Source organism: Blautia parvula (assembly GCF_020215665.1).
GTDB classification, from domain to species: Bacteria; Bacillota; Clostridia; order Lachnospirales; family Lachnospiraceae; genus Blautia; species Blautia celeris.
Map to the genome: position 1 here is coordinate 4,139,902 of NZ_CP084061.1, position 100,099 is coordinate 4,240,000.

The 100,099-nt window shown below is 45.9% G+C and carries 81 protein-coding genes, 7 tRNA genes, 1 rRNA gene, 1 pseudogene and 1 riboswitch (2 of these 91 running past the window's edge); of the genes and pseudogenes, 20 read left to right on the forward strand and 70 right to left on the reverse strand.

Translation table 11 applies throughout. The features are described 5' to 3' along the window. On the reverse strand, positions 1 to 571 hold the start of the coding sequence (locus LC508_RS19210) for a galactokinase (protein WP_033141709.1). Its footprint begins 686 nt before the window's first position; 571 of the gene's 1,257 nt are visible here — the first part of the coding sequence; the start codon lies at positions 569 to 571; its stop codon lies beyond the left edge, outside the window. Positions 572 to 662: 91 nt separating this feature from the next. Between LC508_RS19210 and LC508_RS19215 the strand changes: the two genes are divergently transcribed. Further along, positions 663 to 1,622 (forward strand): helix-turn-helix transcriptional regulator, encoded by a 960-nt coding sequence (locus tag LC508_RS19215; protein ID WP_225305230.1) that lies wholly within the window; start codon positions 663 to 665, stop codon positions 1,620 to 1,622. Between the two features lie 456 nt (positions 1,623 to 2,078). On the opposite strand, the pseudogene LC508_RS19220 reads toward LC508_RS19215, so the two are convergent. The 7 genes and pseudogenes from LC508_RS19220 to LC508_RS19250 form a co-directional block, all read right to left on the reverse strand. Continuing rightward, positions 2,079 to 3,290, reverse strand: a pseudogene (locus tag LC508_RS19220) (IS256 family transposase). A gap of 792 nt (positions 3,291 to 4,082) precedes the next feature. Further along, a complete protein-coding gene (locus LC508_RS19225) occupies positions 4,083 to 4,571 on the reverse strand; it encodes a hypothetical protein (RefSeq protein WP_103731603.1) in 489 nt (162 codons plus the stop codon). A gap of 25 nt (positions 4,572 to 4,596) precedes the next feature. Continuing rightward, on the reverse strand, positions 4,597 to 5,886 hold the full coding sequence (locus tag LC508_RS19230; protein ID WP_103731604.1) for a hypothetical protein: 1,290 nt from the start codon (positions 5,884 to 5,886) through the stop codon (positions 4,597 to 4,599). A gap of 12 nt (positions 5,887 to 5,898) precedes the next feature. After that, positions 5,899 to 6,483: a hypothetical protein gene (locus tag LC508_RS19235; RefSeq protein ID WP_103731605.1), complete on the reverse strand. Its 585-nt coding sequence runs from the start codon at positions 6,481 to 6,483 to the stop codon at positions 5,899 to 5,901. A 383-nt stretch (positions 6,484 to 6,866) separates the two neighbouring features. Beyond that, a riboswitch (cyclic di-GMP riboswitch) is annotated at positions 6,867 to 6,957 on the reverse strand. A gap of 218 nt (positions 6,958 to 7,175) precedes the next feature. Continuing rightward, a complete protein-coding gene (locus LC508_RS19240; RefSeq protein ID WP_103731606.1) occupies positions 7,176 to 7,976 on the reverse strand; it encodes an ABC transporter permease in 801 nt (266 codons plus the stop codon). Between the two features lie 3 nt (positions 7,977 to 7,979). Beyond that, on the reverse strand, positions 7,980 to 8,768 hold the full coding sequence (locus tag LC508_RS19245) for an ABC transporter permease (protein ID WP_103731607.1): 789 nt from the start codon (positions 8,766 to 8,768) through the stop codon (positions 7,980 to 7,982). Continuing rightward, positions 8,765 to 9,562 carry an ABC transporter ATP-binding protein gene (locus LC508_RS19250; protein ID WP_225305401.1) on the reverse strand — a complete coding sequence of 266 codons (798 nt, stop codon included), beginning with the start codon at positions 9,560 to 9,562 and terminating at the stop codon, positions 8,765 to 8,767. Before LC508_RS19250 ends, LC508_RS19245 begins: the two co-directional genes overlap by 4 nt. A gap of 240 nt (positions 9,563 to 9,802) precedes the next feature. Between LC508_RS19250 and LC508_RS19255 the strand changes: the two genes are divergently transcribed. Next, positions 9,803 to 10,690: an AraC family transcriptional regulator gene (locus LC508_RS19255; RefSeq protein ID WP_158588585.1), complete on the forward strand. Its 888-nt coding sequence runs from the start codon at positions 9,803 to 9,805 to the stop codon at positions 10,688 to 10,690. A 50-nt stretch (positions 10,691 to 10,740) separates the two neighbouring features. On the opposite strand, the gene LC508_RS19260 is transcribed toward LC508_RS19255, so the two are convergent. The 5 genes from LC508_RS19260 to LC508_RS19280 form a co-directional block, all read right to left on the reverse strand. After that, entirely contained in the window at positions 10,741 to 11,652 is a 912-nt protein-coding gene (locus LC508_RS19260) for an AraC family transcriptional regulator (protein ID WP_033141700.1), read from the reverse strand. Between the two features lie 112 nt (positions 11,653 to 11,764). Next, the gene (locus LC508_RS19265) at positions 11,765 to 14,056 is read right to left on the reverse strand and encodes an alpha-galactosidase (RefSeq protein ID WP_103731610.1); all 2,292 of its coding nucleotides are present in this window, start codon (positions 14,054 to 14,056) and stop codon (positions 11,765 to 11,767) included. Positions 14,057 to 14,163: 107 nt separating this feature from the next. Then, a complete protein-coding gene (locus tag LC508_RS19270; RefSeq protein WP_033141698.1) occupies positions 14,164 to 15,003 on the reverse strand; it encodes a carbohydrate ABC transporter permease in 840 nt (279 codons plus the stop codon). A 15-nt stretch (positions 15,004 to 15,018) separates the two neighbouring features. Next, positions 15,019 to 15,897, reverse strand: a complete 879-nt coding sequence (locus LC508_RS19275) for a carbohydrate ABC transporter permease (RefSeq protein ID WP_033141697.1) — start codon at positions 15,895 to 15,897, stop codon at positions 15,019 to 15,021. A 114-nt stretch (positions 15,898 to 16,011) separates the two neighbouring features. After that, a complete protein-coding gene (locus LC508_RS19280) occupies positions 16,012 to 17,352 on the reverse strand; it encodes an ABC transporter substrate-binding protein (RefSeq protein ID WP_033141696.1) in 1,341 nt (446 codons plus the stop codon). Between the two features lie 440 nt (positions 17,353 to 17,792). Here LC508_RS19280 and LC508_RS19285 point away from each other — a divergent pair, with 440 nt between their 5' ends. Then, positions 17,793 to 18,458 carry a YesL family protein gene (locus LC508_RS19285; RefSeq protein ID WP_103731611.1) on the forward strand — a complete coding sequence of 222 codons (666 nt, stop codon included), beginning with the start codon at positions 17,793 to 17,795 and terminating at the stop codon, positions 18,456 to 18,458. 90 nt (positions 18,459 to 18,548) lie between these two features. Here LC508_RS19285 and LC508_RS19290 read toward each other — a convergent pair whose 3' ends face one another. The 5 genes from LC508_RS19290 to LC508_RS19310 all read right to left on the reverse strand — a co-directional run bounded on the left by LC508_RS19290 (position 18,549) and on the right by LC508_RS19310 (position 23,585). Next, positions 18,549 to 19,382, reverse strand: coding sequence for a sugar phosphate isomerase/epimerase family protein (locus tag LC508_RS19290; RefSeq protein WP_103731612.1), 834 nt, complete (start codon positions 19,380 to 19,382; stop codon positions 18,549 to 18,551). Positions 19,383 to 19,406: 24 nt separating this feature from the next. Continuing rightward, on the reverse strand, positions 19,407 to 20,234 hold the full coding sequence (locus tag LC508_RS19295) for a carbohydrate ABC transporter permease (RefSeq protein WP_054351579.1): 828 nt from the start codon (positions 20,232 to 20,234) through the stop codon (positions 19,407 to 19,409). Next, complete coding sequence (locus tag LC508_RS19300) at positions 20,234 to 21,124, reverse strand: carbohydrate ABC transporter permease (protein ID WP_033141693.1); 891 nt, start codon at positions 21,122 to 21,124, stop codon at positions 20,234 to 20,236. Before LC508_RS19300 ends, LC508_RS19295 begins: the two co-directional genes overlap by 1 nt. 119 nt (positions 21,125 to 21,243) lie before the next feature. Further along, on the reverse strand, positions 21,244 to 22,527 hold the full coding sequence (locus LC508_RS19305; protein ID WP_103731613.1) for an ABC transporter substrate-binding protein: 1,284 nt from the start codon (positions 22,525 to 22,527) through the stop codon (positions 21,244 to 21,246). Between the two features lie 32 nt (positions 22,528 to 22,559). Further along, positions 22,560 to 23,585 (reverse strand): Gfo/Idh/MocA family protein, encoded by a 1,026-nt coding sequence (locus tag LC508_RS19310; protein ID WP_033141692.1) that lies wholly within the window; start codon positions 23,583 to 23,585, stop codon positions 22,560 to 22,562. 509 nt (positions 23,586 to 24,094) lie between these two features. Here LC508_RS19310 and LC508_RS19315 point away from each other — a divergent pair. The 3 genes from LC508_RS19315 (at position 24,095) to LC508_RS19325 (ending at position 27,766) form a co-directional block, all read left to right on the forward strand. Continuing rightward, entirely contained in the window at positions 24,095 to 25,261 is a 1,167-nt protein-coding gene (locus LC508_RS19315; protein WP_052099514.1) for an ROK family transcriptional regulator, read from the forward strand. 215 nt (positions 25,262 to 25,476) lie between these two features. Next, entirely contained in the window at positions 25,477 to 26,673 is a 1,197-nt protein-coding gene (locus LC508_RS19320) for an ROK family transcriptional regulator (RefSeq protein WP_103732428.1), read from the forward strand. Between the two features lie 37 nt (positions 26,674 to 26,710). Further along, positions 26,711 to 27,766 carry a Gfo/Idh/MocA family protein gene (locus LC508_RS19325; RefSeq protein WP_103732427.1) on the forward strand — a complete coding sequence of 352 codons (1,056 nt, stop codon included), beginning with the start codon at positions 26,711 to 26,713 and terminating at the stop codon, positions 27,764 to 27,766. Between the two features lie 55 nt (positions 27,767 to 27,821). On the opposite strand, the gene LC508_RS19330 is transcribed toward LC508_RS19325, so the two are convergent. Together LC508_RS19330 and LC508_RS19335 are read right to left on the reverse strand one after the other, a co-directional pair. Further along, complete coding sequence (locus LC508_RS19330; protein WP_103732429.1) at positions 27,822 to 28,655, reverse strand: Rpn family recombination-promoting nuclease/putative transposase; 834 nt, start codon at positions 28,653 to 28,655, stop codon at positions 27,822 to 27,824. 345 nt (positions 28,656 to 29,000) lie between these two features. Continuing rightward, the gene (locus LC508_RS19335) at positions 29,001 to 30,659 is read right to left on the reverse strand and encodes a glycoside hydrolase family 13 protein (protein ID WP_103732426.1); all 1,659 of its coding nucleotides are present in this window, start codon (positions 30,657 to 30,659) and stop codon (positions 29,001 to 29,003) included. A gap of 367 nt (positions 30,660 to 31,026) precedes the next feature. On the opposite strand from LC508_RS19335, the gene LC508_RS19340 reads away from it, so the two are divergent. The 8 genes from LC508_RS19340 (at position 31,027) to LC508_RS19375 (ending at position 40,826) form a co-directional block, all read left to right on the forward strand. After that, entirely contained in the window at positions 31,027 to 32,052 is a 1,026-nt protein-coding gene (locus LC508_RS19340) for a LacI family DNA-binding transcriptional regulator (protein WP_103732425.1), read from the forward strand. 186 nt (positions 32,053 to 32,238) lie between these two features. Further along, positions 32,239 to 33,057, forward strand: a complete 819-nt coding sequence (locus tag LC508_RS19345; RefSeq protein WP_103732424.1) for a methyltetrahydrofolate cobalamin methyltransferase — start codon at positions 32,239 to 32,241, stop codon at positions 33,055 to 33,057. A gap of 92 nt (positions 33,058 to 33,149) precedes the next feature. After that, positions 33,150 to 33,782, forward strand: a complete 633-nt coding sequence (locus LC508_RS19350) for a corrinoid protein (protein ID WP_033141684.1) — start codon at positions 33,150 to 33,152, stop codon at positions 33,780 to 33,782. Between the two features lie 187 nt (positions 33,783 to 33,969). Further along, positions 33,970 to 36,162, forward strand: a complete 2,193-nt coding sequence (locus LC508_RS19355) for an alpha-galactosidase (RefSeq protein WP_103731850.1) — start codon at positions 33,970 to 33,972, stop codon at positions 36,160 to 36,162. Between the two features lie 110 nt (positions 36,163 to 36,272). Next, on the forward strand, positions 36,273 to 38,009 hold the full coding sequence (locus LC508_RS19360; RefSeq protein ID WP_103731851.1) for an ASKHA domain-containing protein: 1,737 nt from the start codon (positions 36,273 to 36,275) through the stop codon (positions 38,007 to 38,009). A gap of 8 nt (positions 38,010 to 38,017) precedes the next feature. After that, on the forward strand, positions 38,018 to 38,575 hold the full coding sequence (locus tag LC508_RS19365; protein WP_033141674.1) for a DUF2284 domain-containing protein: 558 nt from the start codon (positions 38,018 to 38,020) through the stop codon (positions 38,573 to 38,575). Between the two features lie 69 nt (positions 38,576 to 38,644). Beyond that, complete coding sequence (locus LC508_RS19370) at positions 38,645 to 39,280, forward strand: cobalamin-dependent protein (RefSeq protein WP_103731852.1); 636 nt, start codon at positions 38,645 to 38,647, stop codon at positions 39,278 to 39,280. Between the two features lie 13 nt (positions 39,281 to 39,293). Continuing rightward, positions 39,294 to 40,826 carry a PucR family transcriptional regulator gene (locus LC508_RS19375; RefSeq protein ID WP_052099504.1) on the forward strand — a complete coding sequence of 511 codons (1,533 nt, stop codon included), beginning with the start codon at positions 39,294 to 39,296 and terminating at the stop codon, positions 40,824 to 40,826. A gap of 1 nt (position 40,827) precedes the next feature. Here the strand turns inward: LC508_RS19375 and LC508_RS19380 are convergent, their stop codons facing one another. After that, complete coding sequence (locus LC508_RS19380) at positions 40,828 to 42,354, reverse strand: PucR family transcriptional regulator (RefSeq protein ID WP_103731853.1); 1,527 nt, start codon at positions 42,352 to 42,354, stop codon at positions 40,828 to 40,830. Between the two features lie 230 nt (positions 42,355 to 42,584). On the opposite strand from LC508_RS19380, the gene LC508_RS19385 reads away from it, so the two are divergent. Beyond that, a complete protein-coding gene (locus tag LC508_RS19385) occupies positions 42,585 to 43,577 on the forward strand; it encodes a uroporphyrinogen decarboxylase family protein (protein ID WP_033141671.1) in 993 nt (330 codons plus the stop codon). A gap of 55 nt (positions 43,578 to 43,632) precedes the next feature. On the opposite strand, the gene LC508_RS19390 is transcribed toward LC508_RS19385, so the two are convergent. From LC508_RS19390 to LC508_RS19405, 4 genes are all read right to left on the reverse strand, one after another. Continuing rightward, positions 43,633 to 43,950: a putative signal transducing protein gene (locus LC508_RS19390; protein ID WP_118594062.1), complete on the reverse strand. Its 318-nt coding sequence runs from the start codon at positions 43,948 to 43,950 to the stop codon at positions 43,633 to 43,635. Between the two features lie 16 nt (positions 43,951 to 43,966). Continuing rightward, the gene (locus LC508_RS19395) at positions 43,967 to 44,608 is read right to left on the reverse strand and encodes a sugar O-acetyltransferase (protein WP_103731854.1); all 642 of its coding nucleotides are present in this window, start codon (positions 44,606 to 44,608) and stop codon (positions 43,967 to 43,969) included. A gap of 115 nt (positions 44,609 to 44,723) precedes the next feature. Then, positions 44,724 to 45,362, reverse strand: coding sequence for a beta-phosphoglucomutase (pgmB, locus tag LC508_RS19400; protein WP_033141669.1), 639 nt, complete (start codon positions 45,360 to 45,362; stop codon positions 44,724 to 44,726). 11 nt (positions 45,363 to 45,373) lie between these two features. Further along, positions 45,374 to 47,659 (reverse strand): glycoside hydrolase family 65 protein, encoded by a 2,286-nt coding sequence (locus LC508_RS19405; RefSeq protein WP_103731855.1) that lies wholly within the window; start codon positions 47,657 to 47,659, stop codon positions 45,374 to 45,376. 324 nt (positions 47,660 to 47,983) lie between these two features. Between LC508_RS19405 and LC508_RS19410 the strand changes: the two genes are divergently transcribed. Continuing rightward, on the forward strand, positions 47,984 to 50,827 hold the full coding sequence (locus LC508_RS19410; protein ID WP_103732545.1) for an ATP-binding protein: 2,844 nt from the start codon (positions 47,984 to 47,986) through the stop codon (positions 50,825 to 50,827). Positions 50,828 to 50,872: 45 nt separating this feature from the next. On the opposite strand, the gene trhA is transcribed toward LC508_RS19410, so the two are convergent. The 21 genes from trhA to LC508_RS19515 all read right to left on the reverse strand — a co-directional run bounded on the left by trhA (position 50,873) and on the right by LC508_RS19515 (position 73,731). Further along, a complete protein-coding gene (trhA, locus tag LC508_RS19415; protein ID WP_033141666.1) occupies positions 50,873 to 51,535 on the reverse strand; it encodes a PAQR family membrane homeostasis protein TrhA in 663 nt (220 codons plus the stop codon). Between the two features lie 202 nt (positions 51,536 to 51,737). Next, the gene (locus LC508_RS19420) at positions 51,738 to 53,543 is read right to left on the reverse strand and encodes an amylosucrase (RefSeq protein ID WP_103732546.1); all 1,806 of its coding nucleotides are present in this window, start codon (positions 53,541 to 53,543) and stop codon (positions 51,738 to 51,740) included. Between the two features lie 124 nt (positions 53,544 to 53,667). Continuing rightward, entirely contained in the window at positions 53,668 to 53,904 is a 237-nt protein-coding gene (locus tag LC508_RS19425; RefSeq protein ID WP_103732547.1) for an HPr family phosphocarrier protein, read from the reverse strand. Positions 53,905 to 53,967: 63 nt separating this feature from the next. Beyond that, positions 53,968 to 54,915, reverse strand: a complete 948-nt coding sequence (alsK, locus tag LC508_RS19430; RefSeq protein WP_103732548.1) for an allose kinase — start codon at positions 54,913 to 54,915, stop codon at positions 53,968 to 53,970. Between the two features lie 37 nt (positions 54,916 to 54,952). Further along, complete coding sequence (locus LC508_RS19435; RefSeq protein WP_103732549.1) at positions 54,953 to 56,119, reverse strand: ROK family protein; 1,167 nt, start codon at positions 56,117 to 56,119, stop codon at positions 54,953 to 54,955. Between the two features lie 23 nt (positions 56,120 to 56,142). Continuing rightward, complete coding sequence (locus tag LC508_RS19440) at positions 56,143 to 57,441, reverse strand: aminotransferase family protein (protein ID WP_118594061.1); 1,299 nt, start codon at positions 57,439 to 57,441, stop codon at positions 56,143 to 56,145. Further along, positions 57,434 to 58,195 carry a glucosamine-6-phosphate deaminase gene (gene nagB / locus LC508_RS19445; protein WP_103732961.1) on the reverse strand — a complete coding sequence of 254 codons (762 nt, stop codon included), beginning with the start codon at positions 58,193 to 58,195 and terminating at the stop codon, positions 57,434 to 57,436. The genes LC508_RS19440 and nagB overlap by 8 nt, the downstream gene beginning before the upstream one ends. Beyond that, a complete protein-coding gene (locus tag LC508_RS19450; protein ID WP_103732960.1) occupies positions 58,192 to 59,235 on the reverse strand; it encodes an iron-containing alcohol dehydrogenase in 1,044 nt (347 codons plus the stop codon). The genes nagB and LC508_RS19450 overlap by 4 nt, the downstream gene beginning before the upstream one ends. A 31-nt stretch (positions 59,236 to 59,266) precedes the next feature. Next, entirely contained in the window at positions 59,267 to 60,787 is a 1,521-nt protein-coding gene (locus LC508_RS19455) for an MFS transporter (RefSeq protein ID WP_158587382.1), read from the reverse strand. Between the two features lie 199 nt (positions 60,788 to 60,986). Continuing rightward, positions 60,987 to 62,027 (reverse strand): iron-containing alcohol dehydrogenase, encoded by a 1,041-nt coding sequence (locus LC508_RS19460; protein ID WP_225305231.1) that lies wholly within the window; start codon positions 62,025 to 62,027, stop codon positions 60,987 to 60,989. Positions 62,028 to 62,241: 214 nt separating this feature from the next. Next, positions 62,242 to 63,579 carry an MATE family efflux transporter gene (locus tag LC508_RS19465; RefSeq protein WP_103731839.1) on the reverse strand — a complete coding sequence of 446 codons (1,338 nt, stop codon included), beginning with the start codon at positions 63,577 to 63,579 and terminating at the stop codon, positions 62,242 to 62,244. A gap of 96 nt (positions 63,580 to 63,675) precedes the next feature. Continuing rightward, a complete protein-coding gene (locus LC508_RS19470) occupies positions 63,676 to 65,652 on the reverse strand; it encodes an oxidoreductase (protein WP_103731838.1) in 1,977 nt (658 codons plus the stop codon). 170 nt (positions 65,653 to 65,822) lie between these two features. Beyond that, positions 65,823 to 66,359 (reverse strand): rubrerythrin, encoded by a 537-nt coding sequence (gene rbr / locus LC508_RS19475; RefSeq protein WP_054351543.1) that lies wholly within the window; start codon positions 66,357 to 66,359, stop codon positions 65,823 to 65,825. Positions 66,360 to 66,451: 92 nt separating this feature from the next. After that, on the reverse strand, positions 66,452 to 66,994 hold the full coding sequence (locus LC508_RS19480) for an NADH peroxidase (protein ID WP_033141649.1): 543 nt from the start codon (positions 66,992 to 66,994) through the stop codon (positions 66,452 to 66,454). A gap of 105 nt (positions 66,995 to 67,099) precedes the next feature. Beyond that, positions 67,100 to 67,507: a Fur family transcriptional regulator gene (locus tag LC508_RS19485; RefSeq protein WP_054351542.1), complete on the reverse strand. Its 408-nt coding sequence runs from the start codon at positions 67,505 to 67,507 to the stop codon at positions 67,100 to 67,102. A 534-nt stretch (positions 67,508 to 68,041) separates the two neighbouring features. Further along, the gene (locus LC508_RS19490) at positions 68,042 to 68,857 is read right to left on the reverse strand and encodes a MurR/RpiR family transcriptional regulator (RefSeq protein WP_033141647.1); all 816 of its coding nucleotides are present in this window, start codon (positions 68,855 to 68,857) and stop codon (positions 68,042 to 68,044) included. Between the two features lie 44 nt (positions 68,858 to 68,901). After that, complete coding sequence (locus LC508_RS19495; RefSeq protein ID WP_033141646.1) at positions 68,902 to 69,789, reverse strand: ROK family protein; 888 nt, start codon at positions 69,787 to 69,789, stop codon at positions 68,902 to 68,904. A 150-nt stretch (positions 69,790 to 69,939) separates the two neighbouring features. After that, the gene (locus LC508_RS19500; RefSeq protein WP_103731837.1) at positions 69,940 to 70,392 is read right to left on the reverse strand and encodes a YhcH/YjgK/YiaL family protein; all 453 of its coding nucleotides are present in this window, start codon (positions 70,390 to 70,392) and stop codon (positions 69,940 to 69,942) included. Positions 70,393 to 70,486: 94 nt separating this feature from the next. Then, positions 70,487 to 72,010 carry a sodium:solute symporter gene (locus tag LC508_RS19505; protein ID WP_033141644.1) on the reverse strand — a complete coding sequence of 508 codons (1,524 nt, stop codon included), beginning with the start codon at positions 72,008 to 72,010 and terminating at the stop codon, positions 70,487 to 70,489. 61 nt (positions 72,011 to 72,071) lie between these two features. Continuing rightward, entirely contained in the window at positions 72,072 to 73,001 is a 930-nt protein-coding gene (locus tag LC508_RS19510; RefSeq protein ID WP_033141643.1) for a dihydrodipicolinate synthase family protein, read from the reverse strand. Between the two features lie 31 nt (positions 73,002 to 73,032). Continuing rightward, the gene (locus LC508_RS19515; RefSeq protein ID WP_033141642.1) at positions 73,033 to 73,731 is read right to left on the reverse strand and encodes an N-acetylmannosamine-6-phosphate 2-epimerase; all 699 of its coding nucleotides are present in this window, start codon (positions 73,729 to 73,731) and stop codon (positions 73,033 to 73,035) included. A 351-nt stretch (positions 73,732 to 74,082) separates the two neighbouring features. Here LC508_RS19515 and nagA point away from each other — a divergent pair, with 351 nt between their 5' ends. Then, positions 74,083 to 75,186 carry an N-acetylglucosamine-6-phosphate deacetylase gene (gene nagA / locus LC508_RS19520; RefSeq protein ID WP_033141641.1) on the forward strand — a complete coding sequence of 368 codons (1,104 nt, stop codon included), beginning with the start codon at positions 74,083 to 74,085 and terminating at the stop codon, positions 75,184 to 75,186. Between the two features lie 131 nt (positions 75,187 to 75,317). Here nagA and LC508_RS19525 read toward each other — a convergent pair whose 3' ends face one another. From LC508_RS19525 to LC508_RS19545, 5 genes are all read right to left on the reverse strand, one after another. Beyond that, positions 75,318 to 76,082, reverse strand: coding sequence for an SDR family oxidoreductase (locus LC508_RS19525; protein WP_033141640.1), 765 nt, complete (start codon positions 76,080 to 76,082; stop codon positions 75,318 to 75,320). 32 nt (positions 76,083 to 76,114) lie between these two features. Then, entirely contained in the window at positions 76,115 to 78,268 is a 2,154-nt protein-coding gene (locus LC508_RS19530) for a glycoside hydrolase family 3 C-terminal domain-containing protein (RefSeq protein WP_118594162.1), read from the reverse strand. Positions 78,269 to 78,282: 14 nt separating this feature from the next. Further along, positions 78,283 to 79,104, reverse strand: coding sequence for a carbohydrate ABC transporter permease (locus LC508_RS19535; RefSeq protein WP_033141639.1), 822 nt, complete (start codon positions 79,102 to 79,104; stop codon positions 78,283 to 78,285). 21 nt (positions 79,105 to 79,125) lie between these two features. Continuing rightward, complete coding sequence (locus tag LC508_RS19540) at positions 79,126 to 80,013, reverse strand: carbohydrate ABC transporter permease (RefSeq protein ID WP_103732954.1); 888 nt, start codon at positions 80,011 to 80,013, stop codon at positions 79,126 to 79,128. Positions 80,014 to 80,080: 67 nt separating this feature from the next. Next, positions 80,081 to 81,427 carry an ABC transporter substrate-binding protein gene (locus tag LC508_RS19545; protein ID WP_052099502.1) on the reverse strand — a complete coding sequence of 449 codons (1,347 nt, stop codon included), beginning with the start codon at positions 81,425 to 81,427 and terminating at the stop codon, positions 80,081 to 80,083. Positions 81,428 to 81,736: 309 nt separating this feature from the next. Between LC508_RS19545 and LC508_RS19550 the strand changes: the two genes are divergently transcribed. After that, positions 81,737 to 83,293, forward strand: coding sequence for a response regulator transcription factor (locus LC508_RS19550; RefSeq protein ID WP_054351537.1), 1,557 nt, complete (start codon positions 81,737 to 81,739; stop codon positions 83,291 to 83,293). Between the two features lie 23 nt (positions 83,294 to 83,316). Beyond that, entirely contained in the window at positions 83,317 to 85,077 is a 1,761-nt protein-coding gene (locus LC508_RS19555) for a cache domain-containing sensor histidine kinase (RefSeq protein WP_158587371.1), read from the forward strand. A 47-nt stretch (positions 85,078 to 85,124) separates the two neighbouring features. Here the strand turns inward: LC508_RS19555 and LC508_RS19560 are convergent, their stop codons facing one another. From LC508_RS19560 to LC508_RS19600, 9 genes are all read right to left on the reverse strand, one after another. After that, on the reverse strand, positions 85,125 to 85,685 hold the full coding sequence (locus LC508_RS19560; RefSeq protein WP_103732852.1) for a hypothetical protein: 561 nt from the start codon (positions 85,683 to 85,685) through the stop codon (positions 85,125 to 85,127). Between the two features lie 32 nt (positions 85,686 to 85,717). After that, entirely contained in the window at positions 85,718 to 85,954 is a 237-nt protein-coding gene (locus tag LC508_RS19565; protein WP_033141634.1) for a GIY-YIG nuclease family protein, read from the reverse strand. A gap of 323 nt (positions 85,955 to 86,277) precedes the next feature. Further along, complete coding sequence (locus LC508_RS19570) at positions 86,278 to 88,422, reverse strand: C40 family peptidase (RefSeq protein ID WP_158588614.1); 2,145 nt, start codon at positions 88,420 to 88,422, stop codon at positions 86,278 to 86,280. Positions 88,423 to 88,784: 362 nt separating this feature from the next. Further along, positions 88,785 to 89,591 carry a murein hydrolase activator EnvC family protein gene (locus LC508_RS19575; RefSeq protein WP_033141632.1) on the reverse strand — a complete coding sequence of 269 codons (807 nt, stop codon included), beginning with the start codon at positions 89,589 to 89,591 and terminating at the stop codon, positions 88,785 to 88,787. A 109-nt stretch (positions 89,592 to 89,700) separates the two neighbouring features. Beyond that, on the reverse strand, positions 89,701 to 90,570 hold the full coding sequence (locus LC508_RS19580) for a SpoIID/LytB domain-containing protein (protein WP_103732830.1): 870 nt from the start codon (positions 90,568 to 90,570) through the stop codon (positions 89,701 to 89,703). A 73-nt stretch (positions 90,571 to 90,643) separates the two neighbouring features. Then, positions 90,644 to 91,207 (reverse strand): tRNA (mnm(5)s(2)U34)-methyltransferase, encoded by a 564-nt coding sequence (locus LC508_RS19585; RefSeq protein ID WP_103732831.1) that lies wholly within the window; start codon positions 91,205 to 91,207, stop codon positions 90,644 to 90,646. Between the two features lie 5 nt (positions 91,208 to 91,212). Beyond that, complete coding sequence (locus tag LC508_RS19590) at positions 91,213 to 92,502, reverse strand: O-acetylhomoserine aminocarboxypropyltransferase/cysteine synthase family protein (RefSeq protein ID WP_033141629.1); 1,290 nt, start codon at positions 92,500 to 92,502, stop codon at positions 91,213 to 91,215. Between the two features lie 174 nt (positions 92,503 to 92,676). Continuing rightward, entirely contained in the window at positions 92,677 to 92,988 is a 312-nt protein-coding gene (locus LC508_RS19595; RefSeq protein WP_054351530.1) for a hypothetical protein, read from the reverse strand. Positions 92,989 to 93,003: 15 nt separating this feature from the next. Continuing rightward, positions 93,004 to 94,365 (reverse strand): MATE family efflux transporter, encoded by a 1,362-nt coding sequence (locus tag LC508_RS19600; protein ID WP_103732832.1) that lies wholly within the window; start codon positions 94,363 to 94,365, stop codon positions 93,004 to 93,006. 306 nt (positions 94,366 to 94,671) lie between these two features. Between LC508_RS19600 and LC508_RS19605 the strand changes: the two genes are divergently transcribed. Further along, positions 94,672 to 95,445, forward strand: a complete 774-nt coding sequence (locus tag LC508_RS19605) for a DUF6062 family protein (protein WP_033141626.1) — start codon at positions 94,672 to 94,674, stop codon at positions 95,443 to 95,445. A 51-nt stretch (positions 95,446 to 95,496) separates the two neighbouring features. Here the strand turns inward: LC508_RS19605 and LC508_RS19610 are convergent, their stop codons facing one another. From LC508_RS19610 to LC508_RS19655, 10 genes are all read right to left on the reverse strand, one after another. Next, on the reverse strand, positions 95,497 to 96,525 hold the full coding sequence (locus tag LC508_RS19610; protein WP_054351529.1) for a DUF4179 domain-containing protein: 1,029 nt from the start codon (positions 96,523 to 96,525) through the stop codon (positions 95,497 to 95,499). Continuing rightward, complete coding sequence (locus LC508_RS19615) at positions 96,515 to 97,081, reverse strand: sigma-70 family RNA polymerase sigma factor (protein ID WP_103733275.1); 567 nt, start codon at positions 97,079 to 97,081, stop codon at positions 96,515 to 96,517. Before LC508_RS19615 ends, LC508_RS19610 begins: the two co-directional genes overlap by 11 nt. Before the next feature lie 427 nt (positions 97,082 to 97,508). Next, positions 97,509 to 97,581, reverse strand: a tRNA-Lys gene (locus LC508_RS19620). Positions 97,582 to 97,614: 33 nt separating this feature from the next. Then, a tRNA-Phe gene (locus LC508_RS19625) sits at positions 97,615 to 97,687 on the reverse strand. 12 nt (positions 97,688 to 97,699) lie between these two features. Beyond that, positions 97,700 to 97,773 (reverse strand) — tRNA-Met (locus tag LC508_RS19630). Between the two features lie 38 nt (positions 97,774 to 97,811). After that, a tRNA-Thr gene (locus LC508_RS19635) sits at positions 97,812 to 97,884 on the reverse strand. 35 nt (positions 97,885 to 97,919) lie between these two features. Beyond that, positions 97,920 to 98,001, reverse strand: a tRNA-Tyr gene (locus LC508_RS19640). Between the two features lie 5 nt (positions 98,002 to 98,006). Next, positions 98,007 to 98,079 (reverse strand) — tRNA-Val (locus LC508_RS19645). A gap of 35 nt (positions 98,080 to 98,114) precedes the next feature. Next, a tRNA-Asp gene (locus LC508_RS19650) sits at positions 98,115 to 98,188 on the reverse strand. A gap of 82 nt (positions 98,189 to 98,270) precedes the next feature. Then, positions 98,271 to 100,099, reverse strand: a 23S ribosomal RNA gene (locus tag LC508_RS19655) (it continues 1,056 nt past the right edge of the window).

Below are 100,099 nucleotides of genomic sequence, written 5' to 3' on the forward strand. Positions count from 1 at the left end.
TTTCCCAGTATTCATGCTCTGCGTACTGGCCGATCTTAGCGTATTCAACATAATCTATTTTTCCGTCATTGCTGAAATAATCAACGATGGCACAGATAAGCATTTCAAATGATGCGGAGGAGCTTACCCCTGCTGCGCCGATAACATCTGTGGACACATATGCGTCAAAGCCTTCCACTTTATATCCCTTTTTCACAAATCCCTCAAACATACCGATCAGCAGGGAAAGTGTTCCCTGGCATTTACAGGTTGTGTCCATATTGTCTAAATCAACGGTAATGCTCTGGTTATAATTCTCGCTGATCACGTGAACCAGTGAGGTGCCGTTCTTCCTTGCCGCAGCAATCGTATCCATAGCAATACTTCCGGTCAGCACCTTACCATGGTTGTGGTCCGTATGGTTGCCCAGGATCTCTGTTCTTCCCGGTGATGTGAAGAAGTCAGCTTCACCTTCGCCAAATGCTTTCACAAATTCCCGGTACAGATGATTGTAGCGCTCCTGCTCCATCTGCAATTTCTCTTCACCGTAAACTGTTTTCAGAGTTGCAACTGCTTTTTCATTTTCAAACATTGTAAAATACCTCCCGTTTTTCTTGACTCATACTTTACTTGTATTATAATGTAGATATGAAGTGTATTTCTAGGAATATCTTGAAGAATATATGGACGATATTGAGATTTTGGCATTTTACCGGGAAGGGAAAAGGATGCAGATACAGACAAACAGGAATCAGAGGGAAATTAAGGCGCATGGGGACTTTACATTTCCTGTACTGGTGAGTAAAGAGTGTATTACGGACTATGAATTCGGAACATTTTCCTGGCATTGGCATTCGGAGATTGAGATGACACTGGTGGAGGACGGGGAGATGATCTACCAGGTGAACGGAGCGGATTTTCATCTGCAGGAGGGGGACGTGATGTTCGGCAATGCCAATACACTGCACAGCGGGCATATGGTTGAGGGGAAGGACTGCCATTACTGGAGTATTACCTTTGACCCCAAGATTGTGTATGGGTTTGAGAAGAGTCTGATACAGACAAAATACGTGGACCTGGTGGTAAATGGACATGAGTTCTCGGCGCTTTGGTTTGATGGGAGTGAGGAGTGGCATGGGGATATCAGGGAGAAAATGAAGAAGGTCATAGAGCTGGATTTGGAGAGGCCGGATTTTTATGAGATGGAAGTGCAGATGCTGTTGTCGGAGATCTGGCTGGTTTTGCTGCGCCATCAGGGGGCTTTTAATCAGGATGCGGAATCGCTGAATCCTAAGGAGCTGGCAAGGCTTAAGACTATATTGGGGTTTATTCATGAGAATTATGATAAGAAAATCACCCTTACAGATATTGCAGATTCCGTGCATATCTGTAAGAGTGAGTGCTGTCGTTTTTTTAAGAAACATATGAATGAGTCTTTGTTTGATTATCTGCTGCGCTATCGGGTGGAGCAGAGCATTCCTTATCTGCGGGATGAGGAGTATAGTATCACGGATGCGGCGTTTAGTGCGGGGTTTACGGACGCGGGGTATTATTCTCGGGTGTTTCGGAAATGTACCGGGGTTTCGCCGCGGAAATTCCGGAAAGACAGCTATCTTATACCAAACTCTCTGAATTACTCGTGAAATGTAGAACGGCTGCAGACACTTCTATGCGCAAGCAAAACACAGACTAATTGATTGACGTACAGGGATAAATTAGGATAGTTTTTATTAAGACTATGGAGAACAGTTTGTAAATAAATATCATAAATGGAGAGGGCGTAAAAATTTCTGTGTCTATAGGAAATGCTTTTTCCTGATAAGAATCAGATATGTATAGAAATCTTGTCGATAATGGTTTTTTTATCGTGTCGAATTTCTTTTCTAATTATAGTATTGCCAGATCTGCTCAATTTATACTTCTTTTTCTATTTTTTTGCATTACAATTAAGGCATTAGTTTGTATTACTTAAAACGTGGGCGCTGCCCACACCCGGCCTCTGGAATAAGATTGGGGATTCCTGGTAATATTACTAATGCCGAAGGAATAAGGTCGGAACGTTCAGTCCAAGTAAAGCTGCCGTTCCGGCCCTTTTTATTTTAAAGATATTGGGTAAGTCTTTCTCCATAAAGGACAATCAGCTGGTTCAGCACCTGGTCCCAGTTCCGGTATCTCTGGGTCCATTTTTTTATGACATTTTCACTTGCAAGATATAACATTTTCTTCAGTGATACATCACCTGGGAATACACTTTTTGTTTTGGTTACCTTTTGGTACTGACGGTTCAGCCACTCTATGATATTCGTATACATAATGCGCCGGATATCTTCAGAAAATTGAAAGAAGGAATTAACATCTTCCCAGTTGTTTTCCCAGTTACTGATCGCGTAGGGATATTTCTTTCCCCATTTTTCTTTTATATTTTCCAGTTCTGAGAGTGCGGCAGCCTCATTGGAGGCATTGTATACCGCCTTGAAATCAGAAGAAAACTTCTTCAAATCCGTGTAATTCACATATTTAAAAGAATTGCGGAGCATATGGATGACACATCTCTGAATCTCAGCCTGTGGATACACAGCCTGGATGGCTTCTTTGAAGCCTGACAGTCCATCCACACAGAAAAACAACACGTCTTTCACCCCACGGTTCTTCAGGTCATTGAGCATTCCAAGTCAGAACTTGCTGGTTTCATTCGCTCCGACAGTAATGCTGAGAATGTCTTTATATCCCTCGGTTGTCACTCCCAGCACTACATAGGCTGCACGGCTGAGGATCCTGCCGTCTTCCCGTACTTTGTAATGGATGTAGTCCATAAAAACAAAGGGATATATGGGATTCAGCGGACGTGACTGCCATTCCTTAACTTCCGGAAGGATCTTATCCGTTATTTTACTGACCATCTCTGCAGACAACTCAATTCCGTAGAGGTCCTGGAGCTGGTCATGGATATCCCTTGTGCTCATGCCTCGGGCATAAAGGGAAATGACCTTTTCCTCGATGCCGGAGATATCCCGCTGATACTTTGGAACCAGTTTGGGCTCAAAATCCCCATTCCGGTCTCTGGGGACATACACCTGAAATTCCCCATACTGACTTTTGAGTGTTTTGGCAGAATGCCCATTTCTCTTGTTGTTGGTAACTAAATCCCCTTTTTTATTTTTTTCGTATCCAAGAGTGGCATCCAATTCTGCCTCCATAAGTTCTTGAAGGATATCCTTGAAACTTTCTTTTAGTAGTGCATAGACATCCGTAACACTGGTAATGTTGTTTTCTGAAATAATCTGTCGAATTTGTTCCTTTGCTACTGGCATAAAAATACTCCTTTTCGATAAGAATTGTCATATCTTAATTCTTACCAAAAAGGAGCCACTTTTTACCAAAGACACAAATTAATTTACACTACCTAAATGGAAGGTATATCGCTTGCTTGTTTGTTAATCATTCCGAGATCTTAAAGCTGTAGATAACTTCAATGATTTCTTATATCTGCCAGGTAGTCATTCATTTTGCATACATGGAAATAATCTTTTAATCAATATTGGAAGTGTTTTTTTGCCATTTTTTTAACCACTTGCGATCCAAAAGTAAATTTTCGGTCTCACGGCACATCTATCACCAAGGCACCGTAATTGCTGTTTATGCGTTAACGCTTGTATCCATTGTGAAAATAATCCTTGCCTGAATGTTCTGATTTTTCATAATCCTAAATACTTATCCCGTTTAGCTTCCATTATTTCCTTAATGGTTCCACCAAGGCAATTTTTCAGGGAATCTTGAATTTCTTCATATGTTTGAATATCACATTCTCCCGAAAGCTGATAAATTATGTTTCATTTTCCTTCTATTATTTGTACTCTGTGTACTGATTTCTTTTATCTTACCATAATAAAAGGTCCTCTTATGATTATTATTTTATCATAAGAGAACCTTTATTAATTCTATTTTATAGAAAAAGTTTCACACTCTCTCAATCCTTACCCGAAAGAATTTACTTTATATAAAAATAAAATAAGTAAATTTACAATACCCTATTTAACACTAAAGATTTGCACTTAATTTTACTAACAAATACATACAGATTACTATTTACACATTAAATATTTTTATAAATCGCTAGCACCCGTATATTTTATCGTAAAATTAATAGTACCACTATAATGCCCCGCATTCGTTATACTTGCTTCATCAGGAGGTGTTAACTTATATATTTTTGATGTATTACTACTATCAAGTGTGGCTTTTTCTACAGTGTCAAGCGTTGCTTTTATTTCACTACTTGAATTACCTTTATCCACCAAAGTTAATGTATTATCAGTTGTGTCCAACCCTGTTCCACCTAACTCCACCTCCACTTTTTTATCTAATTCCAACATGTAATCTTTTATACCAACAGTAATTTCTTGTATAGTATTACCAGCTGTAATTGACATATCCGCCGGAATTGTTACTGTATATTTTACTGGCTGATCCAATGAAATGGTTAGACTCCCACTGTCAGTTCCTTTACTAATATCTTGAGCCAACACCGGCACACACATCCCAATCGTCATAACCCCTGCCAACCCCATAGCTACTAACCCTTTTTTCTTCATAACCAAATCCTCCTAAATTATAATTTTAATTAATTTCCATTTCAAAATTCTCGACTCTACTCTCATACACCACATGGAACACCAGCACTCCCGAATATTCCCCCGCACACAAATCAATATTATTTTCCGGCAGAATATTCACATCCTGTGCCTCACTCCACCCATCCAGAATCGCCTGATTCTCTTCCGGTGTAATCAAGTTCCCGGCTATCTCCAGCCGGTATTCCCAACTGTTTTCTCCGCAGTACAGTGCGAAGTTCTTCCTGTCTCTGCTCTCAGTTCCTTCCACTGTGACTACAAGCTCTCCATCCTCTTCCGGTATCAATTTCTTAGTCTGAATCGTAAAGCTGTCCGTGTCATCTGTCAGTTTTACCTGTGAAGGAATTTCGACTTCATATACAGGTTCATTTGACGGCAGCGGTTCTTTTTCAGCATCCAGGTCTTCCGGGGTATTCTCCATATCTTCCGTTCCATCTATGGCTTCCCCTTCATCCTTTCCACTGGTATCCGCTGTCTCTTCATCTTCTGCGTCTGTTTCCTCAGAAATATCCTCCTGTCCTTCCGTTTGAGGTGAGGTCACCTCATGGGCCTCTTCATCCATATGGGAAATATTATCCTTCTGGCCCTGATTTGTTATTCCGGACGGTGTATCTTTCTGACTGTCACCGCTTTCTTCTCCTCCGTTCTCATCTTCTTTCTTATTATTTTGTCCGTCTGTTTCCCCGGATTCTTCCGGTTTGGAATCCTTCTGTTCAGGATTTTCACTTTCGGGGTCATCTTCCCCCTGCTGCTCTGAATCCTGGTCTTCCTCCTCCAAATCCTTACTTTCCTGCTGTTCCTCCAGCTCCTGCTGCTTTTTCAGCTCTTCTTCTGCTTTCAGCTTTTCCAGCTCATACTTGCAGGGAACCGCTTCAACTGCAGGCCGGTACGCACATTCCGGACAATGATTTGTAATGCCGTCCCCATCCGTATCCACACACTCATGGTCACATGGTATTTCCGGCACTGCCTCTCTATAGCCACAGAATTCATCGTGATGATGCACTCTGTTGACTTCATCCTTTTCTTCCTCATTTTCTTCCTGAAGACTATCTTCTGTTTCCTCTTCTTCGTCAAAGTCCTGAGGTTCTTCTATATCTGCTGAAATCCAATTTCCGTCCACATCCCGGACAAGCTCCTGTGATACTGCAGGATCTGCTTCCCCGTCTTCATTAAATTGCTCCGCGTCAGCAAAGGCCATCCCTGTATTTCCAACTACAAGTACCGCTGACGTGATAACAGAAATTACAATCCCTCTCCAATTCCTGCTGTCCATGAAACACCACCCTTATCTCACATCGAGCACGGTCTCCATATTTGCTCCGTTCATGGGGGATAAGTCCACAATACTTGCCGTTGTGATTCTCAATTCAGCCGCATATTCCCCTGCATCCAAAGCCTTGCTGAATGTAGCTGTTGTAATCGCCTCCCCGGGAGGCACCTGTTTTGATTCATAAAGCACTTCCCCGCTGTCCTTGAGCACAAGCTGGAATGTAAAATAACAGGGGTTCCCTTCCGGGTTGGAAAATGCCACATCCACATCTGTCTGTCCTGCAGGAATATATATCTTAGGATATCCCGGTAATTCTATATTCTCCGCATTGGGATCGCCTTTCGGGGCCTCCGGGATAGTTCCGTCCCAGTCCCCTGCATTTGGATCAATATCCGCTGATACCTGCTCCTCCTGTGCCTTGTCATTGTCTCCGCCAAACCATCCGAGCTTATACCCCGCTGCACCGGCACCGCCCACTGCTATAACACCTACAAGGGCTCCGATCATGATTTTCTGTCTCAGTACCGCTTTCTGAAGTTTCAGGGCATTATCAGTGACCATCTCACCGGTGCTCTTTGTTTTCTTCTCTTCTTCACTCAATTCTCTCACCTCTGAAATTTTTGGCCGCACGGAATTATATTTTATGTCTTCAGGATGTTTTTGTTATTATAGGTATAATAACAAAGAGAGTATGCCTAGGCATACTCTCGCGCGGTTCCTGATTTTTTTCAGTTTCGGATGTTTGTGCGGCAAACTCCGGCGCTATGCCTGAACTTTGCACAAACCTAAAGGATTCTGCTGCCTCCGGCAGGGGCGTTCTTTCATTTTTTGTACAAAAAGAACATACTTATCCTGTGACAAGTATCTACCGGCTTTTTACCTCGGGATACACTTTTCCCCGAAATAAAAACTGCCTGCAGCAATTTGCAGGCAGAAGCGTATCAAAATAAAGCAAGGTATAAAAATCACCTTACAAAAAATAATACGGCAACTGGCTGTCATAGTCATGCTTGTTAGACCTTAGACCCTTTAGCTTTGTGTCACTGCCTTTCGACAGCTTTACTATTATCGAATATTTATCTTAAACTCACCATACTCCATTTCGTGTTAAATGTCAACATGTATTTACAGAGTACCAAAATTATACTATTTATGCCAAGAATGTGCAAATATGACTTTGCACATCCAGTATGACAAAAATATTTCTTCACAATATATTCGCAATGTTATACCCTGCATTATTTTAATATTTTTAAATTCATCCGCATTCCCCGAAACAATCCTGTCCCATCTCAATTCCCACTACTCTCATACCTCCCAAGCCCCCTCTTAAGCACAATCACAGCCACCCCCGTCATCACCGCACATACAGCCGGCATAACCATCACCCCGGCACGCATCCCGCTCTTTCCCAGCAGATACCCCACCGGATAGTAACTGACAAACGCATACGGAATCAAATACGCGAATATCCCCTGCAGTACAGGCGGATAAATGATCAGCGGATATTTCGCCATCTCCCCAATGGAAATGGCAAAGAAATTCAAACTGTTCTTCCCTCCCTCCATCCAAAATGAGGCACAGCTTGCAATCCAGATCATACACACACGAATCACACAACATTCCACAAGAAACACCGCCAGACAGACAATTTTCCACAAACTCCACCTGATATTACAGTGACTTGCCCCCAGAGCAAACACAGCCGCCGCAATCCCCATCTTATTCAGCCCGTCAAAGTCAATCCTGGCCGTGAGAAGCTGCAGCCCCACGGGAAGCGGCCGCACCAGAAACCGGTCCAGATCGGCCAGATTGATCATCTCCGCAATCTTCCAGGTTCCCTGAAAAAAGAAGTTAATACACCCCTCCGAGAACAACAGAAAACTGTACAAAAGCAGTATCTCCCACAGCTTCCAGCCCCCCACCTCAGGGATATTACTGTAAATGATCCCAAGCACCCCCAGATTACAAACCTGAGAAAACCCGGTAAAAAATACCATCATCAGGAAATCCGTCCTGTACTCAGCCAGGGACTTCATATTCTGCATCTGAATCTGCCCATACATCCTCAGATAATGCCTCCATCTCCTCATCTCTCACCCTCCATACAGGGAAATGACCCCTGATGCTTTCTTCCAAAAAAGTACCCCGAACACCCACAAAATTCCAATCCAAACAGCCTGTACCGCAATCCCCCGAAGACTCTCCTCCATGGAAAAAGTCCCTATAAAAATGCTGCATGGCGTAAACACGATTCCCTGAAAAGGCAGCGCCTCCACAACCCTTCTAAGCCCCCCGGGAAACATCACAAGCGGCAGGATCGCCCCGGAAAAAAAGTTGGTCAGCACCTCCCTGGCCTTAGTCACCCCATAAGAATTATCCGTATAAAAACACAGCAGGGAAAACAAATACTGTATCCCAAACTTTATCCCCATTCCCAAAAACAGGGACACCAAAAACAGCAGCACCCTCTCCAAACGGATTCCCGCCGCGCCGTTCACCGACAGATACAGACACCCGACAAGTATCAGCGTCACCCCGAATTCCATCCCGGCTGTCCCCAGCATCCTGAAAAAAAGCATTCCCCTGTAAGGCACCGGCTTGAGCAGATCAAGAATGATATCCCCCTTTATGATCCTCTTCGCCGTATTCATCTCAAACCCAAAAGAAAAGGAACAGTTACACAAAAAGGCTACAAACACATACTTCCTCATAATTTCCCAGGTATACCCATTTACCACCCCCTGATACCTGAAAATACTCCTCCATACATAATAGAGCACTGCAGCCTGGATAAAATTAGCCAGCATCCCCGTAATAAAATTGCTCCGGTACGCACATCCCTCCAAAAACCCGCACCGCATATAAGCCATGTACTTCTTCATCCGCAGCTCCTCCTGTTAAAAAGCCCGATCACGATATGCTCCAGCGTGGTCCCTTCAGGATACTGTTCAAAAATCTTATCCATCCTGTCATCAAATAAAATCTCCCCCTGCTCCAGAATGATCAAACGCCCGCACAGGGATTCCAGGTCATTCAGGTCATGGCTGGTCAGCAGAATCGTCGTATTCTTCTCCTCATTGATTCTTCGCAGAAACGCATAAATCTTCTGCTTCACCGCCACATCAAGTCCAATGGTAGGCTCATCCAGAAAGAGGATTGGCGGCTCATGCAGAAGTGCCGCCGCCATATCTGCCCGCACCCGCTGCCCCAGCGAGAGCTTCCTGGCCGGCTGCCCCAGAAATGCGTCCAAATCCAGAATCTCCCGGAATTCCCGCATATTTTTTTCGTACCTGTCATCCGGTATCTCATAGATATTTTTCAGCAGCTGAAAAGTCTCGATCACCGGAATATCCCACCAAAGCTGTGTCTTCTGTCCAAATACCACACCGATCTTCTTCGCGTTCTCCATCCTGTCACAAAACGGGTTCTTTCCCATTATGGACACCTCACCCCCGCTGGGCTTCAGAATCCCTGTGAGCATCTTGATCGTGGTGGATTTCCCGGCCCCGTTTGCGCCCAAAAACGCCACACTCTCCCCCTGCGCAATGGAAAAAGACACCCCCTTCACAGCCTCCTTTTTCCCATACCTGGGTTTGATAAGATGGCGGATACTCCCCCGGATTCCCTCCTCCTTTTTGACAGTCCTATACTCCTTTTTCAAATCTCTGACTTCCATCACTTCCAATTTGAGCACTTCCTTTCCCCAGTTTATTACCTGTTTGAAGGATAACAGACCCTCCGCAAAATGGACATATGGTTTTCTAAGAAATACCTGTCAAAATCCAACATCTTCGCCACATCCCCTCGAATTTTACTGCCTCCCGTGATAAAATATCACTATTCAAAGTCCTGCGAAACCCAGCACGAAAGCCGGAGCAGACTATCATCCACAATACAAGAGAAAGGAAGTGCTGTTATGCTCGGAAACAGGGACCTTTTGATCCACCGGACTGCCGTCAGTCTCCTGTCCCTGCAGTTCAACCACTGCGGCATCCAGGAGTGCAGTCCCGGCTATCAGTATGGATTTTATATGAAACCCTACCACCTCATCCATTTTGTCCTGAAAGGCAGCGGCACTCTGGAGACTGAGGGAAGAACCTACAACGTCCGCGCCGGACAGGCTTTCTATATCCCCTCCGGCACTTCCGGGCACTATCAGGCCTCCCGCACAGACCCATGGAAATACACCTGGATCGGTTTTTTCTGCGATTCCCGCAGCCCCTTTGTGGAAATGCTGTTCGGCAAAGACAGGGTTGCGGATATCTGCCTGCCCCCGGATGAACTGGAGCGCCTGATATTATCTATACTCACTGTCACAGATCCCCGGCTGCAGAATGTCAGGTCCTATAGCAGAAATGAGTATCCCGGCGAACAGTTTTTCCCTGTCTCCCAGCCGGAGAAATGTCTGGAAGTGAACAGCCGTATGCTCCACCTGTTCGCACGCCTGATTGAAACACAGGCCTGCCATTGTCCCTCCTCCATCCGGGAAAAAGATTATGCGCAGGATGCCAGGGCCTTTATTGACTCCTGCTACAGCGAGCCCATCAAAATACAGGATGTAGCGGATGTACTCCATATTCATCCCAATTACCTGTGTTCTGTTTTCAAGGCAGCCTATGGGCAGACTCCCAGGGAATATTTAAAAGCGCTGAGAATGGAACGTGCCTCCACCCTGCTTCTCAGAACAGAACAGCCCGTGTCGACCATTGCCGCGTCAGTGGGCTTTTCCAGCCCCTTTCAGTTCTCCGCCATGTTCAAGAAATACTTCGGCCTCTCACCTGCCGCCTATCGAAAAGAGGGATAATAGGGAAAAAGATACCCGCCGGCATCTCTGCCGGCGGATATCTTTTTCCCTTATAAGGGCGCTCCCTCATAATCACCTTTTTTATTTTTGATCACCAGTTCTTCTTCTTCCTCTCTGTAAGCTCTCGGGCTCATTCCATAATGCTGTTTAAATATTTTGGAAAAAGCCAGCTGATCCACATAGCCCACGGAATTGGCAATGGCATTGATCTGCATATCTGTGTTCTTCAGCAGGGACCTTGCTTTTTCCATACGCAGGTTCACCAGATATTCCTGGGGTGAACATCCTATGGCTTTCTTGAAACTGCTTGTCAGATAACTCCGGTTCACACCAATGTAATCCGCAAGCTCATTGATCTTGATCTTCTGGTTATAATTAAAGGAAATATATTCCATTGCATGTTTCACATACACAGAACCGGGATATGGATGCGGACTGCCCGAACCCGGAATATTCTTCCTGTGCTCGTCAATCAGCGCGGAAAAAAACAGCATCAGAAGCCCGTTTCTCCTCAGCTCGTCCGTGTAGGAGAGCTGGTGGGCCTCCAGCATTGCATCAATATATTCATTCAGCACCCCCATACACTCAACCTTATGCACAGGCGTCTTCACTGAAAATCCCGCACCGTTGGCACATTCCTCAGCCTTAAACCCGGTAAAGCCCACCCACATATAAGACCACGGGTCATCCTGGTCAGCCTCATACCATGCCTCCGTGCTGGGCGGAATCAGGAACGCGTCTCCTGCGCTCAGGTTATATTTCTTTTTATATATCTCCAGAGTTCCCTTACCTTCCCTCACAATATGCAATACATAAGAAGTCCTCTTATTCGGCCCGAAACGGTGCCCCGGGTCGCAGTATTCCCAGCCGCAGTAAATAAGACATAGCTCCACAGCTTCCCTCTGCAAATCTTCCAGGCATCTGTATCTGGCCGAACTCGTAAATCCGGTTGTGTGTTTCAACGCAATCCCTCCTTCTGCATGCATAGATGACAATGGACAAACACCATTGCCGCAGTTAAAAAACGGCGGAAATGTCCGGGAACACTACCCTGAACATTCCCGCCGCATCATTCTAGTCAGTTACCTTTTTCAGGGTATAGAGCAGGGATGCAAAATCTCCGCCCTTTTTGTTCAAATCTTCCCTGTCAATCGGTATACCCACCTGCATCAGCTCATCGCCGTATGCGCAGTAGGTTTTCACCATATCTTCATCTGTTCGTAATCCATATATTTTCGCTATATTGTCATCATAAGATGCGGAAGGAGCCAGATCACAGCTCACCTCATACAGTGTATCCGCATCCAGTCCCTGGAGCTTCAGCCTGAGCCAGGATGCATTTACCTTGTTCATTCTCTGGTAGAACGCGGCAACTGCCTGGGATTTATCCCGGGCCACTACCATCCATGCCGTGTCATTTCCCTCAAAAGGACTCAGCAGACGGTAGAAATCGCCGTCCACCTGAATCAGCTCCCTGTATTCCTTCATGAACGCAACCTGCTTTTTCACGCTCTCCAGTTCTGCCTCTGACAGCAGGTTCAGATCCAGTTCATAGCCGAATGTTCCGAAGTACGCCACATTCGCCCTTGTCTCGATGGGCGTCATACGGTGCATCTGATGGTTCGGCACTGCTGACACGTGGGAGCCCATGCTGACAACAGGATATACATAAGAAGTACCGTACTGGATCTTGGTCCTCTCACTGGCATCCGTATCATCACTGGTCCAGGTCTGCGGCGCAAAATACAGCATGCCCGGATCAAACCTGGCTCCGCCGCTGGCACAGGATTCAAACAGGATGTCAGGGAACTCTGTGGTCAGGCGGGTATACAGGTCATACACACCCAAAATGTATTTATGCATCACCTTACCCTGCTGGGAGGCGTCTGCCCCTCTGCTGAAAGGCTCTGTCATATAACGGTTCATATCCCACTTGATGTAGGAGATGGAGGATTCCCGCAGTATCTTAGAGATCATTTCGTAGATATAATCTACCACTTCTTTTCTGGAGAAGTCAAGTACATGCTGATGCCTTGCGTGTGACTCAAAGCGGCCCGGCACACCGATCAGCCAGTCCGGATGTGCCCGGTACAGGTCACTGTCCTTGTTCACCATCTCCAGTTCCACCCAGAGACCAAACTTCAGCCCCAGTTCCTCCACCTTACGTGAAAGACCGGAGATGCCGTCCGGCAGCTTTTCAAGGTTGACGTACCAGTCGCCAAGACCTCTGTAGTCATCATTCCTGGCCCCGAACCATCCATCGTCAAGGACGAACAGCTCCACACCGGCCTCTTTTGCTTTCTTTGCTATGGTTAATATTTTTTCCTCATTAAAATCAAAATATGTGGCTTCCCAGTTGTTGAGCAGGATTGGGCGCGCCTTGTCTCTCCAGGTACCCCTCATGAGACGTTTCCTGTACAGTCTGTGGTATGCCTGGCTCATCTTATTCAGGCCCTGGTCGCTGTATACCATAACCACCTCAGGTGTCTGGAAGCTCTCGCCCTGACCAAGCTCCCACGCAAAATCCTCCGGATTGATACCCAGCATAACCCTTGTCATATCAAACGTGGAGACCTCTGCCTGTGCCAAAAAGTTTCCGCTGTACACCAGACTGAATCCGTAGACCTCACCCTGATTCTCTGTGGTGTGGGGGCGTTTCAGAGCGATGAACGGATTATGTTCCGCGCCGCTGCATGTGCCATTAGACCCATGCACAGACTGGATACCCATATCCAGCCTTCTGTTCTTCACATACCGCTCTCTGGACCATGCACCGGACAGCTGTACCAGCTCATAATCCATATCCAGAAATTCCACACTGGCGCTCATGGCCCGCTCCAGGACAATCTTCTGTGCACCTTTCTGTTCAAAACGGACATTTCGGGTGATCACCGGATAGTCCTCATAGATCGTATAGGAAAGCACCATATCTGTATCTGTCACGTCATCGTGAAGTGTGACTTCCAGCGTCTCTGCCTCATCCTCAGACTCCGTATAGGTAGCCGGAAGAGGCGTGATCGCTTTCTTTCCTCTGTAAATCTCATGAGATACATAGGAAAAGTCCACGATTCTGCTGCCGTTTTCCTGCAGAATCGTGAGAGCAGGGCTTCTGTAGTCGCCGGTTCCATACACCGGATATTCCTGCCTTGTATACTGCATGGATAAAATACCCGGCTCCGGAATGCAAACGGACATCTGGGAGCGCATGGCTTCCTCGTGAAGATAGCTGAAGTCCTCCTTATCGCGGACAGCCTTTCCGTAATACAGATTCTCCAACTGTCCATTTTCCATGATCCTCATGAGATAACTTACTTCTCCATTAAAAATATGAAATTCTTTTGTCTTTTGATGAAATCTAATCGCCATATTCTTCTCCTTTTATTTCGATCCGCGCTCAGTTATTTCATTGAGTGCGGCCGGATTTTAAAAACAGGCCGGCGCAATAACACCTTATTACGCCGGCCTTGATTTTCTTAAAGTTTACCACCGCTGGTTGCAATACCTTCGATGAACTGTTTCTGGAAGATCATATAGAGGACGATCATCGGAATACAGGCAATCAGGGAAGCTGCCATCAGTTCCGGGAATTTTGAAGTATACTGTCCCTGCATTTTTGCAAGTGCGGAAGACAGAACCAGCATATCCTTGTCTGTGTTGACGATCATCGGCCACATCAGGTCTTTGAACGCGAACACTGCCGTAAAGATTCCCAGGGCAACCATGCTGGACCGGGTAAGCGGTGCCATGATATAGAGAAATGTCTGTCCGATATTACATCCATCCAGCCTTGCTGCTTCTTCCAGGTCGTTAGGAAGTCCCATGTAGCCCTGGCGGAGCAGGAAGGTACCGAATGCGGTAACCATACCGGGGAATACCAGTGCGAAAATAGTATTCAGCATTCCCATTTTACTTACCATCAGGTACTGGGGAATGATGAAGATCTGAACCGGAACCATCATCTGCAGAAGTACCAGGGAGAAACAGAAGTCTCTTCCTCTAAAATGCAGACGTCCGAAAGCATAACCTGCCAAAGTAGCTGTCAGTACCGCGCAGATAACACGGAACAGGATCAGAAGCAGTGTATTCTTATACAGGATCAGGAAGTTCATGTTCTCCATAACGGAGGTAAATGCATCTGTTCTCCATACCTTCGGGAAGATGACAAAGGGGTTAACGGATGTTGCCTCTGTCACTGATTTAAACGCTGTGAGAATCATCCATACAAACGGTATCAGCATTGTTATTGATACCAGGATCAAGATTATATGAATGAGGATGTTTATCATTTTGCTTTTTCTTTCCATACTATCCATACTGCATCCCCCTTTCTAGTTGTAGAACACCCATTTTTTCTGCCCTATCATCTGGAACACCGTGATGATCATGGTGATGATCAGAAGCAGGATAACGATAGTTGCGCCATAGCCCATGTTCTTGTTGATGAACGCGTATTTGTAGAACAGGTATACCAGGGACTGGGTCTTTTCCAGAGCCGGGTTGGATTTATCCATTACCATGTACATTAAATCGAATACCTGAAGGGAACCGATGACACGTGTTACAAGAACAAAGAAGATTGTCGGGGATAACAGGGGTACTGTTATATGGAAAAAGCTCTTGATGCCTGTTGCTCCGTCGATTTCTGCCGCCTCATAATAGTCATGGGGAATCTCCTGCAGACCGGATATAAACAGTACCATGTTGTAACCAATGATAGACCATATACCGATGACAGCAATGGAGAATACTGCGATCCTGGGATCAGACACCCATTTTACATTTGTGTGGAACACGTTGTTGAGCAGACCGAAATCTGAGTTGAACAGCCATCTCCAAACCATGGCAACCGCTGCAGGAGCTGCAACCATTGGGAGGAAGATAATAGTACGGTATATACCGCGTCCCTTCATTTTTCTGTTCAGTAAAACTGCCAGAACCAGGGCTATTATGATAGAGAAAGGAACCTCTACAATTGCATATTTAAATGTGTTGATCAGAGACTGCCACACCTCATGGTCTCCGAAAACCTTTGCATAATTATCAAGTCCAACAAAAATATTTCCTTTTCCGAAGTCTCCTGTTTTAAAGAAACTCTGGTATAAAGTCTGGAAAATCGGGATTATATTTAAAACAACCAGTCCAATCACAGTTGGAAGGATAAACAGCCAGCCCCACAAAAACTCGCTGCGTTCCCTGCTGGTTTTCATTTGCTTCTTTGCATTCCCATTACTAGCCACGCCACTCACTCCTTTTCCAAATACAGGCAGATTCTTACGAACCTGCCTGCAGTTTAATCCTCGGTCAATTCAGCTTCTCTTTGATTACTCCTCGGCTAATTTCTCATTCATCTGCTCTGCCATTTCCTTGCAGGCATCTTCCATGCTCTTTTCACCGGTGTATACGCTCTTTAAGATCTCGTTGTCTTCATTTTCCCAGGTAACTGTTGTTTTGGAGTATGGTCTGATAACCATGTCATCCATCATGTTCAGGTATGCCTGTAAATTAAAGTCAGCGGATTTTGCCCATGCATCAGAAGTACCTGTGTATGCGGACATTGTAACGCCAAGTTCAGCCTGTTTTTCCTGAGCTTCTTTGGATCCCAGGTATTCGATGAGCTGCCAAGCTTCGTCTGTGTGCTCGCCGTTTGCTGATGCTGCCCATCCGAGGCCGTTATAGATAGAAGATCTTCTTCCTGTTTTGGCATTCTTCGGAAGTTCTACAACATCACAGTTTGCTGCTGTGTACTCATTGTCACGATATGCTGCCAGCATCCAGGAACCCTGGAATACCATAGCAACTTTGCCTGACTGGAACAGAACATCTTCACCGTTCTCAGACATGGTCTCGATAGAAGGCATAACGCCTGCTTTGATCCACTCTTCCAGCTGCTGCATAGCTTCGATGGTCTTCGGATCATCCCATCCTGATGTTTTCTTGTCATCGCTGATAACCGTTCCGCCGTTATCATAGATCATGTTATAGTAACCAGCCTGGTTGTTATCGTTTCTCAAAGCCATACCATACTGGCTGCCATCCTCTTTTGTCAGCTTCTTAGCTGCTTCTGTCACGTCATCCCATGTCCACTCTGAAGTAGGATATTCAAGGCCTGCTTCGTCGAACATTGCTTTGTTATACCAGAGAGCAATTGTATCTACGTCCTTAGGAACTGCATAATATTTGTCTTCGTATGTATACAGGCCCCAGATATCGGACGGGTAGTTTTCCGGGTCGATCTTATCACTGTCTTTGATCTTGTCGGTCAGATCAAGAAGCATGTCATTGGACATATATCTCTGGCTCTCGTTTGAGTGCATCCAGAATACATCCGGAAGAGAACCACCCTGCGCACCTGCCTCTAACATGGTCCAATACTCGTCCCATTTTACAACGGAGAGTTTTGTCTTGATTCCTGTCTGCTCTGTGAAATCTGCCAGAATCTCTTTGATACCCGGTTCCTGGTTGGTATCCCAGATGGATACGGAAAGTTCTGCGCCGCTGGAGCTGCTGCTTTCTGTCTTTTCGCCGTCAGTTTTCTCACCTTCTGTTTTTGTTTCGGTGTCATCTGTACCTTTGCTGTCTCCGCCGCTGTTTCCTCCACATGCTGCCAGTGAAAGTGCCATTACGCTTGCCAGTGATAATGCTGCTACCTTTCTGAATTTCATACTTGCTCCTCCTTTTGCATTAAAGTTTTCGTCAGAATAACAGTTTTTGCTGTATATCTGAGTGATAGCCTTATTATAGTTGCACATGGAATAATGTTAAATGGTTATATGTTTTTATAATATGTCATAATGTTATATGTTTGTGCTATTTTTATATTTTTCGTTGATTTCATCGGCTTTTCCTTGCAGTTTAATTATTATATATGCTTTGTTTTCCATATACTTTTGGTGGTTTTCGTCACAATGACGGGTCTATTCTCACATATCAAGAATACATTAAGTCTAAAACATATAACATTATTCCATATTTTTTACATTTTTCCTGTTTTTTCTATTATTTCACTCAAAATTACATACCGCAATTGCATTCTTCACCATTTAATGCTAGAATAGCCCTTAGAATCACATCGAAATTGTTCATATCAGAAAGGGCGGGAATTATGAATCTTTTAAACGAAGACAATGTTGTTCACATTTTTCTCAGCAGGATCGGGGACCTGGTGGTGGCCAATCTCCTTTTCATTGTCTGCTGCATCCCCATTGTCACCATAGGGCCGGCCATAACAGCGCTATATCACTGCACGCTTCGTATGGTCAAAGGAAATGACAGCAGCACATCCAAAACATTTTTCCGTGCGTTTAAACAAAATTTCCTCCAGTCTCTGGTAATCTGGCTTGGCATTCTGCTGGCAGGCGTCATATTGATCCTGAACCTTCGCTTTCTTATACAGACACAGGGGGCATCCTCCTACGGCAAAATTCTTCTCTACATGTCAGAGGCACTTATGGGCCTTTTGGTCATTGTGGCGCTCTATATCTTTCCCGTGATTGCCGCTTTTGCCAACACAGCCGGGAAACTGCTGAAAAACGCGTTCCTCTTCGCCTTCATGCATTTTCCGTCTACGCTGGCCATTGCCGTCATTACGATTCTGCCTATGTACATGACCTATCAGGACCTTGAGCTGATGCCGCTTTACGCGTGCTGCTGGTTCTTCTTCGGCTTTGCGCTCACAGCCTACATTGACTCTTTCCTGCTGTACCGTATCTTCCGGCCTTATCTGGAAAAAGAAGAGACGCCCCCGGCAAAAGGGACGCCGCAGAAATGAATCGAAACAAAAAGACACCGCCTTTTTGCAGCAGCGCAGTTCCGTATCTTGTGGAAATCATGCAGCCGTGCAGGCGGTGTCTTTTCTTTTTTATTTCAGCAGTTCATCCAGAACCGCTTTTGCCATAACAATATCTTTTTTCTGTTCCTCACCGGATATCTCACGCTCAATGGTGATATCTCCGGCATATCCGATCTCTTTCAGTTTAGCCACAAACGCGGGGTAGTTTACCTTACCCTGTCCCAGCGGCACTTCTTCTCCCAGCATATGACCGTCTGTAGGATATTTTCCATCCTTGCCATGAATACCCATGACATACTCGCCGAACACCTCCAGAGCATCTACAGGGTTGGCTTTACCGTACATTACCAGGTTTGCAGGGTCCAGGTTAATGCCCACATTGCCTTTGCCCAGTTCTTTCTCAATATCCTGGATAGCTCTTTTCAGCGTAACCGGTGTCTCCTGTCCTGTCTCAAAGAGGAAATTCTGTCCGTTTTCCTTACACTGTTTCACCAGTTCCTTCAGGCATGCAAGAACGCCTGCATAATTGGGGTCATAAGGATTTTCAGGCATATATCCCACATGTGTAGCCACATCCTTTACATGGATCATGGAGGCAAATGTAATGCCCTTCTGCAGCATTTTCACCCTCTCGAAACGAAATGCCTCAGGAACCAGACCCAGGGTAAGCTGACCGTCATAGAAATCCCATACTCTCGGACCTTCCCAGCCGCACCAGAATGCCGTGATATCTACTTTGTGATGCCCAGCAGCTGCATTTACCTTATCTGCAGTCTCCTGATTCATAATTCCCTTATCCCAGCACACAAGCTGGCAGCTCTCCATCCCCATGGAACGCAGCTCCGCGAATTTGGCATCCACATCCGTATCCCGGAAAATCTCTATCAAAACTCCTACTCTCATAAAAAATACCTCTCTTTCTTTTCCTTAACCCTTCACAGCTCCTGCCGTAATCCCCCCCACAATGTGTTTCTGCATGATCACGAAGAAGATCAAACTGGGGATCATGGACATTACGATACCCGGAAGAGCGTGTTCCCAGTCCGCTGTCTGCGCGGAGAACTGCATGTAAAGCGCATTCTGAATGTTCATTGCCTTAGCATTTCCGCCTACGATCAACTGGTTGGTGATGATATCATTCCAGGTTGCCAGAGTATCCAGAACCACAACGGTCGTCAGGATAGGTTTCAGCAGCGGAAGCACGATGTTAAAGTATGTTCTCACCTTGCTGGCTCCGTCGATGCAGGCACACTCCTCCAGCTCGATTGGTACATTTTTTACAAATCCATGGATCATATAAACAGCCAGCGGCATACAGAGTCCTGTACTTACCAGTATATAGCCTATCTTACTTCCTGTCATTCCCATGTTTGCCACCAGTCTTGTCAGGGTGATCATGTAGGACTGGAAGGGCACCATCATCGGGATAATGATCAGGACAAAGCAGACACCTGACAGTTTTCCTTTTGTTCTTGCCAGTTTGTAAGCCGCCATAGGCGCAAGGAGCGCGATGATCAGCACTGTACAGATGGTATACAGAAGGGTGTTGCCGATCAATAACGGGAAATCAAACTTTGTCCATGTCTCTATATACATATTCAGGCTCCAGCTCTTTGGAAGGGCCAGAAATTCCTGCAGCATATCATTATATGGTTTAAATGAGTTGATAAAAATCAGAAGCAGGGGCATCAGCCAGAATATGGAACAAATGAACACAATAATGGAAAGAACGCTGATTTTACTCGCTTTTTTCATTATGCCTCTACCTCCTTACTCTTGGTCACTTTAAGCTGGATCACTGTTACGATCAGTACAAATACCACAAATACAAGGGATTTTGCGGTAGCCATTCCGTACCGATTATTGACAAACGCCTCTTTGTAAATGTTGTACGCCACAGAAATCGTGGAGTTTGCCGGGCCGCCCTTTGTAAATACCATGATCACGTCAAATAACTTGAACGCAAAGGTCAGGGATGTAAGCATACAGATCGATACCGCCGGCATGATCAGGGGCACTGTCACTTTTCTGAGTACCTGGAACTTATTGGCCCCGTCTATCTTGGCAGCCTCAATCAGCTCTTTCGGCACAGCTATGATACCCGCAATATAGTTCACCATATAAAATCCCAGATTCTGCCACACTGTCATGATTACCACGACAAAGAACGCCAGTTTTGCTGTTCCAAGCCAGCTCCAGTTAAACATCTCCCATCCGGTCACCTGATACAGCGCTTCAAATCCCGGACCCAGGATAAATTTCCAGATCAAACTGATGGCAGTCAAACTGATTATGTACGGGATATAATAAAACGCACGTCCCACACTTGAACTCTTCTTCTCTTTCGCCATAACCAGTGCTACCGTAAGAGAGAGCACGTTTACGATCACAACATAGAACACTGAAAATTTTAGTGTAAATGCAGTACTCTTCCAAAACAGTGCATCATTGGTAAATATATTTACAAAGTTCTGAAGTCCCACAAACTCCATATCCTTACTGATTCCATTCCAGTCAAACACAGAATAGTACAGATTCATCAGAAACGGCACATCTGTGGAAAAAAGAACAAATGCCACTGCCGGAAATACAAACAATGCAAAAATCAATAAATCTTTTGTTTTTCCTTTGCCTTTCACTTTCATTCCTCCGAATTTCCCCTTCTAAAGCGGCAGTCCATGCCGTCCGCCTGTTTTAAAAAACGGGGCCGTTGCAGCCGCAACAGCCCCGTCCGGTTATCGTTACCCCGCCGCAGTTTCCAACTTTACTGTACAACCCAGCCGTTCTGGAACTCTTCCGTTACCTGTTCTGCAGTCATGTCGCCTGTCATATAAGCCTGCAGCGCCGGTCCTACAATGTCAGCATATCCATTCGGCTCAATTGTGTGTATCCAACCGTTTGTCTTGCCTTCTTCCACGTATGTGGACGCATCATTAGCAAGAGCACCTTTTACATCCATATCTGTCTTTGCACCCGGTACAGCGCCTACACCGTCACACATCCATTTCTGTCCTTCTTCAGATGTCAGGATATATTCCAGATATTCTTTTGCCAGGTCAAGGTTTTTGGAATCTTTGTTTACAATGTATGTCCAGTTACAGGAGGACAGCAGTGTTACATCGTCTGCATTGTCGCTTACCGGGCAGGGAAGGAATGCCAGGTTCGCATCCGGGTTGAAGGAATCCAGTGTGGACTGGCACCAGTCACCCATATGAATGATAGCTGCCTCGCCGTTTGCAAGCATGTTTTCACATGTCTCCCAGTCAACCTCAAGCGGTTTGTCCGGTCCGTATTTTACAGCCAGATCCAGAAGACGGAATATGTTCTGGAAATTCTTCATATCTTTGAATTTCAGATCTCCGCTGTTCAGTTTCTCCACAACACCCTTGGCATCCAGGGATTTGTCCATCATGAAATGTGTGGAAAGCTGCTGCAGTACCCAGGTCTCTTTTGCAGCGAGAGCAAATGCTGTGATACCTGCTGCGTCCAGCTTTTCACAGGCCGCTTCCAGTTCATCCATAGTCTTGGGAAGCTCTGTGATGCCGGCCTTTTCAAACAGATCTTTGTTGTAGATCAGGCCCATGTTCTCATATGTCCAGGGCAGGGACATAATCTTTCCGTCAGCGTCTTTTCCTGTGTCAAGAGCCGCCTCATTAAATTTATCCAGGACGTCTTTCTCATCTGTCCAGTCGTAAGCATATTCATAGTATTTCTGTGCGGAAGTTCCGGACTCCACGTCAAACACATCCGGAATATCCCCTGAGTTGACACGAGACTGCAGCAGTGTATTGCTATCATTGGCAGCATGCTGTACCTCAATCTTAACTCCGGGATGTGATTCTTCAAACTTTTTCGCCATTTCCGCATACTCATCCAGGCCGTAAGCGTGGGCATCGAATACTTTCAGAGTAATCTCTTCCCCGCTGCCTGCACTGTCCTTGCCGGAATCGCCCTTGGACTCCTCTGTGCTTCCGCCGCCACCGCAGGCTGTCAGGCAGGATGCTGCCAATGCCGCTGTCATCAGAACCGCCAGTGTTTTCTTCATCATAATTTTTTCCTCCTTGAAATATATATTTGTTTTTATTTCCTGTTCACATATTCCTTTGCCCGTCTCCACTCTTCAATTCCCTGACGAACCGATTTGATGCCTTCTTCCAAAGGCGCAACTTCCACTTCTCTGCCGCTTTGGAGACACTCAATGAAATACTTGATCTCTGTGTAGTACGGCCCCAAATTGGATACGTTGATTCCCGCAGAATCATCCTTTACATCGTATTCCCGCTCAAGCTCGGGATACTCCACCGTGCCGTCGTTTTTATAAACTGCCAGAGGTTTCTCATCGCGTCCTCGAAATACTATGCTGGCATCCTCGAAACACGCATGGAAACTTGCTTCAAAAGGAAGCGCTGAACTGATATCCCAGATTCCCTCTGTCACTGCAAATACTTTTCCGAATTCATATGTAGTAAAGATCTGATTGATCATTCCGCTGGAGAATGCCGTTGCCCTCACATCAAAGGAATCCGGTTCTCCCAGCATATATCTGAGAAAATCAAGATCATGCACATGCAGATCCAGTACAACGGAACCGCTTCTGTCCTCTTTGTGGAACCAGTCTTCAAATCCCCATGCGGCGTCACCGCTCACTCTCTGCATGGTAATGGATTTCAGTTCTCCATATCTGCCGGTTTCATAACAGTCTTTCAAATACCGGTATTCATCAAAGGAACGGACCACCTGACCAACCATAACCTGTACGTGGTTCCTCTCCTTGGCATCCAGAAGCTTCTGTGCCTCCTCCTCCGTCAGACATACCGGCTTCTCCACGAACACATTGATCCCTCTGTCCATGGCTGCCACCGCATGTTCTGTGTGGAGATAACTGGGAAGGCAGATATGCACGCTGTCCAATGTCTCCGCTTCCAGAAGTTCCATACCTGTCTTGTACAGTCTGGCATCCGGCCATTGCTCTGCTGCCTTTTCCAGAAATTCAGGTCTGCAGTCCGCCAGAGCTGTTACCTCAACATCCATCTTGGATGACAGTGCTTTCAGCGACAGGTTGTGGGTAGTTCCCATTCCTCCGCATCCTATTAATCCCACTTTCATCTCATCATCCTCTTTTCTTTTTGTTTGTCCAGTGACCTTACTAATAAATTTTAAAATTAAAAGCCTTGTTGCTTTTCAGCTGTTTTTGGCTTTTTACGAATGTAAAATTTATTTATTTGATAGCTATACAATAGCATTTGATGTTGTATATGTCAATATGTTTTTGAATTTTTATTGCTTTGTAATGTAATTTAAGACATATTTAACATTTTATATCAATCTTTTTTGTGCACTTTTCACCTTATATTCATTTATTCCTGCGACATTACAATTTATTTCCACTATTTCCAGGCAAAGTATTCTCCTTACCATCCCCAACCTCCTCTTTTATTCACCATTTTATACAATTTTATCTATCTCAGTCCCTTTTTGTGTAACTTTTCACAAATAATATTGCATATCTCCGCGTTTTATGGTAGCATGCAATTAATAATACCACTTTACAATTAACTCCCAAAGGAGGTGAGCATACGAAACTTCTGACACAACAGGTAATCAAAAACACCAACATGAAGCATCTGTACTCCTCCATATACATTGAGAACGGCATCTCACGTACAGAGCTTGCCAGGCGGACTCATCTAAGCAAGACCACTGTGTCCACACTGGTTGACGAGCTGATCGAGAGGGACTTCATTGCCGACGAAGGTGCCTCCCACTCTGACTGTGTGGGCAGAAAACCCAACTGCCTGAAAGCCCGGACCAACCAGCATTTCGTCATTGTCATAAGCTGGGTAGACAACATTGCCGAGGCACATGTGGTGGACGTGGCAGGCACATCCGTGTACAGTACCAGGCTTACACTGAAAAAAGGGGAGTCTTATATCTCCTTATCCCAGACCTGCGTCTATAAGGACATTTTGTCCAAATACGATCCCCAGCGGATTCTGGGCATTTGTGTGGTGGTATCTGCCATGATAGATGCAGTGCGCAATGAAATATACTCCACTACCCTGAGTCTCGGACCCGGAGGGAGCGGCAATCTGATCCATGATCTGAGCTTTGCTTTCCCTGAATATCCGGTAGCTCTTCTGGAGGACACCGCCTGCTATGCCTACGCCGAAAAAATATATACACAGGTTCGGGAAAAGAACTTTGCTTTTATCAATTTCGGAAGAGGCATCGGTGCCACTATATTTATAGAAGGAAACATGCTGGGCAAGGCCAGCGGTTCTGTCACCCAGTTCGGCCATTATTCCGTCAATCCCAGGGGGCCTTTATGTATATGCGGCAACCATGGCTGTCTGGAGGCCATGTTCTCCGAATCACAGATAAAAGCCCGTCTGGAGGAGTCAGGGAAGACAAGCTGTCTTCTTGGGCGTTCTGCCATCACATTTGAAGATTTAGGAAAGGCAGCACTCTACAAAGACCCTGCTGCCATTCACACTCTGCAGAAAATGTCCCGGGACCTGGCGCTCGCGCTCAGCAACCTGATCTGCATCGTGAACCCCGAGCTGATCATTCTGGGAGGAAAAGGGCAGCACCTGGGCACATTATTTTTGGAGGAGGTGCAGCATTCGCTGAGAGATGTGGGATTCCGAAGAATGGTGGATTTCTCAGGGGTGAGATATTCCCAGCTTCAGAGCGACGCCTACTTAAACGGTGCCATGAAATACTTTTTCGACACTTATTATTCCTTCCTGGAACCCAGGCCGCGTGCTTTTTATATCGGCTGAAATACGCCTGCAGCCTATTTGGGCAGGTTTGCACGCCCCGGAAAAATGAATTTATTTGTGCCTTATGCCTTTTTGTGATATGTTTAAAGTAACGAAATTTTAAGGTCCGCAGTACTGCATCGGACATCTCTGCAGACCGCGGCAATGCACGTAACCAAAAGGGTAACGAATCGTTACTGCGATATCATAACAAAGCAAAGGAAAAGCAGGATATTATGAAACTGGTCAATCAACAATTAATCAAAAATACCAATTTAAAACAATTGTACAATTCCATTTACCAGAATCCGGGCACTTCAAGAGCGCAGCTTTCCAAAGACTCTCATCTGAGCAAAACCGCTGTCTCCTCTCTGGTGGATGAATTAATTGCCCGGAAATTTGTATATGATTCCGGAACAGGCGGAAGCACGACTGTGGGGCGGAAGCCCAACAGCCTGCTTCTCCGCGCAGAGCAATACTATGTGGCAGTCCTCTGTCTGGAGGAGGACAGGCTGAATGCAGCCCTGGTGGATATTACAGGAGTATCTTCCCTGCCCATGCAGATGGAAGCCTCCTCACCGGAAGCCTACATTCCCCTGTGCCGGGATTACATAGAACAGACTGTGCTCACTCGGATTCGGAAGGAACAGCTCCTTGGAATCTGCATCGTTGTTCCCGCCATGATAGATCCGGACAAACGCGAGATCTTCGCCACTACCCTGAATCTTCCCGAAAAAGATTTTGTAGGAGAAATACAGCGGAATTTCTCAGATTTTTCCGTCAACATCCTGAATGATACAGCCTGCTTTGCTTACGCGGAAAAAGTCTACACACAGATTTCGGAAAAGGATTTTGCTTTTATCAATTTCGGCAAAGGAATCGGTGCCACACTCTTTATCCGAAACGAAATGTTGGGACATGCCTGCGCATCTTACACCCAGTTCGGACACTACTCTATTAACCCCAAAGGAAAATTGTGTTCCTGCGGAAACAGGGGATGTCTGGAACTGATGATCGGGGAGGGTTCCTTAAAGGACAGGATCGCCCAGACCGGAAGCAGCCCGGCCTTTAAAAAATCAACTGCTGTCACATACGCTGACCTGGGCCAGGCCAGTGTATATGGGGATGTGGTCTCCCGCAAGGTAATACGGGATATCGCAGATGAATTTTCCTTGGCACTGTGCAATCTGATCTGCATGGTGCACCCAAAGCTGATCATCATCGGAGGAAAAGGGAAGGACCTTGGCCCCGTATTTTTACAGGAGATCCAGGAATGTCTGCGCACCACAGGATTCCGCCGCATGGTAGATTCCGTCAGCGTCCGTTACAGCCTTCTGGATTCCAGCGCCCTGTACAACGGTGCTATGAAGTATTTTTTTGATATTCACTATAATTTTACGCAGGAGATGGACGGATGCTTCTTCATCGGATAAAAATCCGCTGTCTTCTCATATAAAACGGAGGTATGAAATGAAAAAACTCAGAGCTGCAATTATGGGCTGCGGCAGAATTTCCGTCTGCTACGAGGACGCCTTTAACCGTCTCTCTGATCAAGTGGAGCTTGTATGCGCCATAGATATTGACGAGGAAAAAGCAAAGGCTTTTGCAGAGAAATTTAACTGCCATTACTGTACTGACCTGGAGACTGCCCTCCAGTATGATATTGATGTCATCCACCTGTGCCTTCCCCATTATCTGCACCCGGTCATGGCAGTAAAGGCCATGGAGGCCGGACTTCATGTGCTGACAGAAAAGCCGGTGGCTGTCTCCCTGCAGGACGCAGACAGGATGATGGAGGCACAGCAGCGCACCGGCAAAAAGCTCGGCGTTATATTCCAGACCCGGTATACCAAAAGTGTGGAAAAGCTGAAAGCACTCATGGACGCCGGATATTTCGGACGCATCCTCTCTGCCCGCTCCTATCTCACCTGGAACCGCCCGCACACTTATTATGAAGGAAGTGACTGGAAAGGCACCTGGGACAGAGAAGGCGGCGGCGTACTCATAGACCAGGCCATACACAGTATGGACCGGGTGCGCTATATGCTGGGAAGTGACATTGAATGGATTGAAGGCAGCGTACATAACCACTGCCACGATACCGTGCATGTGGAGGATGCCGCGGAAGCTGCCATACAGTTTAAAAACGGCTGCATCTACAACCTCTATGCCTGCAATTCCTACGCCTCAGACGCCCCCATCACCATTGAATTTCAGGGAGAAAAGGGACGCTGTGGCCTGATTCAGGATATGGGCTTCTATGAGGCTGACGGATGCTACACAGAGATTCGGAACACCTATGAGACAACCAATGTGGGACCGGATTACTGGGGCAGCAGCCACCACCTGCAGCTCAGGGATTTTTATGATTCCATACTCTATGACCGTCCGGTTACCATAGACGCCATGGAGGGAAGGAAAACGCTGGAAATGGTAAAGGGAATCTATCTGTCCTCCCTGGAACGGAAACGGATCTATCTTCCGTTTGAAGATGTGTGTTATAAAGATTTGAATACACCAAAATAATTACAATCCGGCAGGCCGGACTCAATTACCGGGGATTTTTACATCCCCGGTAGTTTTACTGTATAATTTCCCTGACTTTTTCCACCGGTATTCCGCAGATTTTTGCAATCGCCTCCGGGGTCTCCCCCTGCATATACAGCTTAAACACCTGACGGGTCCTTTCCTCCCCTCTTTCCTCCCCTCTTCTTTCCGCACTGCTTATCTGCGAGTTATAATCCCTCAAAGCCTTATCCCTGGCCTCATACTCCAGCCTCTTCTTTTCATCCGCACTCATAGTCTTCAGTGTATTATATGCTTCATTGAGATATTCGTTTGCTTTTGCCACGCGCTCAAACTCCTCTCTGCTTTTTCCACTGAAGAACTTCATCCACAAAATGACATCCTCCCCTGTACGCACTTCCTTAGGCAGCTTTTTCAGCTCCAGAATCTGAATCTCCATCTTATCCGTATATACTTTTCCCGTCTTATCATCTCGAAAATGAATGGTTCTGTAGCACTCATCATCATCCGGAAAATGTATAAAATCCAGAATACTTACGTGGATACACTTCTGCAGCTTTTTATATGGTTCTCCCTTTTTTATCTGGCTCGTAAACATTCTTCCCATATAAAATAAAACACGCTCGTCCCAGTATTCAAAGTATTTGACCTGCATTTCTATGTTCATCCTGGTCCCGTCCGCAAGCAGCACATGGACATCCAGAATTCCCAGCTTATCATCCGGCCAGTCACCTCCAAGAGATGCCTCAAGAAGTGTTGTCTCCTCTATCTCCTCCGGAGGGATGCCTATAAGCGCAGCGACAAACCCTTTTCGCACTATACAGTTTTTCATCAGTTCTGTAAAACAAAAATCCACAGTGGGCAGCATTATGAAATTGTCAGTTTCCATAGATTCTCCTTTCCTGAACAGAATATACCTGATGCAGGAAAAAATCTCTCTGTGATTTGCCTTTATTGTATCATAACTTATCAGGCTGTAAAAGACAGTAATTCTTTCCCGGACAAAATCAGCCATATCTGCTCTGTCGGCTATATACTTTTAAACAATGGAGTTTCACGGCGAAATGCCGATTAGAAATTAAAGAGCGAACGCTCATTGATATCTTTAATCAGAAGTGTATCACAACCCACCCCAAATAACAATTAGACAATACGACGAAATTCAAATCATGAGAAAAGGCAGTACAGCCCTGCGCCGCACCGCCTTCCTTTTCTCTCTCAATACACAAGAAGTTTACATAACATACACAGCCGCCTCATACGGCCGCATCATACGCTCCTCCAGCGCTTCCTCTCCCTTATAATTATCAATCACAAGCACAGCCTTACCTGCATCCAGCCCCTCAGGCATATGGAAAGGAACTTCATTCTCCGTGAAATTCAGCACCACGAACATCTTTTTGCCTTCATAATTTCTTTCATATATATAAAGACTCTCATTCTCAGGCTCATATTCCCTGAAATCTCCGTACACAGCAACCTCATTTGCCTTCCGCATCTGAATCAGCCTTTTCATATAATAGAAAATAGAATCCCGGTCTTCCAGCGCTTCCTTCACATTGATATCCTTGTAATTGGGATTCACCTTCAGCCACGGTGTTCCCGTGGTAAATCCGGCATTCTCGCTGTCATCCCACTGCATGGGAGTCCTTGCATTATCGCGGGAACGGAACCTGATGGCATCCAGCAGAACCTCCGGGTCCGCGCTGCCGTTAATGACACGCTCTTTCCAGAGATTTTTTACCTCTATGTCATTGTAATCCTCAATGGAATCAAAATGCACATTTGTCATTCCGATTTCCTCGCCCTGATAAATATACGGGGTTCCCTGCATGGTCAGAAGCATAGTGTACAGCATTTTTTGGCTTTCTTTGCGGTACTGCCCGTCATTTCCCCTGCGGGACACGGTTCTTGGCTGGTCATGGTTGGTCCAGTACAAACTGTTCCATGCCTTATCCTGGAGAACCGTCTGCCATTTGCTGAAGCATGCCTTTAATTCCGGCAGCGGCACTTTCCGATAACTGTAACGCTCAGGTCCGCAGTCCAGCGTGTTCTGTTCAAACTGGAAAACCATATTAAGCTCTGTACCCTCATTATTGGCATAGCGCAGGGCATGTTCCAGGGGGACATCCGGTGTCTCGCCCACTGTCATGATATCATACTTTGATAAAACTTCCCTGTTCATCTCCTGCAGAAATTCATGGATTCTTGGTCCGTCCTGGAAATGCTCTGTTCCGGTGATCTCTGCCGGTTTTCCATCCGGAAGACCCGGTGTCTTCGAGAACAGACTCACAACATCCATACGGAAGCCGTCACATCCCATATCCAGCCAGAATTTCATCATATCATAAATCTCACCGCGCAGTTTCGGGTTCTCCCAGTTCAGATCCGGCTGCTTCTTTGAAAACAGGTGCAGATAATACTGGTCTGTGGTCTTATCATACTCCCACGCGGGACCGTAGAAATAGGAGGTCCAGTTGTTGGGCTCTCTTCCATCCCTGCCGTCTCTCCAGATATAATAATCCCTGTACGGGTTATCCCTGGATTTCCTGGATTCCGCAAACCACTGATGTTCATCTGAAGAATGGTTCACAACAAGATCCATCACCAGCTTCATGCCCCTCTCATGGATGCCTGTAAGCATTTCCTTAAAATCATCCATGGTTCCGAACTCATCCATAATATCCCTGTAATCAGAGATATCATATCCATTGTCATCATTGGGCGATTTGTAACATGGAGACATCCAGATAACGTCAATCCCCAGGTCTTTCAGATAATCCAGCCTGCTGATCACGCCCTGCAGGTCCCCGATTCCGTCTCCGTTGGAATCCATAAAACTTCTGGGATATATCTGGTAAACAACCGCCTCTTTCCACCATGCTTTATTCATGCTGTTCTCCTCTCAAATCAAATAAGAAGTGTCGGTATAACCACTACAACTGTGACCGCCGCCAATGTTGTGCAGCACCTCTATTGTTATAATAGAAATTAGCACAATCCCCATTATCTGTAAATAAGTTTTACGCAAAACCATCACGATACATAATTTATATACAGTTTTTTATACATTCTACACATAATTTCCCCTTATATAATCTTTAAATTACACATTCCCGTTTTTTATTTATCTGACAAATAAATGAACTTTCTGACACCCTCTTGCAATTCTGATTATTTCTGCTATTCTATAATAGAAGTAAAATACAATACTTTCCTGTAACAGACAGCGCAGGCTGTCCGAATTTGGGGGTAACCGGATGATAACGATAAAAGAAATAGCAAATATGATGAATGTCAGCCCAACCACGGTTGCCAACGTGATCCACGGCCGCACCAGCAAGGTGTCAAAAGAGAATGTGGAACGTATCCAGCAGGCCCTGAAGGAGCACAATTACGTGCCCAAGATGGGGCTGGAAGCTCTGACAAAAGGCAAGACCAGGCTGATCATTGTGGTGATCCATACCACAAAACGCTACACCCAGACCACCGTTGGTGATCCGTTCTACAGTCAGACCATCGGTGTGCTGGAGGAAAAGATACGGAGGGCCGGCTACTATATGATGCTGTATATAGACCGGAACCTTGACAATATTTTCAAGACAGCACTTTCCTGGAACGTGGCAGGGATCATTGCTGTGACACTGTCCAAGACCAACTATGACAAGCTGTGTTCTCTGGTGGACTGCCCGGTGGTGGGAATCGACACTTTTATGGAAGATACCGCCTCACTGCCCGACCAGGGGTATCATGTCACCCTGGATGACATCAGCGCGGGGAAGCAGATGGTAAACTATCTTATTAACACAGGTTTTTCCAATATAATCGTAATCTCAGATGCCAAGATAGGCTCCTCTGCTCTGAGAACTGCAGGTGCCAAAGCTGCTCTGAAGGAGCACGGCATAAGCACTGAAAAACAATGGCACATGGTACTGGACACACAGAAGAGACGCAGAGACAGCCAGTACAATTCCCTCCTGGCGCTGGCAGGAAAAAAATATGTACTGTTCTGCACAGCAGATCAGCTTGCCTTTGAGGTGATCGGCTATCTGAACGAACACGGCTGCCATGTTCCCCACGATATCTCTGTGTGCGGATTCGACGACAACCCTTATGCGGAGTTCTGTATCCCCAAGCTGACCACCATGCATCAGGACATTGCCAGAAAGGGAGAACTGGCCTCAGATCTCTTGTTCCGGCTGCTGTCCGGAGAGAAGGTGGAGGAGAAGGCAATCCGCCTTCCCGTGGAGCTGGTAGTGCGGAAAAGTGTCTTTCCGCCGGATTGACAATTTTTTAACCATTTAGAATGCGGCAGATTCAGGTATTTTCCTGTTTTACCGCATTTTTTATAGGTTTTCCCTCTTCCTACACTTTGTAGGAAAACCTTTGAAAAATCCCCCCTTTTTGCGGCTTGTACTTTCTTCGCATTTTGGTACAATAGAGTTATAAATTTGTACAGGAGGTTTTGCAAAATGATAATCATTGGGGAAAAAATCAACGGCTCCATACCGGCAGTTGCAAAAGCCATCGCTGAGAGAGATGCGGAGTTCATCAAAGACCGCGCCAGAAAACAGGCCGCTGCCAATGCCACCTACATAGACTGCTGTGCTTCCGTTCCGGAAGAGATTGAGGTTGAAACTTTAAAATGGATGATCGAATGCATCCAGGAAGTTACAGATCTTCCGATTTCCGTGGACAGTCCCAGTACCGCAGTTTTAAAAGAAGCTTATAAGTTCTGTAAGAGACCGGGTATCTTCAACTCCGTATCAGGAGAAGGTGATAAAATCGACACTATATTCCCGATCATGGCAATGGAAGAGAACAAAGACTGGGAAGTCATTGCACTTTTAAGTGATGATACAGGAATCCCCAAATCCGCAGCTGATCGTCTCCGTGTATTTGACAATATTATGGCAAAGGCAAAAGAATACAACATCAATCCAAACCGTCTTCACATAGACCCCCTGGTAGAGATGCTGTGTACTTCCGAGGACGGTATCGCCATGAACATCGAGGTAATCGAAACTGTTCGCAAACAGTACCCGACGATTCATATTACTGCTGCTATCAGCAACATTTCCTTCAATCTGCCGGTTCGTAAGCTGATCAACTACGGCTTTATGATCCTGGCTATGAACGCAGGACTTGACAGTGCCATCATGGACCCCACGAACCGAGATATGCTGGGTCTTGTATATGCTACAGAGGCACTTATGGGCGAAGATGATTTCTGTATGGAATACATCGGTGCTTACCGTGAAGGACTGATCGGACCTGCTCCGAAGAATTAACATTTATGGTGTTCGTGTTGAGGAATGGAATTACTGAAAAGGGAAATAAAAAACTATAAAATATATTTTTTAAGAAATGGGAGGAATTTATTATGAGTAAGATTCAGGCTGTTGCAGATGCTGTTGCTGCTGGAAAAGCAAAACTGGTTGGTGGATTAGTTCAGGAAGCACTGGATGACGGATGCCAGGCTGTAGACGTATTAAACGCAATGATCGACGCAATGGGCGTTGTAGGCGAGCGTTTCAAAAACAACGAGATTTTCGTTCCTGAAATGTTAGTTGCAGCACGTGCAATGAAAAAAGGTGTTGAGGTTCTGAAACCACATCTGGCAAGCGGAAGCGCCGGCGTATGCGGCAAGATGGTTATCGGAACTGTTGCCGGTGACCTTCATGATATCGGTAAAAACCTTGTTGCCATGATGATCGAGAGTGCCGGATTTGAAGTTATCGACTTAGGCGTTGATGTACCGACAGAGAAATTCATTGAAACTGTCAAAGCTAACCCGGACGTTAAGATTGTTGGATGTTCTGCTCTTCTGACCACAACTATGCCGGCATTAAAAGCTACTGTTGAAGCTTTAAATGCTCAGGATTTCCGCGGCAATATCAAAGTTATGGTTGGCGGCGCTCCTATTACACAGGAATTCGCTGATGAAATCGGTGCTGATGCTTACACAGCTGACGCTGCATCCGCAGCTCAGAAAGCAAAAGAGCTGGCATCATAATGAAATTAGCTTAAATCCATATCTGTCATGCATACCCTATAAAGAGGGAGGAGGTACCGTAAGGTGCCTCTTCTCTCTTTTTGCTATATTATTGTCACAATGACATATTTACGTGTCCCCTCCGGTCCACTATAATGAAAACAGATGAATTATTATGTCTATTTTATCTTTTGGAGGAGAACAACGAATGGCTATCAAAAAAGATACTACCGGGAAACTATTTACCCTGCTTACCAATAACAGCATGTACCAGATGAAGGTGGACGATCTGGGATTTCTGGTACATACATGGTTTGGAAAAAGGACACCTATATTTGACTACTCATACCTGAATGTGGGAAGAGACCGGGGATTTTCCGGCAATCCCTATATAGCAGGCGACAACCGCGCCTATTCTCTTGACACTCTTCCCCAGGAATTCCCCACATACGGCAACGGGGACTACAGGGAGAGCGCTGTGCGGATACGCTATGCATCCGGTGCTTCCTCCTGTGAATTCCGCTATGAATCCGCTCAGATCCTGGAGGGAAAATATTCCCTTCCCGGCCTTCCTGCTTTCTACGCGCTTAAGGAAGACACTGCTGACACCCTAGTCATCACACTGAAGGACAGCACACAGAACGTATATGTACATCTCTATTACGGTGTCCTGGAGGAAAAGGACATTATCACCAGAAGCGTGACTGTGGAAAATAAAGGGGAATCCCCTATTTATCTGGAGCGTATCATGAGCACCTGTACGGATTTCCAGTTCGGAGACTTTGATTTTATCAGCTTCTACGGACGTCACGCCATGGAGCGCCTGCTCTCCCGCACACAGGTCCATCACGGCATACAGTCTGTGGGAAGCACCAGAGGCGCCTCCAGCCATCACTACAATCCTTTTGTGATGCTTGCCGCACAGGGCGCTACAGAGACCAGCGGGGAATGTTACGGTTTTTCCTTCCTCTACAGCGGTGATTTTCTGGCTGAGGCAGAGAAGGATCAGAGCGGACAGACCCGCTTCCTCATGGGTATCCACCCGGATAATTTCTGCTATAAACTGGATTCCGGAGAAGCATTCCATGCGCCGGAGGCAGCAATGGTCTACAGTGCAGAGGGATTGGAAGCCGTCAGCCACCGCTTCCACCGCGCGATCCGCAATAACCTCTGCAGAGGTGAGTATAAGAAGGCCCGCCGTCCTGTTCTCATCAACAACTGGGAGGGCACCTACTTTGATTTCACCGGAGACAAGCTGGTGGAAATGGCAGAGCAGGCAAAAGATATGGGAGTAGAACTGTTTGTCATGGATGACGGATGGTTCGGAAAACGTGAAAGTGACAATTCCGGTCTGGGTGACTGGATTGTAAATGAAAAGAAACTGGGATGCACCTTAAAGGACCTCTCCGCCCGCATTCATGCCCTTGGCCTCAAATTCGGCATATGGTTTGAGCCGGAATGCATCTCTGAGGACAGCGACTTATACCGGGCACATCCCGACTGGGCATTCAAGGTTCCCGAGAAATCACCTGTGAGAAGCCGTTACCAGCTTGTCCTTGATTTTTCCCGCAAAGAAGTGCGCGACCACATCTACAACATGATGTGTAATGTATTGGACAATGCGCAGGTGGAATACCTGAAATGGGATTTTAACCGCAGTATCGGGGATATTTTCACCATCGCCCTCCCCGCAGACCGCCAGGGCGAGACAGCACACAAATACATTCTTGGGCTTTACGAGTTTCTGGAGAACCTAAACAAACGCTACCCCGGCATGCTCATTGAGGGATGCAGCGGCGGCGGCGGAAGATTTGACGCAGGCATGTTATACTATACCCCGCAGATCTGGACCAGCGATGACACCGACTCCATCGAACGGCTGAAGATACAGTACGGCACCTCCTTCTGCTATCCTGTCAGTACCATGGGCGCCCATGTCTCAGCCTCCCCTAACCACCAGACAGGCAGGGCTGCTTCCCTGAGTACAAGAGCAACAGTCGCTATGGCCGGCACCTTTGGCTACGAACTGGACCCTGCAAAACTGACGGAGGAGGAAAAGGCGGAAGTCAGGACACAGATCGAGACATTTAAGAAATATTATTCCCTTATCCAGGACGGCACCTATTACCGTCTGGCAAGTCCTTATGAAAATGAAGAATATACGGTATGGGAATTTGCCGCGGAGGATAAGAGTGAGGCACTGCTGGGCATTGTCTCCACAAAACTCACTGCAAACAACCTCTTTACCTGCATCCGACTGCGCGGGCTGGACCCGAATGCCATGTACCGCATGGGTGACAAGACCTATTTGGGAGCTGCCCTTATGGAGGCAGGACTCCCCATGCCGGTACCGGAAACGGAATATCAGAGCTGGAATCTGCATTTAGTAAAAGAATCCTGATAAATTCCTAATAAATTTCATATAAAATCTTTCATAACTTAACCGCGGCAGTTTACTGCCGCGGTCTTTTCTGTTATACTTACTCTATAGCAAAATTGGGGGAATGAAAATTGAAAACACATGAAGTAACTTTTATCCGTGAAGGCAAAAGTATTCAGGCAGAAGAAGGCACTACCCTGCTGCAGGCGCAGCGTCAGGCAGGCCTTGACCCGGATGCTCCCTGCGGCGGGCAGGGCACCTGCGGAAAATGCATGGTACACGTGACAAAAGGTCCCGTGACCGGCGTTCTGAAAGCCTGTCAGACTAAGATCACAGGGGATATGACAGTTGACACCCTTGTGAGAGAAAAGGAACATGCTATACTGGCAGAAGGCTTCTCCCGCCCGGTACCGCTCCATCCTCTGCTCCGGTTCGGCAGAATACATATCCGCAAGATAAAACCAGGGGATAATCTGTCTGACTGGGACCGCCTGAAACTGGCGCTGGAGGAATCCTTCGGGGAGAGCATGGAACATCTCAGACCGGATCTTCAAACGGCTTCCGGCCTGTATGAAATGCTCAAAGAGACGGATACCTGGTATGCGGCAGTATCCGGGGATACCCTTCTGGATCTGCAGAAAGATCCCATCAAGGGATATCTGGCCGCATTCGACATCGGAACCACTACGGTAGTAGGGTATCTGATGGATGCACGCACAGGCAGGGTTCTGGCCGTTGAGAGCAGCATGAATCCCCAGGCCCAGTACGGGGCTGATGTCATCATGCGTGCCAACTACGCACTTGAGAACGGAACGGAGAATCTGAGCTCCTGCATCCGCCAGACAGTCCAGTCTATTCTGGACATACTGGCAGAGAAGTCAGGGATCAGCACAGATCGTATTTACCAGACCTGTATTGTGGGCAACACCTGCATGCATCATCTGTTTCTGGGTATATCCCCGGGAGCGCTTGTGCACGCCCCCTATAATCCGGCCATCAGCCAGCTTCTCTTTTTGAAAGCTTCAGACTTTGACCTGCATATCCACCCCAAAGGCCAGCTTATCCTGCTGCCCGATGTGGCAGGCTTTGTAGGCGCTGATACCATGGGATGCCTGCTCTGCATCCGACCAGACCAGCAGGATGAAATCTCTCTGATGATCGACATCGGAACCAACGGAGAGATGGTGCTGGGCAGTAAAGAACGCCTGGCAGCCTGCTCCACAGCCGCCGGCCCTGCTTTTGAGGGAGCCAAGATCGAATGCGGCATGAGGGGCGCATCCGGTGCTGTAGACCATGTGGAATACAGCGACGGAAAATGGAGCTACACCACCGTAGGCGGAGAGAAAGCCATCGGGATCTGCGGTTCCGGCCTTATTGACCTGATCGCCTGCCTGAGAAAAGCAGGTATCATTGACGAGTCCGGTAAGCTTTTATCCGAGGACGGCACAGCCTCCTTTACGCTGGTTCCGGCAGACGAGAGCGGAAACGGCAGCGCTGTTTACTTAAGCCAGAAGGATGTGCGGGAGGTACAGCTTGCCAAAGCTGCCATTGCCGCCGGCATCCAGCTTCTGCAGAAAGAGCTTGGCATAACCGTTGACCAGATCGCACACGTATATATTGCGGGAGCTTTCGGCAACTATATGAATCCTGAGAGCGCCTGTGACATCGGCCTGATTCCCATATCTTTGAAAGACAGGATCGTACCCGTGGGAAATGCCGCCGGAGAAGGTTCTAAAATCGCACTCATCAACAGGGAAGAGCTGTTCTACTCGGATATCCTGGCAAAGGAGATATCTTTTGTGGAGCTGGCCGCTTCTCCGGAATTCCAGGACTGCTTTGTGGATGAACTGGAATTTCCGGAACAATAGAGAATGAAATGATTGGGGGTTTTTACGTGATCAACTATGAAGAACTGGAGAAGCTGGGACTGGATACCGGCTTCTCCCATATCGCACCATTAAAATGCAGCACCATTGAACTGCTTCCCGAGGTCCGCCAGATGTGCGAAGCCAACACCTGCGGCATGTACGGCAAGCGCTGGAGCTGCCCTCCCGGATGCGGAACTCTGGAGGACTGCCGTGCCAAGATCAACCAGTATCAGGCCGGCATCTTGGTACAGACCGTGGGAGAACTGGAAGATTCCATGGACGGGGAAACCATGATGGAGACAGAGGCCCTGCATAAACAGAACTTCTACGCCATGGAAAAACTGCTCCGCGAAACATATCCCGATATGCTGGCTATCGGCGCCGGCTGCTGTACCAAATGTGAGACCTGTACCTATCCTGACGAGCCGTGCCGCTTTCCCAAGAAAGCATTTTCTTCCATGGAAGCCTATGGCATGCTGGTCACCCAAATCTGCAAAGCCAACGATATGACTTATTATTATGGTCCCTGCACCATTGCCTATACCAGTTGTTATCTGCTGGAATAAAGACTATTTCGTAACGGTTCCGCATTCCGGTCCGTTACACCTTTTCTTTCATTGGAACAGGAGGACATCATGACTACTTTAGAAGAACTTCGTCAGGCAATTGAAAACGGGCATCCTCGTGATGCCCAGTTTCTTGTGTTCAGAGCTTTGGAGGAACATATAAATCCTTCCGTCATCGTTGAGCAGGCCATGGTGCCTGCCATGAAGACCGTGGGGGAATATTATAAACAAAATGATGCCGATATCCCCAAAATACTGGCTGCTGCCCGCAGTGTAAGAAAGGGGTTCGACATTCTGGAAGAAAAATACGGAATCATGGAAGAACGGAGTATAGGCACCGTTATCCTGGGCACCGTTGAGGGTGACCTGCACGATGTAGGAAAAAACCTTGTTGCGATCATGTTCCGCAGTGCCGGGTTCAAGGTCATCGACCTGGGTGTCGACATTCCGGAGAAACAATTTCTGAAGGCAGTCCGCGATAATCCGGAGGTTTCCATTGTATGCATCTCCTCCCTGCTCACCACTTCCATACCGGAAATGCAGCAGGTCGTCAAATCCCTGCGCCGACATGACAAGGAACACCGATTGAAGATCATGGTGGGCGGAGGTGCCGTCACACAGGAATTTGCGGACACCATCGGCGCAGATGCCTACACGGAAACAGCAGTGGATGCCGCGGAGAAAGCCAAGACATTTATCATATAAACGGGGGATCATTTTGAAGTTATCAGCAGTGCTTTTATCTGAAATGATTAATAAAGAATTTCATGTTGTCTCACAGGGTAACCTGGAGACAACTGAGAGTTTTCTGCGTCCATTTTTATTTGAGGATGGTTCCGGTTTCTCCACCGGGCATATCTGCCTTGTGAGAACCGGGGACACGGAGTCCCTTTCTTCCCAGCTCACGGGACCGGTCTTTCTGATCATATCGGGAAACCTGGATGAGACCTTTTCACCGCCTCCGCACCCATATCTTGTTCTCGATGCAAGTTATTCCCTGAGCCGTATCTTTAATTTTATACAGGACCTCTATGACACATACGACAGTTGGGATGAACATCTGAGCACGATCCTGCTGAGCAACGGCAGCATTCGGGATCTCTTAAGCGTATCCCTGGAAATTTTCCATAATCCCCTGTCTGTCATCGGCCTGGATTTTGCACCCGTGGCAAGTGCAGGTACAGAACACATTCCGGAGAAATACCATATGTACTCAGAGGACGGACTCAACATTGAGTACGTCAACGCCCTGGCTCAGGATGAGGCTTATACAAAAATGCAGGAGGCCGCTGACCCTGTATTCTACCCGGGATACATCACAGGACTGAACACCCTGAATATGAACGTAAAACAGGACGGGCACACCACACACCGCCTTGTCCTCATCGAATACGAACATCCCCTGGACAAAGGAAACGGATACCTTCTCTCGCATCTGGCAGGCTATGTGGAATATCTGCTCTACCATGAACAGGCTCCCGCTTCACGCCAGTCGGACGCTCTGCACAAGATCCTTATCACTGTGCTGTCCGACCGCACTGCAGACTATCTGGACATCAGCCAGCGTCTGTCTGCCCTTGGGTGGAGCACACAGCACGACTATCTGTGCCTTATTTTCCAGATCACTTACCTGGATCAGAAAAAGATCACCACAAGAGCTATCTGTAATTATCTGGACAAGCAGTTTCCCTATTCCTGCAGTTTTCTCTTCAAAGAGGAGATCGTGGCCTATTTTAATCTGAGCCGTCTGGAGATGGACGCGGACACAGTGGCGGGCAAACTCACCTATTTTATCAGGGACAGTTTCCTGAAAGCCGGATACAGCCGTCCCATGAAGGGCCACATGAACCTGAGGCGTCAGTATATCCAGGCCAGCACAGCTCTGGATGTGGGAAGCAGGAAAAAGCCTTATCTGTGGATCCATCACTTCAACAACGTGGCTCTGACCTACATACTGGAACAGTCCACCCGAAGGCTTCCCGGCTATATGCTCTGCCATGAGAAGCTTCTGGACCTGCAGAGGATGGACCGGGAACAGAACACGGAGTATATGCTCACACTGAGGACCTACCTGGAAGAGAATCTGAATGCCACACAGGCAGCATCCCTGCTCTTTATCCACCGCAGTACCTTCCTGTACCGCCTGGACAAGATCAAGAACATTCTGGACTCCGGACTGGATGACCCGGAAGAGATTTTTTACCTGAACTTATCTTTCCGTCTTCTGGAGCAGGAGGAGGAGAAAAACTGAGCTACTGTTTTCCCTCCTCCAGTATATAAAAGGAGACAGAGAGGTACAGCCTGGAGCGGAAATCCTCCAGATCTGTCTGTATCAGTTCACCTATCCTCTCCAGCCGGTTCAGAAAAGTACTCCTGTGGATAAACAGCTTTTTGGCTGTCACTGCCGCGTTATACCTGCACTGCAGGTAACAGTATAATGTCTTGTAATACTCTGTATGCATCTTCTCATCGTGTTCTATCAGCTTCAGAATCCCCGGCGCGCATATCTGTTCCGGCTCAAACACCCCTCTCCCGTGAATCAGGATATAGTCAAGGGCATAGTCGTCAAACCTGAAATACCAGGGGGTGGCATCCTTTCTCATGCCCAGCTCCAGGGCAATATCCGTCTGCTTAAACGCATTCTGTATCCCGTCAAATCCCCTGAATTTTCTGCTGATCCCTGCTGCCAGGAGATTTTCCCTGAGAAAATAAGCCAGCTCGGGCTGAAAGTCCGTCATATGAAGCCTGCTTCCGTTCAAAAGTACCATGAGGCTGTCATTATGAGCCACGCAGCAGGTATCTTTCCACTGCTGCTCCATCTGCGGGCACAGGTATTTGTCATACAGGGATTTGTCATATCTGTAGCTTGGGCGCATCTGGATCAGATAGTAGGCATCTTCCTCAGACCAGGATAGATTCCCCAGTGCACTCCGCAGCCTCTCCCCCGGCACGGAGCTCCCCTTTAATGTAAGCCTCAGAAGTTCATGCAGGCTGTCAAGGGAGCGGTCAGCCATATGAAAGGCCCCGAAACGCTCATACATCCGCTCCACATATCCGGCTGCCATGAGAAGCAGATCCTTGTGATACTCATTATTCAAAGGCGATGTGCAGGATACCGCCATCAGCTTGCCGATAAATTTTCCCTCAAAGAACAGATTCCTGCACAGAAATGTCACCTGCTCCAGCGTATAAGTATACACTCCCGCAAGTGTCATGCTCCGCTGATAGGCGGGATCTGATATAAGCTGGCTCACCATCTGCATGGGAAGAGTGCTGCTCTCATTCATAAATCCATTAGCAAACCTCCCCTCCCTGTCAGCCAAAGCCACATAGGAAAAGCTGGCATCCATCAGCGCAAGAGGCGTCTCAAAAATCCTCCCGAAGCACTCCATCAGTTCCCCGAAATCCTGATTCTCCATAAACACTTCCGTCACGGAATACCCCATCTCCTCAAAGTATTGAAATATCTCCTGAAGGTCATTGAGCACCTGCTCCCTGGGTATCCTTTCATCCAGAACAAGCAGGTCTGTATCAATCCGACAAAATATATCATCCACTTCCCCAAAGCAGATAAAAATACAGTCCTTCCATAAGGAGGAATCCAGGCCTATTTTCATAAGTTCCTCATTGAAGATCAGCACCATATGTCCTCTGCAGTCCTGTCCATCCCTGTAGTAGACAGGCCTCTCCACCTTTATTTTACAGGGGTTGCAGGAAATCCGCCTGGCGTCGTACCTTTTTTTCAGATGATAATAAATTTGATAAAAAGTCAATTTCATTTAAAATCACCTCCCTCCTACAAAGTGTAGTGTATTCATACAGAAAAGTCAATTATTTCATCGTATTTACCAGACCTGACAATTCTGTTATTATAAATTTAGTGCAGTTGTTCCATGTCAGCACAGGAAATGTGCAGTCCTGCTGAACAGTTACGATTTTGTATCAGTCATGGGGGACAGGCCTTTCCATGACACATCGTTGGGGTTTTAGAAAAGGAGGTATTCACTTTATGTTAACCAGAAGACAGAATTTATTAGAAACGATCCGAGGCGGTCATCCGGACCGTTATGTAAACCAGTACGAGGCACTGGGAATGATTTTCGGCAATCCATATACCGCTGCAAGTCCAAACCCGGAATACGGCAAGCCGCCTATTAAAAACGCATGGGGCGTTACCATGGTATGGCCGGAAGGAACTCCCGGCGGATTCCCGATTCACGACGAAGAACATATTGTCTGCAAAGATATTACACACTGGAGAGATTATGTAAAAGCACCGCGTCTGGATTATTCCGATGCTGAGTGGGAGCCATTCATCGCTGAAGCGGAAAAAGTAGACCGCAATGAATATTTTGTTACACAGTTTATCGCTCCGGGACTTTTTGAACAGTGCCATCATCTGCAGGAAATCCAGAACGCGCTGATCAACTTCTATGAGGAGCCTGAATGCACACATGAACTGATCGAGTATCTCACCGAATGGGAATTGCAGTACGCTGAGAAAATCTGCAAATATATCAAACCGGATGCCATCTTCCACCATGATGACTGGGGAAGCCAGACTTCCACCTTCATCTCCCCGGATATGTTTGAAGAATTTTTCCTTCCGTCCTATAAGAAGATTTACGGCTATTACAGAGACCACGGTGTAGAAGTTGTGATTCACCATGCGGATTCCTACGCAGCAACTTTGGTTCCGTTTATGATCGAGATGGGAATTGATATCTGGCAGGGATGTATGACCTCCAACAATATCGCTGACCTGATCGCAAAATACGGCGAGAAGATTACCTTCATGGGCGGCATTGACAGTGCGTCCGTAGACCGTCCTGACTGGACACCTGAGCTGGTGGAAAAAGAAGTCCGCCGCGCATGTGAAGAATACGGAACAAAATATTACATTCCGTGTATTACCCAGGGTCTTGGAATCAGTACCTTCCCGGGTGTTTATGAGACAGCCAGTGAAGCAATTGAAAAAGTAAGCAAAGAAATGTTCAAATAGTCAATAAAAAACCGTCCGCATCAGCCCTGAAACTGCTGCGGACGGTCCTGTTTTTTTAATCTTCCGGCGGCTCTCCGGTATTCCATTCTTCCTCCGGAATCTCCGTTTCATTGTCCAATGCATCCCAATTGATGGAATCCATCAGTTCTTTTGCCTTCTCATAGACGTTTTTTCCAACCAGGATATCTGTCCCAAAAGTACCTGAAGTGCCGGCAACAATAGTGAGATATCCGCCTATGCTGTTTCCCTGCGCTATATAAGGAATGTTGTTTTCATCCAGCAGTCCGGTCAGCGCTTCTCTCTCATACACACCATAGACTGTTCTGAGATTCACCATCTCAAATTCATCTTCCTGCTTCTTTTTATGAAACATATACCCTCCTGTCAGACTATTCTCTCCAGTCTTTGTTTACAGGTACGCCTTTGCGGAAATATTCCTTATCCTCATCTGTGATCTGCCTTGCAACGCGGCATGGTGTTCCGAAGGCAACCACATTGTCCGGGATATCCTTGGTGACTACGCTGCCAGCGCCGATGACCACGTTATTGCCGATCGTAACACCCGGCATGATAACCACATTTGCCCCAATCCACACGTCATTTCCGATATGCACAGAAAGAGAGAACTGGGTGCCGTCCCTTCTGTATTCCCCGTAAACCGGATGTCCGGTCACACAGATGGATACATTCGGTCCGCACATAACATAATCCCCGATAAAAACATCCACATCATCCACCACCACGAGTCCGTAATTGGCATAAAAATAATTGCCTACGTGGGTGTTGCAACCATAGGAAAAATTCACTGGTGACTCGATCCACACCTCATCCCCCATAGAACCAAGTATCTGCTGCAAAAGCTCCCGTTTCCGTCCGTAGTCAGACGGATTTGTCTGATTGTAGGCAAATGTCAGCTCTTTGCCGTGTTTTCTCTGCCTCTCGATCACCTTCTCATAGGCAATATCTTTTTCATCCTTGTGCCCGTATTCCCGGTATAAAAGACCGCTTTTCATCTGCTGTTCCAATGACATATGTGTAATCCTCCTGTATGTCCGCTTTTTGTAACTGTTCATTCCGGCCTGCGCGTTTGCCGGGCTGACCGTGCATGAATGATTACCATTATTCTATCATTCTTTTTGCATAATGTCACGAAGCAGCTTCCAGTAAATCGGAGAATGTGTTCAGATTATACGTCGCCCTTCCGCATTTGACCGCGTCACCGATGGCTGCACAGTCCATGTGTCCTCCAAACGCCGCTTCCAGTCCTGATTCCGCATCCTCCACCACAAGACAGTCCTGAGGCTGCAGGTTCAGATACTCTGCTGCTTTCAGGAACACCTCCGGGTCCGGTTTGGAGCGGGAAATATTGTTGCCGTCGGAAACCGCATCAAAATATCCGGAAAGTCCCAGACGTTCCAGGATAAATCCCGCATTCCTGCTGGATGAACCGATTGCCAAAAGAAGCCCCCTGCTTCTCAGCGCATCCAGTGTCTCCTTCACCTGCGGGTCCAGGTCAGCAGTTGTCATATTTTTCAGAAGTTCACGGTACAGGTCATTTTTTTCTGAGGCATAGCGGACTTTCTCCTCCTCTGTCATCTCACCATCGTATTTTTCCAGAATGATCTCAAAGCTCTCCATCCGGCTCACACCCCTAAGTCTGTTGTTGATCTCCTCATCAAAATAGATTCCCAGCTTATCCGCCAGCTTCTTCCATGCCTGGTAATGGTATTTGTCTGTGTGGCAGATCACACCGTCCAGGTCAAAAATAATTCCCTTGTATTTCATGGCCTCTCTCCTTATCTCTCAATCTCAATGGTATCTTTCAGAAGGTACTTTGTACCGAATACGGTTATCTCCCTGGGTTCTCCCTTTTCCAGCGTAAACACAGACTTATCCCTGCCCACGCAGACCTGGATATGACTGCCTCTGTAGCTGATCTTAAAGGTATAAGATTCCCATTTGTCAGGAAGTACCGGCGCAAAGCAGATGCCTGTCTCTTTCAGCCGAAGGCCGCCGAATCCGTACACCACAGCCATATAATTTCCACCCATATTTGCTGTATGGATACCGTCCTTTGTGTTGTGGTGCAGATTGAACAGATCCAGCTTCGCGCTGTCACCGAAATAGTCATAGGCCTTATCCTTCAGTCCCAGCCTGGATGCCACAATACTGAAAATACATGTGGAGAGTGAAGAGTCATGGGTCGTCACATTCTCATAGTACGCAAAGGACTTTCTGATGGTCTCCAGGTCCTGCGCATCCTCATAGATAAAATGCGCCAGCACGGTATCTGCCTGTTTACACACCTGATAACGGTACAGGCAGAGCGGGTGATAATGCAGAAGCAGAGGGAACTTGTCCGCAGGTGTACCCTTGATATCCCACACCTCTTTTTGAAGGAAAGAGTCATCCTGGGGATTGATGCCTGTCTCTTCGTCATACGGCAGATACATCTGTTCCTCCGCTTTCTTAAACTCCCGGATCTCCTCAGGCTTTAATCCTATTTTTTCAGCCACCGGAGCAAGCTTTCCGGCCTCCCCCAGCAGTTCATAAAAACGCACGGCCCAATGAAGATTATACTGGGCGCCTGCATTGGTGTAATAATTGTTATTTACCAGACACGTGTATTCATCCGGACCTGTCACATCATTGATGTGGAATTTTCCCCTGTGGAAATTCCCCGCATCCATCCACAGCCTTGCCGTCTCAAAAATGATCTCAGCGCCCTTTTCCGCCATCAGGTCCAAATCCCCGGTGGCCAGATAATAAGCCACCACCGCATAGGCAATATCCCCGTTAATATGATACTGCGCAGAACCTGCCGGGAAAAATCCCGAGCACTCAGAACCGGAGATTGTTCTCCACGGATAGAGCGCTCCTTTTCTGTGCCCCATGATTCGGGCATTTTCCCTGGCTGCATCCAGGATACTGTACCTGTACGCGATCAGGCTGGCGGATATCCGGGGATTTGTCAGGGTAAAAAATGGCTGCATATACATTTCTGTATCCCAGAAATAATGCCCCTCATAGCCCTCACCGGAAAGTCCCTTCGCGGCTATATTACTGTGCTCGTCCCTGCCCGCTGACTGGAGAAGCTGATAGAGGTTATATCTGACAGCAACCGCCAGGTCATCGTCCCCCTCTATATCCAGCGCTGACTGTGCCCAGAACTCATCCAGGTATTCTCTCTGCTGCCTGTACCATTTTTCAAGGCTGACAGACAGCGCCCTGTTCATAGCATTTTCCGCTTCCTTCCTGCAGTCTTTGTATCTGAGGGAATCCGTAAACACTGTATATTTCACCAGCCGGACTGTCTCACCCTCCCTGATATCTGTTTCCATTTTTCTGGTGACAGAGTGTCCTTCCTGCACGGAATTCTCCCGGCAGACTGCACCGGTTCCGCATGAAAGTACATCCTTTACCGCCGTACACACGGTAAGCCCGGAAGTAACAGTCTCTGTGACAAGATAAGACACCCCGTCCTTCACCTCTGCACTGACCGGGCGCAGATGCTGAAAGCTTTCACCGGCAACCCTCGGATCATTGGGGTTACAGTAATTCTTCACATCCCCGTTATGTACAGAAATAAATTCCAGTGTCCCGCTGAAATTCAATGCCTTTACCTCATAGGATATGGTGAAAAGCGGAAGAAGCAGAAAGGATGTCATTCTCCTGATGGTGATCTCCACTCTGTGCCCCCCCGGAGAGCGCCACACTACCTGTCTCTGCGTGAATCCATTCTGCATATCCAGGCTTCTGCTGCTTTTTTCCACAGTCCCCTCAAACATACAAAAGGTCTCCCCCTCAATCTTCAGAAAGATAGTCTGGGTATCTGCCACATTCAGCATTGTCTGCTTTTCCTCAGCCAGTCCGCAGAGCTTTTCGGCCTGAGACATTTTGGCAATATCATAGAATCCGTTGATATAAGACCCCCGGATCGTATCATACCCCTGAGCATATCCCTCCTCAAAGTCAGAGCGGACCCCAATATAGCCGTTGGCATTGTGAAAGACCGTCTCATTTAAAAGACACTGCTCATTTTCAAGCCCTATGTCCTCAATCTGGTAAACCCATTTATTCATTCTGTTCTTCCTTTCTCTGTAAGCTTTATCTCTGTTCTTTTCTTGTCATCATTCTAGCAACAACTTTTTTTATTTTCAATGGTTTTATGCAACACCATTAAATTACATAATAACCTTATTTTTATTTTAGCATAATAACCAAATATTTTTTCCGAAATATACAGTTTCCATAAACATTACACATCTATTTATCACCGGTCTGTCTATTCGTTCCCTTTTCATTGAAAACATTCTTCCAAAGCATTATAAAAATTGATTTTTTCCCTTATATCCTCTATACTTATAATTATATATCTCACCAACAAATAAAATGGGAGGCATACGATGAAAAGACTTTTTGCCTTGATGCTGAGCATTATCATGCTTTTATCCATATCCGTACCCGTTTATGCCAGAGAACCGCGAAAAGTCACGGTAGCCTTTCCCAATCTGGCAGACAATCGTCTCTATGTTGTCAATGAAGACGGAAGTCTTGGCGGCATGATGTACGAATATTTTGAAAATCTGGGAAAATGCGCCGGATGGGACATCCAATATGTAGTGGATGATATGGAAACGCTGTTCGACAGTTTTCTTAACGGGGATATTGATATTATGGGTTCTACCGGATATTCAGAGGGTATGGATGAGTACGCGGATTACCCCTCATTATCCAGCGGCTTTGACTACACCTGTCTGGTGGTACAGAATGACAATATAGACATTACCTCAGGGGATTTGACCTCCCTTGACAATAAAACCGTGGCGATCAGCAGTACACAGGAAAAAAACGGGAAAGAAAAGGTTCTGGAGGACTTCTGCGACAGCAATCAGATTCATCTGGATATAAAAATATATGAATCCCACCTCGATTACTTTAACGCCCTGAAAAACGGAGAGACGGATATGATCCTGATCGGCAGTGCAGCCCGTGGATCCGATATGCGGATCGTCACACGTTTTGCCGACTCTCCCTATTACACGGTCGTATCCAAGGACAAACCGGAAATACTGCGTGAGCTCAATGCTGCCCTGTACACCATGCATGCCATGTCCCAGGACTATATGGACCAACTGGAAAACAAATATATGAAAGGCAATGACAGCCTAGCAAATGCCTTTACCGCTGAAGAGAAGACATATCTGAGAGAAAAGGGAACCCTGACGGCTGTTCTTCCGAAAACATCATACGGAGCCTCAGACAAGCTGGGTGTCAACGGGAACTATAGCTGTCTGGACGCTGATATTGCCCAATATTTCTGCAGTGAGATCGGCATTTCAGTCAATTATATCGTTACGGACACCCTGGATCAGGCCATTGAAATGGTAAAAGAAAAAAAGGCAGATTTTCTTCCCCTTATGATCACCCATCCCGGCAGTGAAGACACCTACAGTGAACTGCAGCTCTTTCCCTATAATACACCGGAACAGATGCGTGTCACTGCCAATCCATCTTCCAACAAGCCTGTACTTGTCCTTCCCCAGTATGAACAGAATCTTCCTGAAATGGATGCCCTGCTGGATGATTATGAAAAGGTATTGTACTGCAGCAGCGCCGTAGAATGTCTGGAGTATGTGTCAGAAGGACGTGCCACTGAAACCATACTGGATAATTTTGCTGCCCAGTATCTTCTTATGGAGAGCAGCTACCCGAACCTCTCCATAACTCCCACTGACCTGAAACTCACCACCATGACTCTGGCCGCCCCGGCATCCGCTGATACAAACCTGCTCACCATACTGGAAAAAGCAGTGCTGAATATGAATGCTTCGGAAATTGATGATACGGTTTACCAGCGCATGATCACAGAACAGACAAATGCGTCTGTCACCTTAACCGCTTTCTTTAAAAAGCATGTGATCTCCATATCTGCAGCCCTTCTGGCTGTGATCGTATTTATACTGTCCTGTATCGCGGTTGTTTTAATATCCCGCATACGGCAGAAAAGCATGCAGGAGACACTGGCTGAAAGAGAACGCAGTGAAAAGGAGCTCAGCCGTGCCCTGGAACGCGCCAATGTTGCGACTGAGGCTAAGACCAGATTTCTGTCAAATGTATCACATGAGATGCGCACACCCTTAAACGGCATATCAGGAATGCTCACCCTGATGCAGAACGAGGAATCTGCACAAAAGAATAAAGAATACCTGGAAAAAGCCAGAATATCCTGCAGCCAGCTTCTTTCCCTGATCAACTCCGTTCTTGACATGTCACGGATAGAAAGCGGCAGAGAGACACTTTCCCCGGAAAGCTTCCATATGTCCACCATTTTGGAAGAACTGCATGCCATGCTCAGCATACAAGCAGAATCCAGAAATATCCGTATGGACATCAACGGAGCCTCTATCCCGGATAGAACACTTATCGGCGACTGCGTCAAGCTGAAACAGATATTATCCAATGTGATCGTAAATGCCATTAAATTTACACCTGAAGGCGGCCGGATCACCCTCACTGCAGAAGAAAAGGCCGCCAATGGAAAAGGTGAGATTCTCTACCTGTTTGAATGCAGGGATAACGGCATTGGTATGACCAAGGAATTCATGAAAACCATGTTCCAGCCCTTCTCCCGCTCAGTGGAGGCGGACAAAATGCAGATAAGCGGAACGGGTCTTGGCCTGTCCGTGATCAAAGGTCTGGTAGATTTAATGCACGGAACCATAGATGTAGACAGTCAAAAGGGGAAAGGTTCTGTTTTCCGCATCATTCTTCCCTTCCCTGAGAAGCCTGATATAAAGGAGGAATCTTCTGCGGAATCAGAAAGCCAAGAGGAGCCCAAAGATTCAGCTGCTCTTCTGCAGGGAAAACGAGTCCTTGTCACAGAGGACAATGAACTGAATCTGGAAATCACGGAACAGTTCCTTGAGATCATGGGGATAGAATCCAGCCCTGCCCGTGACGGTGCCGAGGCAGTGGATATGTTTTCCTCCTCCCCGTCAGGTACCTTTGATGCCATTCTCATGGATATCCAGATGCCCAAAATGGACGGGTATGAGGCCACAAAAGCCATCCGGAGCCTTCCCAGGGAAGATGCCGCCTCAGTTCCCATTATCGCCATCACAGCGAACGCATTCCGGGAGGACATGGAACGGGCACTTTCCTGCGGTATGAATGACCATCTTTCAAAACCTGTAGATGTGAAAAAACTGCAGGAAATCCTTATAAAATACTGCTGCGGCAGGGAATAAAAAAACAGGGTGTATGAAATCCGAAATTTCACACACCCTGTTTTTTTATACCGACATGGGAAGAACAAAGAAATACATGACAATAAAGTGACATAAACTTCCGCCCATAACAAACAGATGAAATATCTCGTGGGAACCGAAATTCTTATGGTTTGCATTGAAGATCGGAAGCTTCAGCGCATAAATGATACCTCCCACTGTATATATAATGCCGCCTGCCAGAAGCCATCCGAAACCCGCCGGTGACAGCGCCCGGACAATGGGTACAAAGGCGAACACACAGAGCCAGCCCATTGCAATATAGATAACAGAAGAAAACCACTTGGGACAGGTGATCCAGCAGGCTTTGATCAGAATTCCCACAATCGCTACCAGCCACACTGCTGTACAAAGGATCGTCCCCGTCCTGCCGTGAAGCACGATCAGACAGATCGGCGTATAACTTCCTGCTATGAGAATAAAAATCATCATGTGATCCATCTTGCGCAGACGCCGGTTTACCTTTTCCGTGGAATCAACGGTGTGGTAAATAGTACTCGCCGCATATAACAGGATCATGCTCAGCATAAAAACACTCATTGCGATTATATGGATGCTGTCCGGTTCCCTGGCTGACCTGATCAGCAGCGGAGCCGCTGCCAGCACTGCCATCAGCCATCCGATAAAATGTGTAATTGCGCTGCCCGGTTCTTTGATCTTCAGTTTCATAACATCACTCCTCACTTTAATTATACATATAGTATGTACTTCACCTGCATTTGGTATTCTTAAATGTTATATGTAGTTTTAATTACTACGTTTTGATATTTATTATACTACTACTCATCTACGCATATTGCAACCCTTTTTTATAAATTTTTTCTAAAAGTACAAAAGGAGCCCGGTATAAAACCGGACTCCAACACTAAATTTATGCAAGCCATAAGTATTCATACGGCCCAAGTACAATATTATCCCACAGAGGTACTGTTTTTCCCTGAATCAGATCGTGCAGTTCCCAGGGAAGCCCGAACCAATTTACAGCATTGCAGTTTACCACCTGTCTCTCCTCACTGAAATTGGCAAGGACCAGCATTTTATCCTCCCTGTGGAACGCAAACACTGCTTTATTCCCTGTATCAATGGGAATGGAAGATATATTGGAGGCGAATATGGGATTTTCCTTCCGCACCCGGATCATTTCCCTGATACTGCTGAAAAGGATTCCCTCCACAGTGCCCATATCATGTCTGTTCCCTGCTTTCTCCCAGTCCATGGGTGCCCGGTGCAGCCAGCGGGAATCATGGGCAATGGTCTCATCCTTCTTGTAATCCCACCAGTTCAGGGTTCCGATCTCATCACCGCTGTACAGAAGAGGGATTCCGGTATAAGAAATGATCACACTGTTTAAAAGCAGGATCCTCTTGACCGCCAGCTCCAGCTTATAGCGGTCTTTCTTCAAAATAGCCTCCTCAAGACCGCACAGGGATGCCATTGTGCCGCTGTTTCTCGCGTCCAGCGTCTCAGGATTGAACTCATAGAGCTCCCCCTTTGCAAAGCTGCCGGGGAATTTTCCTTCCATGAATTGAATGATAAACTGCTTATGAGCCTCGGGGTCCATCCCCAGATCCCTGATGATATCCTTCTCAAATCCCCATCCGATGTCATCATGGCATCTTGCATAATTGATCCACACCCCATCCTTTGGCGTGCCGTAATCAATAGACATGGAACGCTGCATCAGCCGCACATCCCTGGTTGCAAGCGAGTTCCACAGAAGCACCATAAGAGACGCATTGTACATGATATGGCATTCCTTCTCCTCAGGTGTACCGAAGTATTTTACAATCTCATGAGGCTCTACGATAGCTTCCCCCAAAAAGACAACAGAGGGGCATACCTCCTCTATGATCATCTCATACATTTTCAGAAGTGTGTGCACCTGGGGCAGGTTCATGGATGAGGTTCCCAGCTCCTTCCACATATAAGGGATGGCATCCAGCCTGAATATGTCAATCCCTTTGTTGGCAAGTGTCAAAAGCACCTCAGCGATACGGTTGAACACGTTGGGGTTCTTATAGTTCAGATCCCACTGGAATTCATAGAAACGTGTCATGACAAACTTTCCGATATCCTCGTAGTAGGTAAAATTCTTAGGTGCAACGGAAGGGAAGATTTCCGTCAATGTCTTCTCATACTCGGAAGGAATGCCGTAATTGTCGAACATATAATACATATCTTCGTATCCCGGCTCGTTTTTCCTGGATTTCAAGGCCCACTCATGTTCCTTAGCCGTGTGGTTCAGCACAAAATCAATACAGGTGCGGATTCCCTTTTTCTTCAGTCTGTCAACCACGTGTTCAAACTGCTCTGTGGTGCCGAATTTCTTATCCACGTTCAGATAATCGGACACTGCGTATCCACCGTCATTCTGGCCCTCTCTGGACTGCAGGAGCGGCATAAAATGCACATAAGTCACACCCAGGTCTGCCAGATAATCGATCCTCTTTTCAAAGCTGGACAGATTGTCTGAGAACTTGTCCAGATACAGCATCATTCCCACCATTTTCTCTGAAAGATACCAGTCATTCCCCTTCTTATCCTGCTTTCTCAGCGCAGTGCTCCTGCCTGCCCTGGCCTTCTCCATAATTTCCATGAGCTGGTCAAAGAAAAACTGGGTGATCCCGTTCTCCCCATACAGCCCAAAATAATATGTGCGCAGTTTATCCATAGACATAATATTCTGCTCCTTTCACACGCCGGAAGTTCCTTCCGTATTCTCTTATATCAAGTATACAGGATAGACGAATTTCCCACAAGCCAAAAAGGCACCGCCGGAAATATCCAGGCGATACCTTTTGTCAGGCACAGATATACTTTTCAAATTTTTCCCTGATCATCTGTTCGTCCACACGGTCTGCATGCACCTGCATGACGACCGAACGGGCCGCGCTGATGAGCATTGCACTGATCACAGACTTCGCGTCATATATACAGCTTCCATACCTCAGGTCCACATCGTACTCAACTTTATTGGCCAGGTTCACAAAATCAATGACTTCATTCACATCCTTTAAATTGACCGGAAATGTGATCATTTCTCTTCCCTTCTTTCTTCTGTACGCCGGGCCTCCCTGCTCAGGCAGCCCGGCCCATATAACTCAGCTTATCATTCTCGCTCTCTGACACTCTTCTTTCAGTCTGTTTCTGGCAAATACGGCTGCTCCTATGACGCCTTTTCCCACATATTCTTCTGAATATATATATCGGAAACCGTATCCCATCACATCTGTCCCCACCTTTTCATTTACAGCCTGCTCAAACGCCTTGCGGGGAAAATCCATCATCTCCATAACACCGCCTCCCACCACAAGGGAATCCGGGTTGAAAATAGTTGCCATCACAGCGTACACATGCGCACAGGCATCCACAAATTCCTTAAGGGGCTGCTCCTCCCTGTGAAGTGTGAACATGTCCTGAATTTCCGTATTCGGATAATACTGTTCCCGAATCTGCTGAAGCCGCCAGCCCGATGCATAACACTCACAGCAGCCTTTTTTGCCGCAGCTGCACGGGTCGTCCCCTTTGTAATACGGAATATGGCCCAGATCCAGTTCTGCCCCGTCCTTGCCCTCCAGGGGCTTTCCGTCGATGATCACGGACGAGCCCACACCGGTACCGATATATATGCCGACCACGATCTTCTGGTTTTCCAGATGGTTCACAGCCACATCGTACTGCAGGATATTGTTCACGTCATTGTTCACATACACAGGGACTTCAAAATATTCCCTCATTTCAGCCGCAATATTTCTGTTGAGAAATACCACTTCGCCTGCACTGTTTCTTATATTCGTTGTACAGATGACAGTCTCCTTATCATTGGAAACGGAGGATGGAACACCGATGGATATGGCCTCTATCTCTTCGATTCCGTTGGAAACTCTGTACTTCTCAATAATCTCACAGAGCTTTATCACCGGATTGTGGGCATTGGCAATGTAAAAGCTTTTGATGACAGAGGGATTTTTCATCTCATTGTCCGGGGTCACAGCCCCGATGCGGAGATTGGTTCCCCCCAGATCAATGCCGATTATTACATTTTTCATTCTCCACTTCTCTTCTTTCTCTCTGCTATGGTCTCAGTTAATTATTGATCTCATCCACCCAGGCATCTCTCACCATATGAAAACAGCCCCGCATCATGTGGTACTCGTCATACAGCGCCTGCCGCACCTCCACATGGATAGGAATAGCCTCATTGGCCAGAGACTCCACAAACGCCTGGAAACGTGTCATGATCAGCCTGCTGTAGTCACTGTAACAACTGTCCACGACCAGTGTTCCCGGGTTATAAACCCACAAAAGATTGTAAAGCACTCTGACTATGGTATCCAGGGCTTCATCCACAATTCGCCTTGCGTCCTCCCCCTGCTCTTCATAGTCACGGATAACTTCCTTAAATGTTTTGCCGATACCCGCTTCACGAAGTTTCCTATTCAGAACAGAGACGGAGATCATATCCTCAAATGTAGTATATCTCTTCTCTGCGCTGTCTGTGAGTAGAAGCATCTTACCAACCTCACCGGCCATCAATTCCTCCCCCATGACTGCAGTTCCCCTGTGGATAAAGAAGCCGCCCACACCGTGACCGCAGTAAAAGTAAAACTGACTGTCCGATTCAGAATCCATACTCTCATACTCAGACCACGCAGCCGGCACCACGTCATGAAGAATCAAAATATTGCTGATCCCAAACGCGTCCGTAAACAACTGTCTGATATGCAGCTCCTTAAAATCAGCTATAAGGTCATAATTAACCAGGTCAACATCTTCATAATAGGCACTGGGAACAAACACTGCGACACCCACCGTAACCGTATGCATGGCGGCAAGCTTTTCCTTTATCATATCCACTGCGCGCAGAAGGTTTTCCCTGTAACTGCGCCCGGTATCAAATTCCAGTGTCTGCTCCTCCTTCTGTACCTCATAAATATCATATATAAGGAAGCTGATCTCATCTACAGATGTCAGATTGATGCATACAATATTACCGTATTTTTCGTTGATCTGAAGGGCTTTGGGTTTTCTTCCCACATCATTCCCTTCACAGACCTTCTCCACAAGGATATCATTTGCGATCAGGTCATCCACAATATGCTTCACGGTCATGACGCTGATATGGTTCTCCTTGGCCAGCTCACTCCTGGTCTTGGTTTTGTCCCTGAGTATGCTCTGCATAATGTTTGCCACATTTATATTTCTGATACTGCTGACTGTCAGCGTCTGTTTTTTATCTGCATCCATAGTCATAAAATCACTTCCTTTAAATTATTTTATTTTAAACACTCCTTAAGAGATTTCTCAATGACAGCAACCGCTTCATCCACATTTTCTTTTGATGTGATCAATGCCGGATGCATGACCACAACCACATTCTCCAGGTTCTTTCTGCTCTCCAGCTCTGTGACCAGACCATTATGCAGCATAGCTTCATAAAATTCCTGGCCCAGCACATATTTATCCTCCGAAGGTGTTCCCTCCAGCTCCATACCCTGCAGAAGGCCGCGTCCGCGTACATCCTTGATGACAGGAAATTTATCCTTCAGTTCAAGAAGTCTGCTGTGCAGATAGTCACCTACCACGCGGCTGTTCTCCACAAGACCGTCCCGCTCGATGATCTCAATGTTCTTCAGTGCACTGCGGCATGCCAGCGGGTAACAGGAATGGGTATGTCCGTGAAGGCTGATCTTGCTCATTGCCTCCCCGATTTCCTTTCTGCAGAGGACTGCAGAGCCCGGAACGTATCCGCTTGTGAGCGCCTTGCCTGTTACCAGGATATCCGGAGTCACACCTTCATACTGACATGCGAACATGGTTCCCGTCTGTCCGATACCGGTAACAACCTCATCGAAGATCAGAAGCGCACCATATTTATCACAGAGCTCTCTGACACCCTTCCAGAATCCCTTTGGCGGTACGATCACACCGCCGGCTGCAAAGATGGGCTCTGAGATCACAGCGGCAATTTTATCACCGCCCTCGTGAAGCATGGTCTGCTCCAGGTATTTCAGGCACTGCAGGCCGCAGGTCCCCGGCTCCTTACTGAAATCACAGTGGTAGCAGTAGGGCGGGGCAGAATGTACGAATCCTCTCGGCAGCAGCTCTGAGATACCGGAGTTTTCCTGTATCATCTCAGATTTTCCCGTAGCGGCTGCCGCACCTGCGGTGGAGCCGTGGAATCCCCGGCGGAAGGAAATGATTCTTCCTCCGCCTCTGTAGTATTTTGCCAGCTTCAGCGCGAACTCGTTGGCGTCAGAACCGGTACAGCCGAACATTACCTTATCCAGGCCCTCCGGTGAGATTTCAATCATCTTTTCTGCCAGGGCTGCCCTCTCCTCTGTCGCGAAGCAGGAGGTCACGGACACAATCTTTTCAAGCTGGTCTTTTAATGCCCCGATCAGTTCCTCATTGCCGTGTCCCAGACTGCAGGCTGAGAACTGGCCCGAAAAATCCAGATATTTCTTTCCCTCGCTGTCGTACAGATACATCCCTTTTGCATTCGTAAATGCAATATCATCTGTAGTATAACACTGAATCAGATATTTTTTATCTTTTTCTATAATCTTATTCATAAATGATCCTCCCTTTTTCCTCCTGCAGATCTGCTTCTGACAGGGCATCCTCGTCTGCGATAATAGTCACATTGGGATGAAACTGTAAGACAGATGCCGGTACTTTTGGTGTTACCGGGCCGTTAATGACCTGGTTCAGAATACCTGACTTTTCTTTTCCGCTCACGAGCAGCAGAATCTTTTTTGCCCTCATAATGGTACCGATTCCCATGGTATAAGCCCGGGACGGCACATCTTCCGCCCTTTCAAAAAAGCGTTTGTTGGCTTCAACCGTGCTTGCTGCCAAAGTGACACAGTGGCATTTTTTCTCGAAAATCTCTCCCGGTTCGTTAAAACCAATATGCCCATTGTGGCCAAGGCCCAGAAGCTGCAGATCCACTCCGCCGGATTCTTCTATAATCCTTTCATAATCACTGCATGCCTTCTCACTGTCAGGCTCCATACTATCCGGTATGTGGGTATTCTCGGGCTTTATATTTATGTCACAGAACAGGTTCTTTCTCATAAAGTAATAATACCCTTGTTCATTGTCCGGTTCCAGTCCCTTATAATCATCCAGGTTCATAGATTTCACCCGGGAGAAATCCAACAGACCCATACGGTACCATTTTTTCAGGTACCCATATGCGCCGACCGGGGTGGAACCTGTCGCAAGACCCAGCACACATTCCGGGTTTGAAATCACTTCCGCGCCCAGGATGGATGCTGCCTTTTCGCTTAGTTTATCATAATTCTTTGCCCTGTAGATTTTCATAAAGCTGCTTCCCACTCTCCGTATTTTGCGATCACCTTATCCTTGATCATCCGGCAGAATTCGTCTGTTACCTTGAAGTCATTTACTACTGTATACCAGTATCCGTGGCTCTCCAAGAACTCTTTCTCATATTTGATCGCTGCGAACACGTCATCCCAGGTGATCCCCATTCCTTCCGGCCTGATCTCCACTCCTGCCTTGTGGATGATATCCAGGATCCCGTCCGGGTCATTTCCTCCCATTGCGGAGCCTACAAAGATCCCCAGGCATACCGGCTGGCCGTGGATGAATTTTTTCTTTGTCATGTATTCCAGTGTGTAGAATAAGAAATGGTCACTTCCCTCAATGGGTCTTGGGTTCCAGCCGTTGTTGTGGAACGCTGCTCCGCCCCATCTCAGGCCCTCTGTCAGTACACGGATTCCTTTTTCATTTAACTCGTAGATGTCGTCCAGGTTGTCCACTACAGACTGGTATACCTCTTTTACCTCATCCACCATCTCCTGGTCATACGGCCATTTCTCCTCACATTTGCCCTGGCCTGCCGCATATTTCCAGTCAAACATGGAGTTGTTATAGCAGAGTACATCGCATACACCGCTTCTGTTCAGAGCTTTCGGGCCGCTCTGGATCACATCGTAGTCCACGTATACAGCTACAGGCTCCACATATCCCACATATCTCACAACACTGTTGAATCTAAGACCCGCGCGGTGTCCGAACACTGCGTTTGTGGCGATGGATGTGGGGACCTGATATAAAGGCATATGTGTCTTCCACGCAACCGTTTTTGCGTAGTCAACGGCCTGTCCGCCGCCCATTCCTATCACTGCCTCAAACTTCGGAAGCTTTTCAATATTTGCCATGATCTCATCGTATTCCAGGGTTTTTACAAAGTGTACGATGCAGTCATCGTCGAACTCATCTTTGAATTTCTCCCACAGATCCTCCATTGTCACTACCAGATAAGGTCTCTGTACGATATTTTTCAGCTCACCAACTAAATTGCGTCCGTAAATTGTTGTAAACATCTTTTTTGCCATGATTTTAATCTCCTCTTCTATTCAATCAGTTTTATTTGTTGTTCTTTTCTTCTGCAGCCTTTGCTGCTTTTTCCGCTCTTCTGGCCCTCACGTCCACCATACAGGCTTCCAGCTTCTTATCGCTGAGACCGTAGAACATCTGAAGGACCATATGTATAAGTGTCACAACTGCCGGAATCACGAAGGCAAGAATTAGCAAAGAACGGATTGTCCCGTCACTCTGTGTCTGGTTAGCCACATATCCGGAGCCGTCCAGCAGAATTCCCATGATCTGTGCGCCTAGCGCGGCACCGATGGTGATACAGAATCCGTTGACTGCAGACACCACGCCTGCCTGCCCTTTTCCGTTTTTCCACTCGCCGTAGTCCACGGTTGCCGGAATCATTACATTGGAGAAAGAGTAATATGCACCGCTTAAAATTCCGTTTAATATAAACATTGCAAAGAGTAATCCGAACTGCATGGACTGGGAAGCCCCCGCCGGCCCGTAGATACTGCATACTGCGAACAGAGCAATACTGAATACAGCGCTGGATGCCATACAGATCATATACGCACGGCTGGTATCCTTAAACATCCGTATGAACGGTTTCATAAGGAAAACTCCCAGCATCAGCGCTATGGTATAGGCAAACATTGCCACCGAGTAAAAGTCTTCCAACCCCAGAAAATAGATGAAAATGTAAATAATCATCCCATTTTTGATTGCCTGCATGATCTGTTTCAGGACTTCGCCGATCTGCAGGATAATAGCCGGCCTGTTCTTTGCAAAACTCTTTAACTGGGCAAACATGGGCTCGTGCTCCACCTGTCTTAAATGCTCCCGGCAGGAACCGTCCCTGTTCAGTTCGTATTTCTTGGTCATCTGGGCATTGAGTATCTGAAATAACATAACTGTCAATCCAATGGCAAATGCTGCCCAGAAGAAGCCCTGTGCCTCATTTCCCTTGCTGCCGCCGAATAATTTTACCATAGGCATAAAAAGAGCTGCTGCTGCCACCTGCGCCAGATTGGTACAGAGGCTTTTTACAATGGCAATGGTCTCCCGCTCCCTCGGATTTCTGGTCATGTTACAGAACTGTGCGATCTGCGGCATGAAAGAGAACGTCGCGCCAATGGAACCAAAGCATCCGTAACATACTGCTGCCCACGCCACTTTAAGACCTGTACTCTCCACCGGAAGAGCTGTGAATACGCCGATAAACAGAAGAAACAGCGGAATGATCCCGAAAATTGCCCAGGAACGGTAACGCCCCCATTTATAACAGACATTGTCCAGCATATAGCCAACCCACAGGTCTGTAAAACAATCCGCCACACGGGCAAATAACATAATGGAGCCTGCGACCGTGGCGCTGAGTCCCACCACATCCGTGTAAAAGTACACCAGATAATATCCGAAAATAACCCAGGAAACGTTAAAGCTGTATGCCCCGTACATACTGTGTATAATTTTGTCATACCACGGTACCTTGGCGGTTGTGGATGTAAAGTCTATATCATATGGATCTTTCTTACCGTTTAACGGCATTGCCATACCATCCTGAGACATATAATACCCCCTTTTCATGTCCGGCAGCAAAAGCCCCCATGAAGCCTGTACTGATGCTGCGTCTTCTGCCGCCTCATAATTTTATTTTGAAGTTGATTTTTTCTTATATTTATGTATAATGAATCTTATAAGAATACCTTTGTAGAAGATTGGCAGCCGTCCTGCAAAACGCGCCCTCTTTTATAGGTGGGTATTCTTTTTATTTTGCTTCCCATTCACCATATTTTGCGATCACCTTGTCCTTGATCATCCGGCAGAACTCATCCGTTACCTTGAAGTCATTGACTACTGTATACCAGTATCCGTGGCTCTCCAGGAACTCTTTCTCATATTTGATCGCTGCGAACACGTCATCCCAGGTGATCCCCATTCCTTCCGGCCTGATCTCCACTCCTGCCTTGTGGATGATATCCAGGATCCCGTCCGGGTCATTTCCTCCCATTGCGGAGCCTACAAAGATCCCCAGGCATACCGGCTGGCCGTGGATGAATTTTTTCTTTGTCATGTATTCCAGTGTGTAGAATAAGAAATGGTCACTTCCCTCAATGGGTCTTGGGTTCCAGCCGTTGTTGTGGAACGCTGCTCCGCCCCATCTCAGGCCCTCTGTCAGTACACGGATTCCTTTTTCATTTAACTCGTAGATGTCGTCCAGGTTGTCCACTACAGACTGGTATACCTCTTTTACCTCATCCACCATCTCCTGGTCATACGGCCATTTCTCCTCACATTTGCCCTGGTCTGCCGCATATTTCCAGTCAAACATGGAGTTGTTATAGCAGAGTACATCGCATACACCGCTTCTGTTCAGAGCTTTCGGGCCGCTCTGGATCACATCGTAGTCCACGTATACAGCTACAGGCTCCACATATCCCACATATCTCACAACACTGTTGAATCTAAGACCCGCGCGGTGTCCGAACACTGCGTTTGTGGCGATGGATGTGGGGACCTGATATAAAGGCATATGTGTCTTCCATGCAACCGTTTTTGCGTAGTCAACGGCCTGTCCGCCGCCCATTCCGATCACTGCCTCAAACTTCGGAAGCTTTTCAATATTTGCCATGATCTCATCGTATTCCAGGGTTTTTACAAAGTGTACGATGCAGTCATCGTCGAACTCATCTTTGAATTTCTCCCACAGATCTTCCATTGTCACTACCAGGTAAGGTCTCTGTACAATGTTCTTCAGTTCTCCGACCAGGTTACGTCCGTAGATTGTTGTAAACATTTTTTTTGCCATAGTTTTTTCTCCTTTTTTAATTTTTAAACACCATTTATAAACCATGTTTAATATTATATTACCCAAGTACTTCCATTTTGTCAATTACAATTAATTCACAAAAAGTTCTGGTACAATTTGTGCACTTTTTTGCACAAAAAGAAGCCCGGTAATCCCCCGATTGCGGGAAATTACCGGACCTCTGTCCAATAACAGTCAAAATATATATTACATATTATACAATGCCGCTCTTCTTTTTCCACACACCTGTGAAATAGAAAAACAGGGAAATCCCCGTACCGATCACCCATCCGGCCGGCCAGGACATCCAGATACCTGCGGCGCCAAAGGGCACTGATAGCACGAATGCCAGAACTACCCTTAAAACCAGGTCCGTAAAGGTGGCGATCATAAACGCCTTCATACTTCCGGAACCTCTGAGAACGCCGTCCGCTATGAGTTTGAAAGAGATAATCATGTAAAAAGGTGATACGATCCGCAGAAACTCCACACCAACCTGTGCTGCCGCTTCGCCTCCTTTACTCATAAAGAGCCGGATGACAGACGGGCCGAAAATAAAGAACAGAAGAAACGCAGGTACCGCCACACACAGCACCAGCTTCACGCCGGCCCGGAACCCCTGGCTGATACGCTCTGTTTTCCCTGCCCCTGTATTCTGTGCCGTAAAGCTGGACAGGCCGTTTCCCAGTGTTGTAAAACAGGTGATGGCAAAGGTATTTACCTTCATACCCGCAGAATATCCTGCAACCACTGCGGAACCATAGCTGTTGATCAGGCCCTGTACGAACAGATTTCCCACGGATATAAAGCTTTGCTGCAGAATACTTGGCACTGCCACCCTGCTTATCTTCACGGCCATCCTCCATGAAAATTTTGCATAACCCTCTGGTGTTTCTATTCCTTTCAGTCGCTTTATCAGCGTCACAAAGGCCAGCAGGGAAGAAACACCCTGCGCAAGAAACGTAGCCCAGGCCACACCGGCAACGCCCATGTGAAAGACAATGACAAACACCAGGTCCAGAACAATATTTCCCACAGAGGAAGCAATCAGGAAATACAGAGGAGTCCTGGAATCCCCCAGCGCGGTAAATACTCCGGTGCAAATATTATAGAGAAACAGAAAAACAAGCCCCCCTATATAAATATTCAGATAAAGCGCTGAATCAGAAAATATATTCTCCGGCGTATTCATCAGCCGCATTAAAGGTCGGCTGAACAGAAATCCCAATGCGGACAGAACCACGGCAATCCCTACCGTAGATATGAGGGAGGTGCTGACGCAGCACTTCATCCTACCGTACTCCTTCGCCCCGAAATACAGCGAGATCACCACGGAACACCCTATGTTAAGCCCTGTGGCAACTGCCATGAATATCATGGTTACAGGGTAGGATGCCCCCACCGCAGCCAGGGCATCCACACCTACAAACTTCCCGGCCACAATACTGTCCACAATATTATAAAACTGCTGAAACATAACACTGACCAGCATAGGTATAGTAAAGCGCCACAGGACCCGAAACGGCTTTCCCTGTGTCATATCAGTTATCATAAGTATCTCTTCCTTTCTTTGTTAACTTTCTGCACATTCTTATCTATTCTACCACTAAGAAGAAATACCTGCATTACTGAATATGATTTTTTCTCTCTATGCGTTTCTTCCTGCAAAATAACCGCTGGATGTAGCCTCCCGAATCCTTCCTGTCTTTCTGCAGTCTCCCACTGCTATAAACTCTATTCCCAGGTCATAGCAGGTTTCCCGCAGCCTGTTTGTCTCCATATCCTTTGGACGCACACCTGCTGCAATGAGGACAGTATCTGCTTTGAGCATGGTTTCCTCCCCGTCTTTATTTTTTACTGCTGCCCCTTCGTCTGTGATCCTCACACAGGAGTGTCCCGTCAGGACAGGTATCCTGTAAAGTGCTATTTTTTCATCAATCATCTGTTTCAGCCCGCCATCAGCTTCCCCTGCGATAACATCCGTCATCTCCACAATAGTCACATTCTTTCCATCCTGCGCAAGGGCGATAGCCTCCTCACATCCCATAAGTCCCCCGCCGATAATAACCGTATTATTTCCCGGAACAGCTCCCAGCTTATGCATGGATGCGGCAAATATAACATTTCCATGATCAATACCCTCGATCGGCGGAATGAATGGTTCACCGCCCACAGCACTTATAACCAGGTCAGGCTCCAACTCCCGGATAAGTTCAGGTGTCACTGCCGTGTTCATACGGATCTCAGCCTGACTGTTCTGTACGCGGCTGATAAGGGAATCCCTGAACATGCGGATATCATACTTGAATTCAATATGTTCGGAATAGCTGAGGGTCTTCCCAAGGGAATCACTGGACTCACATAAGACAACACTGTGGCCCCTTTCCAGTCCGCCAAGTGCCGCCTGCATTCCTGCCGGTCCCCCGCCTGCTATCAATATTTTTTTCTTTTCATTTTCGAAAGAATTTTCCCTGGCAATCTCACGAAGCCTTCCCATGACAGGATTTACAGAACAGTAGACCACTCCATTCGGATAGGGTACATAAGGTATAAGTGCCCCGCTGTTGCAGCGCATACAGCGGATACAATGGGCTATTTCACAGCTTTTCCCCTTCATTGCCTTTTTAGGAAGGAATGGATCTGCTATCATCTGGCGTCCCATGGCAACCATATCCACCTGTCCCTCCTCCAGCAGTTTTTCCATATACTCAGGATCTGACAATCCGCCAATACCGGTGACCGGAACACTGACTGCTTTTTTTATAACTGCCGCATACGGTATATTCACACCATTTGGGAAAAACGGGCCGGGGAACATGCGTACCATAGTAGCGGGATCATGAAAGCTTCCCACTGATACATGGAAGGAATCTACCTTATCCTCGATCATATGAGCAAAGACAGCCATTTCCTCCTCTTCCAGTCCCCCTTCGATCAGCTCTGAACCAGATATACGGTATTCTATCGGAAAATTCCTTCCGCACCGCTCCCTTACCCTGTCCAGAACCATAATGGGAAAACGGGCACGGTTTTCCAGGCTTCCGCCGTATTTGTCTGTCCTCTTATTATTAAGCGGAGAAAGGAATTGGTCAAGGAGCCAGCCGTGTCCCCCGTGCACCATTACCATATCAACACCTGCGAATTTTGCCATGAAAGCTGCCTCTGCGTAGGCGTCCGCAATTTCATTCATCATATCCTCTGTCATCTCTTTTACCTCTGCGCCATAATGGTTGACAGAGGGTGAAGGCCCCCATACTTCCCCGTCTTCAGGCAGATAGGCCGGATGTGCTCTTCTTCCGGAATGTACAAGCTCTATGGATACAAAGGTGTCATACTGATGCACACTGTCAACCAGCCTTGTCAGGGACGGAAGCAGGCCGGGGTCATCCAGATGAGCCATTCGCGGATGACATGCATCCGTACGCGAATGAACCCCTGTCTCCCCAATGGTAAGGAGAGCCGCACCGCCTCTTGCCAATGTGGTATAAAAATCAATGTTGTCCTGTGCAAAATATCCCTTTTCCTCTCCTCTGCCTGTGATCGTCATCGGAGATACACATATTCTGTTTTTTAATGTCAGCGGCCCTATTTTCACGGGGCTGAATAAATGTGGATAATGCTTCATAATTCCTTCTCCTTTTACTCGGTCTGCTTTGTACAGCAAAGCAGAATGTTATATCTCCATCTTACACCAGAGGGCTTCCAATAACAATAAAGAGTAATATTTCTTCATACAAAAAACAAGAGGCCCATACAGGCCTCCCGCTATAGCAATATGAATTCATTAAGTGAGGATTAATAATTTTCAACTTTTCTTTCAAAGTATGCCTTAGGATGAGCGCATACCGGACAGATTTCCGGAGCCTCCTCTGCTTCATGTACGTAACCGCAGTTTCTGCACTTCCATCCTAAAGGAGCATCTCCCTTGAATGTCTTGTCTGCCTTATAGCTTTCAAGAAGTTTTTTGTAACGTCTCTCGTGCGCAGCTTCCACTTTTGCAACGCCCTCAAATTTCTCTGCCAGATCTTCAAATCCTTCTTCTCTGGCTTCCTGAGCCATACGTGCATACATATCTGTCCATTCAAAGTTTTCACCTGCTGCTGCATCTTCCAGGTTCTGGGCAATATCATGGATACCATGAATCTCTTTGAACCACATCTTTGCGTGTTCTTTTTCCTGGTCTGCTGTCTCCAGATATAAAGCAGCTAACTGCTCATAACCGGCTTTTTTTGCTGCAGATGCGTAATATGTATATTTATTTCTTGCCTGTGATTCACCGGCAAATGCGTCCCATAAGTTTTTCTCTGTTTTTGTTCCTGCGTACTTTGACATATTAAAACCCTCCATAAAATTCTGCAAACAAGCGACTGTTTATTTTTTTTGCAGAACCGGACGTCTGCCGGCTCTGCAAAATAATATTTGAATTAACCGAAGTATCTCTTTAACAGACCTTCAAATGCTTTTCCGTGACGAGCTTCGTCTCTGGCCATCTCATGTACTGTATCATGGATAGCATCCAGGTTAGCAGCTTTCGCACGTTTTGCCAGGTCAAACTTACCTGCTGTTGCACCATTCTCTGCAGCAACACGCATTTCCAGGTTTTTCTTTGTGCTGTCTGTTACAACTTCACCTAATAACTCTGCGAATTTAGCAGCATGCTCTGCTTCTTCGTAAGCAGCTTTTTCCCAGTATAAACCGATTTCCGGATATCCTTCTCTGTGAGCAACTCTTGCCATAGCCAGGTACATACCAACCTCTGAGCACTCGCCTTCAAAGTTAGCTCTTAAATCAGCAATGATGTCTTCGCTTACACCCTGAGCTACACCTACAACGTGCTCTGCTGCCCAGCTCATCTCGCCTGCCTGCTCTGTAAATTTATCAGCACCTACGCCACATACCGGACATTTTTCCGGAGCTGCATCGCCTTCATAAACATATCCACATACACTACATACAAATTTTTTCATAATACTCATTCTCCTTTTTGATTATAATATTTTGTTATTTAATGGTTTCTCTTTTTAATAACAGTAATGATTACTGTTTTAATGTAACATACTTGACAATTTTTGTCAACTAGTTTTTTTAATTTTTTTTGCTTCCAGACATTCTTTACAAATTCCGTAAAAAGTAGTCATATGACCTGTTATTTTTCCGTCAAAACTCTCGGCCACTTTTTCCTTCATACAGTCAAATTCGCTTGCCTCTATGTCTGTGATGTTGTGACACTGGGTGCATATAAAATGACTATGAGGTTTTGTATTACAGTCGAATCTGTCCGGTCCGTCCCCTGTTGTGATCTTGGCGATCTCACCCAGGTCAACCAACAGAGACAGGTTTCGGTATACCGTTCCGAGACTGATATTCGGAAACTCGGCTTTGATCCCTGCATATACAGTATCGGCCGTAGGATGCTCCCTGCTGTTCATCACGAACTCACGGATGGATTCCCGCTGACGGCTGTACTTCAATGTTGCCATCGCACCCTCCTTTCAATAACAATAATTGTTACTGATATAACTATACAATACTTAACTATTTTTGTCAAGAATAAATTTATAAAAATTCCGGCTGTAATAAAAGCCGGTTTTTGTAGAATACTCCTGAATATTATTTTTGTGTACTTTTTATGCTGATATTGCCCATTATATGTCCTATAACGAATATGCTGTCGACCCTTTCCAGCAGGAAAGAGGTGCATGGATGGACTACATAATAAATTTAATAATTTCGGTTATGGCCGGTATTATCACATATTTTATCGGCAAATGGTTGGACCGAAATAAAAAAGACAGCTAACCAAAGCGAACCCCTACGGACCGACACTCCGTGGGGGTTCTTTTGTGCATTTCTTGGACTACATATTTTATTCATCTCAATCATATTCTATTTTTTAAGAAATGTCAATACTATTTGCAATAAAACACTTTGCATCAGCATCATTACCAAATTCTCTCATTCAATACCAAAAAGATTTTGTTAAACACTACCGAATTAACCATTCGCCTATCCCATCATCTGGCATCCAACGCGTTCAGCGTATACTCATGTATCGCTTCCCTCCTGAACTTATCAGACTCCAGTATATGTGAGAACAGTATATCCACCATAACCAAAATGGGAAACTGTGGGGAAATGGCCTTTCCCTTTTCCAGGTTCTCCTTCACGGCAAACAGCAGAATCTCATCGCAGTAACCCAAAAATGTCTTATCTTTCCTTGACGTCATGAGAATCGTGGTCGCGCCTCTTTCTTTAGCTGCCTTCAGAGAGGTCATTACCTCTTCTGTTCTGCCGCTGACGCTGATTCCAATGACCGCGCATTCCTCATCCAGCAGTACGGAGTTGATCTTCATAATATGTGTATCCGTCACTGCCTCCACATTGACACCGATACGCATAAAACGTATTTTCATTTCCGTTCCCACCAGACCGGAACTTCCCTTACCATATACATATACCCGTTTCTTTTCGGATAATACATTGACAATACGCTTCATCTGTTCTTCATTTACCAGGGAATAACTCTTGTTCAAAAGCTCCTGGTAAGTGTTCAGTACCATTTTTGTCTGGTCATTACTCACGGGATAATTCCGCACAGTACCCTGTTCATAACAGAACAAAAATTCCCGATATCCTTTATAGCCACATTTCTTTGCAAACCGGGACAGGGACGCCTCCGACACGTACAGACGGCTTGATACACTCTTGGATGACAGATCTATCTTCTCTGTGTTGTTGATAAAAAAATCAGCGATTGTCTTCTCCAGAGGTGTAAAGCTGTTATAAATTGATTCTATATGAGGAATGATGTTTTTTTCATACTGCTCCATACGAGCACCTCCATTCTATCTGTCCATGCGGCAGGCTGACCTGTCTAAGAATGTCTTCCGCGGAAATGATAAAATGCCCCGAGCATTCCGGCCTGATTTTTATTTTCCGCAAATGCCAGTCTGGTATGAGACGCCACTGACGGTATCAAATACTTATCCAGGCTGTTTCTTATCCTGTCATACAGATATTCCTTCTGGGCCATGATTCCGCCACCCAGAACCACAACCTCAGGGTTGATAACATAACAGATATTTGCAATACCCATCCCCAGCACATCCACCATCTCATCAATGGCACGGATACAGTCTGCATCCCCCTGTTTCGCATGTTCAAACACATACCTGCCGTCAATGCTGTCAGGGTTCAGATTCTTGTATTCCGCCGTCTTTTTCACCAGGATGCTGCTTGCGCCCATATCCTGGAACTCACCTCCGGGAAGGTGCATATATCCAATCTCACATCCGCTGCCGGAAAATCCGTGGAATACCTGGTCATCCATCACAATCGCACCGCCGATCCCTGTTCCGATGGTAAGGCACAGGCTGATCTTACTGCCCCTGGAAGCGCCTGCAAAATTTTCCGCAAGCCCGGCGCAGTTCACATCATTTTCCACTTCACAGGGGAGATGGAACTTTTCTTCCAGTGTCTTTTTGATCTCTGTTCCCGTATATTCCGGAATCAGCGGGGCGGAATGTGTAATTCTGCCCTCTTCGCAGTCCACCATGCCGGCTGTGGAGATACAGATTCCTGCAGGACTGTAATCCACCAGATAATCTTCAATAATCTTCACTGCCTTTTTCATAATTCCCGGTCCGCCATACTGCATAGCCTCTGTCGGCATCTCGCCAGTCACAAGAAATGCCGCATCTTCCTGTATTATACCATACTTTATAGAAGTACCGCCAATATCTATACAAATATATTGCTTCATATGCATGCTCCTTATCATTATTCTCTCAGCCGCATTCCCTGCAGCATAAAAACGTGACAAAAGGGAACTGTAATGTCACATCCCCGCGGCCTTTACAGTTCCCTATATTGTACCATGAGTTCTGCCCCACAGTCTTTAAAGAATCATGGATTATTTGATTTTTATCTTAAATATAGCTTTCTTAATGACAGCCGGACCGTCAACGGCAACTGCTGTCCTGTGGGCATCTTTCGGATAGCAGAGAAGAAAATCACCTTCTGTCAGGACCACATGGCTGTTCGGTTCACCTTCCAGCGGAAGAAAATCATCTTTCTCCACAAATTCTTTCTGCTCCATATTGTCAATAAAATTTACATCGATCTGTTCCGGACCTCTCAGCATAAAATGCAGATCCAGATACTGTCTGTGCGCCTCCCAGAAACGATTTTGGGGCGTTGTTGTCTCATACTCCACAACATTCACAAACAAATCATCCCCGTCAATTTCGTGGCTGCCCTTCTCATATGCCATCAGGTCATGCTCCTGCGCATATTTGAAGCATTTCAGCACTTCCTCTTCCAGCCAGGAATAATCCTTTAAATCTCTGATATTACCAAATACCATATTACTGCCTCCTTATGATCACCGCAGAATGTAACTGTTCAGCGGAGTAAATATGAAACCCCGCTGAATCATTACCGCAGAACAAACGTTACGATCAGTTTTTGTAAATCGTCGTATACTGTGCAGGTACGGAAGTATCTCCTTTTACCTTTCTGGAAATAATACTTGCCGGCAGACCCACAACCAGGGATACTACGATAGAGATAATGGAGTAGGACCAGATAGAAATTGTTACTTCAGGAGCTACTACCGGAATCACATATTTAATACCAACCATAACTGCGGATGCAGCGATAAATGCGCACACTGCACCGGTTGTATTTGCAACTTTTGTAAATGCGCCCAGAATGAATGTACCGATCAGGATACCGAGTACCAGACCCATGAATCCGTTAAACCATTCGTAAGCGGATTTCACACCGCCGTTAGCCAGAACCATGGCAACTACGATAGAGAAAATACCTACCAGAAGGGATACATACTGTCCGATCTTGGTCTGTTTCTCAAAGCTCAGCTCTTTTTTGGAGAGACGTGCCTGGATATCCAGAGTCCAGCTTGATGCCACGGAGTTCAGTCCGGTGGACAATGTGGACTGCGCTGCTGCATAGATAGCTGCCAGAAGCAGACCGGTAATACCAACAGGAAGCTCAAATGCGATCCAGGATGCGAAGATCTGGTCCTGCTGTGCTGCCGGAGGAAGCTGGTTGCCCTGTACCTGATAGAATACATATAAACCGGTACCGATCAGGTAGAATACAGTTGCAATGAAGATAGACAGACCACCGTTTGTCAGCATCATCTTGTTCAGTTTCTTTGTATCTGTAGTTGTTGTAAAACGCTGTACAATATCCTGGCTGGATACATAGGAGCCCATGGTATTGAATCCGGCACCTACGATCATCAGGAACACACTGTCTTTTAAAATGTTTGCATTGAAGATCGGCTGGTCAACTGCCAGGAACTTATGTCCTGCTGACATCTCATGGAAGATAGCTCCGATACCGCCGTCCAGATGGGCGATCAGGAAGATCAAACCAAAGGTTACACCAACCAGAAGTACGGACCCCTGGATAAAGTCTGTCCAGAGTACGGATTTCAGACCGCCTGTGTAGGAGTAAATAATTGCTATGATACCCATGATGATGATCAGGATATTTACGTTGATTCCCATGAGGCTGGATAATACCATACATGGCAGATACATGATGATGGACATACGGCCAACCTGATAAATGATGAACATGACCGCGCCCAGGACACGCAGCCCTTTGCTGTTAAAGCGCAGCTCCAGATAATGATAAGCCGTATCAATATCCAGCTTGCTGTAAATAGGCAGGAAAAATTTGATCGTAAGCGGAATTGCCAGCAGCATACCTAACTGTGCAAACCACATGATCCATGTTCCCGCATATGAGTTGCCTGCCAGTGACAGGAATGAAATAGGACTCAGCAGTGTTGCGAAAATAGATACGGATGTAACCCACCACGGTACAGTTCCGTCACTCTTAAAGTATTCTTTTCCCTTCATTTCCTTTTTAGCAAAATGAAGACCGGCAAATAAAACGGCTGCCAGGTAAACGATCAAAATAGCCAAATCAATATAAGTAAAACCTTGCATCTGTTACCTCCCTCTAATCTCTTCGTTCTGTATTTCTACTTTTCCCTTTAATATCGTATAGTTATGCCAGGTATCTTTCCTTCGCAGCTTTTACCATCTCAGCAGCCTCATGCGCGATCGCTTTGTCTGCTTCCTGAAGGTTTTCCAGCGGCTCACGGACACCACCGATATTCACGTTGTCGTTTGTGCGCAGGATTTCTTTTGCTACCGCATACATATTTGCACGGCTTGAGCACATTTTGTAGATGATCTCATTGATAGCATACTGTAATTCGCAGGCTTTCTTCTTTTCTCCTGCTTCTACCAGGTCATTCAGTTTCAGGAACAGCTCCGGCATAACACCATAGGTTCCGCCGATACCGCCGTCAGCGCCAATCGCACGTCCTGCTACGAACTGCTCATCCGGACCGTTGAATACAACGAAGTCATCCTTTGCAGCCAGACCTGCTGATTTGAACATCTGGATATCCTGTGTAGGCATGGAAGAGTTCTTTACAGCAATAACTCTGGGGTTCTTCATCATCTCAGCAAACAGGCTCATAGTCAGAGCTGTACCTGCAAGCTGCGGAATATTGTAGATAACAAAATCTGTGTTTGGTGCCGCTTCACTGATTGCATTCCAGTAAGCTGCAATGGAGTATTCCGGCAGACGGAAGTAGATAGGAGGAATGGACGCGATTGCATCTACGCCAACACTCTCTGAGTGTTTTGCAAGCTCCACACTGTCCTTTGTGTTATTACATGCCACATGGTTGATAACTGTCAGTTTTCCCTTTGCAACTGCCATTACGTTTTCAATGATAAGCTTTCTCTCCTCAACGCTCTGGTAGATACACTCTCCTGAAGAACCGTTGACATAGACACCCTTTACGCCTTTGTCAATAAAATGCTGTGTGAGGGCCTGTACACGCTCTCCGCTCACATTGCCTTCCTCATCATAACATGCATAAAATGCCGGGATAATTCCTCTGTACTTATCTAATTTACTCATTGCTGTGACTCCTTTCATCTTCCTCTTAAATTTACTTTTCCAGGGTTGCCATCACATCTGTAAAGGATTTTGTGATCAGTTGGGGACGTGTAATGATAGAACCTACTACCACGCTGTAACATCCCAGTTCAATCACACGTTTTGCCTTTTCCGGTGTGTTGATGTTGCCTTCTGCGATCACATGATGTTTTACTTTGCTCAAAATTGTGCGGATGATCTCAAAATCATTCTCCTCTATCCGGTCACCTTTGCTGTGCTCTGTGTAGCCAACCAGTGTCGTACCAATGAAGTCAAATCCAAGCTCGTCTGCGTGAAGCGCTTCCTCCACGGTGGAGCAGTCTGCCATCAGAAGCTGCTCAGGATACTTCTTTCTGATCTCCGCATAAAATTCATCCAAAGTAACATTTCCCGGCCTCAGATCTTTTGTGGCATCAATGGCAATGATCTCCGGCTTTACCTCCATCAATTCATCAACTTCCTTCATGGTAGGTGTGATATAAACTTTGCTGTCATCATAGTCCCGTTTCACGATTCCGATAACAGGAAGATCCACATTCTTCTGGATTTCTGCTATATCCTCCTTTGTGTTTGCACGAATTCCCATGGCCCCGCCTTCTTTTGCTGCTCTGGCCATTCTTCCCATGATAAAAGAAGAATGCAGGGGTTCATGAGGGAGTGCCTGGCAGGATACGATCAAATGTCCCTTAAGCTTCTCTAAACGCTGATTCATAACTCTCTCCTTTCCGCATCTCGGCTTCTGAATTGCTGCCTTCGCTTTGATTTCAGTATAGCATTTATGAAATTTTTTTCAATATTTTTTACGATTCAGAAAAACCTTTCATATCAAATATCAACTTGCACAAATTTCAGCGGTATAAAACCCTCAATTTTTATTGATATTGACGTTTTATGAAAGTTCTTTCAGTTTATCCTCCATACATTGAATTAACTTGTAATGGGAATTATAATAGAAGCATGGAAATAGGCTAACATCACATATTTTCCCAAAGAAATGCAAAAAAATACAAGGACAGGGAAGGTATCATGTGATAGAGTAAAAACAGAAAAGGAGTGAAACCAGATGATTATTAAAAATGGATTCGTATTTCAGGAAAACGGTACCTTTGAAAAAAAAGATCTGTATGTAGAGAACGGAAAAATCGTCTCTTCTATAGAAGAAGTGACAGATACTGCAGAGATTGACGCCCAGGGCATGAAAGTGCTTCCCGGCGCTGTAGATGTTCACAGTCACGGAGCATTCGGACACGATTTCTCAGATGCGGACGTGGAGGGACTTAAAACGATCCTGCGCTATGAGAGATCCCACGGTGTGACTTCCTACTGCCCCACCTCCATGACACTGCCCAAGGAGCAGCTCCTGGATATCTTCGCTACCGCTGTAAAAGCCGGAGATGACAAGGACCAGGCAAGGATCGTGGGAATCAACATGGAGGGACCGTTCATTGACCCGGATAAAAAAGGAGCACATGTGGAACGGCATATCCGCAAACCCGATATCGGATTTTTCCGTGAATGCAACGAAAAAAGCGGCCGTCTCATAAAACTTGTGACACTTGCACCGAATATGGAAGGCGCCGATGAATTTATAGAAGAACTGAAAGATGAAGTTAAAATATCCATCGGCCACACCATGGCCGGCTATGATACCGCACTGGCTGCAATGAAAAAAGGCGCGAACCATGTAACACATCTGTTCAACGCCATGCCGCCCTTCGCCCACCGCGACCCGGGTGTTGTAGGAGCTGCCGCAGACGCTGAGAACTGCATGGTAGAGCTGATCTGCGATGGTATTCATATCCATCCGAGTGTTGTGAGAAATACTTTCCGCATGTTTGGCAGCGAAAGAGTTATTCTTATCAGTGATTCCATGATGGCAACCGGTATGGATAACGGCACATACGAACTTGGCGGACAGGAAGTCACCATGAACAACAGGAAAGCAACACTGGCCAACGGAACCATTGCAGGCTCCGCCACCAACCTGTTCGACTGCATGAAGATTGCCATGGAATTCGGCATTCCCGAGGCAGACGCCATCTTCGCTGCCACAAGAAACCCGGCTAAGAGCATTGGGGTATATGACAGGGTTGGTTCCCTTACGCCCGGAAAAGAGGCGGATATTCTGCTGGTGGATGATGACTACAACTTGAAGAAAGTATTATAAAAACAGATATAAAGATTCAGTCGGTTGAATTAAATGTGCAGACCTGACTGAACAGTTACGAAAAGATTTCATAGAAAACTCCCGAAAAGCAAAATCTGCTTACCGGGAGTTTTTTATTAGCTTCTATATATTTATACACACGTATATGCACCATCCACAACCACATCACTGCCGGATGTATAACCGGAAGCATTACCGGCCAGGTATAAGACAGCCGGGACAAGCTCTTCAGGTTTTCCCATTCTGTGCATGGGAATCAGAGGCATCCAGGCATCCTTTAGTTCTTTTGGCGTGTCAACCGACATGGGGGTTGCTATATAACCGGGACTCAGGCTGTTGACCCTTATATGATGGTCTGCCCACTCCACTGCCAGGGAACGGGTCATATGGATCACCGCTGCCTTGGATGCATTATAGGAACACTGCCACTGAGGGATATTCACGATACTGCCTGACATAGAAGCCATATTTATAATGCTGCCGTGTATGTCATTTTCTATCATGATTTTTCCTGCTGCCCTTGCAACAATATATTCCCCTGTGAGATTTACATCCACAACCTGTCTGAATTCTTCTACAGTTGCCTCCAGGGTATCTTTGTGCAGACAGACCCCGGCATTATTGAAAACGATATCTACGGAACCGGACCGCTCCATAATCACCTGAAATGCCTGCTTTACACTTTCCTCCACAGTGACATCTGTTTTGATAAAATACCCGCAGCCTCCTGCGTCAGAAATCTTCTGAAGCGTCTCGTCCGCCTGACTTCTGGATAATATGACGACCTCTGCTCCTGCTCTGGCCAGCCCTTCTGCCACAACCTGGCCAATTCCCCGGCTTCCGCCTGTCACAACAGCTACTTTTCCCTTTAATCCGAATATTTCGTCCAAATACACCTTACAAACCTCCCTCTGAATGCAATATTTTTTTAATAAGGTATTTCCGTTTCCTGCCCGGTCATCTCAACCTTGCCTTCCCATATATTGTCATCTGTAAGTCTTCTGCTGACCTCATCCGGCTGACTTCCTCCAATATAAACATCAAATACCCCTGGCTCCAGCACACACGTTCCATTTTTCCGTATGACTGCCAGATCTCTGGCCCTGATGCAGATCGGAACACTCTTTTCCTCGCCGCTTTCCAGCATAACTCTTTTAAAGAATACTAACTGCCGCTTCGGTACTTCCACACTTGCCTCTTCATCATGTATATAGACCTGCACCACAGTTTCACCGGAACGCATACCTGTGTTTTTGACAACTGTTTCAAAATAAATATCCTGACCCACAGAAATCTTTTGCGGAATATCAACCGGTCTATATGAAAATTCTGTGTAACTCAGTCCATATCCAAATGGATACATAGGTTCCTTTTCCGAAAATCTGTATGTACGGCCCTTCATGTCATAACTTTCAAAAGGCGGCAGATCCTCTGCACTTTTTACTACGGTTACCGGCAGGCGGCCCGACGGATTATAATTTCCGAACAAAATATCCGCAACAGCGCTTCCGCCCTCCTCACCGGGATACCATACTTCCAGCACAGCATCTGCCAATGTCTCCTCTTTTGGTATACTGAGCGGACTTCCATTGCACAGAACAAGAATCACAGGTTTTCCCTCCCCTGCAACAGCCCTGACTAATTCAGCCTGTCTGCCCGGAAGTCCAAGATGCTCCCTGTCACACTGGACAGCACCTTCCTCCCCCTCTTCTCCTTCCAGTACAGGAGACAGCCCAAGACAAAGCACCGAAATATCACTTCTTCTTGCCGCAAGCACCGCTTCCGGAATCAAATCCGTCTCACACAGAGTCCTGTACTCTTTTTTGTAAAGATCACATCCCTCGGCATAAATAATATCAACCCCGCGTTTTTCAGCCTCCTCCTGCATTCCTCTTAACAATGTTGTATACTTAGATGGTGTACCTGAATAGTTTCCCAATAACACATCTCTGGAATCAGCATTCGGTCCAATGACTGCAATTGTTTTATATTTATTTTCCAACGGAAGTATCTTTTCTTTGTTTTTTAGAAGAACCGCAGATTTTTCCGCTGCCTCTTTGGCAAGCCTCCGAAACTCTGCACAGTCCACTACGTCATCACTGATTTTATTAAAAGGAACAGCCTCTGCAGAATCGAACATTCCCAGACGGATTCTCTCCTCCAACAGCCGCTGAACAGATATGTCAATATCTTCCTCTTTTACAAGCCCCTGATCAACAGCTTCTGTCAAAAATAAAAAGGTAGTTCCTCCGTTTTGGTCACACCCATGATTAAATGCCATAGCAGCCGATTCAACCGGTGTTGCAGTTATCTTATGGTGCAGATGAAAATCATCAATAGCAAAACTGTCTGACACTACATATCCCTTAAATCCCAGCTCATCCCTCAATATATCCTTCAGCAGATATGTACTGCCTGAGCATGGTGCCCCGTTTACCCTGTTATATGCGCCCATCACACATGCCACATCTGCCTCTCTGATACATCTTGCAAATGCATACAGATATGTTTCCCTGAACTGCTTCTCATCTATTTTTACATCTATTTCATGTCTCAGTTCATCCGGCCCGCTGTGCACAACATAATGTTTTACATTTGCATCCGCCTTGCGGTACTTTTCATCCTCTCCCTGTATTCCCCGTATAAATGCGATTCCAAGTTCAGCCGTAAGGAATGGATCTTCCCCGTATGTCTCCTGTCCTCTTCCCCACCTTGGGTCCCTGAAAATATTAATATTAGGAGCATATTCCGTGATGCCTTTGTAGATAGAATTATCCCCAATACTCTGATATGCGTTATATTTTCCTCTTATCTCGTCTGAAATCGCTTCTGCCACCCTCTTCAGGAACTCTGCATCAAACATTGCCGCCAATCCAATGGCCTGAGGAAACACCGTTGCAGTGCCGCACCGGGCCACACCATGCAGACATTCATTCCACCAATGATACGCCGGAATACCCAGACGCTCAATAGCTGCGCTTTTATATACAAGCTGTGAAACCTTCTCTTCCAGGGTCATCTGCTTAATCGTCTCTGCTGCCCGCTCTTCTACAGGCAGATCCATATTAAATAAAGGATTCATTTTCTCCCTCCTTTTCATCCCTTCACGGCTCCTGAAGTCATTCCTTCTATCACCTGCTTATTAAAAATAGAAAATATTATGATACTCGGCAAAACTGTGATCGCCACAGCCGCAAACATGGCAACATAATTTGTGGAATACTGTCCCTTAAATGAATTCAGTCCAATCGGAAGTGTCATTTTACTCTGGTCATTGAGGAATACCAGGGCATAATTCAGTTCATTCCACATGGAAACAAATGTATAGATAGCAACCGTAGCGATGGACGGCTTTGCTATGGGAATCGTTATGCGCAGAAATAAGGTTCTCATGCTCGCCCCGTCTATGATTGCGGATTCTTCTATCTCCGTTGGAAAGCTCTTTAAAAATCCAGTCATGATAAAAATTGCTATGGGCATTCCGCTTGTTGTATAAGGAATGATCAAAGACAAATGTGAATTAATGATACCCGCCTTTGAAAACATTAAAAAAAGCGGAATCAAAGTAGAATGTATCGGTATCATCATCCCAACTAAAAAGACCATCATGGCAGTATTGGACAATTTCCATTTCAGCCTGGTAAGCGCAAATGCCGCTGTTGTACTCAGCAACAGGCATAGAAAAAGAGCTGACACGCATACAATAATAGAATTCATAAAATACTGTCCGATATTCGCCTGTTTCCATGCATATATATAATTTTCAAAATTAATACTGCCCGGCAGTGCCCAGGGATTCTCAAACAGCTCACTGTTTGTCTTGAATGAATTATAGAACACCCAAATCAGCGGAAATATAAAAATAAGGGTAACTCCTGTCAGAACCACATATTTAAAAACATTTGACACCTTTCTCATACGTTCACCCTCTCTCCAACTCTATTCTATATTTTCCTCTGAACGCTTAAACACTCCATTCAGTATTACGGTTACCAGCACACACATTATCATCAGAACTACTGACATCGCACTTCCATATCCGAACTGCATCCCCTTAAAGGATCTTGTATACATATGAGATGCGATAACCTCTGAAGCATGATTTGGTCCCCCTCCGGTCATGACAAAAACAATATCGAATATTCTAAGAGACCCTGTAGCTACCAGAACCGTATCAATTTTAAGTATAGGTACGATTAATGGAAATGTAATTTTACAGAATGCCTGCCAGGATGTAGCCCCGTCAATTTCTGCTGACTCCAGCACAGAGGAAGAAATATTCTGCATGGCGCAGAGATAAATGATCATATGATAACCAATATACTGCCAGCTGGCAGCAATGATGACGCATACCAGTGCTGTTCCCGACTCTCCCAGCCAGACGTGTGTAAAAGAATCCAGCCCCACAAATCTGAGAATAGAATTGATAAGACCGAACTCAGGATGCAGTATAAAAATCCACAGAATGCCGATTGCCGCTGTAGAGATCATATTCGGAACAAAAAAAGCCACTTTAAAAAAGTTCCTCCCTCTTCTGATCTTTGTAAGCAGATACGCCAGTAAGATCGAACAGGGAACCTGTATCAGCAGACACAATACCGTAGCTATCAATGTATGTATGACTGCATCCTGGAATATTTTATCTGTTGTAAAAAGCTGTATATAGTTCTTAAATCCTATAAAGCCGTTTAAGCCTGCCACATCCCAGTCCGCAAAACTGAGAACTGCTGAACATAGCAGGGGAAATGTTGCGATCATAAGGTAGCAGAACAGAGCCGGCAGTATGAAGAGGCATATTGTCCCTTTATCTTTTCTGAGTTTTTCCATCAATCCCCCTCCTTTTTATCTAAGAGGCTGCCCTGCCGCTTTGACATGACAGCCTCCTGCACAGATTTTATTTCTCATAATTCTCGTCAAAGAACTGCTGGAAATTCTCAAACGCTTCCTGTGGATCATTACCAGCCATAATTCCCTGTACTGTGTTGTTGTATTCATTACCCACTACGGAACCAAGTGCCACATCATAGAATACAAACAATCCCGTCATATCAGAGTGCAGTTTCATAATCTGTGAGGCAATCGGGCCCACGTTACTCAAATCCAGCTTCTCTGCATTGATGGTTGTAAGAGTACCTGCGTCTGCCATCTTCTGCATATATTTTGTCTGTGTATAAAATTTGATGAATTCAACTGCCGCATCCTTATTCTCACAGCGCTCACTTACAACCAGGCACCTGTCAGCCTGTCCAAGCCAGTTATTTTCATCTCCTTTTCCGCCTTCCACTGTAGGACATTTTGCAAGTACGACCTTGTCCTTTACTGCAGAATCATCCGCCTCAAAATTACTGATACAATAACTGGACCAGATAAAAGAAGCTGCCTTACCTGATTTAAACTGCTCCACTGCTTCCTCAGGGGTCATACCCGCATATCCATCCGGAACCAGCTTTTCGTCGGCCATTTCCTGTAATAGGGATGCTGCCTTTACAAAAGATTCGTCTGTCCATTTACCGCTGCCGTCCAGAACCTTATCAAAAGGCTCATTACCGCCTATTCTGTTTGCCAATATCTCACTGTGTGACGCGGAAGGCCAGGCTGTGCTGTTCCCAAAAGCCATTGGTATAATATCTTCACCTGAATCACGTATCGTCTTCAGCCCTTCTATAAATTCCTCATGCGTCTTAGGAATGGGCAGATTAAACTTATCGTAGATTTCCTTGTTATAGTAAGCCACCTGTGTGGACAATACTGTTGGGATGGCATATATTTCCCCATCATATGTGACATGTTCCATTACACTCTCCAGAAACTGGTTCTTCCATTCCGGGTCGCTGTCAAGTGCCTCCTGGAGTGAATATACTTTTCCTGCCTTTACATACGGTTCAAGATAGCCGGCTGACCATGACATGAACAGATCAGGTGCATTATTGGCAGCCATCAAAGTCGGAAGCTTTGTCTTTGTCTGCTCACTGGGCAAATATTCCGGTACAACTTTGATCTTACCTTCATGCTCCTTATTGAAATCATCAATGATATCATGGAGCACAACTTCTGTTGCTTCACCGGTTCCCCCATCCCATGCCATGATACTGAGCTCCACCGGTTTGCTTTCAGATTCCTTTGATTCCTTTGCTTCCGTTTTTTCGTTTCCCTCTTCACCTTTTTGATCATCTGATCCGCATGCCCCCAAAGAAAATGCCAAAACCGCAGACATCAGTATGGTAAACACCTTTTTCTTCATAATCTTCTCCTCCAAATCTTTTTCTTAACATTGGTACCATTTGTTAAATATATTATATAAAACAGGCATTGTTCTTTCTATTCATATTTCGAAGCAAAATGTTTGTATTTCTGTATATTTTGACATTATAATTTTATCCACCTCATAGTTTTACTTACATTTATATTATAATTACCTTTATTTACCGGTTTATTTTATGCTTTTTTACTATTTCAGGTGTTGTTTTTTGTCATTTTTAATCATATAATAGACATACATTGGATTTGTAATTATCTTCCAGACTTTACGCTTTAATGCAGAGGTGAACACATGATAAATATGCTTATTGTAGATGATGAATTATTAATGAGAAGAGGTCTTTCCTTCATCCCGTGGGAAAAAGCAGGTGTCTGTCTGATTGGTACAGCCTCCAGCGGTATGGAAGCATTAGAATTTATAAAAGAAAAAAAGGTACAGATACTTTTTACCGACATACAGATGCCGGATATCAACGGACTTGAATTGATCCGTGCTGCCAATCTGTTAGACCCCTCAATCCAGAGCGTACTTTTAACCGGTCATAATAATTTTAACTACGCAAAGGAAGCCATATCTCTTCATGTCTATGATTATATTTTAAAACCCTGTGACCCTGATGAGGTCCTGGAGATAATAGGCAGACTGGCTCAAAAAATTGAGGAAGAAAATCAGTATAAACAAATCAATGCAGATACTATTTCTGAAATTCAAAAACAGACACTTCAGAATACCCTTCTGCATATCTATACAAATCAAAATATCACCGGCAGTGAACTCCAGATACTGAAATCTTCCGGATTTTTCAACAATGGTATATATCTGGCTGCTCAGGGAGTATATAATTCCACCGATGCCGGGAAAATTGAATTGTTTTTTAAGAATCAGGATAACTCCTGTTTTTCTTTTGTTTATTTTTATCCTGCAAATAATAAAATCATTATCTTAATAAAAAGCAGTGAGCCCGAAGCCGCTGCAGAAGAACATGCTGCATCCTGGCTTCGTTCCCTGCAGGAAAAGCTTTTACAGGAATACGGCTGTACTATTTATATTGGTATGGGTAAAACGGCGTCATCCTTTCAGGATTTAACAGATATCTACAGGACTGCCACAGAATCCGCTGATTTATTCTTTTCGCATTCTGAGACAGAATTTATCTCTTATAACTCTGTCTGCGGCATATTAAATCAGGAAAGCAGTGAAAATATCTGTCATAAAATCCTATCCCAGCTGGAACAGCGTAATTATACCCTTATACAGGAATCCCTGGACGAACTGTCAGACTTCTATAAAGCTACATGGAACACTGCTGCCAGAATCCGTCTTACTATGATCGACCTCTGTCTTCTCGCTTCCAGCTTAGTTGCCCAAAAGAAAAATGAAGCATTTTCAGGTCTGACAGCAGAACAGCTTTTATCCATTAATCAGGCCGGTTCCCTGTCCGCTCTCATTAGCGGGACACTGAAGATACTCACCCACTGTATTGATGACCTGAACGGCACATCAGATACAGCATACCACCATATTGTAAAAGACTGTTTATCCTTTATAGAGACACACTACGCAGAAGATATCAATATAACAAAAGCTGCACTGGAAATCCATGTAAATGCTGACTATCTGGCACGTATATTAAAAAAGGAGTACGGCCTTCCCTTCAGCCAGATCTTAACAAATATCCGTCTGGAAAAAGCCTGTACTCTTTTATGTGATATGGACTTGTCTATCAGTGAAGTGTCCTGTCAGACAGGGTTCCGTGATTTCAGATACTTTGGGCAGGTATTTAAAAACCGTTATAAAATGACGCCAAGAGAATATAGGAAAACAGTGAAGAAAAAACCTGCAGATTAAACAGGAATTAGATGGAGATACCTATGAAGTGTAAAATATCAAAACGTTTGAAATCATTCCGGGACAGCATCTATCGAATCTCTGTACAGCATCTGGTCGCAGCCCTGCTGATCCTGCTGATCACGGTTTCCACGCTTGCCATAACAGGAATCAGTTATACCCTTTCCGAACAGATCATCAGTAAAAAAAATTCCAAATACTGCATTGATATTTTAAATGAAATCAGTACCAACATACATACAAAGTTAAAAGAAGTAGACAGCCTGACAACCTATATCTGTTATAATGAGACGGTACAGTCCCAGATAAATAAAATGAACCATGCCAGGGGTGACAGTTTTTTATACGAAAAGAAAATCCTGGAAAAAGAGCTGATCAATATGACGGTAGCCAATGAATCCCTAAAGGAAATGACTATTATGACAAGCAGCGGACAATCCGCCTGGATATCCCAGCCTTATCCGGAATTTACATCTGCCTCCCCCATTCTTGATACACTCTATAGCCAGCAGGGAAGTCTCTGCTGGATAACCCTGGATAAAGAAGATACTCCCACAATAATAGCCGGCCGTACGATCAATGATTTGGGTGTACAGAAAATCATCGGTTATTTCCTCGTCCGCTTTGATGATAAACTTTTGACTGATATTCTGGAACAAAAAGAATATTTTAAAGACGGCAGCCTCTGTATCGTGGATGGCAAAGGCACCATTCTGTCCAGCAATCAGCCCGGAGAAAGAGGTAAGATGTATCCCTCTTTTCATCTGCTCACCGAAGCTACCGTAAGCAAAAAATTAGATGACTCCCAGGAATGGCTCACCTCCTGTATCATCCCCGGCTCAGAATGGAGACTTGTAAGCACAATCCCCAATATTTCCTATGAAAAAGAGATCATATGGCTTAGGGGATGTGTTATCATAATAGCCCTTGCCATGATCATAGTTGCAATCTTTATCTCCATTGCCATAACCAGACAATTATTTTTACCTCTGGACAAACTCTGCCAGATGATGAAATCTGTCGGTAAGGGTGACTTTAATGTATCCAAACCCGCTTATTATCAAAACGATATTGGGGTTCTGTATGATTATTTCATTGATATGGTAAAAGAAGTCCGGAATTTGATACAAACAACCAACCAACAGCAGCTCCTGCTGCAGAAAACAGAATTGAATTCCCTCCGGATGCAGATCAATCCGCATTTTATCTATAACACTCTGGAATCCATAAAATGGATTGCCTATATGAATGACAACAAAGAGATTGTCATTATGGTGAAAGCACTGGGTGATTTTATGAGAAGTAACATAAGCGGTCCTGAATTTATTACAATAGAAAAAGAGCTTGAGAATATCCACTGCTATCTAACCATACAAAAATTCAGATACAATGACAAGCTTGATGTCCGGATCGATATTCCCCCAGACCTGTACCATGCAAAAATCCCAAAGCTTCTTATACAGCCCCTCATAGAGAATTCTATTGTCCATGGTCTGGAACAAAAGGCCGGAGATGGGAAGATCATAATAAAAGGCATCCGTGAACAGGAGGATGTCATAATAGATATTATAGATAACGGTATAGGATTCTCAAAATTATCTCTCGAGAACCTGGACCTCGATTTTATCTCTCCTGAGGATACAAGAAAGAATGGCGGCCTTGGCATGAAAAATGTACATCAGCGTATTAAAATGTATTATGGCGAGTCCTATGGACTTAGTGTTACAAGCGAATATGGGATCAGGACCTGCGTCAGGATACGGATTCCGTACCAGGAATTATAAAATAAACGCACAGAAGGCAGCGGTTCTCCGCTGCCTTCCTTCTTTTGTCATCCCTGCACCTTTTCCCCGCAGAAATCACACTTTTTCACACTTCCCCTGTTCACTCTATTCAAAGCCCCGCAGTTCCTGCACTCCACAGTGATCATGGAAGTATTTCCCATACTGCTCAAATCCGGTCCGTATACGTTCTTCCGGTTCTGGAAAATAAATTTCCCGGAGGAGGCATCATAGTAAGCGCCCTTTATGTAGCCTTTTCTCAGCATCTTCCTCAATCTTTTTGCAACCGCAGGCGCAGGTACTCCTGTTCTGAAAGACAGGTTCTTTACTGAACCCTCCGGATCAGAGGAGAGAATAGGGATATACTCCCTCAGTTCATGGATCAGCTTAAAGCGCAGAATGCCGTTTATAAACGCTGCTGCTGCTATTGCAGCCAATATATACAGTATTATAACAATATCCAGCTCCGTCTGTCCGTCCCCGGTACTGTACAGTGCAGTTGCACCAAAGACAAATCCCCCGGCAAAACCTCCTGCCACCTCCAGAACTCCTACCATCTGATTAAAGATAACTGCCCCTCTGACATATACAATGTCCTGTTTTTCTTCCATCCCCGATCCTCCTGGTATCTGTTTATTATTATCTATCCCAATAATTTGAGCTTGTCCTTCCTCGAAAGCCGTTTTATCTCCCACTCTCTGCGCATGGCCTCCTCCTTCGTCACAAATGACTCGTAGTAGGCCAGCTCAACGGGAAGTCTGGACTTTGTGTATTTTGCCCCTTTTCCGGCGTTGTGGCATTTGATACGTCTCTCCAGGTCATTGGTCCACCCGGTATACAGAGTGCCGTCGCCGCATTTCAGGATGTAAGTATAATTCATGATAATTTCCTGACCTGCCTTCTATGTAATGGCACCGCACCTGCCAATGGCAAATACGGCACCTCTATTTCAAAGCTGCCGATGAAAAAAAGTATTTTTCCCATTTGCGGAAATTCGGATAATTCCGCAGAGGAACAGTGATACACTGTTCTTTTATTAACCCTGTAGAAATATAATCGGCTGCGGATTTTCTTTTCCGCATAGTTTATTATACTCTAAAGCCTCGTAAATGTGAATACAGGGACTGCCAAACCGGCAGTCCCTGTAAAAAGAATGTTACTGTTCACTGTGTGAACAGTGACAAAAGAATCTCTGATATGCTGTTATTTCAAAAGATATACATTAGTGAAATACACACCAAGGTTATTTCCGCGATTATGGTCATTGACAAAGACATCAATATGATTTCCTTTAATCGCACCGCCGCAGTCAGATGCGGTAAATATATGTCCGTTAATAATAACTCTTGTTCCGTAAGGAATAATTGTCGGGTCAACTGCTATGGTATCACCCTCCACGAGAGGTGCCCCTGTGGATGTGACGCCTGCCCACTGGTCATTACAACATGCACCGCCGCAGTAATGTGTAATCTTATAGGTACCCAGGCATTCACCGTACTGGTCTGAAGTCGCATTGATCTCATCAATATCGCTTCCGTAGAATCCGTATGTATCATCCAGAACTCTGGTTGCCCAAACTGCATTCGCAGTATTTACATTACCTACTATGATTCCCACACGGCTGTTGGCTGCTTCCACAGTCATTCCGTCACCTGCATACATAACTACATGGTAAATCTCGCTTCCGTTGGAATAGAAAATCAAATCGCCGGGCTGTGCTTCGTCAACCGGTATCTGTGTACCGTAATAAGCCTGGTCCTCCGCAACTCTCGGAAGGTCATAACCATACTGCGCGTAAATACTCTGAACAAAACCGGAGCAGTCCGCACCGTCTGTGAGGCTGGTACCGCCCCACACATAAGGATTGCCTACGAACTGGGATGCGAATTCCAGAATAGACTGTCTCAGTGCACCACCGGGAACTCCGCCCTTTGTAGACGTGATCGTGTAGTAGCATGCACTGTTTTCTTCCGGTTTTACCAGCTCTGAAGCTGTCTCCAGATTCTCTTCCCCGTGCTCTTCTATAAATTTGTTCGCCTCTTCGTCAAGATAAAGAGAAGTTTTCTTGATAAATCCTCTTACATCTCCGGACTCTACATATACCCAATCCTTGTCTTTGTCGGCAAGAATGTAACATATATTATCCAGATTCAGGTTGCCGATGACGCGGCTCTTATCGTTCTGTGATTCATGAATGGTTCCAAGTAAAGATTTGCATACTGCATAATCTTTTGAAACAACTGTTGTCCTGACAGTTGTCTTTGTATAAAGAAATGCTTTATTTTCCAGCGGCGAAATTAATTCTTTTGCTACTTTAAATTCTTCAACAGTTACCTTTTTCTCAGCTGTCTTATTCTTCTCTTCAGCTTCCTGCTTTTCTTTTGCTTTTGCATCTGCTATATTCTGTGCTTCCTCACCTGTTAAAAGCTTTGATTTCAGCACAAAACCTCTGACTGTTCCTGATTCTATGTATACCCATGTTCCATCGTCTGTGTCAATATTCTGCTCTTCCTCTTCACTTCCAAGATGGAGTTTTAATCCATCATTGCTGAGAAGGTAGCAGACACCATCTTTATCCAGTGTTCCGATCACTCTTGCCTGTTCGGATTTCTCCTCATAGACATTCAGATTCTCCAGAGCAAATGCATAAACTTTTCGGATTGTACGGAAACGGAAATTCTCCTTGATGTCCGGCATAACAAAATTCTGCTGGCTGTCTATTAGATTATCGCTTGCCTCCGCATCCTGTGCCGGTTCTTCTGCAGGTGCCTCAGGCTCCACCGGTGCTTCTGCTGGCGGCTGCTCAGGCTCCGTGGGGGTATCCGGTGTAACAGGAGTATCCGGGGTATTGGGATCGTCCGGGGTATCCGGCGTATCCGGGTCTGGATTGTCCGGGGTATCCGGTTTGTCTGGGTCCGGTTTGTCCGGAGTATCCGGGTTTTCTGGATCGGGATTGTCCGGGGTATCCGGGTTTTCTGGATCGGGATTGTCCGGGGTATCCGGGTTTTCTGGGTCTGGATTGTCCGGAGTATCCGGGTTTTCTGGATCGGGATTGTCCGGGATATCCGGGTTTTCTGGGTCCGGATTGTCCGGATTATCTGGATTATCCGGGTTCTCTGGGTTCTCAGGATCATTCGGATCTGGATTGTCTGGGTTCTCGGGATTCGCCGGATCTTTCGGTTTTTCAGTTTTTTCCTGATCTTTTATACTTGCAGAATCCACATCCTCAGGCGTTTCAATTGTATTCGTTCCAACCTTTGTCATATCGCTGGCCAAAACAGCGGATGGTGTTACCATTGTCAGCACCACTGTCACTGCCACGACTCTGCTCAATCTTTTTAAATGCATAGAACTCCTTCCATTCCGTCTTATTCCTGCTGCAAAAAAGCATAAATTTCCTTATACTTTGTATTTTCCCACCATTCTTTTCCAATGTCAACAGCAAAATAAAAATTCACTAAAAATTCAAACAAACTGATAAAAAATTTACATTGTATACAAATCTTCTTCTCTTACTTTAAAATATATCATTTTTGAGGTTTCACAAAGCATTACCATATGCCTTTTTTTATTTTTATTTCTATGTAAATGAAATATTTTTCAATCCGCATACCAATTTTTTTCCTCACAGCGCAATCTCTCTTCAAAAAACCCGGAACTAAAAAAACCATTTCAAAACAGATAATATGCTTTGAAATGGTTTTTACTTTTTACGGCAGGTACTGGATAGGATCCAGCGGACTTCCGTCTTTCTTCAGTTCAAAATAAAGGTTCGCACCCTCTTTTGTATAATATTTTGTAGGCTCATTGACATAGCCAAGTGTTGCTCCGGCCTCTACATACTGCTCCGGCTGGAAAGCTACATCTTTTAACTGGCCGTAAATTGCCTGGTATCCATTACCCAGGTCAACCGTTACGGTTGTTCCTGTCTCAACGCTCTCCTCAACAGAGACTACCTGTCCGTTCGCAACGGATGCAACCGGTGTATCGACCTCTGAGGAGATTGCGATTGCAGGGCTGTATTTATATTCGTTCAGAGTGGGGAAATAAACGGTGTGTTCCATATCATAGTCAATGACTACCTGTCCGCTTACCGGCCACTCCATAAGAGAGCTCTCTGTAAAGTTCACATCCGGAGCCATTGCTGCTGCCTGGTTGTCCACCTCTGCAGATGCATCCTGCGTATCAGCTTCCGGCTGCGTATTCTCTGCTGCGGAAGCGTCTGCGGATTCATTCTGCTCTTCTGCAGGCTCCTGCACTGCTTCTGCCTGTGTATCTGCCTCTTCCGGCACTTCTCTGGTACCCTCAACCTGAGTGGTGTTGGCATCCTGGGATTCCTCCTCAGGTTTCTCCTCTGTTGTCATTGCCTCGTCAGAAGGATTCTCCTCATTCTTGACAAGTTCCTTTTCATTCGGTGTGCTCTTACTCCCGGACTGATATACAGCCGCACATGTTACTACTATGGCCAGCACTAAAAAACTGCTGAGAGCCACGCGGATTTTGTTTCTTTTACTCATATTCTTCACCTCAACCTATAGTGGAGCATCCGCCCCTTTTGTTTTCATCTATAGGATTGCCAGAATATGTGAACTTATACATAATTTTAAAATTCCACGCGGCTTCTCTTCAATTCCCTATCTCTTTTAATTTTAATTCAGGGAAAAAATAATTCAGGATTTCTTCATATTTTTTCTTCTTTCCTGCCATCTTCCGGGCTGTATACTGGCTCAGACCCACTCCGTGTCCAATCCCCTTACAGAGAAAACGCACCTCGTTCTCCAGTGTCTGAACCGTAAAACAGGAGGATGGAAGGTTCAGGATCTCTTTTAGCTTCTCCCCCTGGAATTCCTGGTTTCCCACATTGATTTCCAGTACATATCCCGCGCTGTCTGCATTTTTTATCTCAATCTCTCCTATATTTTCAATGGAAAACCCCGGATATGTCTTCTGTATCTGCTTCTTTAGATCCTCCAGGGAAAAATAGCATCCCTGTATGTAGGAAGGACTGTTGATATCTTCTGAAGTATCCACAGAAGGCGCATAGGAGTAGGCTTCCCCGAGAACCTCTGAGGCATCTCTGGTCTTCCCCTGGCTCAGCTCATGATAGGGAAGTTCCACCACATCCCCATCCTTCATAAGCACCTGATCTCTGGTATCTGCTGCTGCGTCCTGGAACTTCTGGAACTGCTCCAGGAACAGATCATCCATTTTTCTCCTTTTGAGTGCCTGGGACGCATTTTGAATCGTACCGGCTGCCGTTCCCTTTTTCCACTCCAGATAGAGATTATTCCTGGCAATGACTGTCTGGGCCTTTATGGCTTCGCGGGGCGCATCCCAGGATATCTGGGATGCAGTCACAGCCGGAAGATAATCTTCCATATCGGATTCCCTGGATACAGGGCATGCTTTTCTCCCGCATATGATCACTGTCAAAAGATACGGCAGTAAAAACAACATGATAATTCCGGAAATCCCCGGACCTTTTCCTGCTTTCATACAAAACCCGGCTGATTTCTTTCTTTTATTATATGAATCGGCAATCTCGTCCCATGCCTCATTGCCTGATACTCTATTTTTTTATGATCAGCACAGGAATCGGAGGATTATTTTCCCTGTTATAGTATGTGCTCAAAATGACAACATATTTCCTGCTGTCCAAACGTTTCAGCATATCCAGGATCTTATCCCTCTCCTCAAAACCGGTATCACCTCCGCTGTAGATACACAGACTCATGACACCACCTTTTTTCAGCAGCTCCAGACCGCTTAAAATGGCCCTCATACTGTTTTCCGGCTGTGTGGCAAGCATATGGTCACCGCCCGGCAGATATCCGAAATTAAAGAAGATACCGTCAACGGTTTCCTTCTGCTGATAAAGCCCCATATTGGTGTGGCTGTCCAGAATCAGACTCGCCCGCTCTCTGACACCGTTTTCCTCCAGCAGCTTTTCGGTGGCTTCCAGGGCCTGCTGCTGGATATCAAAGGCTGTCACATGTCCGGTCTTACCTGCCATCCTGCACAGAAAAAGTGTGTCATTTCCATTTCCCATGGTGGCATCAATATAGTTACCGCCGGTTACTGCCTGCATTTTAAAGCTCTCATGGCACCATTCCGTAATCTGATAAGATTTCATCTCTTTTACTTTGTGCTGGCTTCCAGAGCCTGTGCCAGGTCTTCGATAATATCATCCACATTTTCAATGCCCACAGACAGGCGGATCATTCCCGGAGAAACGCCTGCTGCCACAAGCTGCTCATCATTTAACTGTCTGTGCGTATGACTTGCAGGATGCAGCACACTTGTTCTTGCATCTGCCACATGTGTCACAATAGCTGCCAGCTTCAGGCTGTCCATGAATTTGACTGCTGCTTCCCTTCCGTCTTTTAATTCAAAGGAGATAACACCGCAGGTGCCCTTCGGCATATATTTTTTAGCCAGCTCATAGTATTTGTCTCCCGGAAGTCCGGCATAATTTACATGCCCCACCAAAGGATGCTCATTTAAAAATTCCGCTACCTTCTGGGCATTATAGCAGTGACGCTCCACGCGCAGCGCCAGGGATTCCAGGCTGGCATTCAGCATAAAACAGTTTGTAGGTGATGGGATGGCTCCCAGATCGCGCATAAGCTGTGCATTGATCTTCATAATATACGCCGCTTTTCCAAACTGCTTTGTATATACAACCCCGTGATAAGATTCATCCGGTCTTGTCAGTCCGTGGAATTTATCACCATATGCATCCCAGTCGAAATTACCGCTGTCCACAATGGCTCCGCCTACCTGCATTGCATGTCCGTCCATGTATTTTGTTGTGGAATGCGTCACAATATCAGCGCCCCACTCAAAAGGACGGCAGTTTACCGGTGTTGCAAATGTATTGTCTACAATCAGCGGTACTCCATGGGCATGTGCCAGACCGGCAAATTTCTCAATATCCAGCACAACAAGAGCCGGATTGGCAATCGTCTCAGCAAATACAGCCTTGGTGTTGGGTTTAAACGCTTTTTCCAGCTCTTCTTCAGAGGCATCTGCATCCACAAAAGTACATTCGATTCCCATCTTCTTAGCAGTCACGCCCAGCAGATTCAATGTGCCGCCATAGATAGCAGACGCACAGATCACATGGTCCCCTGCCTCGCAGATATTAAATACAGCATAAAATGTAGCTGCCTGCCCTGATGAGGTAAGCACACCTGCCACACCGCCTTCCAAGTCAGCGATCTTAGCTGCCACCAGATCATTGGTGGGATTCTGGCATCTTGTATAGAAATAGCCATTGTCCTTCAGATCAAAGAGACGTCCCATCTCCTCAGTCGTGTCATATTTAAATGTTGTACTCTGATAAATCGGCAGGATTCTCGGCTCACCCTTTTTCGGTTTCCATCCGGACTGCACACATTTAGTTTCAATACGAAATTCTTTATCCATTGTTCTTTCCCCTTTTCATAAAATATAGTAACAGCCCAGGTATCTGAACTGTTACCAAAAATCCATAACCTTTATATGTGGTTCATTTTACCACGATTCTTCCCGTCAGCCAACAGAAACTTTAGAGTGTTGGGGGGTACAAACACGCCCCGGCTGAGCAACTGCTGTTATCCATCATTTACGGTAATGCTTCTGTCCGTACAGAACAACTGCCAGGAATAAAATAATACCAACAGCCAGGACGATCAGTATCTGTGCCTGTTTCATAGGATATTTCCATGCGCAGATTCCCAATGCCAGCATGTCAAGTCCTATGATACTCACACCGCCTCCGATGGTCACCATGAACTTTCTCTCATTTTCAGGCGACACGCCGCTTGAGAACCGTTCTCTCACCATAGAAGGCTTTCCTTTTACTGCCATAAAGATGCCTGTCAGTATCACAATACAGGCAATAATCACCATCATCAAAGACTGTCTGTCCATATATTACCTCCCTTTTCAGAACTTATCCTTTCCGCTCTTATAATACTTTACAAACACGATGAGGAACCATGCGGGAAGGACCAGGCCTTTCAGCACACAGGAGAGACTCAGAGTCCACCACACACCATTCAGCCCAAGAGCCGTGGCCGAAAGCAGCATAGCGATCGGTATCCTGAGTGTGTTGAAAAGAATCCCTGTGACAGACGGCGGCACAGTCTTTCCAAATCCCTGAAATGCCCCGGCTGTGGTGATCTCCATACACATGAAAAATTCCGAAATACCTATGATTCTCAGATAGTCAACTCCCATCGGAAGGACATCCTTCTCTGTAATAAAAATACGGAAGAAAAATTCCGGGAAAGCGATGAGTATAAAGCTGGTAAATACTCCCCACAAAGCCATGATCCCCATAGCTGTCTTATATCCCTTCTTAATCCTCTCTTTTTTCCCCGCCCCATAGTTCTGGGCCACAAACGCATTTACAGCTGTTGAAAATCCGCCTGCAGCCATCCATGAAATAGATTCGATCTGGCTTCCGACCTTCTGCACCGCCACAGCCGCATCCCCCCATCCCGCGATCAGACGGGCTATCACCATGGAAATTCCGGAAAACAACGCATCCTGTATGGCAGAGGGAAATCCAATTCTCACAATCTCACGCACATGCTGCTTTTCCGCCTTCTGTGTCAAACGAATGTGCCGGAAGATCACCGGCTCATTCCAGACCGTTGCAAGATACAGGATAAACACAATGATCTGTGCCAATACAGTGGCAAGCGCCGCACCTGTCACCTCCATTTTGGGAAGAGGACCAATTCCAAAGATCAAAACAGGGTCCATTACAATATTTATGACCAGACCAATGGTGGTGGCCCTGAAAGTAGCCATGGTATTGCCCATAGCAGCCAAAATACCTGTAAAAACCTGATTCAGGAATGAAAACACGATTGCTCCGCAGGTGATCACAAGATACATTTTGGCGTCATGTATAACATCCGGGCTGTTCAGCTTAAAAAACCCGATCAGCGGTCCTGAAAACAGCACACTGATAATCCCATACAAAATCCCCAGAAGCATTCCCATGCGAATAGAACCTCTGGCATAGTCGATGGCAGCCTCCTTGTCCATAGCCCCAAGGGACTGCCCCACAGTGACCTGTCCGCCCATTCTCGGTATGGTTGTGATACCGTTTGCCAGCCACATATACATACCGGCTGCCCCAACGGCTGCTACCGCGTTACTGCTGACGCGTCCGATCCAGATCATATCGACCAGATTGTACGCCATCTGTATTAATGATGTTCCCATAATAGGGAACGCTAATTTTGCCAGGGAACCTGCGATAGGTCCCTCCAGCAAATCCACATTTCTTTTCATTTTTCTTTTAAATCCCCCAGTTTCAGACTTTAAACTCTATACTAACAGACAATGAAAAAACCTGCAACCTCCTGCAAATACAACGACACATGTTTTCAACAGAAAAATCATTTTCCATACATGTTATCCACAATCTATTCAGATATCCACATATAAATCCTTTATAAATCAACATTACATCATGGTATGCTTCATTACTGATCACAACATTACCATTGTATCGCATAGAAAACCATTTTGCACTCTTTCTTTCTGATTTTTTTTATGTTACTCTTATATAAAATCAGAAAACCGGGGGAACAAAAAATGAAGGAAAAAATATATACCATACCGCTGATGGACGCATTCCGCGCTGACGATGAATGCCCCTTTTGTTTTATTGAAAAGAATCTGGAACAGCACGCCATGGATTTTGTCCTTGGCTCCGGCGCCTCCTATATGGAAGACGATGTGCGGGCGGAGACAGATAAACTTGGATTCTGCCATGAACACTATAAAAAAATGTTTGATTACGGAAACCGCCTCGGCTGCGGACTGATCCTCACCACACACTTTAAGAAAAAAAATGAGGAGTTAAAACAGCAGATCAAAATGTTTTCTCCAGGAAAAGCATCCATGCTGGGACATTTTAAAAAGGCAAAACTGGATGCAGACAATCCCAAGACAAATATCGGAACCTGGGTAAAGGAACAGAATCAAAGCTGCTATATCTGCGACTACTATCAAAATACATATGTCCGCTATCTTGACACCTTCTTTGAACTGTACAGGAAAAATCCTGAATTCACAGATTTGTTCAAAAACAGCAAAGGCTTCTGCCTCTCCCATTTCGGTGACCTTGTGGAGACTGCAGAGTCCCTTCTCTCTGATAAAGAGAAGGCTTCCTTTTATGAAATTCTCTTCCCCCTCATGACTGACAACATGCAGAGGGTCACAGATGATCTTGAATGGTTCTGTGACAAGTTTGACTACCGCAACAAGGATGCGGACTGGAAAAACTCCAGAGATGCCATTCAGCGCGGAATGCAGAAGGCCGGAAGCGGTTATCCCGCTGACCCGCCGTATAAAGCTGACAGATAACGAAAAGGGACAGGCCTATGCGCCTGTCCCTCTGTCATGTTCGGAAAGTAATTATCTGAAGTGTATGGTAAACTCTTCCCCTGCCTGTTTAAAATCATTACTGAGCCTTCCGCTCTGCTCCGGGAATTTGACCGCATATGGTGTCAGATAAAGTTCTGCGGCCTCATCGCTTAGATTTCCATTTTGAATCGTAGAAATATTTAGTCTTCCTACGCCGTCACTCCATCTGGAAAGTGTAAATTCCACAGCGTTTCCACAGTCGTCAAACCCTTTCAGAACAAGATCATAGTCACATTCTCCTGTGGATGTTGAGAAATAGATTTTCTGCCCAAGAGCATTATCTGTCATTTTATTCAGATATACTTCTGTTCCATCCTCCAGTGTAAATGTTTCGTCAAGCTCCACTGTATTTGTACTCTGGGCAAGCTCCTCACCGGAAGATGAAAATTCAAAATCCCATGTTTTGCCCATATTATCATAATCTACAAACTGTATCTCAAAATCAAGTGTCTGAGATAAATCCACATCCTTGCTGATGTCACACTCAGAAATAGATACAATTGTTCTGTCTCCTTCCTGCTTTTCTCCGCCGGAGGCGCCATCAGAGACAGACTTTCCATTGATATATACATGGACTCCTATGATCGATTTGTTCTCATCCGTAATCTTTTCATCATATTCTCTGGTGCTGGATACTACAATCTCATCCTCATTTAGAATGACCTCATTGAGCGTCACTGTTATTCCGTTCGCGGTTACTGACTTTCCAACTACCGTCTTATATGGTTCCAAATTCTTTTTAATTCCAAGAATAGATGCAATGTCATAAGAAATAGATTTTACTGCTGCCTGGACAACATAATGCAGCGGAGCACTTCCCACTCCCACTGCCAGGACCACTGCGGCTGCGCAGACTGCAGCAATTGGTTTCCACCTTTTTTTCTTTTTCCCTGTACCCATAATATTTTTTGCAGCAGCTTTTTTCCAGCGCTTGTTTTCCATATCATTAGTTTCTTTTATTTTGTAATTCCCCATATCTGTCTTAACGTCATTTAACAATTCATATATATTACTGCTCATAACTTTTCTCTCCTTTCTGAGTGGAAAACAGTTTCCTGATTTTTCGTCTTCCCCTGGAAACTCTGTTATATATCACATCTTTCTTCATGCCTGTCTGCCGGCTGACCTCCTCCGGTTCCATTTCCTCCACATAGAGCTTCATAAACAACTCTCGGTCCTCAGGACTCAGACAGCTGAGCATCTCTTCCATCTCCTCAGACAGCTCTTCCTCGATTATCTTCATCTGCTCCCTGTCCTCCTCTCCGGCAGTCACATCCTCCAGATTTTCTGTCTGTATCCTTTTCAGATACTTCCGCTTGTAGTCAATCGCTTTATACCTGGCGATACCTGCGATCCAGTTTACAAAACTGCTTCTCATGGGCCTGTAGGACTCTATATTCTCCCACACAGCCAGAAACACATCATTGATACATTCCTCCTGGTAATCCTGCAATGAAAACAAGTGCTTCTTTACAATAGATTTTACAATACGTCCATAATTGTCAATTACATATTCTAGAGCTTTCTCGTTCCGGAACTTTAACTGCTCTACAAAATTATCTTCATTTATTTTCATAAGCTTTCACCCGATTCTCTTTTTACTAACGGCCGTTACACTATATACTTCGTATCCTGCCAACTGATTTCTATCCATATATGAAGAAAAAATAAAAAACTTTTTCACATTTCTTTTACTATTTCATCACAGAATCATCACATTTACAATGTATATTAGTATTTGAACAAAGCCAATAAGACTTTTTTCAAAATCTTTTTCTTTTTCATATGCCGGTATTCCCTTATACCGGCTCTCCTTCTTTTTATATTTTTATAAAAGTAGACATGAAAATAAGAGGCCATAATCTATCCCCCCTCAAGGTTATGGCTTCTTATTTTCTGTGTAAAAATATATTCTGCGCTCAGCGCGTTTTCCATCCGAACTGTTTTTTGTACAATAAAAAACAGCTCAAATACAGAATATCTGAATTTGAACTGTCTCACAGTGAAGCATCGGGGATTCGAACCCCGGACAACTTGATTAAAAGTCAAGTGCTCTACCAACTGAGCTAATGCTCCATATTCAATTATCAAACTAATAGGCAATAAAAATGCCCAGAGCCGGAATCGAACCAGCGACACGAGGATTTTCAGTCCTCTGCTCTACCAACTGAGCTATCTGGGCGTAAAACTTGAGTAGCGGGGACAGGATTTGAACCTGTGACCTTCGGGTTATGAGCCCGACGAGCTTCCAGACTGCTCCACCCCGCGTTATTAATTTATAACAGCAATAAAAATAATTACTGAAAAGCCGATGATCGGACTCGAACCGATAACCTGCTGATTACAAATCAGCTGCTCTGCCAATTGAGCCACATCGGCATATTCACTTTGAAGTCTAATCTTATCAGCTAGAGTGGACGGTGGTGGATTCGAACCACCGAAGCAATTTGCAGCAGATTTACAGTCTGTCCCCTTTGGCCACTCGGGAAACCGTCCAAAAATGGGACCTATAGGGCTCGAACCTATGACCCTCTGCTTGTAAGGCAGATGCTCTCCCAGCTGAGCTAAGATCCCATTATATTTTATTATTTTCTTTTTCAAGAAAATAACGACCCAGAAGAGACTCGAACTCTCGACCTCCGCCGTGACAGGGCGGCGCTCTAACCAACTGAGCCACTGGGCCATCACGAAGGTATATACCTTCAAAACCGCATATACAAAACTCAAAAACCTTTTTTCAACTCCGCCGTTTGCACTTCCGTGCTCAGGTCAAGCCCTCGACCGATTAGTAGCAGTCAGCTACATACATTGCTGCACTTCCACCTCTGCCCTATCTACCTCGTCGTCTTCAAGGGGTCTTACTTCTTTAAAGAATGGGATATCTCATCTTGAGGGGGGCTTCACGCTTAGATGCCTTCAGCGTTTATCCCTTCCAGGCTTGGCTACCCTGCCATGCAGTTGGCACTGCAACAGGTACACCAGCGGCCCGTCCATCCCGGTCCTCTCGTACTAAGGACAGCTCCTCTCAAATATCCTACGCCCACGCCGGATAGGGACCGAACTGTCTCACGACGTTCTGAACCCAGCTCGCGTACCGCTTTAATGGGCGAACAGCCCAACCCTTGGGACCTACTACAGCCCCAGGATGCGATGAGCCGACATCGAGGTGCCAAACCACTCCGTCGATGTGAACTCTTGGGAGTGATAAGCCTGTTATCCCCAGGGTAGCTTTTATCCGTTGAGCGATGGCATTCCCACTTAATACCACCGGATCACTAAGCCCTACTTTCGTACCTGCTCCACCCGTCGGTGTCGCAGTCAAGCTCCCTTCTGCCTTTGCACTCTGCGAATGGTTTCCAACCATTCTGAGGGAACCTTTGGGCGCCTCCGATACTCTTTCGGAGGCGACCGCCCCAGTCAAACTCCCCGCCTGGCATTGTCCCACCGCCGGCTAACGGCGGCTGGTTAGAAGCCCAATACTGCAAGGGTGGTATCCCAACATCGGCTCCATGGCAACTGGCGTCACCACTTCTTAGCCTCCCACCTATCCTGTACATGCAATACCGGACCCCAGTACCAAACTGGAGTAAAGCTCCATGGGGTCTTTCCGTCCTGGCGCAGGTAACCAGCATCTTCACTGGTACTTCAATTTCACCGGATGCATTGCCGAGACAGCGCTCAAATCATTACGCCTTTCGTGCGGGTCGGAACTTACCCGACAAGGAATTTCGCTACCTTAGGACCGTTATAGTTACGGCCGCCGTTTACTGGGGCTTAAATTCAATGCTTCGTTTCCTGACATCTCCTCTTAACCTTCCAGCACCGGGCAGGCGTCAGCCCATATACCTCACCTTTCGGTTTCGCATAGACCTGTGTTTTTGCTAAACAGTTGCTTGAGCCTATTCTCTGCGGCCATCTCTCGATGGCACCCCTTCTCCCGAAGTTACGGGGTCATTTTGCCGAGTTCCTTGGCAATGCTTCTTCCGTCGGCCTTAGGATTCTCTCCTCATCCACCTGTGTCGGTTTACGGTACGGGTACGATATGAACAATAGCGGCTTTTCTTGACGCATGGCTCACACACTTCCCTACTTTAGTTCGGTCCGCATCACGCCTTCAGATTGCCACACGGTTTTTCCTATGTGACTCCTACCTCGCTTGCCCCGGGATTCCATTCCCGGGTTGTGCTCTCCACACGTGTCCCCACAGTTCTGTCATATCGCAGTACAGGAATCTCAACCTGTTGTCCATCGGCTACGTCTTTCGACCTCGCCTTAGGCCCCGACTTACCCAGGGCAGATCAGCTTTACCCTGGAAACCTTAGATATTCGGCCACAAGGATTCCCACCTTGTTCTCGCTACTCATTCCGGCATTCTCTCTTCAATGCAGTCCACAGCTCCTTACGGTACTGCTTCTTCCCGCATTCAATGCTCCTCTACCAATGACTATGTCATTCCTCAGCTTCGGTGTCGTGTTTCAGCCCCGGACATTTTCGGCGCAGGACCTCTCGACCAGTGAGCTATTACGCACTCTTTGAATGGATGGCTGCTTCTGAGCCAACATCCTGGTTGTCTTTGAAATCCCACATCCTTTTC

Excerpts from the sequence above, each read along its gene's own strand:
- LC508_RS19455 (WP_158587382.1), bottom strand. The coding sequence starts at position 60,787 with ATGTCTCAGGATGGTATGGCAATGCCGTTAAACGGTAAGAAAGATCCA.
- LC508_RS19530 (WP_118594162.1), bottom strand. The coding sequence starts at position 78,268 with ATGAATCCTTTATTTAATATGGATCTGCCTGTAGAAGAGCGGGCAGCA.
- LC508_RS19335 (WP_103732426.1), bottom strand. The coding sequence starts at position 30,659 with ATGAATAAAGCATGGTGGAAAGAGGCGGTTGTTTACCAGATATATCCC.
- LC508_RS19290 (WP_103731612.1), bottom strand. The coding sequence starts at position 19,382 with ATGAGAGTAGGAGTTTTGATAGAGATTTTCCGGGATACGGATGTGGAT.
- LC508_RS19345 (WP_103732424.1), top strand. The coding sequence starts at position 32,239 with ATGATAATCATTGGGGAAAAAATCAACGGCTCCATACCGGCAGTTGCA.
- LC508_RS19570 (WP_158588614.1), bottom strand. The coding sequence starts at position 88,422 with ATGCATTTAAAAAGATTGAGCAGAGTCGTGGCAGTGACAGTGGTGCTG.
- LC508_RS19280 (WP_033141696.1), bottom strand. The coding sequence starts at position 17,352 with ATGAAATTCAGAAAGGTAGCAGCATTATCACTGGCAAGCGTAATGGCA.
- LC508_RS19590 (WP_033141629.1), bottom strand. The coding sequence starts at position 92,502 with ATGGATAAAGAATTTCGTATTGAAACTAAATGTGTGCAGTCCGGATGG.
- LC508_RS19310 (WP_033141692.1), bottom strand. The coding sequence starts at position 23,585 with ATGAAAGTGGGATTAATAGGATGCGGAGGAATGGGAACTACCCACAAC.
- LC508_RS19535 (WP_033141639.1), bottom strand. The coding sequence starts at position 79,104 with ATGAGAAAGGTGTCAAATGTTTTTAAATATGTGGTTCTGACAGGAGTT.
- rbr (WP_054351543.1), bottom strand. The coding sequence starts at position 66,359 with ATGTCAAAGTACGCAGGAACAAAAACAGAGAAAAACTTATGGGACGCA.
- LC508_RS19240 (WP_103731606.1), bottom strand. The coding sequence starts at position 7,976 with ATGAGGAGATGGAGGCATTATCTGAGGATGTATGGGCAGATTCAGATG.
- LC508_RS19490 (WP_033141647.1), bottom strand. The coding sequence starts at position 68,857 with ATGGAGCAGTATGAAAAAAACATCATTCCTCATATAGAATCAATTTAT.
- LC508_RS19515 (WP_033141642.1), bottom strand. The coding sequence starts at position 73,731 with ATGAATCAGCGTTTAGAGAAGCTTAAGGGACATTTGATCGTATCCTGC.
- LC508_RS19435 (WP_103732549.1), bottom strand. The coding sequence starts at position 56,119 with ATGACTATGGATGCAGATAAAAAACAGACGCTGACAGTCAGCAGTATC.
- LC508_RS19270 (WP_033141698.1), bottom strand. The coding sequence starts at position 15,003 with ATGGATAGTATGGAAAGAAAAAGCAAAATGATAAACATCCTCATTCAT.
- LC508_RS19295 (WP_054351579.1), bottom strand. The coding sequence starts at position 20,234 with ATGAAAAAAGCGAGTAAAATCAGCGTTCTTTCCATTATTGTGTTCATT.
- LC508_RS19315 (WP_052099514.1), top strand. The coding sequence starts at position 24,095 with ATGAAGCATCTGTACTCCTCCATATACATTGAGAACGGCATCTCACGT.
- LC508_RS19325 (WP_103732427.1), top strand. The coding sequence starts at position 26,711 with ATGAAAAAACTCAGAGCTGCAATTATGGGCTGCGGCAGAATTTCCGTC.
- LC508_RS19465 (WP_103731839.1), bottom strand. The coding sequence starts at position 63,579 with ATGATAACTGATATGACACAGGGAAAGCCGTTTCGGGTCCTGTGGCGC.
- LC508_RS19505 (WP_033141644.1), bottom strand. The coding sequence starts at position 72,010 with ATGCAAGGTTTTACTTATATTGATTTGGCTATTTTGATCGTTTACCTG.
- LC508_RS19370 (WP_103731852.1), top strand. The coding sequence starts at position 38,645 with ATGACTACTTTAGAAGAACTTCGTCAGGCAATTGAAAACGGGCATCCT.
- LC508_RS19565 (WP_033141634.1), bottom strand. The coding sequence starts at position 85,954 with ATGAATTATACTTACATCCTGAAATGCGGCGACGGCACTCTGTATACC.
- LC508_RS19245 (WP_103731607.1), bottom strand. The coding sequence starts at position 8,768 with ATGAAGAAGTACATGGCTTATATGCGGTGCGGGTTTTTGGAGGGATGT.
- LC508_RS19425 (WP_103732547.1), bottom strand. The coding sequence starts at position 53,904 with ATGATCACATTTCCGGTCAATTTAAAGGATGTGAATGAAGTCATTGAT.
- LC508_RS19385 (WP_033141671.1), top strand. The coding sequence starts at position 42,585 with ATGTTAACCAGAAGACAGAATTTATTAGAAACGATCCGAGGCGGTCAT.
- LC508_RS19500 (WP_103731837.1), bottom strand. The coding sequence starts at position 70,392 with ATGGTATTTGGTAATATCAGAGATTTAAAGGATTATTCCTGGCTGGAA.
- nagB (WP_103732961.1), bottom strand. The coding sequence starts at position 58,195 with ATGAAAATCTACAGGGCAAAGAATTATGATAAACTAAGCGAAAAGGCA.
- LC508_RS19250 (WP_225305401.1), bottom strand. The coding sequence starts at position 9,562 with ATGGAAGTCAGAGATTTGAAAAAGGAGTATAGGACTGTCAAAAAGGAG.
- LC508_RS19340 (WP_103732425.1), top strand. The coding sequence starts at position 31,027 with ATGATAACGATAAAAGAAATAGCAAATATGATGAATGTCAGCCCAACC.
- LC508_RS19495 (WP_033141646.1), bottom strand. The coding sequence starts at position 69,789 with ATGAAGCAATATATTTGTATAGATATTGGCGGTACTTCTATAAAGTAT.
- LC508_RS19460 (WP_225305231.1), bottom strand. The coding sequence starts at position 62,027 with ATGGCAAAAAAAATGTTTACAACAATCTACGGACGTAACCTGGTCGGA.
- LC508_RS19330 (WP_103732429.1), bottom strand. The coding sequence starts at position 28,655 with ATGGAAACTGACAATTTCATAATGCTGCCCACTGTGGATTTTTGTTTT.
- LC508_RS19420 (WP_103732546.1), bottom strand. The coding sequence starts at position 53,543 with ATGTCTATGGATAAACTGCGCACATATTATTTTGGGCTGTATGGGGAG.
- LC508_RS19225 (WP_103731603.1), bottom strand. The coding sequence starts at position 4,571 with ATGAAGAAAAAAGGGTTAGTAGCTATGGGGTTGGCAGGGGTTATGACG.
- LC508_RS19390 (WP_118594062.1), bottom strand. The coding sequence starts at position 43,950 with ATGTTTCATAAAAAGAAGCAGGAAGATGAATTTGAGATGGTGAATCTC.
- LC508_RS19320 (WP_103732428.1), top strand. The coding sequence starts at position 25,477 with ATGAAACTGGTCAATCAACAATTAATCAAAAATACCAATTTAAAACAA.
- LC508_RS19365 (WP_033141674.1), top strand. The coding sequence starts at position 38,018 with ATGATTGGGGGTTTTTACGTGATCAACTATGAAGAACTGGAGAAGCTG.
- alsK (WP_103732548.1), bottom strand. The coding sequence starts at position 54,915 with ATGAAAAATGTAATAATCGGCATTGATCTGGGGGGAACCAATCTCCGC.
- LC508_RS19470 (WP_103731838.1), bottom strand. The coding sequence starts at position 65,652 with ATGAAGCATTATCCACATTTATTCAGCCCCGTGAAAATAGGGCCGCTG.
- LC508_RS19540 (WP_103732954.1), bottom strand. The coding sequence starts at position 80,013 with ATGGAAAAACTCAGAAAAGATAAAGGGACAATATGCCTCTTCATACTG.
- LC508_RS19405 (WP_103731855.1), bottom strand. The coding sequence starts at position 47,659 with ATGAATAAATGGGTTTACCAGATTGAGGACATAGGGCTTGAAAATGAG.
- LC508_RS19610 (WP_054351529.1), bottom strand. The coding sequence starts at position 96,525 with ATGAGCAGTAATATATATGAATTGTTAAATGACGTTAAGACAGATATG.
- LC508_RS19615 (WP_103733275.1), bottom strand. The coding sequence starts at position 97,081 with ATGAAAATAAATGAAGATAATTTTGTAGAGCAGTTAAAGTTCCGGAAC.
- LC508_RS19480 (WP_033141649.1), bottom strand. The coding sequence starts at position 66,994 with ATGAAAAAATTTGTATGTAGTGTATGTGGATATGTTTATGAAGGCGAT.
- LC508_RS19450 (WP_103732960.1), bottom strand. The coding sequence starts at position 59,235 with ATGGCAAAAAAGATGTTTACAACAATTTACGGACGCAATTTAGTTGGT.
- LC508_RS19585 (WP_103732831.1), bottom strand. The coding sequence starts at position 91,207 with ATGAAATCTTATCAGATTACGGAATGGTGCCATGAGAGCTTTAAAATG.
- pgmB (WP_033141669.1), bottom strand. The coding sequence starts at position 45,362 with ATGAAATACAAGGGAATTATTTTTGACCTGGACGGTGTGATCTGCCAC.
- LC508_RS19395 (WP_103731854.1), bottom strand. The coding sequence starts at position 44,608 with ATGTCATTGGAACAGCAGATGAAAAGCGGTCTTTTATACCGGGAATAC.
- LC508_RS19355 (WP_103731850.1), top strand. The coding sequence starts at position 33,970 with ATGGCTATCAAAAAAGATACTACCGGGAAACTATTTACCCTGCTTACC.
- LC508_RS19600 (WP_103732832.1), bottom strand. The coding sequence starts at position 94,365 with ATGAAAAGAAATGTGGATTTGCTGGAGGGACCTATCGCAGGTTCCCTG.
- LC508_RS19265 (WP_103731610.1), bottom strand. The coding sequence starts at position 14,056 with ATGGCGATTAGATTTCATCAAAAGACAAAAGAATTTCATATTTTTAAT.
- LC508_RS19440 (WP_118594061.1), bottom strand. The coding sequence starts at position 57,441 with ATGAATAAGATTATAGAAAAAGATAAAAAATATCTGATTCAGTGTTAT.
- nagA (WP_033141641.1), top strand. The coding sequence starts at position 74,083 with ATGATTATTAAAAATGGATTCGTATTTCAGGAAAACGGTACCTTTGAA.
- LC508_RS19215 (WP_225305230.1), top strand. The coding sequence starts at position 663 with ATGGACGATATTGAGATTTTGGCATTTTACCGGGAAGGGAAAAGGATG.
- LC508_RS19275 (WP_033141697.1), bottom strand. The coding sequence starts at position 15,897 with ATGAAAACCAGCAGGGAACGCAGCGAGTTTTTGTGGGGCTGGCTGTTT.
- trhA (WP_033141666.1), bottom strand. The coding sequence starts at position 51,535 with ATGAAACTGAAGATCAAAGAACCGGGCAGCGCAATTACACATTTTATC.
- LC508_RS19410 (WP_103732545.1), top strand. The coding sequence starts at position 47,984 with ATGAAAAGACTTTTTGCCTTGATGCTGAGCATTATCATGCTTTTATCC.
- LC508_RS19545 (WP_052099502.1), bottom strand. The coding sequence starts at position 81,427 with ATGAAGAAAAAGGTGTTTACCATACTGATGTCTGCGGTTTTGGCATTT.
- LC508_RS19300 (WP_033141693.1), bottom strand. The coding sequence starts at position 21,124 with ATGAAAGTGAAAGGCAAAGGAAAAACAAAAGATTTATTGATTTTTGCA.
- LC508_RS19510 (WP_033141643.1), bottom strand. The coding sequence starts at position 73,001 with ATGAGTAAATTAGATAAGTACAGAGGAATTATCCCGGCATTTTATGCA.
- LC508_RS19580 (WP_103732830.1), bottom strand. The coding sequence starts at position 90,570 with ATGAAAGCAGGAAAAGGTCCGGGGATTTCCGGAATTATCATGTTGTTT.
- LC508_RS19595 (WP_054351530.1), bottom strand. The coding sequence starts at position 92,988 with ATGGACAGACAGTCTTTGATGATGGTGATTATTGCCTGTATTGTGATA.
- LC508_RS19230 (WP_103731604.1), bottom strand. The coding sequence starts at position 5,886 with ATGGACAGCAGGAATTGGAGAGGGATTGTAATTTCTGTTATCACGTCA.
- LC508_RS19380 (WP_103731853.1), bottom strand. The coding sequence starts at position 42,354 with ATGAAATTGACTTTTTATCAAATTTATTATCATCTGAAAAAAAGGTAC.
- LC508_RS19285 (WP_103731611.1), top strand. The coding sequence starts at position 17,793 with ATGAATCTTTTAAACGAAGACAATGTTGTTCACATTTTTCTCAGCAGG.
- LC508_RS19255 (WP_158588585.1), top strand. The coding sequence starts at position 9,803 with ATGCTCGGAAACAGGGACCTTTTGATCCACCGGACTGCCGTCAGTCTC.
- LC508_RS19350 (WP_033141684.1), top strand. The coding sequence starts at position 33,150 with ATGAGTAAGATTCAGGCTGTTGCAGATGCTGTTGCTGCTGGAAAAGCA.
- LC508_RS19605 (WP_033141626.1), top strand. The coding sequence starts at position 94,672 with ATGAAGGAAAAAATATATACCATACCGCTGATGGACGCATTCCGCGCT.
- LC508_RS19560 (WP_103732852.1), bottom strand. The coding sequence starts at position 85,685 with ATGGAAGAAAAACAGGACATTGTATATGTCAGAGGGGCAGTTATCTTT.
- LC508_RS19305 (WP_103731613.1), bottom strand. The coding sequence starts at position 22,527 with ATGATGAAGAAAACACTGGCGGTTCTGATGACAGCGGCATTGGCAGCA.
- LC508_RS19575 (WP_033141632.1), bottom strand. The coding sequence starts at position 89,591 with ATGAGTAAAAGAAACAAAATCCGCGTGGCTCTCAGCAGTTTTTTAGTG.
- LC508_RS19550 (WP_054351537.1), top strand. The coding sequence starts at position 81,737 with ATGATAAATATGCTTATTGTAGATGATGAATTATTAATGAGAAGAGGT.
- LC508_RS19485 (WP_054351542.1), bottom strand. The coding sequence starts at position 67,507 with ATGGCAACATTGAAGTACAGCCGTCAGCGGGAATCCATCCGTGAGTTC.
- LC508_RS19555 (WP_158587371.1), top strand. The coding sequence starts at position 83,317 with ATGAAGTGTAAAATATCAAAACGTTTGAAATCATTCCGGGACAGCATC.